Origin of the sequence: Nonomuraea sp. NPDC048892 (assembly GCF_040649735.1) — a bacterium.
GTDB lineage: Bacteria > Actinomycetota > Actinomycetes > Streptosporangiales > Streptosporangiaceae > Nonomuraea > Nonomuraea maheshkhaliensis.
In genome coordinates, this window is the sequence record NZ_JBEZFZ010000003.1 from 800,479 (window position 1) to 913,474 (window position 112,996).

The window sequence follows — 112,996 nt, forward strand, 5'->3', positions numbered from 1 at the left end:
ACGCCTTGACCGGGCAGGCTTCCCACGGGGTGAGCACGCCCTGCGCGGGGTGCCGTTCCTACGGGGTGGGCGTCTTGAGCGGGGCCGCGTCGAGGAGGACGGATGCGGCGGCGCGGGCGGTCGTGGCGGCCGAGGGGTCATGGTCCAGGCTCGCGGACTGCGCCGCGCCGTCGTACAGCAGAAGGAACTGGCGGGCCAGGGTGTCGGGGTCGGCGCATCCGGACGCGGTGAGCAGCCCGGCGAAGAGGTCACGGATCCAGACGCGATAATCCTCCGCGACCTTGCGGATGGCGCTGTTCTCCGGCGCCTCCGAGGTCGCCCGCGCGAAGGCGCAGCCGTTGTACTGCGGGTCCGTGAACGTCTCACCCAGCGCGTCGAAGACGCCGAGCACCTGCTCGCGCGGGGTGCGGAAGCGGGTCATGGCGCGGGCGACGCGGTCTCTCCTGCGTGCGAAGCGGTGTTCGAGGTAGGCGCAGACCAGACCCTCCTTGCTCTTGAAGGTGTTGTAGAGCGAGGCCTTGGCCACCCCGGCGTGTTCGATCACCCGGTCGATGCCGACGGTCTGTATGCCTTCGCTGTAGAACAGCTCGTCAGCCGCCTCCAGAAGCCGCTCACGTGCGGACGCCTTGGCCGCGGTCCTGGCCGCCATGGCTGCCACCATCCTTCGGGTAGACCTGTTCACTCTGACCTTGAAGAGTCGCCTATTCGACAGACCTGTCTACTCTAGCGCGGGAAAGATCCATCAGCCCTCTGAGACCTGTACCGCGCTCTCCTGGTAACCGGGGCTCACCGGCCTCCGTTCGGCGCGACGGCCGCTGAGCACGAGGACCGTCAGGGCCGCGAGGGCCAGCACGATGACGGCGATGCCGTACTCCTCGGACGTCCGCACCAGGCCGCCGCCGTACACGACCAGCATGCCGGCGATCACGGCGGGAACGCCCAGGCCGACGTAGCAGACGACGTACAGGAGGGAGAGCACGCCGGCTCGTTCGTGCGACCGCACCTGCGGGACGACCAGCCTGAGGCCGCCCTGGAACCCGGTGCCGAAACCGACGCCGGAGATCGCGGCGCCGACGAAGAACCCGATCGCCGACAGCGTGCCGCCGTCGCCCCAGGCGATGGACAGCAGCGTGATCAGTACGCCGACGATCAGTGTGCTGATGCTGGTCCGCAGCATGACCTGCGTCCTGGCCCCGCGCAGCAGCACGACGGCCAGGCCGGCGGGAGCCGCGAGGACGAACAGCGGCAGACCGCCCCACAGCACGGACGTGGAGTGCAGCAGGGTCCGCATGATGGCCGGGCCGAGCGCGCCGTACAGGCCGCTGAGCGCCCACACCGCGAACATCAAGGGGGCGGCGATCGCTATCGACGTACGCGCCGACCTGGGCAGCTTGAACTCCGGAACCATGCTGGCCAGCGCGCCCGGCTGTCGGGTGACCGTCTCCTTCAGCGCCAGTACGGCCAGCGTCTGCAGCACGAAGATCCCGAGCAGGATCGCGTAGACGAGACGAGTGGGGGCCGGCAGGTACTGCACGATCAGTCCGGAGGCCAGGACGCCGACCACGGTGCCCATCAGTGGTGCGAAGGAGTTGAGGAAGCCGCCTTTGCGCGCGTCGATGTCGAGCATCCCGGCGCCGATGGCACCGACCGCCGCGCCCGCGCTCAGCCCCTGGAGAACTCGGCCGGCCAGCAGGGCGCCCACGCTGTCAGCGGCGATGAACACGACCATGGCCAGCACCTGCACGATCAGGGCCGTCAGGAGGACCGGGCGCCGGCCGACCTGGTCGGAGACCCTGCCGAAGATCAGGAGTGAGGACAGGACGGCTAGCGCGTAGACGCCGAAGACGATGGTGGTGGTGATGGGCGAGAAGCCCCAATGCTGCTGGTAGACGGCGTAGAGGGGGGTCGGCGCACTGGACGATCCCAGGAACGACACCAACATGGAGGCCAGCACGGCGATGGACGCTCTGGGGCCTAGCTTGCGGCGTGGGGCCGCGTGGGCGGGGGGCTGCTTGGTCGGGACTATGTGGGGCGTGGGGGCGGCTGTGGCGGATGTGCAGCTCATGGGGTCACTTATCTCTTGGTATGCAACAAACGTCCCTAACTATACAGACCTGTCTGTTCAATATGATTCCGAGGGAGGTAAACCACCCCACCGCGACCTTGCGTACGCGGAGAAGGACCGATCGCGGACGGGCGTCGCGATGAACTTGCCCCACTGCGCGCCGGGACTCCCGTCGAAACCGGTGAGCCGCGATCCCCTTGACGACGCCGGCGCCCATCGCGGCCATACGGGCTCACACCGGGGGTGTCGTTGCCCGGCATGAGCCTGTACGGCCTTGTTGTCGGCCCGGCTGGAGACCCGCGCCCGGATCGCTGCCGGCATCACGCTGTGATCGTGCGCGAGGCCGCCATCCGAGCCGCGCTCCTCAACCGGCCTGACCGTGCGCCTCCATCGACAGGTCCTGCCAGTCGTCCCAGGTCTTGAGCCGGGCGGCGTACGCCTGCTGGATCATCGGGTAGAAGCCCTTACCGAAAAGCACCCGCAGCGGCGGGTTGTCGGCGTCGACGATCTTGAGGAGGGCCTGGGCCGCGGCGGCCGGGTCGCCGGCGGGCAGCTTGCCCGCGACCCCAGCCAGGGCCTGGCGGACACCGTCGTAGCTCGGCAGGGGCTCGACCTTGTGGCCGTTGTCGAGGGGGTTCGGGTTCTTGCCGGACCTGGTGGCGAACCCGCCGGGCTCGATCATGGTCACCTTGATGCCGAAGCCGGCGACCTCGCCCGCGAGCGATTCGTTCAGAGCTTCCAGCGCCCACTTGGACGCGTGGTACGCCCCGCCGAGCGGCATGGCGATGAGCCCGGCCGCCGAGGACATCTGGATGATGTGCCCCGACTTCTGCTCGCGCAAGTACGGCAGCGCGGCCTGAATGACCCAGAACGCACCGAACACGTTGGTCTCCAGCTGATCGCGCAACTGCTGCTCGGTCAGCTCCTCGATCGCACCGAACTGGGCGTACCCGGCGTTGTTCACGATGACGTCGAGCCGGCCGAAGTGCTCCCTGGCCCGCTTGACGGTCTCGACGACGGCGGCCTTGTCGGTCACCTCCAGCTCCAGCGGGAGCACGGCGTCACCGTAGGCGCGGACCAGGTCATCGAGGTGCTGGACGTTGCGGGCGGTGGCGGCCACCTTGTCGCCGCGCGACAGGGCGGCTTCGACGAAGTTGCGCCCGAGGCCGCGCGACGAACCGGTGACGAACCAAACCTTTGCTCATGATCTCATTCCATTCTTTGTTCTGATTAAGGGGGTGATGACGCCTCGTTCGTGGCGGGCAGTGGCGGCGGCCGGGAGATCCCTGTGATGGGCATGCTTCGCGGCCCCCACCACCACACCGCCGCCCCGAGTAGTCGCTCGGACGCGCGCCGCAGATCCCGGGGCGTTCTGGCGCGCGCCGCAGGTCCCGGCACGTCAGGCAGTACGCCCGGCGACAGAAGCCATTACTTGGCCAAAACCCCTCGGTGAGCGCACCGGGGGCTGTTTGATCGGGTGGTGATCAGCCGCCGCTGAAGGCGGATGCGTTGTCGCGGGCCCAGTCGGCGAAGGTGAGTGCGGGGCGGCCCAGGAGGTCTTGCACGGTTCCGGTGGTGGGGCCGGAACGGGTGGCGTAGTCGGCCAGAGAGCCGAGCAGGCGGGCCGGAACCTCCTCGGGCAGTCCTTGCGCGAGCATGCCTTGCCGTACCTGCTCGGGCGGGAGCTCCTGGAAGGACAGCGTCCGGCCGGTGGCGGCGCCGATGAGACGCACCTTCTCGTACTGGTCGAGCGACTCCGGCCCGGTCAGCGTGTACGTCTTGCCCGCGTGGTCGCTGGTACGGAGTGCTTGTACGGCGACGGCCGCGATGTCGGTTTCATGGATCGGGGAGGTCGCCGCCTTGCCGTACGCGCCGCGTACCACGTCACCGGCCCTGAGCTGAGGCGCCCAGGCCAGGGCGTTGGCGGCGAAGTCGGCCAGGCGTAGCACCGTCCAGTCCAGGCCGGAGCCGGTGACGAGGTCCTCGGCGAGCTTGAACTGAGCGGCGAAACGGGCCTCCCCGGCCGGATGCTCCACGGTGGTGGCCGACAGCAGCACCACGCGCCGCACACCTTGCCCGGCCGCCACCTTCAGCAGCTCGCCGAGACCGGGTCCGGTGGCGCGCGGGCTGATCTGAATGGCTTCCACCCCTTCCAGCGCCGCCTCGATCCACTGAGGACGGAACAGATCTCCACTGACGGCTTTCACACCCTCAGGGAACGGGGGCGCGGCGGGACCTCGGGTGACCGCGGTGACGGAGATGCCGTCGTCGAGCAGTTGCTTCATGACCTGGCGTCCCACGACACCGTTGGCTCCGGTGAGCAGAATCATGACGTTCTCACTTTCAGTCGATTGATGAACACAGCACCAGGCAGGCACAGAGCCGAAGTCCTGGACGCAGAAGACGACCCCACACCCGCAGATACAGACCGGCCACCCGACGATCCCGCCGATCGCCGGCAGGACCTGAACGGTCTCGGCCGCCCCGAACACCGGAAGACGACCCGTACCTGCAGATACAGGTCGGCCACCCGACCATCTCACCGAGCACTTGCAGGACCGGCACGGCAATACCGTCTCAGACGCGGAGGCCGGTCCCACATCCGCAGGTACGAGACCGGCCGTCCAGCGATCCCACCAGCCGCCGACGGGACCGGCACGGCCATACCGTCTCGAACCCAGCAAACGACCCCACACCCGCAGATACAGGCCGGCCACCCGCTGTTCCCGCCGTTCCCGCCGTTCCCGCCGTTCCCGCCGTTCCCGCCGATCGCCGGCAGGACCGGTACGGTCTTGCCGTCTCGGGCGCCGAGCCCGTTGCCCATGGCGTCGATCGCGGGAGCGGGCACGCCGTGGTGGAGCAGGCACGCCGAGCTGGTGCAGTCGCCTGCGAACCCGCCGGCGAGCCAGCTCCCCGAACCTCAGTGGCCTTCCCACCGTCTCGGCGACGACCCGTACTCGCCCGCCCCCTGTCACCCGCGACCTCGACCCGGTGGCCTCGTCCGCGAGCTCGTCGAGCGTCACCACCGGCGAACCGCCCACCCCCGGGGACCACGACCCGCGCTCGGTACGTCACAGTCTTTCTCCTCGTCCGTTTTAACGTCTCTCCACATGGTGGATTCGCCGCCAATAAGGATCAACGAGGCATTTCGCTATGCTGCGGTAAGCGCGATTTACCGGTGGAAGGCGGACGTGGAACTTCTCGACATCGAGATCTTCCTGACGCTCGCCGAAGAACTGCACTTCGGCCGGACCGCTGAGCGGCTGCACATCACTCACGCGCGAGTGAGCCAGGTGATCAAGAAGCAGGAACGGACGATCGGCGCCGACCTCTTCTACCGGACCAGCCGCAGCGTACGGCTGACACCGATCGGCGAGCAGCTGCGAGACGACCTCCGGCCGGTCTACCGGGAACTGCACGAGAGCATGCGGCGGGCCCGTCTCGCCGCCAAGGGCAAGGCCGGCGTGCTCCGCGTCGGCATGATCCCCGGCAACGCCCACGACCTGCGCGACCACTGGCAGGCGTTCCGGGCCCAGTACCCGCAGTGGGAGCTGCGCATCCGCCATGTCCCCTTCATCGACCCGTTCGCGGTTCTCCGCGACGGCACGGTGGATGTCCTGGTCACCTGGCTGCCCGTCGAGGAGCCGGATCTCACCGTTGGACCGGTCCTGTTCACCGACCCCCGAGTGCTGGCCGTCTCCGTGGATCACGAACTGGCCACCCGCCCAGCCGCCTCGATCGAGATGCTCGCCGACTTCCAGCACAGCGACGCGCCGCAGGTCCCCGGCTACTGGGCGGACGGTTTTCTCCCCTCACACACCCCGGGCGGCAACCGGATCGTGCGCGGCCCGCTCGTCACCCACATGGAGGAACTGCTCTCGCTGGTCAGCTTCGGCGAGGTCGTCAACGCCCTGCCCGCCCACTCCGCCCGCTACTGGAACCGCCCGGACATCGCCTGGCTGCCCTTCGCCGACTTCGAACCCCTGGCCTACGGTCTGGTGTGGCGAGCCGAGAACGCCGCCATCCGCGTACTCGCCCAGACCGTACGGGACCTCGGCCCGCTTCACCTGTGACTGTCGGCCTCCCTGGCGAGACGCTCGAAAGATCGGCACCGAACTCATGGCCGGCCCGATTTCGCGCAGGGGTGAGCAGGAGTCCGGAAGGTCTCTCAGCCGGCCAGGCCCCAGCCCACGGTGCGGAATCCGGGGGTGAAGTCACCGAAGGACTGGTGCCAGGACTCACCGGGCCAGTAATACGTCACACGGCCCTCAACGGGCTGGTAGCAGGCGGTGTAGAGCGTTACCGTTCCCTGCTCGTCGACGGATCGATACAGCGGCGGCTTCAGCATCGCCGCCACGTCAGCACCCGCGGCGCGAATGGCGTGCAGCCGCTCCTGCGTCCGCATGTCCCGCTCCTGCTCGTCGGTCACCGGCAGGTGCTGGTGATTGGCGGCGCAGGCATCCGGTGCCATCGTCGGCGACATGTCCGGCCCGACGAACACCGTCACCGCCTTCGCGGGATCGACCAGGGTGAGGTTCTGAGGGACCGCGATCGGCAGGGTCCGCAGCCTGCCGACCGCCTCATCGACGGTGTCGCACGTCTCCAGCAGGTAACGCACCACGATGAGAATGGCGAAGCCGCGTCCGTAGACGGAACGTCCGCCGTAGGTGAGCGAGATCGCGAGACCGGCGTCGTTCATCCCGTCCAGCAAGCCCCACAGCAGGTCCTGCATCCCGATCACGGGGCGCAGGAAGCAGGAGGAGACGATGGTGCCCTCGCACTGATCGGGCGGGAAGTCATAGTTGCGGAGCAGAATGCCGTTCCTGCCGATCTGGGTGCAGGCCGGGGAGAACGGTCGCAGTGCCGCATGGGTGAGGAAGGCTTCCGCCTCGGGCCGGTCGAGCTGGCCGGTCAGGCGGTTCAGCACCGGAACCATTTCCGGCATGTGCGCACGGAACAGCGCCCGGACGCGGTCCGCGCCCTCCGGAGTCCGGCCCTCCGCGGTCAGCAGGCCCTCCATGTCCTGCCACAGGGCCCGCGCGTGAGCGGCCCACCGCCCGTCGCCGCCGTCGCCGACCTCGATCGCCTGAAAGGTCTTGTGCTGTTGCCGCACGGCTGCCACTCCCTGTGAGAATCAAACGAAGTGACGGCAACCTAGCTAATTGTGCGGAAGATTCACCAGGTGACCGCCATCATCGACGGCCAGGCACGGGTCCCGATGAAACCGCTGAACGCGAGCCCGGCCGATCCGTCTGGGCGATCGTCTAGCCAGGCGGTGAGGGTCCCGCGCCGGAGAAGCCGAGAGCCATGCAGGCGGGAGCGGCGAGCCCACACCGACCCCCATCACCCCCGCGCTGAAAGCCGAGAGGCACGGAGGCGGGGGCGGCGAGCCCATACCGACCCCCATCACCTCGATCCACCATCAGCTCACACCGATCTCGTCATCGCCGTCCGCCCGCACCATGTGCGGCCCGGACGACGCTCCCAACCCGAACGTGAATGGACGTCGCGACCGACCGAACACCTGGCAGACGACGCGAACGCCTTGAGACGGCGCGGAGAAGGGGTTGTGCCGCGGAAACCGCTGACAGCCCCCTCCCCGCCAGGTCACTTCACAAGACGGATCGTCATCGGGTAGCGGTAGTTACCGTCCGAGAGGGCCGAGACACCGGCGACGACCGAAAGGACGACGGCCACGACCCAGATGACGGGAACGAGCAGGGTCCCGATGATGGTCAGCGGCAGCAGGATCGAGGCGCCGACGACCGTGATCTGGAAGTTGAGCGCTTCGACGGCCTGCGAGCGGATGTACGGCGAGGTCTTGCCGCCGGTGAGCATCAGGAGCAGCGGCCCGAGGATCGGAAAGCCGACGATGGGCAGCGTGTGCGCCAGGGCGGCGCCGAGACGCTCGTTGCTCTCCGTCGTACCCTGAGGACGAGCCGGGGTCGACACCGGAGCGACCCGGGGGACGGGCGCGGTGCCGTACAGCTCCTTCATGATGGGCATCAGGTCGCCGTGGGTGCGCGCGGTCATGGCGCGCTCCAACCGGTCGTCGAACTCGAGCTCGTCGAGGCGACCCTCCGCGTAGGCGGTCTTGACGTGCTCGACCACGTGTTCACGGTCCTGGTGGGTGACGCGCAGATGAGCTGGCGGCACCTGTCCCGGCCCGGGGGTCTTGGGTACCCCAGCCATAATCGCCATGCCTCTCCTTAGAGAATCGAGCTGTCTCCTCACATACTGCGTCCGCCGAACCTTCGATGCCATCGGGAGAATCCCCGATCTGTCCCCTAGATCATCCCCGACGCGAGGGCTCCAGACGGTATAAAAAGGATTCATGAGATGGCGAGACCGCTACGGCATTCGTCGACTGCGCGGCCGCAAGATCGCGAAGTTCGACCGCGAGGCGACAGACGCCGACATCGAGGCTCTTATCGCCTTCGCCCGTTCGCGGCGTGGTGTCGAGTTTTATGTCGAGCCAGAAACTTTTGCCACCGACACGACCGCTGTGGCGGTGGCCGACGACGGCGAGTGGACCCGGCGCAGGGTGGGTTCACCCGCAGTGATCCGCAAGGTCGCCCGCGACCTTGCCCTTCCGGTGTACGACGTGCAGCTCACGGGTTACCCGCAGCGCATGCGCGCCTACAACGAACGCCGTAAGAAGGAAGAAGGCAGTCTCTAAAGCGGCTCCTTTCTCCCTCCTTTGGTACACATGAGCCGGCCCGGGTGAGGTCGACAGCACAGGGGTCCCCCGCCCCTGTGCTTCCTTCGTTCTCTTTCTCCTTCGGCTCTGCTCTTCGCTTCCGTGATGCGGAGATTATTGGAGGGTGGGGGTTGGGTCCTCGTCGTCGAGGAGGTTGACCAGGGGGAGCAGCCAGACGGCGGTGGCGGGGCCCATGGTGGCGTCGAGTTCTGCGGGGGTCGGGAGGCGGCCTCGGAGGATGGCCGGCGAGAGCAGGTTCTGCAGGGCGTGCATGAGCAGGTTGGCCATCGAGTAGGTCGGGTCGGCGGCGAGGGCACGTTCGAGGGCGATGGTGGCCTGAACGTTGTTGCCCTCCCGCCACGCTGCTATGGCCAGCAGTGACGCGGCCGGTGGCACGAAGCGGGGCTCCAGCCTGCGGGTCAGGTCTTTCCAGAGCGGGGCGTGGGAGTCTTCCATGAGGGTCCAGCCCTCATCGCGCACCCTCATGATGACCAGGTCCAGGCCGAGTTTCGCCGCCTCCAGATCGTCCAGCCTGCCGCCCTCGGAGTGGGTCTTCAGCGCGGCCCGGACCCGTTCCAGGCCGTCGGAGACGAACTGCCCGGCGAAGGCGTCCAGGTCGGTGGCGGCCATCAGCCGGGCGCGGAAGTCGGCGATCACTTCGGCCGTGGCCCGGCGCATCGCCATCCGTACCGGACCTGTGATGGGGGCAAGTGTGCGCTCCAGGGACTCGCGGTCCGGGAGTGCCACCAGGCCGCGGACGGTGGCTTCGGCCGCTATCTGGCTGGTGGAGGGGTCGTATGGGGTGCCTTCCGCCGGGCAGCACGTCGCCAGGTCGCAGACGTACGACCAATAGCGGCCCTCGTGGGCCCGTAGCGCCTCGCCCACCCGCACCCCTGACTTGGCCGCGAGCAGCCTGGCCTCGTCGGCTGCCGGGGTGACCAGCTCCCCCGGGCCGTAGCCGATCACGACGATCTCCGTGACACCTTCGCGTTCGAAGAGGGGTGCGAGGGCGTCGAGGGTGCCCTGCGGGAACGGCAGGCCCCACCTGGCCACCATCTTGGCCTGCCCGCGTGCGAGGCCGACGACTACGAGGCTGCCGGTGGGGTGGAAGCCGACCAGGTAGGGCACGGCGGCCAGAACGTCGGTCGGGCTTCTCAGGGTGAGACAGGCATCGGTGTCGAAGGTCGAGAAGTCCTGTGGGAGATCGAGAGCGGAGGTGGTTGTGTCGGGGGTGAAGGGGAGCGGGTCTTTGCGGTGGCGGCCACGCTGACTGTGATTTTGGTGGCGGTGGTGGTCAATGACAGGCCCGGGGTTGGAGTCACCTCCCGGGTTGGGCACACGACTGCGGCTTCCTTGCGCGCGGGGGTCGCCGGCAGTGCCGCCGTGAGCGATCGGGTCGAGGTCTCCGACGGTGCCGCCCTGACCAGCGGAGTTGGGACCGGCGGTGGTGCTGCTGCGGGCGACAGGGTTGGCGTCGTGGTCAGCAGTTTCGTCATGAGCGACTGGGTCGAGGTCGCTGACTGTGCCGCCCGGAGCGACCGGGTTGGTGTGGCGGTCGGCGGCAGTTCCGCCGTGGGTGACGGGGCTGGGGTCACCAGCAGGGCTGCCGTTGGTGACGGGGTTGGGGCCGGTAACGGAGTCGGGGTTGGTGGTTGGGCCGCCATGAGCGGTTGAGCCGACCGTGGAGACAGAGCCGCCGTGGACGGGGTTGCCGTGGACGGGGTTTCCCTGGACGGGGTTTCCCTGGACGGGGCTGGTCCTGGAGGCAGGGCCTATGGGGACCGGAACGGGGTCAGGGGTGCGGGCGTGGGTTGGGGTGGGAGTGGCGGCGTGGGTTGGGGTGGGGGCGTAGCTGGGGGTGGGAGTGGCAGCGTGGGTTGGGGTGGGGGCTGGGTGGTTGGTCGTCATGGGCCGAGAGGATGCCGTGGACGAGTTGGACGGCGATGGGCCGAACGCGGTTCTGTGGATGACGGAGGGCTGTCCACAGCCGACAGGGGGCCAAATAGTAGGACTCGACCGATGGAGGGCATCGAACGGCTTCCGCTGAGGCGGATTGCACGGGCAGGGTGGCCGGGCCAGGAGGCGTGCGGGGCTTCCGATTCGGAAGGGTGACCGCGCCCAGCACACCGTCGTCCACCGCCATGGCCGGCGTCCTTCCCTCTGATCAATGCGGCTGGGCCAGGCGGACTGCTGCCGGCTGCCGGACCCAGCCGAGCAAGACTCAGCCCAGGCCTGGCGGGGCGGGGGCACGGGGGGATCAGGCCGCTCCGGGACAGGCGACGTTCAACCGAAGCGGGCGAGACTCAGACCGAGCAGGCGGGCCGGGGGCGGAGTAGGCAGGGGCAGGGCGGGGGTGCACTTAGGCCGGACCAAAGGGGCGGCGTTCAGCCGGGGCGGGCGCGTTCAGACGAGGCCGGACCGAGCAAGGCGGGCCGGAGCAGGGGGGTCGGGGCAGGGGGGTCGGGGCAGGGGGGTCGGGGCAGGGGGTCGGGGCAGGGGGTCGGGGCAGGGGGTCGGGGCAGGGGGGTCGGGGCAGGGGGGTCGGGGCAGGGCGACCGCGGACGGACGGCGTTCAGCCCAAGCGTGCGCGTTCAGCTCAGGCGGGTGCGTTCAGCTCAGGCGGGTGCGTTCAGGTGGAGCCGAGCGACGCAGACGAGGCCGGTGGGTCGGCGTGGGCGGGCGTGTTCAGGGTGAGGCCGGGTGAGGGTCGGGCCGGGGCGGTGGGGTCAGGGTGAGGCTCCCAGCCGGGACGAGTCGGTTCAGGGTGAGGGGGTGGGGCCGGGGGTGGGAGTGGGGCCGGGGGTGGGGGTTAGGTGGGTGCGTACGAGGAGGGCGGCGCCCGCCACAGCGGCCGGCATGGCCACCACGGCCACGAACGGCACCAGGAACAGCAGGAACACCGCCACCCCGAACCCCAGCGCACTCGCCTTGTTCCCGCGCAGGAGCGCGAAGCGCTGCTTGCGGGCCAGGCCGCGGCGTTCCATGGCCAGGGTCGTAAGCTCGACCGTCAGGAAGAAGCCGGACACGGCGGCCCCGAGCACCGGCACCACCGTCTGCCCCACCACCGGGATGAATCCCAGCAGGAACAGCGGAATGGTGAACATCAGTACATAGAGGAGCGTCACCAGGCTGTCCCGGATCGAGCGCGGCAGCGTACGCCACCACGGCTGCTCGTTCTCCGTCTCCAGCGGGTCCACCGCGGCCGAAAGCTTCTCGTAGAACGGCTCCCCGATCGCCAGCGTGAGCGCCGCGAACGTGATCACCGCCAGCGCCAGCCCGCCGAGGAAGAGCAGGATGCCCACCAGCGTGCGGAACAGGTCCCGCCAGCTCCACGTGTCCGCGAACGGCGTCAGGAACTCGGCCAGCTCCGACGCGTTGGTGCCGAGGAAGATCAGCGCCGCCACGTAGACGGCGAACGCGATCAACGCCGGAATCAGGCCGAACAGCCACCATCGGGTGTTCCTGGCGACCCATCCGACCCCTTGGAGGAAGAAGCCGATGCCGGCCGTGAAGTCGCGCACTGATCGCATGACCGGCAGGCTAGCGCCAGAACGACGTCACCGCGTAGCCGAGTTCGGTGAAGAGGTCGCGCAGCAGGGGAAGCGAGATGCCGAGCACGTTTCCGTGGTCGCCCTCGATGCCTTCGACGAACCAGCCGCCCCGCCCCTCGATGCTGAACGCCCCGGCCAGGTTGAGCGGCTCGTCGCTGGCGGCGTAGGCGGCGATCTCGTCCTCGGACGGCTGGCCGAAGTGCACGACCGTGGTGGCCACCTCGGCCGCCTGCCGGCCGGCCGGCACGTCGATCACGCAGTGGCCGGTGACGAGGCGGCCCGTGCGGCCGCGCATCAGCCGCCAGCGCTCCACGGCCTGCTCGCGGGTGCCGGGCTTGCCGTACGGGCGCCCGTCGAGCTCCAGGATCGAGTCGCAGCCGATGACCAGCCCCTCTTCGAGCTCGCTCGCGACAGCTTCCGCCTTGGCCTTGGCCAGCACCAGGCTGAGCGCGGCGGGAGAGTGGGCGGAGAAGGAGTCCTCGTCGACCCCGCTGACGATCACCTTCGGGTCGAGACCGGCGCTGCGGAGGAGGGCCAGGCGGGCGGAGGAAGCTGAGGCCAGAACGATCACCGGCACAGCCTACCGGTCACCAGTCGGGGTCCGCCGTGCCCGGTGCCGCCCCACGCTCGCCCCTGGAGGTCATCCCGCGTTCGCCCCGCGCCGTACCCGGCGTCAGCCCGCGTTCGGCCCCGCCCGTGGCCGGTGTCGCGCCGTGGCCCCTTCCTGAGGTGCCGCTGGAGGGGGGTATTTCGTGTTCGGTCCGGTACGGGTCGATGCGCGGCTCGTACGGCCCCAGCTGCCGCGGCACGGCCCCGCCGAAGATGTCCCCCAGGATCCCGTCCAGCAGTTCCCCCAGCCCGCCTGGCACCGAGGCGCGTTCGCGTTCGAGGTCGTCGGCCAGGGCGGTGGGGTCCATGTCGCGACTGGCGGCGCGACCGGCCAGCAGGGACATGATCATGGGGGCGATGAGGGGCATGAGCTTCATGATGGTCCCCGAGTCGACCCCGGCCAGGCGTGAGAGCTGGGACGCGGCCAGCTCGGTCCCCTGACCCCCCAGGACGTGGCCGAGGATGCTGTGCCCGTCTCTCGTCAGCGAGGCCACGTCACCGTTGAAGGGGTCGGCGTCCCTGTGGTCGTCCAGCGCTCCGAGCAGGGCGTCGGCGCCGTCCGGGTGTTCGGCGTTGCGGGCCAGGCCGCCGACGATCGTGCCCGACACGGCCTCGATGACCTTGCGGGCCGTGAGCGTGTCGGAGCCGAGCATGCCGGCGATCTGCTCCAGTCCTGAGTCTCCGAGTCCGGCGAGAAGCTCGTCATACAGTGTCACGACGGTCCCCCGATCACAGTCGTCTCGGATGACCTGCCCCTGGAGAACCAGGACCAACGTCCGGATTGTCCTAATTCTCGGAAAAGCCGCGGCCCTGGCCTCCGGAAACGCGATCGGTGTCCGGAGGCCAGGGCCGGGGTTCGAAATGAAGCCGCCTGTCCAGATATGAGGTGGCCGGCGTTCGTGCCCGACCGAAAGGTCAGCGTTGGTGCTGGGGCTGAGGGTCGGTGAAGGGGTGCTGGTCGGGGTCGCCGGCCGGCGCCGCCTGGCCCGTCTCCGTGTCAGCGGTGACCGGCTCGGACTCCGGCGTCGTGGCCGGGACGCCTTCGGCGGTAGCCACCGGATGGGCCTGGGTGAAGGCCGTCGGCCGCGCCTCGACGGCCGCGGGCCGCCGATCGGCGGAGCCGCCGGACCCGTTCGGCGTGTAGAGGCCGGCCGCCGCGTACGCCCCCGCCTCGTCCAGCGTCTCGTGCTCCAGCAGCGCCGCCACGATCGCGTCCAGCTTGTCGCGGTTGTCGCCGAGGACCTGGAGCGCGCGTTCGTAGCACTCGTCCACGATCCGCCGCGCCTCCTCGTCGACCGTGGCGAGCGTGGCGGGCGAGGCCTGCGGCTGCTGGCCGTCGTTGGGCAGGATGGTCAGCGGGCCGACCTTCTCCGACATCCCCCACCGGCCCACCATGCCGCGGGCGATCATGGTGACCTGTTCGAGGTCGTTCTCGGCGCCGGTGGTGATGACGCCGAAGACGACCTGCTCGGCCGCCATGCCGCCGAGCGCGCCGGTGATGCGGCCGCGCAGGTACTGCTCGTCGTAGGCGTAGCGGTCGGTGTCGGGGGTGGAGAGGGTGACGCCCAGGGCCCGCCCGCGCGGGATGATGGAGATCTTCCTGACCGGGTCGGCGCCGGGCTGGAGCATGCCGAGCAGCGCGTGGCCGGCCTCGTGGAAGGCGGTGCGCGTGCGCTCCTCCTCCGGCATGACGATGCTGCGGGCCGCGCCGAGCTGCAGCTTCTCCAGCGCGTCGGCGAAGTCGGCCATCGTGACCTTGTCCTTGCCGCGCTTGGCGGCGAGCAGGGCGGCCTCGTTGACCAGGTTGGCCAGGTCGGCGCCGGTCATGCCGGGCGTGGTCTTGGCGAGCTGGTCGAGGCTGACCTTGGCGTCCATGGGCACGCCGCGCGTGTGGACGGCCAGGATCGCGGTGCGGCCGGCCGCGTCGGGCAGGCCCACCTGGACCGTGCGGTCGAAGCGGCCGGGACGCAGCAGCGCGGGGTCGAGGATCTCGGGCCGGTTGGTGGCCCCGATGACGATCACGCCCTCGGCGCCGGAGAAGCCGTCCATCTCGGTGAGGATCTGGTTGAGCGTCTGCTCGCGCTCGTCGTGGCCGCCGATGCCGCCCGCGCCGCCGCGGGCCCGGCCGATGGCGTCGATCTCGTCGATGAAGACGATCGACGGCGCCACCTTGCGCGCCTCCTCGAACAGGTCGCGCACCCGCGAGGCGCCCACGCCCACGATCATCTCGATGAACTCGGAGGCGCTGGCCGAGAAGTAGGGCACCTTGGCCTCACCGGCGACCGCCCTGGCCAGCAGCGTCTTGCCGGTGCCCGGAGGGCCGGCGAGCAGCACGCCCTTGGGCAGCTTGGCGCCGAGCCTGCGGTATTTGCCGGGATCCTTGAGGTAGTCGACGATCTCGACGAGCTCGTTCTCGACCTCGTCGATGCCGGCGACGTCCTCGAACGTGACCCGCACCTGCCCGGCCTCGACCGGCTTGGCCGCCTTGGACTTGCCGAGCCCGCCCAGGCCGCCGCCCATCATGCTGGCGCCACGGCGCATGATCCAGATCCACAGGCCGGCCAGGAGCAGCACGGGCAGCAGCGACAGCAGCAGGTTGGAGAAGAAGCCCCGGGTGATCGGCTTGCTGGTGATCACGACCTGGCCGGTGGACAGCTGCTGGTCGAGCTGGTCGGTGTTGGCGAAGGCGGGGATCTCGGTGGCGAAGCGCGTGTAGGAGGCGCCGCCGTCGGGGTTCTTCACCGCCGAACGCAGGTCGCCCTCGACCGACAGGCCCTCGGCGTAGATGTCCTTGACGTTCTTGGCGTTCACCTGGTTGGTGAACTCGGTGTACGAGATCGTCTCGACGGATCCGCTGTCGACGAACGACGACACGACGAAGAAGCCCGCGTACACCACGAGCAGCGTGACGACGAAGCGCCACCAGTTGATCTTCGGCCGGCCGCCGGGCGTGCCCGGCAGCCCTTCGGAGCGCCAGGGCGGCTTGCCTTTGCCCTTGTCCTTCTCCGGAGCTTGCGGCGGTCCAGAGCGTTCCACGGCGTCACTCCCCCACATCGCCGCACACATGATCTTCTAGCCTAGAACACGTACCCCTGAGGCCACGCGGCCGATGTCGCGCCACTGCTTTCGCCGCGAATCCGGCACTGTGACGAACGCAAGTCCCGGCTTGCTCATTCCCCCGTCCATGATCACGACGGCGGCGCGCGAGGTGTGCTTCCCGTACGTGACGCGGTAGACGAGCATCCAGCCGCGCTTGACCGGCTGCGAGGCCAGCCAGGTGATCCTGGAGCCGTCGGGGTGGTGGTTGAGCGTCCAGCGGGCGGCCAGCAGGGCGGTGTCGCGCGGGGACTTCTGCGCCAGGATCGGCAGCGGGCAGGTGACGAACATGCCGCGCATGTCCGCGCCGCGCGTCCTGGGCAGCACCTGCTTGGTGGTGAACGGCGCCGCCCCGTGCGGCTTCCACGGGCCGGACAGGCGCGGCACCGCGAGCCCGGTGCGGGCGTCCTTGACGAAGCGCTTGCCCGGGGAGCGCAGGGGGATGCGCTTGACGCCCCGGGAGAGCTTGGGGACGCGCGGGTCGGCGTGCAGGGCCTCCATGGCCGTGTAGCCGGGCGCCAGCGACCCACTGGGTGACGGCGTCGGCTGCTGCGCGGGAGCGGCGCTGGCGGGCGGATCAGAAGGCCCGGACGAAGGCTCCTGCGAGGGCTCCTGCGAGGGCCCCGCGGACGGCTCCGGCGACGGTTCGGACGACTGCGCGGACGACGGTTCGGACGACCGGGCGGAGCCGGACGAGGGCGGTGCGGCCGGCGGCGCGGTGACCGGCCCCGCCGCGACCTCGTCCGGCTCCGACGGGAGCACCATGACCAGCGCAGCGACTACCGCCGCGACGGCGGTGGCCATGGCCAGCCCCCGGTACACGTCCCGCATCCGCAGATCGCCGATGCGGGAGCGTCTGGGCGGAGAGGCAGGGATCCCATGCCGTGCGGCCGTTATCACTCGGGAACCCTTGATCTCATCTTCCCCATGGAGCACGACGGGAGCGTACGACATATCCCGCCATCGCGTCCGGGAAGCGACCGAAGTGCAATCATGGCGTGGTGGAACAGGTGGAGTTGCGATTCGACCATGCTTCGCAAGCGGCGCAAACACACACAAATCTCTCAGCGATCCGCCAGAGTTCCACCGGGCTCTGGGTCGCCGGCGACGAGACGGCGACCTTCGAACACCTCACGTGGACCGGCGACCACTACGGCGCCCAGCGCACCTTCCGCCTGGCCGACTACGTCAGCCTGCCCGCCGGTCCGGACGACGAGGCCGACATCGAGGGTCTGGCCAGGACGGACGGCCACCTGTGGCTGGCCGGCTCGCACAGTCTCAAGCGCAAGCGGGTCAAGTCCAAGGACCCGGCCAAGGCCGCCGACCGGCTCGCCACCGTGGTCAGGGAGGAGAACCGCTTCATCCTCGTCCGCCTGCCGCTCGACGAGGCCACCGGGACGCCCCTGCCCGGCGCGATCCTCTCGGGCCGGGACAACCTCGCCGAGGCGCTCAAGGACGACCGGCACCTCGCGCCGTTCCTGGCGCTGCCGGGCAAGGACAACGGCCTCGACGTCGAGGGCATCGCCGTCACGGGGGACCGCGTCCACCTCGGGCTGCGGGGTCCTGTGCTGCGGGGCTGGGCGGTGGTGCTGGAGCTGCGGATCGAGGACGCGGGCAAGGGACGGCTGCGGCTGCGCGAGCCGTACCGCAAGCACTTCCTGGACCTGGGCGGGCTGGGCGTGCGGGACATGTGCCCTGACGGTGACGCGCTGCTGCTGCTCGCCGGGCCCACCATGGACCTCGACGGTCCGGTACGCGTCATACGGTGGCAGCCGGACCGGCAGAACGACAGGCGGCCCGGCGTCGTGCCGGAGGGCGAGCTGGAGGTCGTCGCCGACCTGCCCTACGGCGTCGGCTGCGACCACCCCGAGGGGCTGGTACGGCTCGCGGACGGGCGGCTCATGGTCGTGTACGACAGCCCTTCGCCCGCGCGGATCACCCCGGCGGGCGGCGTGCTGGCGGACGTCTTCACCCCGCGCCCATAAAGCCCGGAGCAAAGCCCGTAGCGCCGGGGACGTGCGTTCAGGCGCCGCTGGTGGGGACGCGGCCGTAGAGCCAGGGCGCGTCCGCGACGAACGTGCACGAACCCGGCTCGATCTCCGTGAACCCGGCGTCGCGCACCACGGGCAGCCCCGCCGCCACCATGGAGTCGAACTCCTCCTGGGTGCCGGCCGTGCGCACGGACACCGCCAGCCCCCGCTCACGCCACGCGGCCCGCTCGTCCGCGTCGCTGGCCCACCAGGCGAGCTGGGCGGCGTGCCCGGCCTGAGCCATGGCCTTGCCCGCGGACATCTCCAGCGCCGGGTTGGCCCACAGGATCGGCGGCTCGGCGGGCCCGGGCGGGGCGGTGTCGGTCAGCTCGGTGCCGGAGACCTGCAGCCTGGCCAGGTCGCGCGGCCAGTCGTCGAGCGGCACGGGCGGGTGCACGCGCACCTCGGCCGTGCGGTGCTCGATCGTCCGGCCGGGCAGCGCGAGCGCCCTGCGCCACTCGGCGCCCCTGGCCCGGCGCACGACCTTGCGGATCTTTCCGGTGGACTGCCAGGCGTGCAGCTCGCCGGTCCACTCCCCCGGGTCGTCGAGGAGGCTCAGCACGGCCATGGCGGCGGCCTCCAGCGCGTCGGTGCGCTCAGGAGGCCCTTGGCGAGGTCCCTTCGCTGGGCCAGGGACAAGGCCGGAGTCGGGTGCGGTCTGGGGTGCGGCGCGCTCGATCCTGACGACGAGGGGCAGCACGTAAAGCTCGCTGTTCATCGTCTCCTAGCATGCCCGATGGCCAGGGACATGCCGGCGGCGAGGAGGCAGAGGGCGCCGGAGACGTACCAGGCCAGGTCGTACGCGCCCAGCTGGTCGCGGGTGAGCCCGGCGCCGACGGCGGCGATGGCGGCCCCGACCTGGTGCGAGCCGAACACCCAGCCGAACACCACGGCCCCGTCGGCCCCGTAGATCCGCCGGCACAGCGCCACCGTGGGCGGCACGGTCGCCACCCAGTCCAAGCCGTAGAAGATGATGAAGATCAGCATGCTGGGCTCGGCGGTGGCCGCGAACAGGCCGGGCAGCACCATCAGCGACAGGCCGCGCAGCCCGTAGTAGACGCCGAGGAGCACCTTGGGGTCGATCCTGTCACTCAGCCAGCCGGACGCGATCGTGCCCGCGATGTCGAAGATGCCGATCACGGCCAGCAGGCCCGCGGCGACGGGCTGGGCCATGCCGTGGTCGTGGGCGGCGGGGATGAAGTGAGTGCCGACGAGGCCGTTCGTACTGGCTCCGCAGATCGCGAAGCCGCCCGCCAGCAGCCAGAACGGGCGCGTCCGCGCGGCGGAGGCGAGCACCGAGACGGCCCGCACCGCCGCGTTGACCTTCGCGGCCGGCGCGGCGGGCGCCGCCTCAGGATCGGCCCCGAGCGCCGTCGTGCCGACGTCCTCGGGCCGGTCGCGCAGCAGCCACCACACGAACGGCACCACGGCCAGCGCCGCGACGGCCACGGTCAGCGAGGCGAAGCGCCAGCCGGGGCCCTGCGCGAGCTGGGCCAGCACGGGCAGGAAGACGAGCTGCCCGGTGGCGCCGGCCGCGGTGAGCACGCCGGTGACCAGACCGCGGTGCCGGACGAACCAGCGGTCCACCACGGTCGCGGCGAACACCAGCGCCATCGACCCCGTGCCGAGTCCCACCAGCACGCCCCAGAACAGCAGCAGCTGCCAGCTCGCGGTCATCAGCACCGTCAGCCCGCTGCCCGCGGCGATCAGCAGCAGGGCGACGGCGACCACGCGGCGCATGCCGAAGCGGTCCATGAGCGCGGCGGCGAAGGGGGCGGTCAGGCCGTAGAGCACCAGGTTGATCGAGACGGCCAGCGAGATGGTGCCCGCCGACCAGCCGAACTCCTCCTGCAGCGGCGTGATCAGCACGCCCGGCGTGGCCCGGAACCCGGCGGAGCCCAGGATGGCCACGAAGGCGACGGCCGCCACGTACCAGGCCCGGTGGAGTCGGCGCGTGGGGGTGGTGCTCAAGGTCATGCGCCCATCCTGGGATATCCCGCCACACGGCCACGAGTGGCCGGAAAGCCAATATGTGTAAGAATCCGGCCATGGTGCATCGTGTCGCGGTCGTCGTGCTCAACCATTTCGCCCCGCTCGACCTCGGCGTGCCCGGCCAGGTGTTCTGGGCGGCGGAGACGCCGTCGGGCGAGAAGCTGTACGAGGTGGTGACGTGCTCGGAGGGCCGCATGCCGGTGCGGTGCAACGCGGGCTACAGCGTGCTGCCCGACCACGACCTCGACGTGCTCGACACGGCGGACACGGTCCTGGTGCCCGGCATCCACGCGGGCCGGGCGCTGCGCGACGGCACGATCTCGGACACCTTGCGGCGGGCGTTGCGGGGGCGCCCTCGGACGATGTCGATCTGCACCGGTTCGTACGTGCTGGCGGCGGCGGGTCTGCTCGACGGCCGCCCGGCCACCACGCACTGGCGTGAGGCGGCCCGCTTCGCCCGCTTGTTCCCCCAGGTCAAGCTGGATCCCGACGTGTTGTTCGTGGACGACGGCGACGTGCTGACCTCGGCGGGCGTCGCCTCCGGCATGGACCTGTGCCTGCACGTGATCAGGCGCGACCACGGCAGCGAGGTGGCCAACAGGGCGGCGCGGCGCTGCGTGATGCCGCCGTGGCGGGAGGGCGGCCAGGCTCAGTACATCGACCGGCCACTCCCGTACGGCGACGGCGGCGGCACGGCGGCCACCCGCGACTGGATGCTCGCCCACCTCGACGCCCCGCTCGACCTCACCGCGCTGGCCGGGCACGCCAGGATGAGTGTGCGCACGTTCACCAGGCGCTTTCGCGAGGAGACCGGCATGAGCCCGGCCAGGTGGCTGAACGGGCAGCGGGTGCAGCACGCCAGGCGGCTGCTGGAGACGACGGATCTCGGTGTGGAGGAGGTGTCCAGGCGGGCGGGCTTCCGTTCGGCGGTCTCGCTGCGCCAGCACCTGCACGCGGCGGTCGGGGTGTCGCCGCTCGCCTACCGCCATACCTTCCGGCGCACCTGATCGGCCGCTCGCCGCATGACCCCCCGGAACGCTCCGGCATGGCTCGTAGACTTCGCGGCAGCGAAGCCACCGGGAGGGCGGGAGATGACCGAGGCGGACCGCGCACCAGCCGGGATCGACCCCACCGTGCCCAGCGTCGCCCGCATGTACGACTACTACCTCGGCGGCCGCGACAACTTCGCCGCCGACCGCAGGGCCGCTGAAGAGATGATCAGGCTCGGCCGCAGGATGGGCAACGACACCCGGCGGATCGCCCTGGCCAACCGCGCCTTCCTCGGCCGCGCGGTGCGCTCGATCGCCGAGGCGGGCGTGCGCCGGTTCGTCGACATCGGCGCCGGGCTGCCCACCCAGGACAACGTGCACCAGGTGGCCGCGCGGCACGTCTCCGGCTCCCGCGTCGTCTACGTGGACAACGACCCGATCGTGCTGGCACACGCCCGCGCGCTGCTGGCCAGGCAGCCGGATGTCATCGCGCTGGAGGGCGACCTGAGGGACCCCGACGCGATCCTCGACGATCCGCTCGTCACGGGGCATCTCGACCTCTCCGAGCCGTACGCCGTCCTCATGGTGGCGGTGCTGCACTTCATCACCGACGACGCCGAGGCGGCCAGGATCGTCGCCCGCGTGCGCGAGCGGCTGCCGCGGGGCTCCTACCTGGTGCTCTCCCACCTGTACGCGGGCGACGTCACCGACGAGGAGGCGCGGGCGGGCCAGCAGGTCTACGCCGCGACCGACTCAGGTGGCCTGGCCAGGCGCGGCTACGACACCATCGCGTCCTATTTCGGGGGGATGGAGCTGGTCGGTCCCGGTGTCGTGCCGGTGGCCGACTGGACGCCCGACGGGACGCCCGGGGAGGCGTACGACCTGGTCAGGTCGGGCATCCTCGCCGGAGTCGCCCGCGCCTGACCTCAGGAGCGGACGGTAGTTCCCGGCTTCTTTCTCACGGCAAGACAGTCGGACAGGCGTTAGGTTGAACAGGTGCCGCATCTCAGTCTGGACTTCGTCAGCACGGTCAGAGCCGACCGTTCCGGCCTGGTCGACGCCCTGTCGGACGCGGACGGCCTGACGGCCTGGGCCCGCGAGCACGCGGCCGAGCTGGGCCTGGATCCCGGCTTCACCGCCTCCGACGAGCTGCGGGATCAGGTCGTACGACTGCGTCAGGCCGTACGCGCCCTGTTCGCCAGGGCCGTGACCCCGGAGCCGCCGAGCCGGGCGGACGCGCCAGAGCTGCCCGGGTTCGAGGAGTCGCTGGCCCTGGTCAACGCCACCGCCCTGGCGGCCCCCACGGCCGCGCAACTGTCCTGGAACGGAGAGCCGTCCCTCGTCGTCACCCCCGCCAGGGGGACGGATGAGCCGGCCCGGCTGTGCGGGCGGCTGGCGACGGCGGCGGTGGAGTTCCTCGCCGGCCCGGACCGGGCTCTGCTGCGCACCTGCCGGGCGCCGCGTTGCGTGCTCTATTTCGTCAAGGAGCATCCGCGTCAGGAATGGTGCTCGACGGCCTGCGGCAACCGCGCCCGCGCGGCCCGGCACTACCGGGAGCACAAGAGGTGACCCACTTCTAACGCCATAGACGCAAATTTGCCGTTATAGTCCTTCTAACGGCAAACCAGCGCCGCATGCGTTAGAGGAGTGAGGCATGTCCTTCCAGACCGGGCATATCGGGCTCAACGTCACCGACGTCGAGGCGTCCAAGGAGTTCTACCGGCGCGTCTTCGGGTTCACGGTCGCCCGCGAGTCCGAGGAGGACGGCCGGCGCTACGTGTTCCTGGCCCAGGACGGCACGCTGAAGCTGACCCTGTGGCAGCAGAGCGAGGGCCGCTTCGCCACCGCCCGGCCCGGGCTGCACCACCTGTCGTTCCAGGTGGCGGACCTGGAGGCGGTCCAGCGGGCCGAGCGGGCGATCAGGGAGCTGGGCGCGGTCGTGCACCACGGAGGCGTGGTGCCGCACGGCGAAGGCGCCACCTCGGGCGGCGTCTTCTTCGAAGACCCCGACGGCATCCGGCTGGAGATCTTCGCCCCAGACGGCGCCGGCGACCGCCCCGCACCCACGACCGGCGCGCCGACCTGCGGATTCTTCTAATGCGCGCACACCCTGGCGAGGTCGCGGTGCAGCGGCGCAACGGCGTCGCGCACGATCGCGGCAGCTCGCGGACCAGGCCGGAGATCCCCGAGGTCGCGGCCGCGTTCCTGCGGGCGCAGCGCATGATCCTGATCGGCGCCGCCGACGACCTCGGGCGGCCGTGGGCGAGCGTGCTCACCGGCCCCGCCGGGTTCGCCACGGCCGCGGGCGAGCGCACGATCGTGCTGCGCGCCCTGCCCGGCGCGGGCGATCCCCTGCACGGGCTGTTCGAGTCCGAACGGGACCTCGGCCTGCTGGCCATCGAGCCGCACACGCGGCGCAGGATGCGGGTGAACGGCGGCGCCGTACGGGACGGGGACACGCTCGTCGTCAGGACCGAGCAGGTCTACGCCAACTGCCCCAAGTACATCCAGACCCGCGAACCCACCTCGGCCCCCGGCACCCCGGCCGTCCTCGGCCACGGCACCGCCCTGGACCTGCGGCACTCGGACCTGATCGCGGCGGCCGACACGTTCTTCATCGCCACGCGCGCCGAGGGCTACGGCGCCGACGTGTCGCACCGGGGCGGCAACCCCGGCTTCGTCCGGGTCACCGGCCCACGCTCACTGGAGTTCCCCGACTATCCGGGCAACACCATGTACATGACTCTGGGCAACCTGGAGCTGGATCCGGCGGCCGGGCTGCTGTTCCCCGACTGGGAGCGCGGCGGGACCCTGCAGCTCACCGGGCGGGCGCGGGTGGAATGGGGCGCGGAGCCGGTGGTGCGGTTCGAGCTGGACGCGTACGTCGACCGCGCCGGCACCCTGCCCGCCGGCTGGACCGCCCCCGGCTACCACCGCTTCAACCCGCCCGCCTGATCGCACCCCTGATCGGGGGCCCGCTCATCGCGAGAGGCGTTTCTCGAACCAGTGATGGGCGTACGGCTCGTCGTTGAACGCCGCCACCTCCTCGTAACCGGCCGCCCGGTAGAGGGCGACGGCCTCGGTGAGCGCCCGGTTGGTTTCCAGCCGCAGCGTACGCGCGCCGTGGCCGGCCGCCCGCCCCTCCGCCTCGGCCAGCAGCCGCCGCCCGAGACCGAGCCTGCGGGCCGTCGGGTCCACCCACATCCGCTTGATCTCCGCCCACCCGGAACCGGCCCTGGAGGCGGGGTGCAGCTTCACCGCGACGCACCCCACCGGCTCGGCGTGGAGCATCGCGACCAGGAACATCCCGGCGGGCAGCCGCACCTCCTCGTCACCGGCCGGGATGCCGCGCGCGGGATCGTACCCGTCGTCGAAGCGGCGGGCCAGCTCGGCGAAGTAGGCCCGCAGGCAGTGGCGGGCATGGGGGTGGCGGGGGTCGAGCACCTTCACCTCGACCATGGAGGCGATCAGCAGTCGCTCGACCTCCGACATCGCGGCCACCAGGCGCTCGCGCTGGGTGCCGGAGAGCGGCCGCAGGATCGACGCGGCCACCTCGTCGGAGCGGCGGTCGAGCTCGGCCCGCTCGGCCAGCCCGGCGGCGGTGAGGCGGGCCGTGCGGACGCGCCCGTCGGGGCCCGCGCCGCCGACCTCCACCAGCCCGTCGGCCTCCAGCGAGCGCAGCAGCCTGCTCATGTATCCCGAGTCGAGCTCCAGCCGGGCCCGCAGCGCGCGGATCTCGCTGCCTTCCGCGCCGATCTCCCACAACACCCGCGCCTGGCCGAGGGCTCGCCCCCTGGCCAGGAATCCGTCGTTGAGCGCCCCTATCCGCTGGGTCACGGTCCGCTGGAAGCGGCGGACCCGTCCGATCGCCGTGTCGTCCATTATCTGACTCTAGTCAGTATCAGCCGGTTCACAGGAGCGGATCCGCGATGGGGACCGCGCTGTAATCCTCGCCCGCGACGGGGCGGATCTCCTTCCAGTGCACCCAGCGCGCGCTCGCGTCGTGCCGGGCCCGCGGCGGCCACAGCAGGTATCCCCACCGCGCCCCCTGGGCGTCGTCACCCCAGGCGAGCAGGTAACGCTCCGCGCCGTCGCGGATCGCCGCGGCATGCTCGACGACGGGCGGCCTCCAGATCTCAGGCAGTTCCACAGGGTTCATGTCTTCTATTATACGAACAATTGTTCGATAGATCCACGATATCGGGGGATCCGTCCTGACTCCGGACACACGAAAGGCCGCCCCCGATCGCGGGAGCGGCCTTCGCCGAGAGTGGAGCTATGGGGATTCGAACCCCAGACCTCCTCCATGCCATGGAGGCGCGCTACCAACTGCGCCATAGCCCCTCGTGCCAGTCAAAAGTGTAGCCGACTCCGGGACTTCCGGCGCACACTCGCCGATCGGGCCGGCGGCCGGCACAGGGAGGCAGACAGGGAGGCAGACAGGGAGGCCCGGTCCGGGCCGCCCCGCCGGTGTCAGCGGATCGACTTCGCCCGGTCGATCAGCGTGGCCAGCTCCGACACCATCGGGTCCTCCGAGGTGGCGGCCAGCCGGGTGGCGTGCTCGCCGAGCGAGCCCAGGTCCATGCCGAACGCCTCCTTGTCGCGCATGTAGCCGGCGAACGCGGCCACCACCACGTCGACCTGCAGCCGTACCGGCGCCTTGTCCCAGACGGAGGCGGCCAGGTCGCCGGAGCGCAGGGACTCGCTCGTCTCGGACGCTGCCCTGGTGTCGGGGTCCTGCCAGCGCACGGTGGCCTGGGCGAGCTGGCCGTCGGCGCCGGGCTTGAGCTTGAGCGCGTACAGGGCGGTGACGGAGTGGCCGGGGCCGATCTCGCCGCCGTCGCGGCTGTCGTCGCGGAACTCCTCGGCCGACAGCGCCCGGTTCTCGTAGCCGACGAGCCGGTAGCTCTCCACCACGGACTGGTTGAAGACCACCTGGGCCTTCGCGTCGCGCGCCCGCAGCTCGATGGTGGCGGGCAGCTGGGTGGTGAAGATCTTCTCGGCCTCCTCCTCGGAGCTGACGTACACGGCCATGCCGTCGCCGTTGTCGGCGAGCTGCTCCATCAGCTCGTCGCCGTACTCCCTGCCGACGCCGACGGTCAGCAGCGTGACCTGCTTGCCCGCGTGCTCCTTGACCCGGTCGAGGAGGGCCTGCCACTGGGTGCTGCCCTGGTTGGCCAGGCCGTCGGACAGCACGATGACCCGGTTGGTGGCGGCGGGCCTGAACGCCTTGGAGGCCTCCTGGTAGCCGGTGACCAGGCCGGCCTCCAGGTTGGTGCCGCCGGCGACGGTGAGCTCGTTCACCGCCCGGCGCAGTTCGTCCCTGGCGGTCAGCGGCGTCATCGAGGCCAGCACGCTCGCCTCGTCGCTGAAGGAGACGATCGAGACCTGGTCGCCGGGCGCGAGCTGGTCGAGCAGCTTCTGCAGGGCGGACTTGACCAGGTCGAGCCGGCCGGCCTCGGCCATCGAGCCGGACACGTCCACCACGAACGTGAGGTTGGCGGGCCGCCGCTCGGCCGCCTGGCTGGCGCGGGTCTGCAGGCCGACCCGCATGACGGCCTCGTCGCGCGCGGGCAGCCTGGCGCCGTCCACGTGCACGGTGAATCCGTCGTCCGGCGGCTGCGCGTAGTCCTGCCTGAAGGCGTTGACCCATTCCTCGGGGCGGATCTCGGCCGGCGCGGGCCAGCGTCCCTCCTTGAGGGTGCGGCGGGCGTAGCCGTACGAGGCGGTGTCCACGTCGAGGGCGAACGTGGAGATCTGCGCCGCGGTCGTGTCCTGCTCGCCGTCCTCGCGCGCGGCCTGTTCGTCCTGCTGCTTCGGCGAGGCGCTGGGCACGGCGGGGCGACGCTGCCTCTCGTCCTCTTGCACGGGAGCGGCCGCTCCGCTGGTGCCGCTCTCACCGCCGCCGCAGGCCGCCAGACCGAGCAGGGCGACGAGGCCGACACCGACGATCAATGGGCGAAATCTCATTTCAACCACCTCCGAGTCGTACGACGGAATGTGGTTCGAGGCGGCCGGGTCGGTGACATAAGCGAGTACAAACCGCGATCAATGCGTGATCAGTTGTAACAAATGTGGCAATTGGGATAAATATCTACATGTGCGTGTTTATCTCGGCTTGGCCGCGAAACGGGGGGAAATCCCCGCCAGTGCCCTGGACCGGGTTCGTTCACTGATCGAATCCGCTTTTCCGGTGCCGCCCGAGGTCATCCGCGGGCGTGAATGGCACGGCCGCGGCGTCTCCCTGTTCGCCTGGACCAACGAGCCGGACGACTCCCGGCAGCCGCCGCTGCTCACCGAGCACGACGGCCGGATCATCGGGCTGAACGGCCACCTGGCCGACCCCGCCGACGTGACCCGGCTGCCCGACGACTCGGCGGGCGGCTGCTTCTCGGCCTGGATCGCCCGCGACGGCGAGCTGTCGGCGAGCACCGCGATCAACCGGGTCTGTCCCGTCTTCCACACCGAGACCCCCGACCTGCACGTGGCCGGCAGCCGGGCCCTGCTCGTGCACCTGGCGGCCCGGGACGACGACCGGGTGGAGCACGACGTGCTCGCCCTCCAGACGATGGTCAGGCAGGGGTTCTTCCTGTCGGACGAGACGCCGTACAAGGGGGTCTCGGCGCTGCGGCCGAGCTCACGCCTGCTGGTACGGGACGGCGCCCGCACCGTCACCGAGACCCCGCTGCCGCAGGCGGCGCCCATGCCCACCTCGGCGCGGCGCAAGCGGGCGGCGATCGGCGAGCTGGCCGAGGCGCTGCTGGCCACCGTCGAGCCGCTGCGCGACCTGGGCGAGCCGGTGAACCTGGCGCTGACCGGCGGGCGCGACACCCGGGTGCTGGCGGCGCTGCTGCACGCGGCGCGGGTGCCGTTCCGGGTGACGACCAACGGGCTCGACACGCATCCCGACGTGATCATCGCGCGCATGATCGCGGCCAGGCTGGGCGTGGAGCACACGGTCATCGCCCCGCCGCAGACCGCCGCGAAGGACGCGGTGCTGGTGGAGCATCCGCTGAGCCGGGCCTGGGAGACGCTGCGCACGTGTGAGGGGATGACCTCGGCGTACGAGACGATCGTCAGCTATCTCCCCTACTCCGGCAAGCCCACCATGTCGGGGCAGAGCGGCGAGACTCTGCGGGCCGGCAGCCTGAACCTGCTCCAGACCGACCTCGGTGACAAGGCGCTGCGGCGGCGCATCGAGACGACCTTCGGCAAGGACGCCAAGCTCTTCACCGCCGAGGCCAACGAGCACGCCCGCGAGCTCGCCCGGCCGTGGCTGGCGCGTACGGACCGGCTGGAGGCCCTTGATCACCTTTACATCTGGTACAAGGTCGGCCGCTGGCAGGCCAGCGCGCGGGCGGGTTCGCTGCGGCGTGGTGATCCGGTGCGGCCGTTCCTGGACAATCGGGTGGTACGCGCGGCGCTGAGCCTTGATCAAAGCTGGCGACTCTCCGAAGAAGTGATTTATACCCTCATATTGCGGCTAGCCCCGAAATTGCGGGATGTGCCGATCGAGGGAAAGCCGTGGCGCTTCGCCGCGAACCAGACTCCCTCACTGTTCAGGAGACGCCTGCCCGAGCACCTGCCCACCGCCAGGACCGCGGGCGGGTGGAGCTGGCGGACCAGCCCCGGCCCCGCGCTCACGGACCTGCTGCGCGAGCAGGTGCTCGGCAGCCTCGACGCGCTCGCGCCGATCGTGAACCCCGACGAGGTGCGCGCGCTGTTCGCCGCCCCCGTCGTGGCCAAACCCGCCCTGGCCTGGCATCTCTACACGGTCAGCACGCTGCTGACCGGCCTTTATCCGGGCAAGCAGCCCGAGGGCCTGCCGCGGATCACGGTCTCCAGGCCGGATCCCGGCCGATGAGGCCCAGGAAACGATCCAGCGGGGGTGCGTCGTCCGGCACCGCCACCTCCGCGCCGAAGGCACCGCGCTCGCGGCCCGTGGGCGCCATCCGCGCGGAGAAGGCGAGCAGCACGCCGGCCGTCTCCTCGTCCACCTCGTAGGGCAGGCCGGTCGCCCGGGACAGGTCCCAGCCGTGCGCGACGAGGTCGGTCAGCGCCATGTTCGCGAGCGCGACCTTCGGCAGCCCGCCCATGGCCTCGCTCGTGCCCTCCCAGGCTTCGGGGCGCTCGTAGACGGCCAGCATGCGCTCGACCCGCTCGGGGAAGTCCCCGGTGTACTCCTTCGGCGGCGTGAACGGGCCGCCCACCACGACGGACTCGAACAGGGAGGCGCCCCACTCCAAGTGGTTGAGCAGCTCCTTGACGTCGTACTCCGCGCAGGGTGTGGGCAGTCCCAGGTGCTCGTCGCCGACCTTCTGTACGAGTGCGGAGGTGCGGTCGGCCGCCTGTCTCATGAGGGGGAGGATCTCGGTCATGGTGCCCAGCCTGCCAGAGCCGCGTTCTCCACGCGGATCCGTACCGTGAGCAGCGCCGCGTTCGCCGCCGTGAACGCGAGCGCGGTCAGCCAGGCGGAGTGCACCAGCGGCAGCGCGATCCCCTCCGCGACCACGGCCACGTAGTTGGGATGCCGCAGCCACCGGTACGGCCCTCGGCGCACCAGCGGCAGCCCCGGCACCACGACCACGCGCGTGTTCCACCGCCGGCCCAGCGTGCCGATGCACCACCAGCGCAGGCCCTGGGCGAGCACGACGACGGCGAGCATGGGCCAGCCGAGCGCGGGCACGAAGGGGCGTCCGAGCAGCCACACCTCGGCCGGGGCGGCGATCACCAGCGCCACGTGGGCCAGGACGATCCAGGGATAGTGCCCACCGCCGTGCTCGACACCGCCGCGCGCCAGAGCCCAGGCCAGGTTGCGCCGGGCCACGACCAGCTCGGCCAGCCGTTCGAGCACGACCGCGCCGATCAGCAGCAGGTAGGCCGTCACCAGTGCAGCAGGAGCAGTTCGGCGGAGAACCCTGGCCCCAGCGCCATCAGCAGGGCGGGGGTGCCGGGCCGGCCGCGCGTCTCCTGGAGGACGTGGAGCACCGAGACCGAGGACAGGTTGCCGTGCTCGCGCAGCGAGCGCCAGGTGACGTCCAGGGCCTTGGGCTCCAGGTTCAGCGTCTGGAGGATCTTGTCGATGACCTTCGGGCCGCCGGGGTGACAGACCCAGCTCGCGACCTGCTCGGGGGTCAGGCCGTAGTCGGCCAGGAACGCCTTGATGTCGGCGGCCAGCACCTGCTCGACGAAGTCGGTCAGGTCCGCGTCGAGCACGATGCGGAAGCCGTGATCGCCCACTTCCCAGCCCATGAGGTGCTCGGTGCCGGGATAGAGGCGGCTGCGGGTGGCCACGACCTCGGGGCCGCGCCCGCGCCCCGTCGCCACCACGGCCGCCGCGCCGTCGCCGAACAGGCCGCTGGCGACCAGGTTGGCGATCGAGGTGTCGTCGCGCTGGACCGTCAGCGAGCACAGCTCCACGCACACCAGCACCGCGACGTGGTCGGGCCAGCCGCGCAGGTAGTCGTGCAGGCGGGCCAGCCCGGACGCGCCCGCCGCGCAGCCCAGCCCGAAGACCGGCAGCCGTTTCACGTCGGGCCGCAGCCCCATCCGCTGGGCCAGCCTGGCGTCGAGCGAGGGCGTGGCCAGACCGGTGGTGGAGCAGAACAGCAGATGATCAACCTTTTCCGGGGATATGTCCGCCTTGCGCAGCGCGCCCGCCATGGCCTGCTCGCCGAGTTCCAGGGCCAGCTCGACGTAGGTGTCGTTGGCCCGGCCGAACGAGTCGAGCTTGGCGTAGTCGGCCAGCGGCAGCACCAGGTTGCGGCCCTTCACCCCGGTGGCCGTGTGGAAGCGCCGCAGCAGGTCCTCGTCACAGCTGGTCAGCCGGGAGAACGCCTCGGTGATCTCCGCCTGCTCATAGCGGTGATCAGGCAGAACGGTCTGTACTCCCGAGATATGCATACACCTCTCCTGCCGCTGAGAGGGCCCGGCTAACCTGCGCGCGCCGCTGCCGGCCCCTCGCGGTCGGACCACCATGACGCAAGCGCCGAGCGGCCCGAAGGCGCCGCTGCTCAGCGGGTGAGCCGCCAGAGCGAGGTCACCTCGGCGGCGCGGGCCGCGTGCAGCGGGTCGGCCACGTCGGCCGGCCGGTTGTGGCGCGGGGCGACGTCGAGGCGGGCGGCCACCCGCAGCCCCGCCCGGTCGAACTCCGCCAGCAGCTCCGCCCGGGTGCGCAGCCCGAGGTGCTCGGCCAGGTCGGACAGGATCAGCCAGCCCTCCCCCGCCGGCTCCAGGTGCTCGGCCAGCCCGCCCAGGAAGCCGCGCAACATCCGCCCGCCGGGGTCGTAGACGGCGTGGTCGAGGGGCGAGGCGGGCTTGGCGGGCAGCCAGGGCGGGTTGCACACGACGAGCGGTGCCCGCCCCGGCGGGAACAGGTCGGCCCGCACGACCTCCACCTGATCGGCGAGTCCCAGGCGGGCGACGTTGTCACCGGCGCACTCGACGGCGCGGGGGTCGAGGTCGGTGGCCACGACGTGGCGGACGCCGCGCCCGGCCAGCACGGCCGCCAGCACGCCGGTGCCGGTGCCGACGTCGAAGGCCAGCCGATCGTCCGCCGGCAGCGGTGCCTGGGCGACCAGATCGACGTATTCGCCCCTGATCGGGGAGAAGACCCCGTGGTGGGGGTGGATGCGGGCGCCCAGCGCGGGAACGGGCACGCCCTTCCTGCGCCACTCGTGCGCGCCGATCAGCCCGAGCAGCTCACGGAGTTGCCCGGCTCCTGGCGGGGCGTCGGGGCCGTACACCTCGGCGCAGGCCGCGCGCACGTCGGGCGCCCTGCGCAGCGGAATGACATTGCCTTCGGCGTAGGGGACGAGCAGCATGCCGAGCGTGCGGGCGCGCTGGGACCTGGCCTGGCGGTGGGCGTGGAAGCCGCCGGCGGGATCGACCGGCTTGCAGCGCCGGCCCATGGCGCTGAGCAGCCGGCGGGCGTTGTGGAAGTCGCCGCGCCACAGCAGCGCGGTGCCCTCGCAGGCCAGCCGGTACGCGGTGGCGGCCGGCATCCGGTCGTCGGCCACGACGACGCGCGCGGGAGGGGCCACCCCCGACGCCGTACGCCAGACCGCCGACCGTTCCTGCCCTGCCTCGCTCCACCGGATCATGGCAACCGACCGTTTCACGGGCCGCGCCTTCGCGGCCACCTCTTTTACGGTAGGAGCCCCACGGCCAGCGCGCGAACGCCCTTGGCGTACGTGTCGCGGGCGGTCAGCTCCTCCCACCGGCTCCCCACCTGGCCCAGCCGCGGGAACCGCCCGGCGTCGATCTCGGTGAACACCCGCTCCCTGTAGATGCTCCCGCCCTGCTCGCGCCGCTCGCGCGCGGCCGCCCGCCCGCCGATCTCGCCGCTGGTGTAGTGCCAGACGATCCGGTACACGTCCACCGCGTCCTCGATCGTCAGCCCCCCGCGTACCGCCGCGTCGATGATCTGCTCCGGATACCACAGCGCCCCGACCGCGAACAGGTCGTCGGCCCGCAGCACGTCCACCGCCCACGGGTGGCGGGCCAGCGCGTCGCGCATGGCCGTGGCCGCGGTCACCAGCCGCTCGCGCGGGTCGTCGGGCAGCTCGGGCCTGGGCGTGGCGGCGGCGTAGTCGTCGAGCAGCAGCAGGAGCAGCTCGTCCTTGTCGCGGACGTGGTGGTAGATCGCCATCGCCGTGGTGCCGAGCTCTCTGGCCAGCCGGCGCATGGTCAGTGCGCCCACCCCGTCCGTCTCGATCACCCGCAGCGCGGCGGCCACGATCTCGGCCCTGGTGATCTTCGGCGGTCGTCCCGTTCGCGTCGGCATCCTGTCATGCTACTTTCTATACATGTATAAAAACTCCTGGGTCGTGGCGGTCCTCGCGTTCGCGGTGGCCGTGGGCTCCCTCCAGATGACCGTGGTCGTGCCGCTGCTGCCGGGTCTCGAACGGCAGTGGGGGCTCTCCTCCACCACCGCCTCATGGGCGCTCACCGCCGGGCTGCTGTCCGGGGCGGTGTCCATCCCGCTGCTGTCGCGGCTCGGCGACATGTACGGCAGGCGCGCCGTCTCGCTGGTCGCCCTCGGCCTGCTCGTCGTGGGGTCGGTGCTCAGCGCCGTGGCCGGCACGCTGCCCCCGCTCATCGCCGGCCGGGTGCTCCAGGGCGCCGCCGCGCCCCTGCTCGCCCTGGCCATCGGCCTGGTCAGGCAGATCGTGCCCGCGCACCGCCTGCCGGGCGCCATCGGCGTGCTCAGCTCGACCATCGGCGTCGGCAGCGGCGGTGGCGTCATCCTGGCGGGGCTGGTCGGCGGCGACCATCGTGCGGTGTTCTGGCTGCTGACCGGGCTCGGGCTGCTGAGCTTCGCCCTGGTCGCGGCCGTGGTGCGGGAGGAGCCGGCGCGCGGGGCCGGGCGGCCGGACCTGGCGGGGGCGGCGCTGGTCACGGTGTGGCTGGTCTGCCTGCTGCTCGCGATCAGCAAGGGCGCGGACTGGGGCTGGACGTCGCCGCTGACGCTCGGCCTGTTCGGCGCGGCCGCGCCGGTCGCCGCCGTCTGGGTGGTGACGGCCCGGCGCACGGCGGCGCCGCTGATCGAGATCCCCATGCTGCTGCACCGGGGGACGGTGGGGGCGACCGTGGCGTCGTTCCTGCTGGGGTTCGCCCTGTTCGCGCTGCTCACCACGGTCTCGGCGCTGGCCCAGGGCGCGCTCGGGGCCTCGGTGTTGCAGGTCGGGATCTACCTGCTGCCGACGACGGTGCTGATGCTCGTGGTCTCGTTGCTGGCGGGGCCCCTGATGCGCCGGTTCACCGCCTCCGCCCTCGTCGCGGGCGGCTCGGCGCTGGTGACGGCCGCCGCGCTGTGGCTGGCGCTGTCCGGCCCCTCCAGCCCCGCCCTGTACGGCGCCGCGACCGTACTCGGCGTGGGCATGGGCCTCGGCTACGCGGCGCTCGGCACGATGGCCGTCGAGCACGTGGAGCCCGCCAAGACCGCGGCGGCCGGCGGCGTGAACGCCCTGGTCAGGGTGGTGGGCGGCAGCGTGGCAGGAGCCGTGGGCGCGGTGATCCTGTCGAGCGGCGGGACCGGCTGGAGCTTCGCCGTCGCGGCGGCGGCGGCCCTGCTGGCGGCCGTCTTCGCCGCCGGCTACGGACGCCTCGCCATGACCGACCGGCAGCGCCCCGAGAACAGACAGGCGCGCGAGCGGCCCCGGCGGGTCGTACGGTGACCTTCATGACCTTCGCCGGCACCCCCCGACCGCGCCCGCGCTGGTACCACGCGGTCACCGACCTCGACGACTTCGCCATCGTCAGCTACCGGGTCGACGCCGCCGCCCTGGCCGCGCACCTGCCCAACGGGTTCGCCCCGATGGAGATGACCTTCGCGGACGGCCCCGGCGCGCTGGTCTCGGCCGTGGCCTTCACCGACCGCGACTTCCACTTCCGCTTCCTGCCCCAGGTGGGCATCGACTGCGGGCAGATCAACTACCGGGCCTACGTCACGGCGTTCGGCAGGCCAGGCGTCTGGTTCTTCGGCACGGCGCTCGACCATCCCGTCGTGGCGATCCCCCAGCATCTGTGGGGCATGCCGTGGCGGCGCGACCGCATCCACGTCGAGGCCAACTGGGACGCCGCGCCCGCCCGGTGGGAGTTGCGGGCCGGCGACGCCCGCTGCGTGGCGACCGAATCGCCGGAACCGGGTTTGCTCGACGGGTTCGACGGCGAGCAGGACTGGCTCGAACGGCTCACCCACCCCACCCTGGGCTGGTACCGGCGCAGGGACGGGCTGGTCGGCACCTACAGCATCTGGCACCCGGTGATGCGGCCCCGCCACCTGACGGCGACGGAGGCCAGGTTCCCCGTCTTCGAGCGGCTCGGCCTGATCACCGAGGCGAGCCGCCCCCACTCGGTGCTGGCCCAGCCCAGCCTGCGGTTCGACATCCACACCCCGCCGCGCCGCTTCCGCCCTCGGATCAGCGCCCGTCAGATCAGCACCCCCGGGTTCAGCACCCCCTGAGGGTCGAGCGCGGTCTTGGCCGCCTTGAGCGCCAGCGCGAACGGGTCGGGCCGCTGCCGGTCGTAGAAGGGCCGGTGGTCGCGGCCCACGGCGTGGTGGTGGGTGATCGTGCCGCCCATGCGCAGCACGGTCTCCGAGACGCGCCGCTTGAGGTCGTCCCACTGCTCCAGCTCGGCGCCCTTCTCGGCGGGCACGATGATCGTGTAGTACGGCGCGGGCCCGTCGGGGTAGGCGAAGGCCAGCCGGCAGGTCGTCGTCCCGGCCTCGCCCTCCGCCATGACGGCCTCGTGCAGGGCGGGGAAGCGGTCCCAGGTGACCGCCGTCTCGACGGTCTCGGCGATCACGCCCAGGCCCGGATAGGCATTGCGCAGGTACGGCATGCGGGTGAAGGCCCCCTTCCACACCTGGTCCTGGCCCTGTTCCTGGCGGGCGGCCCCGGCCACGCCGCCGTGCCACGAGACGATCTCCAGCGCCCGCGACATCCAGGCGTCCACGGGATGCACGGCCGACTCGAACCCGACGATGAGCAGGGCGTGCCGTCCGTCGCCGCCGGAGGCCAGCGCGGCCTCGCGGGGGTCGAGCAGCCGGCAGTTGGCGGGGTGCAGGCCCGACTGGGCGAGGTCGTGCACGGCCGCCACCCCCGCCTCCCACTCGGCGAAGCGCACCGGCACCGAGACCTTGTGCACCGGCCGCCGGTGGACGCGGACCCAGGCGCGGGTGATCACGCCCAGCGCGCCCTCCGAACCGAGCAGCCAGCGGTCGGGCGACGGGCCAGCGCCCGAGCCGGGCAGCCGGCGCGACTCCCACATCCCGGCGGGCGTGCTGGCCCTGATGGACTCGACCAGGTCGTCGATGTGGGTGTGCAGGGTGGCGAAGTGGCCGCCGGCCCTGGTCGCGATCCAGCCGCCCAGCGTGGAGAACTCGTACGACTGCGGGAAGAAGCGCAGTTGCAGCCCGTCGGGCAGCCCCGCGTTGATCTCCGGCCCCGTCGCGCCCGCCTCCACCAGGGCCGCCTGGGAGTCGCGGTCCACCTCCAGGACCCGGTTCATCCGGCCGAGGTCCAGGCAGAGCGACGGGCCGTCGAAGCGCGCCTCGACACCGCCCACGACGCTCGTGCCGCCGCCCCTGGGCACGACCGCCACGCCCTGGTCACTGGCCCATTCCAGGACCCGCGCGATCTCGTCCTCGTCGCGCGGCAGCGCCACCAGGTCGGGGGCGTTGGCGAAGTCGCCCCGGTAGGCGCGGATCAGGTCGCGGTAGGCCTGACCGTAGGTGCGCACGGCCCGCTCGTACGGGTCGCTCGTGCAGAACGGCGGCGCCGGCACCCGCGAGGCGGGCACGAGCGCCGGCGAGAACGGCACGGGAGGCTCCCACGCGGCCGGTTCGCCGAGACCCGTGTGCTCGGTGAACAGCCGGGCGATCTCCCGTAATTCGGGCTCGGCGGGCTCAGGCCCCCATGCCCAGTGACTCTTCGGCATACGACGATTGTCGTCCCTGGGCGGCCGCGCGTCACAGGGTGTAGTCGAAGGTGTAGGAGTGACCTCCGTCGGGGGCGATGACGATGCCCATCTCCCCTCTGAGCCCCGTCAGCTCCCCCGTCGCCGAGTCGGCGACCACCCGGATCCGCAGCGACTGCTCTCCCTCGTCGGCCGTGGCGTCGTGCTGGACGACGAAGCTGCCCGTGCGCCCGTCGAGGGTCCCTTCGATCCGCTCGATCGCCACGTAGGAGCGCGACTCCGCCACCGGGGTGGTGGCGATCAGCATGGTGACGACGCTGGTGCCGGTCAGGTCGCCGTGCCAGGTCTTGTCCAGGGTCACGAGCCCGAGGGTGACGCCGTCGCGGTCGTCGAAGGGCGGCTGGGGCGTCCAGTTGGCGGTGTCGAAGGTTCCCTTTGCGGTCATGGGGCCAGCGTGACAGGCATACCTGTCAGGCCGTGTCAGGTACCGGCGAGCCGTTCCACGACGGGCGCGAACTCCTCCATGAACTGGGCGTTCACCGAGATGTAAGAGATGCCCAGCCGGTCCCTGCGGCGGCGCAGCGTGTCGGCCATCTCCTCGAGGGTGCCGGTGAGGATCCCGGTGCCGGTGCGGCCGAACCGGCGCAGCGCCCACTCGGGCGGCGCGGCCCCCGCGCAGGCCAGGTTCATGCCGAGCTCCAGGTCGTGGAAGCGGTCGCCGGCCAGTTCGTACAGCTCGTCCAGCTTGGCCGCGACCTGCTCCTCGGTGTACTGCGGCGGCACGCCGAGCGCGACCGTGTCGGCCTTGCGCGCGGCCAGCCGCAGCAGCCTGGTGCCGGACGCGGCCACCAGGATCGGCACGTCCTTGACGGCGTCGATGGTCTCGGCGACCCGCGAGACGCGCTGCCCCGGGGTGCCGAAGCGCACGCCCAGCGTGGCCGCGTCGCGCTCGGCGTCGGGCCGCCCGGCGCCGAGGCCCAGCTCGAACCGGCCGCCGGTGAGCGTGTGCAGGGTGGCGCACTCCCACGCCACGGCCGCGGGCGTGCGGTTGGCCACGCTCAGCACGTACGTGCCGACGCGCAGGGTCGTCGTGGCCGTGGCGGCGACGGCCGCGGCCGTGAACGGCGACAGCGTGCCCAGCGTGTCGGGCACCAGCAGGGTCGCGTAGCCGAGGCTCTCGGCCCGGCGGGCCAGGCCGGTCCACGCGCCGGCGTCGGGGGCTTGTCCGGCGACCGCGCCGAACCTGAAGGGGTGATCGGTCATGCCCTTCACGATCGCCGACGAGCGGGCCCGGCACATCGTCCCGGGGACCGGTGAGCCGGTACGTCAGGGGGAGCAAGCCCCAGGCCGCGCCCTACTCCCCCAGCAGTACCCGGGTGAACTCGCTGCCGAACTTGCCCGCCGGGTCGAGGCGGCGCACCAGATCGCGGAAGCCCTCGGGGCACTCGGGCCAGCGGGTGAACAGCTTGCCCCAGTGCGGCCGCGGGTCGAACGGCGCCAGCGTCCGCTCCACCAGGTCCAGCACCGGCAGCACGGCGGGGACGTCCTTGACCCAGGTGAAGTGGATAGCCACGCTGTCGCGGCCCCTGAAGGGGCTGAGCCACAGGTCGTCGGCGGCGATCGTGCGGATCTCGGAGATCTGCAGCACCGGCCGGATGCGATCGCCGATCGCCCACAGCTCGCGCAGCGCCTTGACCGCGTGCTCCCTGGGCAGCAGCAGCTCGGACTGCAGTTCGTCGCCGGCGCCGCTGGGCGGGAAGTCGGCGCGGAAGTGCGGCAGCCGCTCGTACCAGGCACCTGGCACGCCCAGCTGCGCGGTGCAGCTGTCGGCGGGCATGTCCGGGAGCGGGTGCTGGGGGGCCTCGGCCGGGGTGGTGCCGTACCAGTCGGGGTCGGTCAGCTCGTCCTCGCGCTTCAGCCAGACGCGGGTGTCGCGGAAGTCGGTGAAGAGGCTGACGCTGTAGCCGCTCGACATGATCGCCTCGAACTCGCCCAGGGCGTCGGCGGGCAGGCCCACGCGGACGTACTGGCGCAGGTCGAAGGCGGGCACCAGGTCGAGCGTGAGCGACGTGACGACGCCGAGCGCGCCCACGGCCACCACCGCGCCGGCGAAGTCGGCGTCCTCGCGGGTGAGCGACAGCGTCGAGCCGTCGGCGGTGACCAGGTCGATCCCGGACACTGCGGCGGCCAGGCCGGGGATGGACGGGCCCGAGCCGTGCGTGCCGGTCGCGACGGAGCCGGCCACGGAGATGTGCGGCAGCGAGGCCATGTTCGCCAGCGCGAAACCGGCCTCGTGCAGCAGCGGCGCGAGCCGCGCGTACGTCATGCGCGCCCCGACCCGCACCTTGGCCGCCGCGCCGTCGATCTCCGCCAGGTCCGGCATCCGGTCGAGCACCACGAGGTCGCCGGTGGTGTCGGCGACGTGGTTGAAGGAGTGTCCGCTCCCCAGCGCCCGCACCCGGGAACTGGCGGAGACGAGCCGCTGGAGCTCGTCGAGCGAGGTCGGATGGTGGACGTCTCGTGCCTGAAAAGTGGTGTTTCCTGCCCAGTTCGTCAGCGTCACGGCCTTACCATCCCACACCATCGCCCGCCCGGTCCGCCCAGGGGCGGACCGGGGGCGATCCTAGAAGCCCTGCGCCAGCCGGTAGTACGCCTGGTTCCAGCGCAGCTCCTTGGCGAAGCGCTCGGTCGTGGTGGCCGAGTCGATGACCACCAGCTCCACGCCCAGCATGTCGGCCAGGTCGGTCAGCTCGTCCCGGCCGACGGCCTTGGACAGCACCGTGTGGTGCGGGGCCCCGGCGGTCAGCCACGACTCGGTGGAGGTGCGCAGGTTGGGACGCGGACGCCACACCGCGCGGGCCACCGGCAGCTTGGGCAGCGGCTGCGGCGGCGTCACCACGTCGATCTCGTTGGCGACGAGCCGGAACCGGTCGCCCATGTCGGCCAGGCCGACCACGATGCCGGGGCCCGGCTCGGCGTCGAACACGAGCCTGACCGGGTCCTCCCTGCCGCCGATGCCGAGGGGGTGGATCTCGCAGGACGGCGTGCCGGACGCGATCGACGGACACACCTCCAGCATGTGGGCGCCGAGGATGAGCTCCTGGCCCGGCGTCATGTCGTAGGTGTAGTCCTCCATGAAGGAGGTGCCGCCGGCAGCCCCGGATTCAGGCATCGCCTTCAGAGTGCGCAGCAGCACCGAGGTCTTCCAGTCGCCCTCGCCGCCGAAGCCGTAGCCGTCGGACATGAGCCGCTGCACGGCCAGGCCGGGCAGCTGGCGCAGGCCGCCGAGGTCCTCGAAGTTCGTGGTGAACGCCTTGAAGCCGCCCTCCTCCAGGAAGGCGCGCAGGCCCAGCTCGATCCTGGCCGCGTAACGCAGCGAGTCGTTGCGCTCGCCGAGCAGCTCGGGGGTCACGGTGTACTGCTCGGCATATTCCTTGACCAGCGCCGTCACGTCGGCGTCCGAGGCCGCGTCCACCACCTCGACCAGGTCGTTGACGCCGTAGGTGTTGACCGAGACGCCGAAGCGCAGCTGCGCCTCCACCTTGTCGCCCTCGGTGACCGCCACGTCGCGCATGTTGTCGCCGAAGCGGGCCAGCTTGAGCGTGCGCACCTCGGCCAGGCCCTTGGCGGCGCGCAGCCAGGTCAGGATACGCGCGCCCACGGCCGGATCGCTCACGTGCCCGGCCACGGTCTTGCGCGGCACGCCGAGCCTGGTCTGGATGTGCCCGAACTCGCGGTCGCCGTGCGCGGCCTGGTTCAGGTTCATGAAGTCCATGTCGATGGTGGCCCACGGCAGCTCGACGTTGGCCTGCGTGTGCAGGTGCAGCAGCGGCTTGCGCAGCGCGTCGAGCCCGGCGATCCACATCTTGGCCGGGGAGAAGGTGTGCATCCACGCGATCACGCCGGCGCACTCGTCGTCCGCGTTGGCTTCGAGCATGATCCGCCGGATGGCCGCGGCGTCGGTCAGGACGGGCTTCCACTCCACCGGCATGGGCAGCTGCTCGGCGATGCGCCGCGACTGCTCGGCCACCTGGCGCAGCGTGTCCTCGCCGTACAGTCCCTGGCTGCCGGTCAGAAACCAGATGTTCAACGCGGGCTCCTCTGTCCGTAGACGTTCTGATAGCGGTCGTACAGGCGGTCGATGTCATCCTGCGGGATGGGCAGCGGCTCGCCGAGTTGGCGGGCCACGTGCACCGTACGCGCCACGTCCTCGCACATCACGGCGGCCTTGACCGCGGCCCTGGCGTCCTTGCCGATGCTGAACACCCCGTGGTTGCGCATCAGCACGGCCTTGGAGCGGTGGCCCTTGAGCGTCTCGACGATGCCCTGCCCGATCGAGTCGTCGCCGATGAGGGCGAAGGGCCCGATCGGGATCTCGCCGCCGAACTCGTCGGCCATCGCGGTCAGCACGCACGGGATGGCCTCGCCGCGGGCGGCCCAGGCCGAGGCGTAGGTGGAGTGGGTGTGCACGACGCCGCCCACGTCCGGCATGTTGCGGTAGACGTAGGCGTGCGCGGCGGTGTCGCTGGACGGGGAGTGCTCGCCCTCCACCAGGTTGCCGTCGAGGTCGCACACGACCATGTTCCGCGGCGTCAGCTCGTCGTAGGAGACGCCCGACGGCTTGATGACGAACAGGTCCTCGCCGGGGATCCGCCCGGAGACGTTGCCCGCCGTCCAGGCCACCAGGTTGTAGCGGACCAGCTCCGCGTGCAGGCCGGCGACGATCTCTCTCATGGTCATGACGTGTGTGCCTCGTTCCTGATCGCGCGCAGCGCGTGCAGCATCTGTCCGTCTCCGAAGAAGTCGTGGAGCCTGCGGTACTCGGCGTAGAGCCGGTCGTAGGCGTCGGCGCGGGCCTCGTCCGGCACGTACGCGTTCTCGGTGCGCTTGCCCATCGCCGCGGCGGCCTCCTCGATGGAGGCGTAGGCCCCGGCGGCCACGGCGGCGTGGATGGCCGAGCCGAGCGCGGGCCCCTGGTCGGAGCCGATGACCGACAGCGGGCGGCGCAGCACGTCGGCGTAGACCTGCATGAGGAAGGGGTTCTTCAGCAGCCCGCCGGCGACGACGAACTCCTCGACCGGCACGCCCGACTTCTCGAACGTCTCCACGATCATGCGGGCGCCGTACGCGGTGGACTCGATGAGCGCCCGGTAGACGTCCTCCGGCCTGGTCTGCAGGGTCTGGCCGACGATCACGCCGGACAGGTTGTGGTCGACCAGCACCGAGCGGTTGCCGCCGAACCAGTCGAGCGCGACCAGGCCGTGCCCGCCCACGGGCTGCTTCTCGGCCAGCTCGGTGAGCCGCTCGTGGCCGTCGGTGCCGAAGTTGTCCACGTACCAGGCGAAGATGTCGCCGACCGCGGACTGCCCGGCCTCGTAGCCCCACAGGCCCGGCACGATGCCGTCGCGGACCACGCCGCACATGCCGGGCACCTCGGCGAGCTGGTCGCTGGGCATGATGTGGCAGGTGGAGGTGCCCATGATGGCCACCATCTGGCCGGGCCTGACGGCGTCCGCGGCGGCGGCCGTGACGTGCGCGTCCACGTTGCCGACGGCCACGGCGACGCCCTCGGGCAGGCCGGTCCAGGCGGCCGCCCGCGCGGTCAGGCGCCCGGCCAGGCCGCCGAGCGCGGCCAGCCGGACGCCGCCTGCGTCGTCGCCGACCTGGCCGGTGGCCAGCTTGCCGACGAAACCGGCGAAACCGGGGTTCAGCTCGGCCAGGAACTCCTCCGACGGGTAGCTCCCGTCCTGGAAGACGCCCTTGTAGCCGACGGTGCAGATGTTGCGGCTCTCGACGCCGGTGAGCTGCCAGATGATCCAGTCGGCGGCCTCGATCCAGCGCTCGGCCCTGGCGTACACCTCGGGGGCCTCCTCCAGGAGCTGCAGGCCCTTGGCGAACTCCCACTCGGAGGAGATCTTGCCGCCGTAGCGGGGCAGCCAGCTCTCGCCCCTGCGCGCGGCCAGCTCGTTGATCCGGTCGGCGTGCGGCTGGGCGGCGTGGTGCTTCCACAGCTTGGGCCAGGCGTGCGGCTCGCCCGGCGTCTCGTCGCTCAGCGGCGTGCCGTCGGCCCTGGTCGGCATGACGGTGCAGGCGGTGAAGTCGGTGCCGATGCCGACCACCTCCTCGGGCCGCACACCCGCGGCGGCGACCGCCTCGGGGACGGCGGTCCGCAGCACCTCGATCCAGTCCTGGGGAGACTGCAGCGCCCAGTCGGGGCCGAGCCGCTCGCCGGTCGGGAGCGTCTGCTCCATGACGCGGTGCGCGTACTCGTGCACGGCGCTGCCCAGCTCGGCGCCGTCGCTCACGCGGACGACCACGGCCCGCCCTGAGAGCGTGCCGAAGTCCACTCCGACCACGTAGGTGTTAGCGTTCACATTGAACTCCAGGGTTTTCCGGGGGCATGCCCATCATCTACTGACCGCAGCGGTGCTCGACCGCACCACGAAGCTGGGCCGCACGACCAGCCGCTCGTACGCGGTGGCCCCCACGTCGATCTGCCGCAGCAGCACCTCGATGCAGTGCCGGCCCACCACGTCGAAATCCTGCCTGACCGTGGTCAGCGGCGGCGAGAAGAACTCCGACTCGGGGATGTCGTCGAAACCGACCACGCTGATCCGACCGGGAACGGGCACGCCCTTCTCCGACAGGGCGCGCAGCACGCCCAGCGCCATCTGGTCGTTGGCCGCGAAGACGGCCGTGACGCCGTCCATCGCGGCCAGGCTCATGCCGGCCTCGTAACCGGCCCGCGGGCTCCAGTCGCCGGCCAGCGGCTCGGGCACCGGCCGGCCCGCCTCCATCAGCGCCGAGCGCCAGCCCTCCAGCCTGCCCTCGGTCTCCAGCCAGTCGGCCGGGCCGCTGACGTGCCAGACCGTCTCGTGGCCCTGGTCGAGCAGGTGCCGGGTGGCCAGCCTGGCGCCCTCCATCTGATCGATGCACACCACGGACACGTCGGCCCGGTGCGTGCCCTCGACCGCCACGGCCGGCATGCCGACGGGCAGGTTCTCCAGGGCGCGCCCGGCCGAGCGCTGCGGCGCGACGACCACCACGCCGTCCACCCCCTGCTCGGCGAGGTAGTCGATGGCGTCGCGCACGTTGTCGGTGTCGAGCGATTTCAGGCTGACGATGCTGACGAAGTAGCCCGCGGTCCTGGCCGCCTGCTCGATGCCGTAGATGGTGCTGGCGGGGCCGTACAGCGTGGTGTCGAAGCTGACCACGCCGAGCGTCCTCGAGCGCTTGGTGACCAGGGCGCGGGCGACGAGATTGCGCCGGTAGCCCAGCCGGGAGATCGCCGCCTCCACCCTGGCGCGGGTGTCGGCCCTGACGTTCGGGTGGTCGTTGAGCACCCGGGAGACCGTCTGATGCGACACGCCCGCCTCCTTGGCCACGTCGGCCATGACCGGCAGGCGGCGCTTGGGGGTCGTCACGGTCTCTCCTTTCGCTGGAGCTCCCGATCACCGGGGCTTCCGGGATCTTACCTAGCGGGCGGCGCCTGCCCTGCGCTTGGTCCACACGTCGAACGCGACCGCCGCCAGCAGCACCGCGCCCTTGACGAGCATGACCCGCTCGCTGGGGGAGCCGATCAGGGACATGCCGTTGTTGATGACCGCCATGATCAGACCACCGGTGATGGCGCCCACGACCTTGCCGACGCCGCCCTGCACAGCCGCGCCGCCGATGAAGGCCGCCGCGATGGCGTCCAGCTCGAACGCGTTGCCCGCCGTCGGGCCCGCCTGGTTGAGCCGGCCGGCGAAGATGATGCCGGCGATGGCCGACAGCACGCCCATGTTCACGAAGATCCAGAAGACCACCGACTTGACCTTCACGCCGGACATGACCGCCGCCTGGAGGTTGCCGCCGATGGCGTAGATCTGCCGGCCGAAGACCGTGCGGTTGGCCATCAGCGAGTACGCCAGCACGAGGATCGCCAGCAGCACCAGCACCCACGGCAGGTTCTTGAACCGGGCCAGCTGCACGACCAGGAAGAGGATCAGCGCCGCGCCGGCCGCCATCTTCAGCACGAACAGCGCCATCGGCTCGACCGTCTGGCCGTAACCCTTGCGGGCGCCCCTGGTGCGCCACTGCGCCGCGACCATGCCGGCGATGGCGACGACGCCGATCAGCAGGCTGAACAGGTCGGCGCCGCCGAGCGGGCCGAGGCCGATGTTGCCGAGATAGCCGTCGGTGAAGCCGTTGGCCAGCGTACGGACCTGGTCGGGGAACGGGCCGATGCCCTGGTTGCCCAGGACGGTGAGGGTCAGCGCGCGGAACAGCAGCATGCCGGCCAGCGTCACGATGAAGGCCGGGATGCCGAAGTAGGCGATCCAGTAGCCCTGCCAGGCCCCGATCAGGGCGCCGGCCACCAGCGTGGCGAGCAGGGCCAGCGGCCACGGCCAGCCCATGTTCACCATGAGCACCGCGGCCAGCGCTCCCGTGACCGCCACCACCGAGCCGACCGACAGGTCGATGTGCCCGGCGATGATGATCAGGATCATCCCGATCGCGAGGATCAGAACGTAGGAGTTCTGGACGATGATGTTCGAGATGTTCTGCGGCGTGAGCAGCGCGCCGTCCGTCAGCACCGAGAACAGCACGATGATCAGCGCGAAGGCGATGTAGATGCCGCTGGATCGCAGGTTGAGCGAGATGCCGCCCAGAGACACCCGGCCCGGCTGCCGCGGCCCTCCCCCGTCGCCCGTGGTGCCGACCGCGACGTCGGCGGGCGTGATGCTGCTCATCGAAGCTACTCCTGTCCCTTGGTCATGAGATGCATGAGGCTTTCCTGGGTGGCCTCCTGGCGGGGCACCTCGCCGGTGATGCGACCTTCCGAGAGCGTGTAGATGCGGTCGCACAGGCCGAGCAGCTCAGGCAGCTCAGAGGAGATCACCAGTACGGCCTTGCCCTGGTCGGCCAGCCGGTTGATGATCGTGTAGATCTCGTACTTGGCCCCGACGTCGATGCCGCGCGTGGGCTCGTCGAGGATGAGGACGTCCGGCTCGGTCAGGATCCACTTCGACAGCACGACCTTCTGCTGGTTGCCGCCGCTCAGCTTGCCCACGATGCTGTCCACGCCGGGGGCCTTGATGTTCATGCTCTTGTGGAACTGCTCGGCGACCCGGTATTCCTCGTTCTCGTTGACCCAGCCGCGCTTGGACAGGCCGGTGAGCCCGGCCGCGCTGATGTTGCGCTTGATGTCCTCGATGAGGTTGAGCCCGTAGCGCTTGCGGTCCTCGGTGGCGTAGGCGATGCCGTGCCTGATCGCGTCCTGGACGTTGCGGACCTCGATCGGCTTGCCGTCCTTGAAGAGCTTGCCGGTGATGTGCACGCCCCACGTCCGGCCGAAGACGCTCATGGCCAGCTCGGTGCGCCCGGCGCCCATCAATCCCGCCAGCCCGACGATCTCGCCGCGCCGCAGCGTGAGCGAGGCGTTGTCGACGACCTTGCGGCCGGGCTGGCTCGGGCTGTAGACCGTCCAGTCCTCGATCCGCAGCGCCTCGTCGCCGATGGTCGGCTCGTGCGGCGGGAAACGGTTGTCGAGGGCGCGGCCGACCATGCCGGAGATGATGCGGTCCTCCGTGACGTGGTCGCCGGCCATGTCCAGCGTCTCGATCGTGCGGCCGTCACGGATGATCGTGACGGAGTCGGCGATGGCGATCACCTCGTTGAGCTTGTGCGAGATGATCACGCAGGTGATGCCCTCGTCACGCAGCCCGCGCAGCAGGTCGAGCAGGTGCGCCGAGTCGTCGTCGTTGAGCGCGGCCGTCGGCTCGTCGAGGATGAGCAGCCGCACCTCCTTCGACAGCGCCTTGGCGATCTCGACGAGCTGCTGCTTGCCCACGCCGATGTCGGCGATCGTGGTCGTCGGGTTCTCCTGCAGCCCGACCCGCTTCATCAGCGCGGCGGCCTCGAAGTTGGTGCGGTTCCAGTCGATGACACCGCGCTTGGCGCGCTCGTTGCCGAGGAAGATGTTCTCCGCGATCGACAGCTGCGGGCTCAGCGCCAGCTCCTGGTGGATGATGACGATGCCGGCGTGCTCGCTGTCGCGGATGCCGCCGAACTCGCAGCGGTTGCCCTCGAAGAAGATCTCGCCCTCGTAGTCGCCGTGCGGGTAGACCCCGGACAGCACCTTCATCAGCGTCGACTTGCCGGCGCCGTTCTCGCCGCAGATGGCGTGGATCTCACCGCGCCGGACCGACAGGTTGACGTCCTGCAGCGCCTTGACGCCGGGGAACGTCTTCGTGATCCCGCTCATCCGCAAGATGTGCTCGGTCATATGCCCCTCGCTCAGGGAGAACCCCGGGAACGCGGTCTGCGTCCCCGGGGCGGGCCCTTACTTGAGCTGGTCCTCGGTGTAGTAGTTGCCGCCGATGATGACGTCCTTGTAGTTGCTCTTGTCGACGATCACCGGGTCGAGCAGGTACGAGGGGACGACCTTGTTGCCGTTCTCGTAGTCCTTGGTGTTGTTCACCTCGGGCTGGCCGCCCTTGAGCACGGCGTCGGCCATCTTCACCGTCTGCTCGGCGAGCTTGCGGGTGTCCTTGAAGATGGTGGAGTACTGCTCGTCGGAAATGATCGACTTCACCGACTGCAGCTCGGCGTCCTGGCCGGTCACGATCGGGTACGGCTTGCCGTAGCCGGAGCTCTTCAGCGCCGACAGGATGCCGATGGACAGGCCGTCGTACGGCGACAGCACGCCGTCGACCTTGGTGCTGCCCGTGTAGGTCTTGGTGATGATGTCCTCCATGCGCTTCTGCGCCGTGGCGGGGTCCCACCGGAGGATGGCGGCCTGCTTGAAGTCGGTCTGGCCGCTCTTGATCACCAGGGTGCCGTCGTCGATCTTCGGCTGGAGCACCGACATGGCGCCGTTCCAGAAGAAGGTGGCGTTGTTGTCGTCGGGCGAGCCGCCGAACAGCTCGACGTTGAACGGGCCCTTCTTGCCGTCCTCGACGCCGAGACCCTTGAGCAGCGAGCTGGCCTGCTGCACGCCGACCTTGAAGTTGTCGAAGGTGGCGTAGTAGTCGACGTTCGGGCTGTTGCGGATCAGCCGGTCGTAGGCGATGACCGGGATCTTGGCGTCGGCGGCCTGCTGGAGCTGGGAGGTGATCGCGGTGCCGTCGATCGAGGCGATGATCAGGAGCTTGGCGCCCTTGGTGATCTGGTTCTCGATCTGGTTGGCCTGCGTCGGGATGTCGTTCTCGGCGTACTGGAGGTCGACCTGGTAGCCGAGCTGCTCCAGCTGCTTCTTGACGTTGTCGCCGTCGTGGATCCAGCGCTCGGAGGACTTGGTGGGCATCGTGACGCCGATCAGAGCCCCCGCGTTGCCGGCGGCGGCCGAGGTGGAGGCCTCGGCGTCCACGGTCTTGGTGCTGGAGCCACAGGCCGTCATGGTCGCGGCGAGCGCGATGGCGGACACCACGCCCCCGATCCGTCCCAACCTCATGTGCATCCCTTTCCATGGGGGTCGCGGCGGCGCTGGACGTGGCGCCTGCCGGTATAGCGAAGGATTTTCGATCACAGAACGTGACGAATCAGAACAAAGTTCACACCTGGTTCAGGCTGATTGTTATCGCTAACAACGACTGTGTCAACGTTCAACCATAACCGGACGGAAACTTTCACGTAACTTCGGCGCAGGTCAGCGCCGTGAACGGGCCGAGAACAGGCGCTGCAGCAGGATGAAGACGAAGAGCAACATTCCGATGAAGATCTTGGTCCACCAAGACAGAAGCGTCCCTTCGAAACTGATGATCGTCTGGATCAGGCCGAGCACGAGCACACCGAGCACCGTCCCGAGCAGGAAGCCACTGCCGCCGGTCAGCAGGGTTCCGCCGATGACCACCGCCGCGATCGCGTCGAGCTCCATGCCCACGGCGTGCAGCCCGTAACCGGAGAGCATGTAGAACGACAGCAGCACCCCGCCGAGCGCCGAGCAGAACCCGCTGACCGTGTAGACGGTGATCTTGGTCCGGCCCACGGGCAGCCCCATGAGCAGCGCCGACTGCTCGCTCCCGCCGGCCGCGTAGACCGAACGGCCGAAGCGGGTGTAGTGCAGCACGTACGCCGCCACCCCCACGACCAGCACCGCGATGACCACGCTCGGCGAGATCCACAGATCGGCGAACAGATCGATCCTGGTCTGCGCGAACGCCGTGAACGTCGGGTCGCGGATCGGGATCGAGTCGGTGCCGATCGTGTAGCACAGCCCCCGCGCCAGGAACATCCCCGCCAGCGTCACGATGAACGGCTGGATGTCGAAGGCGTGCACGATGTAACCCATCACCAGCCCCAGCCCGGAGCCGATGGCCAGCACCAGCGGGATCACCAGGTACGGCGGCCACCCCGGCCCCTCCATCAGGCTGGCCGAGATCATCGTGGACAGCGCCACCACCGACCCCACCGACAGGTCGATGCCCCCGGTCAGGATCACGAACGTCAGCCCGACCGCCACCACCAGCAGGAAGGCGTTGTCGATGAAGACGTTGAGTATCACCTGCCCGCTGGCGAACCCCTCGTAGCGGAACCCGCCCACCGCGAACATGGCCACGAACAGGCACCCGGTCACCAGCACCGGCAGATACTTGGCCGGCACCGCCGTCCGGCCCAGCGTCAGCGTGCTCACAGGCTCACCCGCACCTTCTCCTCGGACGCCGGGCCCGGCACGGCGGGCCGGCCCCTGCTACGCAACACCTTCGCGCGGAAGGACGGCGACTGGATGAGGCACACCGCCGTGACCACCAGCGCCTTGAACAGCAGCGTGGTCTCCGGCGGCACGCCGATCGAGTAGATCGTCGTGGTCAGGGTCTGGATGATGAGCGCGCCCAGCACGGTCCCGCCGAGCGAGAACCGCCCGCCGGACAGCGCCGTGCCGCCGATCACCACGGCCAGGATCGCGTCCAGCTCGATCCACAGGCCGGCGTTGTTGCCGTCGGCGCTGGAGACGTTCGAGCTGATCATCAGCCCGGCCACGCCCGCGCACAGGGCGGCGAACGCGTACACCATGATGATGATCCCGCGCGCCCTGATGCCCGCGAGCCGGCTCGCCTCGGCGTTGCCGCCGACCGACTCGATCAGCATGCCCAGCGCCAGCCGCCTGGTCAGGAACGCGGTGACGGCCAGCACCACCAGCACGATCAGGATGCCGAACGGCACGGTCAGCCAGTAGCCGCCGCCGATCACCTTGTACGCCGGGCTGTTGACGGTGATGATCTGGCCGTCGGTGATGAGCTGCGCCAGCCCGCGACCGGCCACCATGAGGATGAGGGTGGCGATGATCGGCTGGATGCCGATGCCGGCGACCAGGAACCCGTTCCACGCCCCCAGCACCAGGCACAGGCCCAGCGCCAGCGCCACGGCGGTGAACAGGCTGGCGTCCTGGCTGATCTGCAGGCACGCCAGCGCGCCCGAGATCGCCACCACCGACCCCACCGACAGGTCGATGCCGCCGGTCGCGATGACCAGCGTCATCCCGAGCGAGACCAGGATCAGCGGGGCGCCGAAGCGCAGGATGTCGATCAGGCTGCCGTACAGGTGCCCGTCGCGCACCTGGATCGAGAAGAAGCCGGGCGCGAAGAACACGTTCAGGACCAGCAGCAGGGCCAGCACCACGACCGGCCACAACAATCGCTTCATCCCGCCCTCCCTCCGCTCGCGATCGTCTCCATGAGCACGTCGGTGGTCAGCGCCTCGTCGTTGGGCAGCTCGGCGACGAGCCGCCGGTCGCGCAGCACCTCGACCTTGTGGCTGAGCCGCAGCACCTCCTCCAGCTCGGCGGAGATGAACAGCACCGCCACGCCGCCGTCCGACAGCTCGGCCACCAGGCGCTGGATCTCCGTCTTGGCCCCGACGTCGATGCCCCGGGTGGGCTCGTCGAGGATGAGCAGCCTGGGCTCCAGGATCAGCCACCTGGCCAGCACCACCTTCTGCTGGTTGCCGCCGCTCAGGTTGCGTACCAGGTGCTCGGGGTTGGGCGGGCTGATCTTCAGCGCCTTGATGTAGCCGCCGACCAGCTCGTCCTGCTGCTCACGCGGAACCGGTCTGGTCCAGCCCCTGGTGGCCTGGAGGGCCAGGATGATGTTCTCGCGCACGGTCAGGTCGGGGATGAGCCCGTCCTCCTTGCGGTTCTCCGAGCAGAACGCGATCTTGTGGGTCATGGCCGCGCGCGGCGTGCGTAACGACGCCGGCGACCCGCTCACCGCGACCTCGCCCGTGCCGGCGTGGTCGGCGCCGAACAGCAGCCGCGCGATCTCCGTACGGCCCGAGCCCAGCAGCCCCGCCAGGCCCACCACCTCGCCCTCGTGCACGGTCAGGCTGAACGGCTCGATCGCGCCCGCCCGGCCAAGACCGCGCGCCTCGATCAGCGGCCGGTCGAACACCTTGGCCTCGCCGTGCAGCCGCTCCAGCGCCGCCAGCTCCTGGCCGATCATCTTGGCCACCAGCTCGACCTGCGGCAGCCCTTCGGTCATGAACTCGCCCACGAGCCGCCCGTTGCGCAGGATCGTCATCCGGTCGGAGATCTCGTACACCTGGTCGAGGAAGTGCGAGACGAACAGGATCGCGATGCCCTCCTCCTTCAGCCGCCGCATCACCCGAAACAGCTGCAGCACCTCGTCGGCGTCCAGGCTGGAGGTCGGCTCGTCCAGGATCAGCACCCTCGCGTCCACGTCGATCGCCCGCGCGATGGCCACCATCTGCTGGATGGCCAGCGAGTACGACGACAGCGGCGCCGACACGTCCAGGCTCAGCTCCAGCCGCGCCAGCAGCTCGCCCGCCCTGGCCCGCATCCGCTTCCAGTCGATCCGGCCCCAGCGGCGCGGCTCGCGGCCGAGCAGGATGTTCTCCGCCACCGAGAGGTTCGTGCAGAGGTTGACCTCCTGGTAGACGGTGCTGATCCCGGCCTGCTGCGCCTCCAGCGGGCTGCCGAACGCGACCGGCGCGCCGCCCAGCTCGATCGTGCCCGCGTCGGCGGTGTGCACGCCGGTGAGCACCTTGATCAGGGTGGACTTGCCCGCGCCGTTCTCTCCCATGAGCGCGTGCACCTCGCCGGGCAGCAGCCGCAGGTCCACGCCGTCCAGGGCCTTCACCCCCGGAAACTGTTTCCCGATCCCCCGCATCGTCAAGACCGGCACAGGCAAATCCCTTCAAGGTCCCTGTCTATGGTGATCAGTACTGACGGCTGGGGAGGGCCTGCTTGGCCTGCTCCTGGGTGAAGGTGGTCTCCTCGGTCACCACGCGGGCCGGCACCTGCTCGCCCTTGACGACCTTCTTGGCCAGGTCCATGAGCTGCGGGCCGAGCAGCGGGGAGCACTCGACAATGAAGTTGATCTTCCCGTCGGCGAGCGCCTGCATCCCGTCCTTGACCGCGTCCACCGTGATGATCTTGATGTCCTTGCCGGGCACCTTGCCCGCGCCCTCGATGGCCTCGATCGCGCCCAGGCCCATGTCGTCGTTGTGCGCGTAGAGCACATCGATGTCCGGGGTCGACTTCAGGAACGCCTCCATGACCTCCTTGCCCTTGGCCCGGGTGAAGTCACCGGTCTGCGTGGCGACGATCTGGAACTTCGTGTCCGCCCCGATGACCTCCTGGAAGCCGGCCTTGCGGTCGTTGGCCGGGGCCGAGCCCGTGGTGCCCTGGAGTTCGACGATGTTCACCTTGTCCGTCGAGTCCTTGTACTCCTCGACCAGCCACTGACCGGCCTTCTTGCCCTCCTCGATGAAGTCAGAGCCCAGGAAGGTCTTGTAGAGGCTCGTGTCCGTGGAGTCCACGGCGCGGTCGGTCAGGATGACCGGGATCTTCGCGTTCTGGGCCTCCTTGAGCACCGGGTCCCAGCCCGACTCCACCACCGGCGAGAAGGCGATGACGTCCACCCGCTGCTGGATGAAGGAGCGGATGGCCTTGATCTGGTTCTCCTGCTTCTGCTGGGCGTCGGAGAACTTGAGCGTGATACCGGCGCTCTTGGCCGACTCCTGCACGGACTTGGTGTTCGCGGTCCGCCAGCCGCTCTCCGCACCGACCTGGGAGAAGCCCATCGTGATCGTGCTGTCGCCACCACCGCCGCTGCCCGCGCTCGTGCTGCCGCCACCGCCGCAGGACGTCACCGCCATGGCGGTGAGCCCAGCCAGCACCAACGCCGAGATCCTCTTTAACACGTGGGGGGTCCCTTCCTTGAATGTGAACGCTAACAACCCTGGTCGGATGCCAGCGCCTCCTGCCTTCCGTTACGGCGTCAGGCCCGGGCCGTGCTGACCCTGGCGACGAACACCGGCGGCACCACGAGCCGCTCCCGCTCCTGCGGACCGCCTTCGAGCTGCCGTACGAGAACCTCGATGCTGTGTCTGCCCACGGCGCCGAAGTCCTGCCTGATGGTCGTGAGCGGCGGCGAGAAGAACTCCGACTCGGGGATGTCGTCGAAACCGACCACGCTCACCCGCTCGGGCACTCTCACCCCCTGCTCGGTGAACGCCCGCAGCACGCCGAGCGCCATCTGGTCGTTGGCGACGAAGACCGCGGTGACGTTCCTCATGCTCGCCAGGCTGCGCCCCGCCTCGTATCCGGAACGAGGGCTCCAGTCCCCGGCGAGCGGGCGCGGGGCCTCGCGGCCCGCCTGCTCAAGCGCGGCCCGCCACCCGGCCACGCGACCTTCGGCCTCCAGCCAGTCGGAGGGGCCGCTGACGTGCCAGACCGTCTCGTGACCGAGCGAGAGCAGGTGCTCGGTGGCGAGCCTGCCTCCCTCGACCTGGTCCACGCTGACCACCGACACCTCGCCCGCCTCGCCGCCCTCGACGGCGACCGTGGGGACGCCGAGCGGCAGGTCGGCCAGGGCGCGGGCGGCCGAGCGCTGCGGCGCGACCACCACGATGCCGTCCACGCCCTGGTCGGTCAGGTAGTCGAGGGCGTCGCGCACGCCCGCTCTGTCGATCGACTTGAGGCTGACGATGCTGACGAAGTAGCCGGCCGCCCTGGCCGCCTGCTCGATGCCGTAGACGGTGCTGGCCGGGCCGTACAGCGTGGTGTCGAAGCTGACCACGCCGAGCGTCCTGGAGTGCTTGGTGACCAGGGCGCGGGCGACGAGGTTACGGCGGTAGCCGAGCTTGTCGATCGCCTGCAGCACCCGGGTGCGGGTCTCGCTGCGCACGTTCGGATGATCGTTGAGCACGCGCGAGACCGTCTGATGCGACACGCCGGCCTCCTTGGCCACGTCGGCCATGACCGGCAGGCGGCGCCCCAGGGTGGATCCCACGGCCGTGCTCCCTTCCTGGCTTGGCCCCGACTGTGAACGCTAACAACCCGTCCCGTCAAGGGTCCGCCGGATTACGGTCGGGTTACACGGAAGGCCCTTGACGGAGCCCCTGAGGGGTCCTTAACTTGTCGCGAATCGCCGTTGTTAACGCTCACTTCTGTGTTAACGCTAACAACAGTTGAGGAGCTCCCCCACTCATGTTGCGCATCGCGTTATCCGCCCTGCTCGTCGCTGGTTCCCTGGTGGCGCCGCCGCCTTCCCCTGCTCCTTCCTCGGCCGCCTCCACGCCGACGTCCGCGCTCGCGGAGCCGATCCCGGAAGGCGCCGTCGTCGACCAGTTCGACGGCACCACGCTCGGCCCGGACTGGACGGTGCTCTCACCGGACGACTCCCGCTACCGCCTGTCGGACGGCGCGCTGCGGCTGGACACGCTCACCGGCGACACCCACCAGGGCACCAACAACGCCAGGAACCTCTTCCTCGTGGACGTGCCCGACGGCGACTTCGAGATCGTCACCAAGCTCAGCGCGCCGGTCGCGCTCGACTTCCAGAGCGCCGGGCTGCTCGCCTGGCAGGACTGGGACAACTACGTACGGGCGGGCCTGGCCCACGTCGGGTTCGCCGGTGGGCCGGTGATCGAGACGGCCACCGAGGTCGGCGCGGCCTTCACCTCGGCCTTCGCGGCCAGGCCCGGCTCCACCGCCGAGATCGTCAAGCTGGCCAGGACCGGCGACGAGTTCGTCTCCTCCTACTGGGACGGCTCGGCGTGGGTGCAGGCGTCCAGGATGACCGCCCGGCTCACGGTGGGGCAGGTCGGGCTCTTCGGGCTGTCGGCGCAGAACGGCACGTCCATGGGGGTCGCGTTCGACTACCTCGCGATCAAGGCGGCCGAGGGCGGGCCGGTGGTGCCCGAGGGCACGTTCACGCTGCGGTCGGCGGCGCGGCCGTACCTGTCGGCGGACCGCTCGGGGACGGTGCGGGCCTCGGCCGAGGCGCCGATGACCGGTCTGGCCGTCACCGCCGAGCCCAACGGCGACGGCGACGGCGACGGGATCAGGCTCAAGGACGTGACGAACGGCAGGTACCTGGAGGCGTCGGCCACGGTCCGGCTGAGCGCGCGCGGCTCGGTCTTCCAGCTCAAGGACGCCGGGGGCGGCAAGGTCACCATGTCCTCGGGCGGCCGGAACGTCTCGGTCTCCGGCGGAAGACTCGTCATGGGCGCGGACGCGACCAAGTTCCGGGTCGAGGGCTACACCTCGGGCGAGCTGGGCGTGGACACGAGGGCGAAGGGCACGAAGGTCAGCCCCGACCTGTACGGCGTCTTCTACGAGGACATCAACCACGCCGCCGACGGCGGGCTCTACGCCGAGCTGGTGCAGAACCGCTCGTTCGAGTTCAACGCCACCGACGAGAGCTCCTACACCGGGCTGACCGCCTGGAGCAAGGTCGAGCGCGGCGCCACCGCGGCCCTGACCGTCACCGGCGAGCAGCCGCTGAACGCCGCCAACCGCAACTACCTGCGGCTGGACGTGACCGGCGACGGCACGGCCGGGGCGGCCAACGCCGGCTTCAACCGCGGCCTGCCGCTGAAGCAGGGCGCGCGTTACGACCTGTCGCTGTGGGCCACGCGGGCTCAGCCCGCCACGCTGACGGTCACGGTCGAGGACGGCGGCACGGTGCTCGGCCAGGCCACGTTGCGGGTCAAGGCCGGCGGCTGGGCCAGGTACAAGGCGTCGTTCACCGCCTCAGGCGGCACCGACGCCGGCCGGCTGGTCGTGCGGGCGCCCGCCGGGCGGACCGACCTCGACATGGTCTCGCTGTTCCCCCGTGACACCTTCAAGGGGCACGGCATGCGGACCGACCTGGCCGAGATGATCGCCGATCTGGAGCCGCGGTTCCTCCGCTTTCCCGGGGGCTGTGTGACGAACGTCGGCACGTACGAGCCGTACTCCGCCGCCCAGGACCGGCGGCGCATCTACCAGTGGAAGGAGACGATCGGCCCGGTCGAGGAGCGGCCGGCGAACTTCAACTTCTGGGGCTACAACCAGAGCTACGGCATCGGCTACTTCGAGTACTTCCAGTTCGCCGAGGACATCGGGGCCAAGGCGCTGCCGGTGCTGTCGGTGGGCGTGAACGGGTGCGGCGAGAACCGGCCGCTGACCGACGAGACCGAGCTGGCCCGATGGGTGCGCGACACGCTGGACCTGATCGAGTTCGCCAACGGGCCGGTCAGCTCCCCCTGGGGGAGGAAGCGGGCGGAGCTCGGGCATCCGAAGCCGTTCGGGCTGGAGTACATCGGGCTCGGGAACGAGGAGATCTATCCGGAGTTCTTCGCGAACTATCCCAAGTTCGCCGACGCGATCAGGGCCAGGTACCCGAAGATCAAGATCATCAGTAACTCGGGGCAGACGTCGCAGGGGGCCTGGTTCGACCGGATGTGGCAGTTCGCCCGCGACCAGAAGGCCGACCTGGTCGACGAGCACTACTACAACAACACCGACTGGTTCCTGTCCAACACCCGCCGCTACGACTCCTACGACCGCGAGGGGCCGAAGGTGTTCGTGGGCGAGTACGCCTCCAGGGGCAACACGTTCTTCAACGCGCTGTCCGAGGCCGCGTACATGACGGGGCTGGAGCGTAACTCCGACGTCGTGCGACTGGCGTCGTACGCGCCGCTGCTGGCCAACGTCGACTACGTGGACTGGACGCCGGACCTGATCTGGTTCGACAACGACCAGGCGTACGGGTCGCCGAGCTACCACGTCCAGCGCCTGTTCGCCACGAACGCCGGCGAGCGGGTGGTTCCGAGCACGTTCGAGGGCGAGGTCAGGCCGGTCGATGACATCAGCGGCGGCGTCGGGCTGGGCGCGTGGAACACCGCGGTCCGCTACGACGACGTGAAGGTGACCGCGGCGGACGGGACCGTGCTGCTGTCCGAGGACTTCTCCGCCGGAGCCCCCGGCTGGACGCCCGGCCTCGGCACCTGGGCGGTGCGGGACGGCGGCTACGAGCAGACCGCCCAGGTCGAGGACGCCAGGTCGACGGCGGGCTCGGCCGGCTGGTCGGACTACACGATGGAGGTGACCGCCCGCAAGACGGCCGGCGCCGAGGGCTTCCTGGTCATGTTCGGGGTACGCGGCACCGGCGACTTCTACTGGTGGAACGTCGGCGGCTGGGGCAACACGCAATCCGCCGTCGAGAAGGCGGTCAACGGCGGCAAGGCCCAGATCGCCACCTCCTCCCACACCGTCGAGACGGGCCGCGACTACCGCCTGAAGGTCCAGGTCAGCGGGCGCACGATCACGACCTGGCTGGACGGGGAGAAGGTCAACGAGTTCGTGGACAGCTCACGGGTGGAGCCGCTGTACAAGGTGGTGTCCAGGGACGGGAGGAAGATGACGGTCAAGGTCGTCAACGCGCAGGACACGGCGGTGCGCACCCGGGTGGACCTCGGCTCCGCGCGGATCCGGCCGAACGCCACGGTGACCTCGCTGACCGGCTCGCCCTCCGACATGAACTCGATCTCCGAGCCGGAGCGGGTGGCGCCGCGGCGGCAGCAGGTGGACGGCTTCTCCTCGGCCTTCACCTACGACTTCCCGGCGTACTCGGTGACGTTCATCGAGCTCACAGAGCGGTGACGACGGTCGGGGCGGGCTCTTCCTTGGGCCCGCCCCGACCGTCGGGCTCTTCACGCGCGGCCCGCCCCCGCCGCCGGTCCGGCTACTGGACGACGCGGTAGTGGGTGGTCAGCCGGCCCTCGTCGTCGAGCACGTGAAAGGCGACCATCGGCGGCTGGTCGTAGGAGATGCCGGTGTCGAAGCTGACGGCGCCCTCCCACGGCAGCTTCAGCGTGGACACCACACCCCCGCCCACCAGCAGCGGCCGACCGGCGAACGTGGTGACAGCGGCCATGTGGGAGTGGCCCACCAGCACGGCGGGCACGCCGGCGCGACCGGCCAGCAGCCGCTCCAGCCGCCCGGTCTCGTGCAGCCTGATCGCGTCGATCGGCGGGCTCTGCAGCGTCACCGGCGGATGGTGGAAGGCCACGAACACCGGCAGGTCCGCGCCGTCCAGCACGCCCTCCAGCCAGTCGAGGGTCTCGTCGTCTAGGTGGCCGTCGTCCCGGCCGGGGATGGACGAGTCGCACATCGCGTACACCGCCCTGCCGGTGCGCAGCACCTGGTTGACCGGCCTCCCTGTGGACTCGTCTGTGGACTCCTCTGAGGGCGCCTCGCCCAGCAGGAATTGGCGGAACTCCGGCCTGCGGTCGTGGTTGCCGGGGCCGATCAGGATCGGATGGCGTGAGGTGAGCAGCTTGGCGGCGGCCTCGTACTCGGCGGGCAGCGCGTGGTCGGCGATGTCGCCGGTGACGAGGACCGCGTCCAGGTCGCCGGGCAGCGCGTCGAGGTAACGCATGACGGCGTCGCACCGGCCGGCGCTCTCGGGTGTGGCGCCGATGTGGACGTCGCTCAGGTGCGCGATCACGATCATCAGGTGGGTCCCTCCTGTCCAGGCTGCCCACCACCGTACGCCGGGAGCCCCAACCGGACGTGAGTTCAGGGGCCGCCGGGCTCGGACGGCGTGTCACCGGTGCCGGGAACCCGGTCGTCGTCCCGGACGTTCTTCCCGGTGAGCGTACGAGTGGCGGAGGAGCGACATGGGCTGGCACTACCGCAAGTCAATCAAGGTCGGGCCGTTTCGGATCAATCTGTCGCGGCACGGTGTCGGCTCCAGCTTCGGCAACCGGCGTTTCCACGTCTCGGCCACCCCCGACGGCCGCCGCCACGTGACCGTGCGGCTGCCGGGCGGCTTCCACGTGGGTAAGACCTTCGGCTCCCGCCGGTATCACGGACCTTACTAAGGCGCGAGAAAAACGGTAGACGCGCCGTCTCCGGGGTAGCGGGACCTCCTCGCGATCTCTGGAGGAAAGCGATGGGTTGGAGCTATCGCAAGTCGATCAAGGTCGGTCCGTTACGGCTGAACCTGTCGCGCCGCGGTGTCGGACACAGCTGGGGCAACCGGCTGTTCCGGGTGACGCGGGCGGCGGACGGCCGGCGGACCTTGACGATCAACCTGCCCGGCGGCTTCCACTGGCGCAGGACACTCGGCGGTCGCTGACCGCTTGAGATAGAACGGGCCGGAGGGGAAACCCTCCGGCCCGTCCCCTTTCGTCCGCCCTGTCGCCAGGACGCCCTCGCGGAGAGCCGCCCGAGAACGCACGGCCGGGGAACGCGACAGTTCGGGAACGCACTGTGCGGAGACGCGTCACCCGCCTGCGTCGTCTCGGGGACGGTTGTGTTCGACCAGTTCGGCGCCGATCCTGGCCAGCTCGGCCCTGACCTCCTCCGGCTCCACGACCTCGACCCGCGCGCCCCACCCGGCCAGTTGCTCGGCGATCGTCAGCGGCATGGGAGCGGCCACCCGGACCCTGACCCGGCCGTCCGGCTCGTCCCCCACGACCTCGAAGTGACGCCCGAAATGGTCACGCAGGACGGGCAGGAACCTGGCGGAGATGAGCACGGTCGCCGAGACCGTCGAACGCCGCCGCTCCATCTCCGCGACGACCTCCTCCCACTCCCGCGCGAGCGCGAAGTCGTCCGGCCGCTCGAACTCCAGCTCCGTCACCTCGGCCCCGGCGATCCGGTCCACCCGGAACGTGCGCCGGCCGCGCTCGGTCCCGGCCAGCAGATACCAGACGTCGTCCTTGGCCACGAGCCCCCACGGCTCGACCACCCGCTCGGCCCGCTCCCGGCTCCCGCTCCCGGGCCCATCCGAGGACACGCTCCCGGACCGGCCCTCGGCCGCGCCCCCGTTCCCGCCCCGGGACCCTCCCCCCGACCGGCCCTCGTACGCGAGCCTGACCTTGCGCCGCCGTACCACCGCGTCCTGGAGGACGCGCACCAGCGCGGGCCGTTCCTTCTCCGGCTCGCCCCAGCGCGTGGGATCGACGACCACCGCCCCCGCGGCGGCCTCGGCGTCCGCTCTGAACGTCTGGGGCAGCGCCCGCAGCAGCTTGCGCAGTGCGGACCTGACCTCGGGGGCGGCGGGCGCGGCCGGGCCCGCGAGCAGGAACAGCGCCTGCGCCTCGTGCGCGGTGAGCCCGCTGAGGTCGGTCCGCGCGCCACCCAGCAGCGACCATCCGCCGCCCCTGCCCGCCTGCGGGTAGACGGGGATGCCGGCCGTGGACAGCGCTTCGAGGTCGCGGCGCGCCGTCGCGACGGACACCTCCAGCTCCTCGGCCAGCTCCGCCGCGGTCACCCGGCCGCGCGCCTGCATGAGCAGCAGGGCGGCCACCAGTCGATCGGCTCGCATGCCCGCCATTCTCTCCGGAAAAGTAGTCATTCGATGAGCACTTTCCGGGCGCATCATAGTTCCGACCCACCGGACGACCACCGCACAAACACCGCACAACCACCGCACAACCACCGGACGATCACTGGACGAGAGGAACCGAGATGCTCCGCGGATTCGCCACCCTGACCTTCTGGGCCGCCGACCTGGAGGCCGCCACGGCCTGGTACGCCGAGTTCCTCGGCGTCGAGCCCTATTACCGCAGGCCCGGCTACGTCGAGTTCCGCCTGGGCGACTACCAGCACGAGTTCGGCCTGATCGACAGCCGGTACGCCCCGCCCGGCGCCACGGACCGGCCCGCGGGCGCGGTCATGCACTGGCACGTCGACGACCTCGACGCCACCTTCGAGCGACTGCTGAGCATGGGCGCGAAGGAGTATCAGCCGATCACGCACCAGGGTGACGGCGAGGGGTTCGTCACGGCGTCGGTGGTGGACCCGTTCGGGAACGTGCTCGGGATCATGCGCAACCCGCACTACCTGGCCGTCCTCGGCGAGTGACCCGCCAGGGGAAATGCGAAACGGCGGCGCCCGGAACGGGCACCGCCGTCGTGCTCAAGTGGGTGGAGCTATGGGGATTCGAACCCCAGACCTCCTCCATGCCATGGAGGCGCGCTACCAACTGCGCCATAGCCCCTTGCGATCAACAAGTGTAACGGAGATCGGCACCGCTCGTGTCACGCCGGAAGCCGCATGATACGTCTTAAGAGTCATGACGACCTTTGAAGATCATCGAAGCCTGCTCACCGGAGTCGCCTACCGCATCCTCGGCAGCGTCGCCGACGCCGAGGACGTGGTGCAGGAGGCCTGGCTGCGCTGGTCGAAAGTGGACGAGGCGGGTGTCGACGATCCCAAGGCGTACTTGATCAGGGTGACCTCGCGGCTGGCCATCGACCGGCTGCGCTGGGCGAGGTCGCGGCGGGAGTCGTACGTTGGGCCGTGGCTGCCCGAGCCCATCGGCACCACTCCCGACGCCGCCGAGCACGCCGAGCTGGCCGACTCCGTCGAGATGGCGCTGATGGTGGTGCTGGAGACGTTGTCGCCGCTCGAACGGGCGGTGTTCGTGCTGCGGGAGGCGTTCGACCTGCCGTTCACCGAGATCGCGGAGATCATCGGGCGGGCCGAGCCGGCCACCAGGCAACTCGCGCGGCGCGCCCGCGACCACGTGCGCGACAAGCGGCCCCGCTTCGAGGTGAACCAGGAGGAGCGCCGGCGGATCACCGAGCAGTTCATCAGGGCGGCCACCGACGGCGACGTGGACGGGCTGATCGCGCTGCTGTCCGACCAGGTGAACATCATCTCCGACGGCGGCGGCAAGGCCAAGGCGGCGCTGCGGGTCATCACCGGCTCCGACAACGTCAGCCGCTACCTGATGTCGATCAGCTCCCCGGTGAACATCGCCCGTTTCATGGCTTCGATCGGCATGTCGGACATCCACGACCTGTCGTTCGGGGTGGCGATGCTGAACAACGCGCCCTCCCTGACCATCTCGGCGGGCGGGCGCGTGGTCACCGTCATGACGCTGCTGGTGGTGGACGGCAGGATCGAGACGATCTACCTGATCGCCAACCCGGAGAAGGTGGCCCACCTGCAGCCGGTTCCAGCCGACGACAACCCCGGCGACGACGACCCGGCCGCCTGACGGCTCCTCCACCCAAGACGCACCGCCCGCGGAACGGGGTGGTCAGGCGGCGCCGCGGGTGGGGATGTGGGCTTCGCGGGCCAGTTCGCGCAGGTCCACGCCGGTCTCGTGGAGGATGCGGGCGGCGCCGTTGCGGTGGTCGGCCAGCAGGCCCCACAGCAGCCGCTCCCCCGTGACCGGCCCCGGCCGCCACTGCGCCACCTCGATCACCTTCCTGGCGTGCATGGCCAGCGGGATCTCCCCCAACGGCCCGTACAGGGTGACGCGGAAGGGGCGCAGGGCCGAGCAGCGCAGAGTCCACAGTTCCGGGTCGTCCGTGCCGCCCCTGGTGCGGCGGCGTACCTCGTCGAGGTCGATGCCCAGCGTGGCGAGCAGGGCGCGGGCGTCGCCGACGCCGACGCGTTCGCGCACGCCGTCCGCCGTGGCGGTGAAGGACCGCAGCGAGAACGGCCGGGTCTCGGCCACCCCCAGCAGCATCAGGCCGGCGTCGAGCGCGGGCCGCCCGGCGTCGAGGGCGTGGATCCCGGCCCTGACCACGGCCCGGCGGGCATCCTGGGTGAACCTGGCGAACATGCTCCTACCTCCCCGTCCGCCGGGCGTGCTTGCGGTGCGCCGACTGGCGTCGCACCCCTAGCGCATCGGCGATCTGCTCCCACGACCAGCCCTGGGCGCGGGCGCTCGACACGTGCACCGCCTCCAGCTCCTCCAGCAGGGCCCTGAGCGCGGCCACCGCCGCCAGGCCCGTGCCGGGATCGTTTCCCGCCGCCGCCTCGGCCAGCTCCGTGACTTCCATGGTGTCAGCATGTGCTGACAAGCACCCGCTTGTCAACAGATGCTGACAGATGATGAGCCTTCAGTGGCTCGCGCAGCGGTCCGCGTCACGGCTGGACGGCGGTCCGTACGGTGGTTCGCATGGTGAGGGTCGCCTCTTCCGGCGCGAACGCGAGGGAGACCTCGACCCCGCCCAGCTCCGAGGTCCGGCTCACGTGCGTGCCGCCGCACGGGATGGACGCCTCGCCCTCCGGCAGCGCGCAGTGCCAGGTCCTGCGTGCCGTGAGCTCGGGCCCCGGCACCTCCAGCCGGACCGGCGCGCCGGCCGTCACCCATGCCGTCAGCCGGTCGTTCACCTGGCCGGCGACCTCGGCGGGATCAAGATCTTCGGCCGAGAAGCCCTTCTTCCGCAACGACTTGCCCAGACGGTAGACGTCGACGCTGCCGCCGGGCACGATCCGCGAGGAGGTGATCGCCGCCTGGTCGAAGTCGGGACGGCCGAGCGAGTCGGGCCGCACCTCCTTGCGCCAGCGGCCGGCCAGCGCGGCGTTGAGCGCGAGCGCGGCCAGATGGCAGGCGGTGTGGCCCGCCGAGAGCGCCGCCCGGTAGGCCGGGTCCACGGACAGCTCCACCTCCGCCCCTTCGGGCAGCGGTTCCTCGCTCACGTGGACGACCAGCCACTCCCAGCCCTCGGCGCCCCTCCGTGCGGGGATGTCGGCGCCGAGGAAGACCTCACCGGTGTTCGACTGGGCCCCTGTTACACAGTCGACGACCGGCAGGCCCCCGATCGTGCCCCGGTCTGCGGGCTGGTCGGGCCAGGTGTGGTCGAGGGGATGGAACGGCGTCTCGGCGACGACGAGACCGTGCCGGTCCCCCACCGGCACGATCCCGGCGATCGTGGAGCGGCCGCTGGTCAGGCCGCTGGGGAAGGTGACGACGGTGGATTTCACCCGGTCATTGTTCCAGCCGGTCTCCGTTCGTCCTCCAGGTAGCGGTCGCGCCCCGCGTACAGACCGGTGACGAGCTGCGCGACCAGCACCACGAAGATCATCGTGTACGGCAGCGCCCATCCCCCGGTCGTCTCCCGCAGCACGCCGACCAGCAGCGGCCCCGCGCCCGAGATGAGATATCCGGCGCTCTGGCCGAACGCCGACAGCGCCGCCGTGGACTCCGGCGTACGGGTGCGCAGGGCCAGCATCATCAGCGCCAGCGGGAACGAGCCCATCCCGATGGCCACGAACACCACCCAGATCATCGCCGTGGAGGCCGGGGCGAACCACAGCCCGGCGAAGCCGGTCGCGTAGAACACGACGAGCCCCACCACAGTGGGCCGCTGGTCGCGGAAACGCGAGGCGATCAGCGGCACGAGGATCGAGACGGGGATGTTCAGCGCGGTGAAGACGCCGAGGATCAGCCCGGCCTGCGAGGTGCTGTAGCCGTTGTCGGTGAGGATCGTGGCGAGCCAGCCGAACATGATGTACGCGATCATCGACTGCGTGCCGAAGTAGATCGCCACCATCCAGGCGAGCCTGCTGCCGACCATCCGGCGCATGCCCACGTTCCGGCCGCCTCTGTCCCGCTCCGGCTCACTGCGCAGCAGCGCAAGCCACGGAATGACGGCGACGGCGGCCAGCGCCGCCCACACGCCGAGCGCGATGTGCCAATCCCCCGACGCGCGCTCGATCGGCACGGTCGCGGCGGCGGCCAGCATGGTGCCCGCCGCCAGGGCCGTGGTGTAGACGGTGGTCATGATCCCGGTACGGGCCGGGAAGTGGCGCTTGATGAGCGTCGGGATGAGCACGTTGCCGACGGCCCCGCCGGACAGCGCGACCGCGCTGCCCAGCAGGAACACCGGGGCCGAGTCGACCATCGACCTGACCAGCAGCCCCACGCCCAGCGTGACGAGGGCGAGCAGCAGCAGGCGGTGCTCGCCGAGCCGCCTGGCCAGGGTCGGGGTGATCGCTCCGACACTGGCGAAGGCCAGTACGGGTAGTGTGGTGAGCAACCCCGTGCCGACGCTCGACATGCCGAGCGCGCCGGCGAGCTGATCGAGCAGCGGGCCCACGCTGGTGACGGCGGTGCGCAGGTTGAGCGCGGCGAGCACGATTCCCAGCACGAGCAGCCAGGCCAAAGGGGCGGTTCTGCCTCGGGACTCTTGGGCGAGCACGGTCATGCGGGGAAGGTCCTCCACTCATCAAGTCATGGGATGAATGCTCACCTTAACAGGGACGAAATATGCGTTTATTCCTGGTCATGACATGAGAAGACCCCCAGATCGCGTTCCGGGGGTCTTCGATCGATCAGCTGGGAGCTATGAGCCCCTTGTCCGGCGGCCCTACATCACGGGGCGGGGGCCCTCCGGGGGCTGTCCGCCGGGAGGCACGGACCCGGGAGCGCCAGGGGTCGCCGGGCCCGGCGTGCCGGGAACCGCGGGCCCGGGAGGCGGAAGCGTTCCGCCGGGCCGGGGGGCGCCGCCGCCCACGGTGCCGGGCGGCACCGGCCGGTCGCTCTCGCCGAGGCCGGAGCCCTGCTGGTGCGGGCCGGGCACGTCGCCGCGCCAGCCGCCGCTCTCGCCGCCCCGCGACTCGATGAACGTCTTGAACCGCTTGACGTCACCGACGACGCGCATGCGGACGAGCTGCAGCCAGTCGCCCGCCGTCTCGATGAAGCCGTCCGGGTCGTACTCCATCTGGAGCGTGACCCTGGTCGTGTTGTCGTCGAGGCGGTGGAAGGTCACCACGCCCGCATGGTGCGGCTTGTCGGTGCTGCGCCAGGCGACCCGCTCGTCGGGGTGCTGCTCGGTGATCTCGGCCTCGAACTCGCGGCGCACTCCCGCGATCTCGGCCACCCATGCCGTACGGGTGTCACCGATCTGTTTGACCGACTCCACTCCTTCCATGAACTCGGGGAAGCCCTCGAACTGCGTCCACTGGTTGTAGGCCGCGCGAACGGGGACATTGACATCTTCGGAGTGTTCGATCGTGCTCATGGGTTCAAGCACTGCCCATGCGGTTGACGCGTTAACGCCGGCGCCACAGCCAGTACAGGCCCACCAGAGGCAGAACAAGGGGGATGAACAGGTAACCCTTGCCGTACGCCGACCACACGGTTTCGTCGGGAAAAGCCGCCGGATCGACCAGACTGGCCGTGCCGATGAGCAGCACGCCGCCCAGTTCGATGCCGAGCGACATCAGCGCGAGCCGGCGCGCCCCGCGCCAGAGCGCGACCGTGAGCAGGATGTAGACGATCGCCGCGAACGCCGACAGCGAGTACGCCAGCGGCGCCTCGCCGAACCTGCCCGCGATCTGCACGGCCGCCCGCGCCCCCGCCGCCAGGGCGAACAGCCCGTAGACCGCGATCAGTGCCCGTCCGGGCCCGGTGCCGATCGAGCTCGTCACGCCGTCCCCTGCCAGATCTGCAGCAGCCGGGCCGTCATCACGGCGATGGCGAACCCGGCCACGGTCAGGATCGCGGGCCCCCACCTGCTCCGCTCGGCCAGGGCCAGGAACACCCCGGCGGGCGGGATCAGCACCTGACCGCCCACGTACCCGAACAACGTGGCCTTGTCGTCCGGCCCCGCGCCGCCCGCCACGGCCGCGATCACGAAGCCCGCCTGCACCAGGACGGCCACCTCAAGCAGGGCGAAACCGACCAGCAGCACCATGCCCATCGGCCGGTTGCGGATCGCGACGATCAGGCTCGCCAGCATCAGCAGCAGCGCGCCGGCGATGACGATCGTGGAGACGGTGGTGTTCATCGGGGGTAAGGCTATCGCCCGCCCCCGACGCTCCCGGGAAAGGCCGCCGCCGAACCCGTCCACCAGCGCGAAAGGCCGTCACCCAGCACGATCCCCTCGACGCCACGAAGCGACGCCACTGAGCGACGCCACTGAGCGACGCACTGAGTGACGCACTGAGCTTGGACGCCGCCGCGAACGGCCCTCACGCGCGCAGGTGGCTCTCGATCCCGTCCAGCACCCAGCCCAGCCCGCGCTCGAAGTTGTCGTCCGCCCCCCGCACGCCCTGCTCGATCATCGGCGCCAGCCGGGACAGCTCGCCCTTGTCGACCAGCTCCCTGATGTACGGCTCCGCCACCGCGGCCCGCTCGGCGGCGTCGATCCCCTCCTCCCGGGGCGCCGCCCGCTCCACCGCCTCCCTGATCACGAACCCCGTCATGTAGTCGTTGAAGACCGCCAGGAACCGCCAGGCCGTCAGCCGGTCGATCTTCAGTCCGTCGAAGGCCGCCAGCTTCTGCTCCACGTGCCGCAGCCCGTTGGGCCCCACGGGCACCCGCTGGTGCACCAGGTCCACCCGCCAGGGATGCCGCCGTACCAGCTCGCGCTCCCGCCGGGCGAGCAGCAGCAGCGCCTCCCGCCAGTCCGCCGGCAGCGGCTCGGCGACCAGCACCTCGGCGCTGATCTCGTCGAGCATCAGGGCCAGCAGGTCCTCCTTGCGCTCGATGTAGGAGTACAGCGTCATCGCCCGCGCGCCCAGCTCGGCCGCCACGCGCCGGATGGAGACCGCGTCCAGCCCTTCGGCGTCGGCGAGCGCGACGGCGGCGGTCACGATCGCCTCCCTGGTCAGGACCGGGCGGCGGGGCGGCGAGGGCCGCGACCAGATGGAGCTCACGCCCCCGAGTCTAGACAGCGTACGAAAGTGATACGGTGTACGGCATGCGAGACAGCGTACGATCGCCACTCCGGGCCACGAGCCTCGTCGTCCTCCTGGGCGTCGTGATGACGATGCTCGACACCACGATCGTCAACGTCGCCCTGAGCACCCTGGCCCGCGAGTTCGGCACCACGTTCGCGACCATGCAGTGGGCGGTCACCGGCTACCTGCTCGCGCTGTCGATGACGGTCCCGGTCACCGGCTGGGCCATGGGCAGGTTCGGCACGAGGCGGGTCTGGCTGGTCTCGCTCGTGCTGTTCGTCGCCGGTTCCGCGCTCGCCGCCGCGGCGTGGTCGGTCTGGAGCCTGGTCGCGTTCCGCGCCGTGCAGGGGCTGGGCGGGGGCCTGCTGCTGCCGGTCGGCCAGGCGATGCTGGCCCAGGCGGCGGGCAAGGAGCGGATGGGCCGGGCGATGGCGACGATCTCCATGCCGGCGATGCTGGTGCCCGTGCTGGGGCCGCCGCTCGGCGGGCTGATCGTGGAAGGGCTCGGCTGGCGGTGGTTGTTCCTGGTCAACGTGCCGGTCTGCGCGGTGGCGCTCGTGGCCGCCTTCGTGCTGCTGCCCCGCGAACGGGGCGCGAGCGCGCGGAGGCTCGACGTGCTCGGCCTGGCCCTGCTCTCCCCCGGCCTGGCCGCCCTGGTCTACGGGCTGTCGGCGGTGGGCGACGGGGCCTCTGTCCTGCATCCGGCGCTGTGGATCGGGGCGGCGCTCGTGGCGGTGTTCGCGGTGCGGGCGCTGCGCGGCCGGGAGACGCTGCTGGACCTGCGGCTGTTCGGCGACCGTACGTTCGCGGCGGCGGTCGGCGCGCTCGTGTGCTACTCGGCCGCGCTGTTCGGCTTCACCGTGCTCGTGCCGCTCTACAGCCAGCTCGCCGAGGGCGGCGACGCGCTGGACGCCGGCCTGCTGCTGGCGCCGATGGGGATCGGCGCGGCGATCACGATGCCGCTGGCGGGCAAGCTGAGCGACAGCAGGGGGCCGCGCGGCGTCGGCGCGGCCGGCGTGGTGGCGGCGGTGGCGGGCATCGTGGCCTTCGTGCTGCTCGGCGCGGGGCCGGCGCCGATGTTCTTGCTCGGGCTCGGGCACGGGCTGGTGTCCACGTCGGTGATGACGGCGGCGTTCGGAACGCTCGAACGTGACACGATCCCGGCCGCCACCACGCTGAGCACGATCGCGGTCCGCCTGGCCTCCCCGTTCGGGGTGGCGATGCTGGCCGGGCTGCTGCACCTGCTCACCACGGCGGGGGTGGCCAGGCCGTTCACGTACGCGTTCTGGGCGGTGGCGGCGCTGACCGCCGTCTCGCTGCTGCCGATCGCGCTCATAGGATCGAAGGCGTGGAGAGGATCCTCGTCAGCGCCTGTCTGATGGGTCGCAAGGTGCGTTTCGACGGCCGCGCCAAGACCAGTTCCGACGCCTGGCTCGCCGGTTGGCGGGAGGAGGGGCGGCTGGTGCCGTACTGCCCTGAGGTGGAGGGCGGGCTGCCCATCCCCCGACCGGCCGCCGAGATCGAGGGCGGGGCGGGCGGGGCGGCCGTCCTGGCCGGCGCCGCCCGGGTGCTGGCGAGCGACGGGTCCGACGTGACGGCCGCGTTCGTGTCGGGCGCGCGGGGAGCGCTCGCGGCCGCCCGCTCCCACGGCGTGCGGATGGCGGTGCTGAAGGAGGGCAGCCCCTCGTGCGGCGTGCTGTCGATCTACGACGGCAGCTTCCAGGGGCAGCGCGCGCCGGGCCAGGGCGTCACGACGGCCCTGCTGGAGCAGCACGGCATCCGCGTCTTCACCGAGGAGCAGCTCGACGAGGCCGCCGCCTACCTGCGCACCCTGGAGACGTAGAACGCGACCGCCAGGCCGGCGGTCAGCGCGAGCGCCATCGTGCTGTGATACCAGATCAGTAGCGTCGTCCCGCCGCCCGGGCCGAACGCCTGCGCGAGCATGCCCAGCAGCACGCCGCCCAGCGCCGCCGCGTGGGCGTAGATCAGCCGGTCCCACGCCGCCGGGCGGCCGGCCAGCGCGCCGTACGCACCGGCGAGCATGGCTCCTGCGCACAGGGTCTCGACGATCGCGGCCGGCACGATCACCGGCTCGCGCAGGGGGCCGAGCCCGATCCCGGCGTGCAGCAGCGCGAACGTGGCGAAGGTCAGCGCGTACAGCAGCGAGAGCCCGCCCAGCGCCCTGCGGAGTGCGTCCATGCCCCCACGGTCGCATCCCGCGCGGGCCGGGGAATCGGCCTCAGGGAGACGCCCCGCCTACATCGGGAGAGGTAGGCAGCAGCCGTCTCACCAGCCGGATCACCTCGTCGATGGTGACCTCGGCGTCGCGTTCCGACTCGCACGCGGCCACCTCGCGGCCCGCCTCGCCCATCATCGTGGTCAGCAGGACGACGAGCACGTGGCTCTCCCGTGTGTCCGCCAGGCCGAGCAGGCGCTTGTTACCGCCGATCCAGTCCCAGCCGCGCTGCCTGCGCAGGACGGTGAACTCGGCCGGCCCGTCGCTCTCCAGGAACAGCCTGGCCAGCTCGCGCTGCTCCCACGAACCCTCCAGATAGGCCCTGGCGCCCGCCAGGAAGCGCTCTCCGGCTTCTTCCGCCGCCTTGGCCGCCCGGGAGGTGCGTTCCTCCTGGCCGCGCATGAACTGCTCCCACAACGCCAGGAACAGACCCGGTTTGCCGCCGAAGTGGTGGTAGAGGCTGCCGACGCTGATCCCGGAGGCCGCCACGATGTCGGCGACCGTGGCGTCGGCGTATCCCTTGGCCAGGAAGACGTCCCTGGCCGCGCGCAGGAGCGTGTCCTGGGTGCCGCTCGACCGGCTCCAGCGTCGGCTGCGCATCAGTACTCCCAGGTGTCGGTGCGCTGTTCGTGGCTGATGCAGAACACGCCGGTGCCGTGCTCGCCCTTGGCCAGGTCCACCCGGATCCAGCCCTCGGCGCGCGACACCTTGGCGGTGTAGCCGCTGACGGGGGTGGCCGAGACCAGCCGGCAGCCCTCGGGGCCGAGCGTGAACGCCACCTCGCCGCCCTTCACCTTCACCACCTCGAGGTTCTTGGCGACGGTCGGCGTGGGGCTGGGCGTCGGGGTGCTCGCCGGTTTCTGCGTCGTCGTCCTGCGCTTCGCGGGGGAAGGCGTATCGGAGGGCGGTGTGCGGGTTTGCGCAGGAGCGGGTGCGGGGGTGGTCGCAGGCGTTTTCACCGGAGCCGGTTTCTTCGTCGTACGACGGGCAGTCGGCGTGGCCGGTGAATCGCGCGCGTCCGCCGCGAGCGTTTGCGCGAGAAACGGCTCGACGTTCACATCGTCCACGAACTCATTACGCAGCACGCCACGCACGCCGAACCACGAGACCGACACCGCGACCGCGGTGGCGCCGCACCAGATAGCGGCATATCTCATTGCTCGACGCATGAGACGCATTATGTACGGCCCCAGTACGGTTGGTGCGCATGGCGACGGTTCTCGTAGTCGAAGACGATGAATTCGTCAGATCGGCGATGATTCACGAGCTCGGCCGGCGGCAGCACGTCGTCCGCAGCGCGGGATGCGCACTCGACGCGCTCAGGGAGATCTCGCAGGCTCCGCCTGACGCCGTCATCCTGGACCTGGGCCTGCCCGACCTCGACGGCTCCGAGGCGCTGCGCATGGTGCGCGGTATCTCCGACGTCCCGGTCATCGTGGCCACCGCCCGCGACGACGAGAGCGAGATCGTCCGGCTGCTGCGCGCGGGCGCCGACGACTACCTCGTCAAGCCGTTCTCCGGCGACCACCTCAGCGCCCGGCTGGACGCCGTGCTGCGCCGGGCCAGGTCCGCGCCCGAGCCGCGCACGCTCCAGGTCGGCGGCCTGGTGGTGGACGTGGACCGGCGGGCGGCCGCGCTCGACGGCGGCCCGCTCGCGCTGACCAGGCGCGAGTTCGACCTGCTCGCCTACCTGGCCGCCCGCGCCGACCGGGTGGTCACCCGCAAGGAGTTGCTGGCCGAGGTCTGGCAGCTGACCTACGGCGACGACCAGACGATCGACGTGCACCTGTCGTGGCTGCGGCGCAAGCTCGGCGAGAGCGCCGCGCGGCCCCGCTACCTGCACACCGTGCGCGGGGTCGGCTTCATGCTGTCGGCGCCCCGGTGAAGCGCCCGCGGAGGGCTCGATGAGGCGGACGCTGGCGGTGCTCATGGTGGCCGTCACCTCGATGGTCGCGCTGGCCTTCCTGGTGCCGCTGGCCCTGATCGTCAGGGAGACGGCGCAGAGCAGGGCCGTGGCCGCCGCCGAGCGGCAGGCGTCCGCGCTGGTGCCGGTGCTGGCGCTGACGACCAGCACGGACGACCTCGCGCACGCGATGGCGCGTACCGAGGCGGGGCGGCGCGGCCTGCTGGCCATCCACGTCGGAGGCGGCGCCACGGTGGGCACGACCAGGGCGCCGGCCGCTCAGGTGGCCGGGGCCGCCGCGGGGACCAGGGCGAGCACGGCCGAGCTGGCCGGCGGTTATGTGCTGCTGCGCCCCGTGGTGCTGGACGACGACCGCGGCGCGGTGATCGAGGTGTTCGTGCCCGCCGACGACCTCGACCGGGGCGTCTACGCCTCGTGGGCGGTGCTGACCGGGGTGGCCGTGGTGCTGGTGCTCGGCTCGGTGCTGGTCGGCGACCGGCTCGGGGCCAGGGTCGTACGCGCCGCGCGCCGCCTGGGCACGGCCGCCACCGCGCTCGGCGACGGCGACCTGAGCGAGCGCATCTACCCCGACGGCCCGCCCGAGCTCAAGGCGGCGGCCACCGCGTTCAACGCCATGGCCAACCGGGTCACCCACCTGCTCGCGGCCGAGCGGGAGCTGGCCGCCGACCTGTCGCACCGGCTGCGCACGCCGCTGACCGCGCTCAAACTCAGCCTGGACCAGCTCGGGCCGCAGGCGGAGCCGAGCAGGCAGGCGCTGGCCCGGCTGGAGGGCGAGGTGACCACGATCATCTCGGCGGCCAGGCGGCCCAGCCGCGCGGCGCGGTCGTGCGACGCCGCCGAGGTGCTGCGCGAGCGGCTGGCGTTCTGGTCGGCGCTGGCCGAGGACCAGGGGCGGCCGTGGCAGCTCGTCGGGGCCACGCTGCCGGTGCGGGCGCCCGTACCGGCGGGGGAGCTGACGGCGGCGGTGGACGCGCTGCTCGGGAACGTGTTCCGGCACACGCCTGAGGGGACGGCGTTCGGCGTCACGTTGCACGAGGGCCGGGACACGGTCGGCATCCTGGTCGCCGACGCGGGGTCCGGCATCGCGGACCCGGAGACGGCGCTGGAGCGGGGCGCCAGCGGGAGTGGGTCCACCGGGCTGGGCCTGGACATCGCGCGGCGGCTGGCGGAGTCGACCGGCGGGGTGCTGCGGCTGGACCGTTCGTCGATGGGCGGGGCCCAGATAGGGGTGTGGCTGCGGACGTCTGCTCACACTGAAAAGCTCTCTAAGTCAGCCTTAAAGGAGGCTTAACCCCGATATTTCCGGGTTTTTCGTGCTCCAAGGTGATCTGCATGCAGATCAACCGCAAGGCGCTCGCCGCCGCCACCCTGGCCGCCCCCACGCTCCTCGTGCTCGCCGTCGCCCCCGGCACGGCCTCCGCCCACGGCACCATGAGCAACCCGCCCAGCCGCACCATGGTCTGCTACAGCGAGGGCCCGGAGAACCCGAAGTCGGCCGCCTGCAAGCAGGCCGTGGCGATCGGCGGCACGCAGCCCCTCTACGACTGGAACGAGGTCAACATCGCCGACGCGGCAGGACGGCACCGCCAGATCATCCCGGACGGCAAGCTGTGCAGCGCGGGCCGCGACAAGTACCGCGGCTTCGACCAGGCGCGGGCCGACTGGCCGGCGACGAGCATGACCGCCGGCGCCACGCACACCTTCAGGTATCGCGCCACGGCCCCGCACAAGGGCTCCTTCGAGCTCTACATGACCAGGGACGGCTACGACCCGTCCAGCCCGCTGAAGTGGTCGGACCTGGAGGCCAAGCCGTTCCACGTCGCGAACCCCACGGTCGTCGACGGCTTCTACACCATGACGGCCAAGCTCCCCTCCCGGCAGGGACGCCACCTGATCTACGCGATCTGGCAGCGCAGCGACAGCCCCGAGGCGTTCTACTCCTGCTCGGACGTGGTTTTCGGGCAGAGCAACCCGTCCCCCGCGCCGACCCCGACCGGCACCCCGACGGCGACCCCCAAGCCGACACCCACGAGCGCCCCGACCGGCCGGCCCACCACCCGGCCCACCACGCCCGCTCCCGGCAACGGCACCGCTCCCGTCGCGATCAACGCCGGCGTCGGCGTCTCCCCCGTCACGGCCAGGGCGGGCGCGCGAGTGCGGGTGACGGCGGTGTGCGGCGGCTCCCAGGTGCGGAACGTGACCTCGACCGCCTTCGCCACGGCCGGCTACCGGCCCGCCGCGGGCACCACCTCCTGGTCGGCGAACGTGCGGGCGACCCGTCCCGGCACCCACGGCGTGACCGTACGCTGCGCGAACGGCGGAGTGGCGCGTACCTCGCTCACCGTCCGCTGAAAGGGAAATCAAGCTGACCGGATGCCGGGAAACTTTCCCGACCCCTGGGGAGTCGTACTGACTGGGCGCGTCGAATCAACGGAAATGTGTTTTCTCCGTGACGCGTAAGGGGGCCCGATTTCTGATGGGAAACGGGGAAAGGACACGGCAGTGCCTGTCGACCTGAACAATGAACGACCCCTGGCCTGGGATTCGGCCACGCTCGACGCGGACACCAAGGCGATGCTCGACAATCTGCAGCCGAACATCCTGCGCGCGCATGTGCGCGAGCACCTGAGCCTGCTGTTCGTCCGGTTCAACGACGTGGCCGAGGGCAGGGCCTTTCTGCGCGGCATCGCGACCACGAGGATGAAGTCGGCGCGCCGGCATCTGGAAGAGGTGCGCGACTTCGCCGCCGGCCGCGGCCGCGGCACCCCGTACGTGGGGATCGGCATCAGCAAGGCCGGCTACCGCGACCTCGGCCACACGGTCGAGGACGTGCGCAAATTCGACGACGAGGTCTTCCGCGACGGCATGAAGCGGCGGATCGCGCGGGCCGGCGACCCGCCGGTGGAGGAGTGGGAGCGCCCCTACCAGCGGGAGATCCACGCCGTCATCCTGATCGGCGACGCCGAGCCCGGGCCGGTGGCCAGGCTGCGCGAGGAGATCCTGGGCGAGCTGCCGGAAAGCGCCAGGCTGCTCGGCGAGGAGAGCGGCCACGGCATGCGCAACCCGGCCGGCGACGGCATCGAGCACTTCGGCTACGTGGACGGCCGCAGCCAGCCGCTGTTCCTGAAGGACGAGATCGACAGGGAGCCGAAGCAGCACTGGGATCCGGCCTTCCCGCTGAGCAACGTCCTGGTGCCCGACCCGTTCGCGCCGGACCCGTCCCGCCACCACGGCAGCTACCTGGTCTTCAGGAAGCTGGAGCAGAACGTGCGGGCGTTCAAGAAGATCGAGCGGGACCTGGCCGACAGCCTCGGGCTCAAGGGCGCCGACCGCGACCGGGCGGGCGCCATGCTCGTCGGCCGGTTCAAGGACGGCACTCCCCTCACGCTCAAGCCCAAGGGCGGCGGCGGGCCGGTGGTCAACGACTTCACTTTCGACGCCGACGACGGCTCCAAGTGCCCGTTCAGCGGTCATGTCAGGAAGACCAACCCGCGCTCGTTCGGGCGTGAGGTGATCATGGCCAGGCGCGGGCAGACGTACGGCGACCGCACCGACGACCCGTCGGACGACTCGCCGCCCGAAGTGCGGCCGAGCGGTGAGGTGGGCCTGCTGTTCATGGCGTTCAACAGCAGTCTGCTCAGGCAGTTCGAGTTCACCCAGGAGTTCTGGGCCGACAATCCCGACTTCGAGATCCCGGGGACCGGCCACGATCCGATCATCGGGCAGGGCACCCGCGACCTGAAGGTCACCTTCCCCAAGGTGTGGGGCAAGCCAGAAATGTCGCCCCCGCACGCTCAGGTGCCCCAGACGGTCACGATGAAGGGCGGAGAACACTTCTTCGCGCCGTCGCTGGCCTATCTGCGCAATCTGTAGCACCGCCCTCAGGGGTGAGCAGAAGGATGTACGCCCGGTTCAGCCCGCCGGAGGAGGCGGGCCCGGGCCCGCGTTCAGCATGATTTCCCCATGACGATCGCACTGCTGCTCACCCTCGCGGCGCTGGCGGTGGTCGACAGCACCAGCTTCGGCACCCTCGGCATCCCCGTCTACCTGCTGCTGGCCTCGGACAGGTCGCGGGGATCCCGGTTGCTGACCTACCTCGCCACCGTGGCGATCTTCTACTTCCTCGTGGGCGTGGCGCTCATGCTGGGGCTGGCCGCGGCCATGGACGCCTTCGGCGGCCTGCTGGACAGCCGTCCCGTCCGCGTGGTGGAGCTCGTCGCCGGTGTGGGGCTGTTCGCGCTGAGCTACCGGTTCGATCCGAAGTGGCGGGCCAAGCGGGGCAAGCCCCAGCGGACGTTCGAGCCCCGCACCGGCGGGCCGCGGACGATGGTGCTGCTCGGGCTGACCGCCGGGGCGCTGGAGGTGGCCACGATGGTGCCGTACCTGGCGGCGATCGGCCTGATGACGACCTCCGGGCTGACGACGGCCCAGTGGGTGCCGGTGCTGGCGGCGTACGTGCTGGTCATGATCGTGCCGACGCTGGTGCTCATGGCGCTGCGCGGGATGGCCGGCGGCTGGCTGGAGCCGAAGCTGGAGCGGCTGCGGGCCTGGCTCACCAAGCACTCGGCCTCGATGGTGAGCTGGGGGGTGGCGATCGTGGGGTTCCTGCTGGCGAGAGACGCGGCCGTCCATCTGTTTTTCAACTGATGGATTGATCAATAACGGGGGTTCATGCCCCGGTCGTCCTGCTCGCCCTGACGCCCCTGGCTTTCGCCCCCACAGCGCTCGCCCACACAGCGCTCGCCCACACGGCGCTCGCCCATACGGCGCCCGTCGGCATCCCCGTGACCGGCACCGCCGACCGGGAGTCCGCCCCGGTGCTCAAGCCGGGCGCCTACCTGGACGCGATGCCGCCGGGGCCGGACGTCAAGCGGCACTATGCCTTCGACCTGCCCACGGGCGCCACCGCGTACGCCGGGATGCGGATCGGCGCGACGGCACCGACCGGGGCCAGGGCGGTCATCGGCGCGAGCCTGGTGCTCTGGCCGCCGACCGGCTCCTCCCTGCGACAGCCACGACCTCCTCAGCGACCTGCCCACCGGGGGCAGCGCGTTCGTGGTGGGGCAGACCCAGATCACCGAAGGCTCAGGCCCGTGCGCGGCGGCCGGCCGCTTCGTGATCGAGGTGACCAACAAGGGCGACCAGGCCCGCCGCTCCCCCGCGCCGCTGGAGCTGAGCCTGGTCATCGAGCCGCCGGTCACGAACGCCGCCGCGCTGCCCGTGCTGGCCGACGGCCGTTACACCGACACGATGGCGCCCGGCTAGGAGGCGTACTTCCGGGTGCCGCTCACCTACGGCCAGCGGCTGGCGTACCGGATCGAGGTGCCGGCCCTGTCAGAGGCCGACCGCGCCACGCTGGACGGCGCGCGGCTCAACGTGTCGAGCTCCATCCTCAGCCCCGAGAACCCCCGGGTGCTCGGCGACTTCGCGACTACGCCTGGAAGGCGACGCTCGGAGACCGGCCGCAGTCCTACACCGGCGCGTCGGTGCCCGTGGCCTACCGCAACAGGGAGTCGGACGAGGACTACATCCGGGACACGACGCTGCCCGGCTACTACAAGCTGTGGGTGCGCCTGTTCACCGACCAGGGCGCCGCCGACGTCAAGGTGCCGATCACGCTCACCGTGGACGTGCAGGGCGAGCCCGCCGGCGTGCCCACGTACCACGACACCATGGGTTACGGGCCGCCCGACCGGCAGCAGGGCCTGACGCTCACGCCCGACACCGGCCCCGTGACGCTCGCCCCCGCCCTCCCCACCGCCTCCGTTCCGGCGACCGCGCCCGTGAAGACGGCCGCTGCGACCGGTCCCATCGGCTCCACCGGCCCGCTCCCGCTGCTGCTGGCCATCAGCACGGCGGCGCTGGCCCTGGTGACGGCGTTCGCGATCTGGATGGTCCGGCGTGCCGGGCGATCAGCGGGACGCCCCGACGAACAAGTGCCCGACCAGCCGTAATATCGACACCTTAGGGGGAGATCTGTCATGTTGCGGGCGTTCCTGAGGACCGAGGCCGGCAGCACGAGCATGTTGCTCGTGGCCACCGTGCTGGCCCTGCTGTGGGCCAACTCGCCGTGGAGCGAGACCTACGAGGCGTTCTGGCACACCCCCATGGGGATCTCCTTCGGTGACGCGGCGTTCTCGCTGGACCTGCGGCACTGGGTCAACGACGGCCTCATGTCGGTGTTCTTCTTCCTCATCGGGCTGGAGGTCTCCTACGAGGTGCGGCTCGGCCAGCTCAGGGACCGGCGGCTGATCGCGGTGCCGGCCGTGGCGGCGTTCGGCGGCATGCTCGTGCCGGCCGGCGTCTACCTGCTGCTGAACTTCGGCGGGCCGGGGGCCGGCGGGTGGGGCGTGCCGATCGCCACCGACACCGCGTTCGTCCTGGGCGTGCTGGCGGTGGTGGGGGCGCGCTGCCCCGATCCGCTGCGGGCGTTCCTGCTGACGCTGGCGATCGTGGACGACGTGCTCGCCATCATGATCATCGCGATCTTCTACACCGACAGCCTGTCCGTGCCCGCCCTGCTCACGGCGGCGGTGCTGCTCGCGGCCATCCTGACGCTGCGGTGGCTGAAGATCTGGCGGGCGCCGGCGTACATCGTGCTGGGGTTCGCGCTGTGGGTGGCCACGCTGGAGAGCGGGATCCACCCGACGCTGGTCGGCATCGCGCTCGGCATCCTCGTCTTCGTGTACGCGCCCACCGACCACAAGCTGCTGCTGGCCGGGGAGGCCGTCCAGGGCTTCACCAGCGAGCCCAGCGCGCAGGCCGCCAGGGAGGCCGCCCGGCGCGTGCAGCGGGCCGTCTCCGTGAACGAACGCCTGCAACTGCGGCTGCATCCGTGGAGCAGCTACGTGATCGTGCCCGTCTTCGCGCTGGCCAACGCCGGCGTGAGCCTCGACGGTGACACCCTGCGCGCCGCCGCCACCTCGCCCGTCGCCATCGGCGTGGCGCTGGGGCTGCTGGTGGGCAAGTTCGTGGGGATCTGGCTCGGCACCTGGCTGCCGCTGCGCCTCGGGTGGGGCGTCCTGCCGGGGAACCTGGTGTGGGGGCAGTTGTTCGGCGGAGCGGCCGTGTCGGGCATCGGGTTCACGGTGGCGCTGTTCATCGTGGACCTGGCCTTCGACGACTCGGCCCTGCACGACCAGGCGAAGATCGGGATCCTGGCCGGGTCGCTGCTGGCCGCCGTACTGGGCTGGGTGATCTTCCGGATGGCGTGGGACCGCGGCGGCGTGTGCGCGCCGCCCGACGCCGAGCCCGCCGAGGAGCTGCCGACCACGCTGACCGTGCCGGTCGGCCCAGGCGACCACGTGCGCGGGCCCGCCAAGGCCCGGGTGACGATCGTCGAGTACGGCGACTTCGAGTGCCCCTACTGCGGCCGGCTGCACCCGATCCTGGCGGAGATCCTGCGCAAGAACCCGGACGTGCGGCTGGTGTTCCGGCACTTCCCGCTGCGCACCCTGCATCCGCACGCCGCCTCCGCCGCCATCGTGGCCGAGGCCGCCGCCGGCCGCGGCAAGTTCTGGGAGATGCACGATCTCCTCTACGACAACCAGCGCTTCCTCACCGACGCCGACCTCGAACGCTACGCCGCTCAGCTGGACGTGGAGCCGTGGTCGGAGATCCCCGAGCGGGTGTCCAGGATCGGGGTGGACGAGGAGTCGGGCCGCGCGAGCGGCGTACGCGGCACTCCGACCCTGTTCATCAACGGCGTGCGTTATGAGGGCGGCCACGACCTCGCCTCCATCACCCGCGCGGTGGAACAACAGCGCGAATCCGCGTAGCGTCTTCGCGTTGCCCGTCTAACCGCTGGAGTTCCCCTTGATGTCCTCGCTGTCCAACATCATCAGCATCCTCACGACGATCGTGATGGTCCTGTTGCTGCTCGGTGGCGCCATTCTGATGGCGACCCGCCGGGCGGAGCACGGCCGGGGGAGCGTGCTCGGCATGATCGGGTGCGTCGTGCTGCTCGTGGGGGTGGTGATCAACGGCGTGTTCATCCTCATGGCCCCCGATCTGGTCCGTTCCCTCGGCTTCGACCAGTACGGGCCGATCGCGCTGGTGATGAACCTGCTGTCCCTGCTCATCCAGGTGAGCGGCACCGGGTTGCTGATCTTCGCGGTGATCGCCCGCAGGAACCCGCCGCAGCAGGCTCAGGCCGCCGCGTACGCCCAGCAGGCGCCCCAGGGCTGGCAGCAGCAGCCCGAGTGGCAGCAGGGGTACCAGCAGCAGGGCCCGCCGCAGCAGCAGCCGGGGTGGCAGCAGCAGCAGCCCGGCCGGCAGCCGCAGCACCCGCAGCCGCCTTACGGTGAAGGTCAGCCGCCCGCCCACGGCTGACGCGGAAGTCCTGCCGCGCAGGCGACACCGCGCCGACGAGTGTGACAATGTTGGCGTATCGGACATTCCGCAGCGTGCCTGAGGGAGTCATGACGCCAGAGCAGCCCCGCCGGCCGGATCCCGACCAGACGATCCGGCACCGCTACCCCCATCCAGGACAGCCGTCCGAGCAGGGCCCGCCCGAGGCGCCCTACACGCAGCGGCTGCCGTACACCCCCGACATGCTGCCCGACGTGCCCCTCTACGAGGCCAAGCCGGCGCGGTCCGGGTGGTGGTGGGTGATCGTGGCCGGCCTCGTCCTGCTGCTGGTCGCGGCCGTCGCCGTGGGCGTGATCCTCTGGGTGCGCGGCAACGCCGACGCCGCGGCGCTGCCGTACGGGATCGCGGACGTCACGCGCGGGTGAAGTCCATCGTCCAGTTCGTCTCCCAGCTCTGCCCGTCGTCCTCGGAGAACGCCTGCTCCCAGCGGGCGGCATCGGTATCCCTGAAGACCGTCCAGATGAACCGGCAGCGCACCGGCCGGCCGTCGCAGGTCTCCTCACCGTAGAACTCGCCCCGGTCCCCCTCGAACGAGCCCACCATGGGCCGGGTGTCGAGCACACCGGTCGCGCTGCTGGCCCAGTAGATGGACCACAGCCCGCTGTCCACGTCACGCAGGCGCACGGTCATCCCGCTGCGGCCCTTCGTGGGGAACTCGATCTCGTCGAAGCTGGCCCCGCCACCGAAGTGCCGGCCGGCCGTGGAGACGCCGGGGAACTCGTCCCATTCGTCGCTGCCGGACAGGGGCTTGACCAGCCGGCGGTTGACGACGTTCCAGCGGCCGGCGAAAAAGTCGAAGTCGTTCATGGCTGAGACCATAGGGCCGGGTCACTGACAGGTAGTGTCAGTGATATGCGAGCTTCCCGCCTGGTCTCGATCCTGCTGCTCCTGCAGACGCGCGGCCGGATGACCGCGCAGGAGCTGGCCGACCGGCTGGAGGTCTCCGTCCGCACCATCTACCGCGACGTCGAATCCCTCCACTCCGCCGGCATCCCGCTCTACGGCGACGCCGGCCCGAAGGGCGGATACCAGCTCCTCGACGGCTACCGCACCAGGCTCACCGGCCTGACCGCCGACGAGGCCGAGTCGCTGTTCCTGGCCGGCCTGCCCGGTCCCGCGGCCGAGCTGGGGCTGGGCGCGGTGGTGACCGCCGCTCAGCTCAAGCTGATGGCCGCGCTCCCGGTCGAGCTGCGCGACCGGGCCGGCCGCATCCAGGAGCGCTTCCACCTCGACGCGCCCACCTGGTACCGCGACCGGGAGCCGGTCACCTACCTGCCCGCCGTGGCCGACGCCGTCTGGAACGAGCGCCGGGTGCAGGTCCGCTACCGGCGGTGGAAAGCGCCGCAGGAGGTGGAGCGGCGGCTGGAGCCGTACGGGCTGGTGGTCAAGGCCGGGCGGTGGTATCTGGTGGCGCGCTCGGGCGAGCAGGTACGCACCTACCGCGTCTCGCAGATCCTCGACCTGCATCCGCTGCCGGAACGGTTCACCCGGCCCGAGGGGTTCGACCTGGCCGCGTACTGGCGCGACTACCTGGCCGAGTTCGAGAGCAGGCTGCGCTGGGGCCAGGCCGAGGTGCGGCTGTCGCCGCACGGCATGCAGCGCCTGGCCGACCTCATGACGCCGGGCGTGGTGGAGGCGGCGCGGGAAAGCGCGCGGGGCCCGGACGAGCGGGGCTGGACGCTGGTCACGGTGCCGATCGAGTCGATCGAGCACGCGACGAGCGAGTTCCTGCGGCTGGGCACGGACGCCGAGGTGCTCTCGCCCGTCGAACTACGCCACCGGATGGCCGCGACGACCACCGAACTCTCCGAACGCTACCGCGCCTCCTGAACCGTCCTCCCGGGTGAGGTCTAGCGGGTGAGGTCTACCGGGTGAGCGCCGCCTCGGCCTGCCAGCAGTGCGTCCAGTGCCCCTCGCCCAGCTCCGTGCGCCCCGGCACCTCGGTCGAGCACACCGGCAGCGCCACCGGGCAGCGCGGATGGAACCGGCAGCCGCCCGGCGGATCGATCAGGCTGGGCGGCTCACCGTGCCGACGTCCCCCGGGAGCCGCCACCCGGTCGGGGTCAGGCGCCGACTCCAGCAGCAGCTGCGTGTACGGATGCCTCGGCGACTGCGTCAGCTCCTCGCTCGGCCCGCTCTCGATCAGCCGCCCCGCGTACATGACCGTGATGTCCTCGGCGAAGTAACGGGCGCTGGCGATGTCGTGCGTGATGTAGAGCAGCGCCAGCCCGCTGTCCCTGGCCAGCCCTTCCAGCAGCCGCAGCACGCCGAGCCTGATCGACACGTCCAGCATCGACACGGGCTCGTCGGCGATCAGCGCGACGGGCCGCACCGCCAGCGCCCGCGCGATGGCCACCCGCTGCCGCTGCCCGCCGGACAGCTCGTGCGGCATCTTGTCCATGAACTGCTCGACCGGGGTGAGGCTGACGCGTTCGAGCAACTCGGCGACCTGCTCGCGTTCCTCGGCGTCGGAGCGGGCGTGCCCGTGCAGGCGCAGCGGCCTGGCCAGGTGGTAGCGGACCCGGTGGAACGGGTTCAGTGAGGCGAAGGGGTCCTGGAAGATGAGCTGGACCTGCCGCCGGTACTCCCTGAAGGCGGCGCCGCGGTGGGCGCGTACCGGCTCGCCGCGCAGCAGCACCTCCCCGGACGTGGCCGGATAGACCTGGGCCAGCAGCCGTGCGACCGTGCTCTTGCCGCAGCCGCTCTCGCCGACCAGCGCCGTCACCGCGCCGGCTCGCAGCGCGATCGAGACGCCCTCCACCGCCCGCACCGGCGGCCGCCGGCCGAAGCGGCCCCGAGGGCCGCGGGCGGCGGTGAAGTGCTTGGTGAGCTCGCGCCCCTCCAGGATGTTCATGACACTCCCCTCCCGTCGTTGAGCAGGCACGCGACCTCACCGTCTGCCGCCGCGGTGAGCACGGGCAGGCGCTCGGAGCACTCCGCCACCGCCATCGCGCACCTGGGGTGGAAGGCGCAGCCGGGCGGTGGTGAGCGCAGGTCGGGCGGCGTGCCGGGGATGCCCAGCAGCTCTTCGCGCGGCCCGCGCAGGCGCGGGAACGAGCGCAGCAGCCCCACCGTGTACGGATGCCGCGGCGCCCGGTGCAGCGCCTTGGCCGTCCCGGTCTCCACGACCCGGCCCGCGTACATGATGGCGATCCGGTCGGAGATCTCCATGAGCAGCGACAGATCGTGGGTGATGAAGACGACCGCGAAACCGTACTCCTCCCGCAATGCCTTGATCTCGGCGAGGATGTCGCGCTGCACCACCACGTCGAGCGCGGTCGTCGGCTCGTCCATGATGATGATCTCGGGGTTGAGCGCGAGCGCGATGGCGATGGCGGCGCGCTGGCGCATGCCGCCGGACAGCTCGTGCGGGTAGGAGCGGCGCCGGTCGGCGCTGATGCCGACGCGCTGCAGCAGCTCGACCGAGCGTTCCGTGCGCTCTGCGCGGGACATGCGGGGCGCGTGGATGCGCAGCACGTCGTCGATCTGGGCCCCCACGGTGATGACCGGGTTGAGGGAGTTCATGGCGCTCTGGAAGACGACCGCCAGCTCCTTCCAGCGGAAGGCGCGCAGCTCGTTCCTGCCGAGGGCGAGCACGTCCACGGCCGAGCCGTCCTGGCGGTGGTAGACGACCGACCCGGATGTGATCGAGGCGGGCGGGCGCAGCAGCCGGGCCACCGCGTTGGCCAGCGTGGTCTTACCGCTGCCGCTCTCGCCGGCCAGGCCCAGGATCTCGCCGCGGCGCAGGTCGAGCGAGACGCCGGACACCGCGTGCACGGCTCCGGTGCCGGACAGGTAGTCCACGCCAAGGTCGCGGATCTCCAGGACGTTCATGCGCGTGCCTTCCTGGGGGCCTTGATCGTCCGCAGCCGCGGGTTGGCGATCTCGTCGATGCCGAAGTTCACCAGGGCCAGGCCGGTGCCGATGAGCGCGATGCACAGGCCGGGCGGGATGAACCACCACCAGGCCCCGATGAGCAGCGCCTGCCCGTTCTGCGCGAAGTACAGCATGCTGCCCCAGCTCACGGTGGACAGGTCCGCCAGGCCCAGGAACGAGAGCCCGGCCTCGGCCAGGATCGCCGCGACCACGGTGGCCAGGAAACTGGTGGCGATGACGGGCAGCAGGACCGGCAGGATCTCGTAGAAGACGATCCGCAGCGGCCCTTCGCCGCTCGCCCTGGCGGCCTGGACGAAGTCGCGCCGGCGTACCGACAGGGTCTGGGCGCGCAGCACCCGGGCGCCCCAGGCCCAGCCGGTCACCGCGATCACCACCGCGACCGAGGCCACGCCGCGCTGCGGCAGGTAGCCGGCCAGCACGATGATCAGCGGCAGGGCGGGCAGCACGAGGAAGATGTTGGTCAGCACCGACAGCGCCTCGTCCACGGCGCCGCCGACGTAGCCGCCGACCAGGCCGACCGCGACGGCCAGCACCGTGGCGATGAGCGCCGACAGCACGCCGACGCCGAGCGAGACGCGGGCGCCGTACACGATCTGGACGAGGATGTCCTGGCCGGTCTGGGTGGTGCCGAGCCAGTGCTGCGCCGACGGGCCCTGCAGCCCGTCCTCGCTGGTGGCGGCGGGATCGGCGCCGATGAGCAGCGGCCCGAAGACGGCCATCAGCGCGAAGAAGACGAGGATCCCAGCCCCGATCTTGATCTTCATTCCGACTCCTGCCTGGTCCGGGGGTCGAGCACCACGTACGCCAGGTCGGCCAGGAAGTTGGCGACGAGCACGGCCAGCGAGATGACGAGGAAGATGCCCTGCATGAGCGGGAAGTCCTCGTTCTCCACGCCCTTGAGCAGCATCGACCCGATGCCCGGGTAGGAGAAGACGATCTCCGTCAGCACCGAGCCGCCCACCACGAAGCCGAGCGAGAGCGCGAAGCTGGTGATGTTCGGCAGGATCGCGTTGCGGGCGGCGTAGGCCCACATGACCCGGCGCGAGGTCAGCCCCTTGGCCTCGGCCATCACCACGTAGTCCTCGCCGAGCGTGGTCACCATGACGTTGCGCATGCCGAGGATCCGGTCGGCCATCGAGGCCACCACGATCGTGATCGCCGGCAACGCCGCGTGGTAGAGCACGCTCTGCGCGAACTCACCGGTCAGCCCCGGCATCACGTCCAGCCCGTACGCCCGGCTGACCGGGAACCACTGCAACGTCACCCCGAAGACGAACACCAGCGCCAGCGCCACCCAGAAGTACGGCACCGCGTGCATGAACGTGGCCGCCGGCAGCACGCCGTCCAGCCAGGTGCCGCGCTTCCACGCCATGATCACGCCGAGGGCGGTGCCGATCAGGTAGCTGATCAGCGTGGCCACGCCGACGAGCCCGACCGTCCACGGCAGGCTGTCGGCGATCACCGTGGAGACCTCGGTGGGGAAGAACGTGATCGAGCGGCCCAGCTCGCCCTGGGCGAGATTGCCCAGATAGTCCAGGTACTGCTGCCACAGGCTCGCGTCGCTGATGCCGAACGCCCTGCGCATCGCGTCGATGGCGGCGGGGTCGACGTTCCCCCTCATCCGGGCCACCAGCAGCTCCACCGGATCCCCCGGCATGAGCCGGGGGATCAGGAAGTTGAGCGTGATGGCGGCCCAGGCCGTCAGGAGGTAGAACCCGAGCCGCCTGGCCAGGAATCTCACTTTCCGGCCGGCTTCAGGTGCAGCAGCACCACGGCCGCGTCGGGCGAGGTGTACGGCGACGGCATCGCGTACGGGTCCTGCTCCGACGGCCAGCCCACGTACTTGTTCGTCCGGTACTGCGCCCACGACGGGCTGTAGAACAGCGGCAGCGTGGGCATCTTCTCCACCATGATCTTGCCCAGGCCCTGGGTGGCCTCCTGCTGCTCGGTCTCGTCCTCGGTGGCGGCGTAGGCGTCGATCAGCTTGTCGGTCTCGGCGTCCTTCCACCGCTCGTAGTTGCCGGTGGCGGCCTCTCCCACGGGCTCGGCCAGCCCGCCGAAGAGCATCGAGCGCATCTGGAAGTACGGCGTCGGCCCGGACGCGGTGGCCCTGATCGACAGGTCGTAGTTGCCCTTGCCGACCTTGGACACCCAGTCCTGGAACGCCACGCCCCTGGTCTCGACGGTGACGCCGATCTTGGCCAGGTCCTCGCGGATGAGCTGGGCCGCGTTCACCCAGTCGGTGAACGGCGAGGGCACCAGCAGGGTGAACTTCAGCTGCGCCGGGTCCACGCCCTTGAGCAGCTCCTTGGCCTTCTCGACGTCCACCTTGTAGGAGAGCGCGCGGTATTCGGGCGGGATGTACGCCTCCCCGCCCGGCATCGGCACGCCGGTCGGGTGCGCGACCTTGGTGTAACCGCGCTCGGCCACACGAACGATCTTGTCCCGGTCGACGGCCAGGCTGATGGCGGCCCGCACCTCGGGCTTGGCCAGCACGGGATTGGTCAGGTTCGGCAGCAGCGTCACCACGCCCTCGGGCGGGAAGAAGAACTTGTTCTGCTCCGGCTTGCCCTGCACGTAGATCTTCTGGATGTCCGGCACGAACGCGCCCGCCCAGTCCACCTCACCCTGCTGCAGCGCCGTCTGGAGGGCGTTGGCCGTGTACGCGGGGAAGCGCAGCACTGGCACCTCCGGCTTGCCCGGCTGCCAGTAGGACGGGTTCTTGACCAGCTCGTACAGCTGGGCCGAGAACTTCGACAGCGTGTACGGGCCCGTACCGACCGGCTTGGGGTTGGTGAAGGTGGAGGGGTCCTTCTCCTTCTCCCACACGTGCTTGGGCACGATGGGCGAGTTGCCGGCGATGTTGAACAGCTTGGCGTACGAGGTGTTGGCGAAGTCCACCCGCACCTTGTCGGGCGCCAGCGCCTCGGCGTCCTCGATCTCCAGCGCGTTCCTGTTGAGCTGCGGATACTTCTTCAGCATCTGGAACGTGAAGGCCACGTCGTCGGCGGTGAACGGCTGCCCGTCGGACCACTTCACGTTCTGCCGCAGCGTGAATGTCACCGACTTGCCCTTGTCCGACCACTTGTGGTCCAGCGCCAGCCAGGGCGTGATCTCCCCCGGCTTCAGCTTGTTGAAGTACATGAGGGTCTCGTGGATCATCCCGCTGGTGCCGAAGTTCACGCCTTCGAGGTGGTACGGGTTGAAGTCCTCCTGGAACGTGCCCGCGTCCACGGCGTGGATCACCAGCGGCGGCGCGTCCGCCTGCGGTTTGGCGGCGCCACCGCCACTCGAACATCCGGCCAGCACGAGTGCGGCCAGCACCGCCGCGACCTGCCCCGCCTTGTGACGTCTCATGCGGAGGCCGCCTTTCCGAAGTACTTCGTCCGCAGTTGCCGCGACCCCTTCGGGGCGGCGAAGGCCTGCGCGCGGCCGAACCCGGCCGGCGCGCCGCGCACGATCGTCAGCGCGCGGTAGTAGTCGACGTACGGGAAGCCGTAGGTCTCGCCCCTGGCGTAGGCGTAGCCGGTGATCGCCTGCGACCACAGCTCGTACGCCTCCTCGCCCAGCTCGACGAACACGTCGGGCGCGTATCCCTCGGCGTCCTCCCAGTTGTCGGCGTAGTAGAGCTCGCTCGCCCAGTAGGCCGGATGCTCACGCTCCAGGGTCTTCAGCCCACCGAAGAAGCGGGCGTCCTCGACGATCCGGTGCGTGCGGGCGTGGTCCTTGTGGATGGAGGCGCTCCAGTGCGTCAGGATCACGTCGGGGCGCAGCTCCCTGATGAGGTCGCCGATGCGCATCTTGGTCTCGTCGTCCTCGGGCAGCAGGCCGTCCTCGTAGTCGAGGAACCTGACGCCGGCGCCGATCCGTTCCGCGAACGTCTCGGCCTCCTCGCGCTTCTGCTTGGCGTAGTCGGCGACGGTCATGCGCGGATGGCCGCGCTCGCCGAGCGTCAGGTGCAGCAGCGTCGCCCGGTCGCCGCGCAGGACGTGCTGCGCCAGCACGGCGCCCGCGGTCAGGTCGAGGTCGCCCGCGTGGGCCCCGATGGCGAGAACGTGTGTCATGCGGATCGCCTCATCACGTGGAACTTTCTGGTGATCTCGTAGCCCGCCTTGGTGTAGAGGTGGCCGGCCGGGCTGGTAGCGCCGGTCCACAGGAACCAGGACGAATGCAGCCCTTCGGCGCGCATCCGGGTCATGGTGAGATGGAGCAGGATCTTGCCGAGGCCGGTGCCGCGCTGGCCCGGGTCGACGCCGAAGGGGCCGAAGCGCTCGGGGATGCCGCGGTAGGCCGCGTACAAGGCGAAGCCCACTATGTGATCTTTTTTCGCGATGACGATGCGTTCGGGATCGCGGTGCTGCCGGATCGCTTCGCCCCAGTCGGGGTTGAAAACGTCGGCCGCGTGCCGGATCAGCTCGGGCAACTCGCCGGCGGTGGGACTGCGGAAGACGTACCCCTCGCGCTCACGCGCGCGCCGCAGCTCGTCCACCTCGGGCGGAGTCCGGTAGCCGACGAGCGCGCGGTCCATGGCGACCGGCGAGTAGAGCGTCATGAACCCGAGCTCTTCCAGCAGCCGGTGACCGTCCGGATAGAGCTCGGCGTCCGCGCCCGGGAGCACGTAGTAGGGGGTGTACGACGAGAAGTCCACCTTCGTCCGGCCGAGGCGCTCCAGGAACCCCACCGCCTCACCCACCAGCCGCCGCCCCAGCCCGCCGCCGCGGTGCTCGGGGACGACGAAGAAGAACGGGATCCAGCCGGTGTCGGGCTCCAGGTCGGTGCCCGGCGCTAAGGGGATCAGGCGGCGGACGGCGTACGCGCAACCCACCACGTCGTCCCCGTCCACGGCCACGCGCAGGCCCTCGGGGTCGAAGTTGGGGTCGAGCAGCACGCAGTCCCTGAACCAGCCGGATGTCGTGGGGTCGGCGGGCATGCTGCGGTTCCAGGCGTCGACCAGCGCGGTCTCATCGCCGGACTGGAAGGGGCGGACGGTGACCATGAGGGGAGTGGTCCTTTCACCTTTCGGCACTCCCGCCACAGCTTTCCCACTGTCAACCGCCCAGGTCAAGAAGATTTCGGAAGAAATTTTCCGATAAGTCGGACATCTAGAAAATTGTTTTCGTCTGCGGTATCTATGGAGAGTTGCCCCCACCCGACGCGCGACGCAACCCTGCGACGAACGCCCGAAGCACGACGCCAACGGTGCGCGGCGAATGCCCGAAGTGCGCCGCCAACGGCGTGACGAATATCACATCACCATGTCGCCCTGACCCCCACCCACCCGGGAATCACCGCACGTCCCATGAAGTTTCACGTAATCGACTGACCAAAAGGCCAGCCTCTCGCATATGCACCAAGCGGAGGTTCTCATGAAGGCATGGTCACGCTGGCAGGACTGGGCCACCCTGGTCGCCGGCCTCTACGCGGCGCTCTCCCCGATCTGGGTCGCCGGCGCGTCGGGCGCCGCCCCCTCACTGATCGTCCTGGGTGCCCTCATCGTGCTCACGTCCATCGTCGCCCTCGCCAACCCGGGCGTCGTGGCGACGGAATGGCTCAACGCCCTGTGGGGCGTGCTGCTGTTCATCGCGCCGTGGGCCATCACGTACACGCAGGGCCAGGGGGCGTCGTGGACGTCCTGGGTCATCGGGGTCCTCACGGTCGTACTCAGCCTGACCGCCCTCCCCGCCAGCAGAGCAGCCCACCGCCAGGCCGTCCAACACTGACCCCACTTCGAGGGCCGGGCCACACTCACGGCCCGGCCCTCACCCTTTCCCCACGCAAGCAGCGACCCTCCCGCCGCTTCCCCAGGCAAGCCTCCCCACCCAAGCGGCGACCCTCCCACCTTCTCCACGTAAGCAGCGCCCCTCCCACCGTGCACCTCCGCACCAACGTCGGCCACGTCCCCACAGCCGTCGCTCCTCAACGCCGCCAGTCGCCCCGACCTCCGCTCACCGCACCCACAGCGGCACCCCCGCAGTCGTCATTCCTTCACGCTGCCATCACCCTGCCCCCACTCAGGGCACCCACGGTGACACCGCCACGATCATCACTCCTCCACGCTGCCCTCCCCCTCGCATCCGCCCACCGCGCCCGCATCAACGCCCTTGCAGTCGCCAACCCATCAGCGGCGACACCACCGGGCGACTGGCCGCCCACCCCGGCACTCTCCACCACCCGCCACCCACCAACACCCGTTATCACCCACCAACACCTGCAATAACCACCCGCAATCCCATCCACCACCCGCCATCCACAGGTGGCCACGTCCCCACACCCTCCATCCACAGAACCCGATTCGGCCCCATCCCACCCCACCGCCGAAATGCATCCTCATACCCGCACGGCAACACCACGCCGCCCCCATCACGACAAGGAAGGAAGGCAAGAGGATGCCCGGAGGCCCGCCCACGCTCGGCTTCAGCCTGCTCATCTACGCGACGGTAGGACTGATCGCCCTGATCGCCCCCAAGCTGCGGAGGCGTCGCGACAGATGAGCACCCAAACGGAGCCCACGTCCACCCCGCCGCTGACGGTCACCGTCATCATCCCCGCCCACAACGAGGAGCAGGGCCTGCCCGCCACCTTGCGCTCCATCCAGGCCCAATCGAGCCCACCAGAGAAGATCATCGTGGTCGACGACGGCTCGACCGACCGCACAGGAGAGGTGGCCACCTCCTACGGCGTCACCGTGCTACGCCCACCGCGCAATCTGGGCAGCAAGGCCAAAGCCCAGAACCACGCACTCCCCCACTGCGACACCGACCTGGTCCTAGCCGTGGACGCCGACACCGTCCTGGCCCCCGACTACATCGAGCGCATCAAGCCCGCCTTCACCGACCCGGCCGTCAACGTGGCGGCGGGCAACGTGCAGACGAGGTTCGCCCGCACCCCGTGGGAGCGAGGCAGATCCACCGAATACCTCTTCGGCTTCCACTGGCACCGGCCGATCCAGCAACTCGCGAACAGCCCGATGGTCTGCTCGGGTTGCTGCTCGGCGTTCAGACGCACGACCCTCACCGAATCCGGCGGCTTCCCCGAGCGCACCATCGTCGAGGACATGGACTACACCTGGACCCAGCAGGGTGACGGCCACCGGGCGGTCTACGTCTCCGGCGCCGTCGCCTGGGCCGCCGACCCGGAGAGCCTGACCTACCTCCGCAAGCAGGTCTGGCGCTGGATGGCCGGCTTCATGCAGAACGTCCGCCTCCACCTCCCGCGCCTGCTCGTCCGCAAGCCCATGCTCGCCACCTGGATCGTCATCGCCCTGCTGGAGATCCTCCTGGCCCCGCTGTGGTGGGCGACCCCGCTGGTCCTGACCCTGGCGATGCACGAGCCGGCGACCCGCACGCTGGCCTGGTGGGCGGGCGGCGAGCTGCTCCTCACCGTGCCGGCCCTCCTCTACGCGGCCAGACGCCGCCGCCTCCCCGTGGGCAAGGTCCTGTTCAACCTGCCCTTCGTCTACCTCAACAAGGCCGTCAACCTCTACTACGCCTGGAAGGCCCTCCTGGTCGAGCTGATCCTGGTCCCCCTGCACCTGTCACGCGGCCTCCTCGTCTACGAAAAGGGCCGCTGACCACGAACATCGGTAGCGGCATGATTACTCTCAGTAGCCATAAGATGTGAGCTCGCCCAAAGCGTCCACCCCACGAAAGGGACGAGCCACATGATCGCTCGCACCGCCACCATCGCCCTCTCCGCCCTGACCCTGACGCTGGCGCCGTCCTTCCCGGCCGTCGCGGCCACAGGCACGTTCGCCTACAGCTTCCCCGCCTCGTACGGCACGGGCGCCGGCCACCTGCACCACCCGAGGAGCGGTGCGTGCATCGACATCCCTGAGATCCGCTACTCCGACGAGAGCGCACACACCCCGCGCAACGACACCGACTCCACCGCCACCCTCTTCATGGGCCCCGACTGCTCCGGCCCCTACTACTCACTCCGCCCCGGCGGCAGGGGCTCCGACAGGCTCTTCCTCAGGTCGGTCGTCTTCTCCTGACCACCACCAGGAAATTCGCCAGATAAAGACCGGTACGCGAAACCAAGCACTGCCTGCCCGGATCGCAGACGACGACAAGATAGTCGGAGGCGCGTTCCCACACGCTCTCCGGCAGGGAATTCGCCTACGGCCAGCCATTTTCGCGAGCATTGTTCAGCAACCCCGGTTCGACGTCAGCTACCCGTCGGCTCGCTGGTCGCCTTCACCGGCTTCACCCTGCAAATCCTGATAGTCATGGCACCCCCCATTCTTGTTTCCAACTGCGCACACTTCCTGCCATGGGGTGGGGATCCCCATCGCGTTGCGGCAACTCCGCGACATGAGCCCACGGCACCGAATCCGGTCCTGGGTAACCACATTTCTCAGCAGCGCCGCCGACCAGGACTCAATCCACCGAGAAAAGCGCAGAGCAATGAATCGGCACCGTCCGCGCCGAGCGCCATCATGCTTTCTACGCCCGTCTCCCCCACCCTGAGGGAGGGTAGCGGTGAGGCCGCCGGCGCCAATATCCGGATAGCGTCTGATCCGTTGCGTTTTATGGATACAGGGATCGAGACCGGGGTGGTTGCAGGCGGCGAGCCAGGCCGAACAGCCACAGGTGGCAGCGTCGAAGGCATCGCGGCCCATGCAGACACGAGGCCCGGAACTGTCCAGGCGGGCACGGGGTACGCCGCCGTCCAGGCAGGCACGAGGCATGGCGCCGTCCAGGCGGACACGAGATACGGCACCGCCCAGGCCAACGCAAGGCGCAGCACCCCTCCAGGCAGGCACAACGTGCGGCGCCGGCAGTCCGGCATCGGAATAGCCGACCCCACAGCCCCAATGACCCACCGTGCCGACAGGAGCGGAACCAACAGCCGACTCGCCCCGTTTCGTTCTGCCCTTCGCTTCGCGCCTGTGCAGCAAGCACTTCCAGGGCGTGGGAGGCAGCGTGCAAGTCAGAACTCCCGCCCCCGGCGCGTTTTCAGGGCTCCCGCCCGCCATGGATTTCCGGGCTCCCGCTCTCTGTGACTCCCAGGGCTCTCGCCCTCCGCAGCTTCTCTGTGCGGGGTCCTCGCGGGCGGCCTGGGCCGGGTCGCGTCCCACGGTGAGCGTCCCTGCGTCGAAGCCCACGTCGCACACCCGCAGAGCGGTCCCCTCAGCACAATCCAACGGAGAGCAGCACCAGCGAAGAGCAGCACCAACGTGCCCCGCCCGTGTCTTGCTCGGCATCACCGGCGCGCCGGAGCCACCCCAGGAGTCCCCAGCCGGCGATCACCTTGACCGCCCCACCCCTACGCTCAGCGACAGCGACCCGCCACCACACCGTGATCAGGGCACTCCCCCGAACGGGGACAACGACCAGGACTCAGATCACACCCGAAGCCCCGTACGTCCACGAACAACACAAAACCGCCCCTGCCCGTCACCAGGCAGAGGCGGTTCGATCGTGTGGAGCTATGGGGATTCGAACCCCAGACCTCCTCCATGCCATGGAGGCGCGCTACCAACTGCGCCATAGCCCCTGGTCACCGCTTCGAGTCCACCCGTTGCGGCGCTCCGAGAGCATATAGCCATCCGCCCCGATTCACCTAATCGCCCATCCTCAAGCCACAGAGGCACAGCAGCAAGGCGCGCGGAAGCCCGTACGGCCCCCGAGCCGTACGAACCGCGCTCACACCTCGGCTTCGGGCTTGTCGTCGCTGTGCACCGGCTCCGGCAGGGTGCCGGCGTTGTGCTCCAGCAGCCGCCACCCTCTGCGCCCTTCCTGCAGCACAGACCAGGAGCAGTTGCCGAGCCCGCCCAGGGCCGGCCACAGCTCCTCGGGCAGCCCGAGCAGTTCGCAGATCCCGAGCCGCAGCGCGGCCCCGTGTGAGGCCACGACCAGCAGCCCGTCGTCATCGAGCCGGGAAGCCCAGCGACGCATCGCGCCGGCCACCCTCCCGGCCACGTCGGTGACGGGTTCGCCGTCCGGCGCCTCCCACGCCGCGTACTCGTGGGGCCAGCGCGCGGCGATCTCCTCGCGTGTCAGCCCCTCCCACTGACCTCCGCCGCGCTCGCGGAAGTCCTTGTCGACGGCCACCTCCAGCCCGACGATGCGCCCCAGCGCCAGCGCGGTGTCGTTGGCCCGCTGCAGGTCGGAGGAGACGATCAGGGTGGGCCGTAGCGAGGCGAGCAGCGAGGCCGCCCTCGCGGCCTGCGCGACGCCGGTTTCGTCGAGGGGGATGTCGGAGTGACCTTGGAATCGCTGCTCGACGTTCCACAGTGTCTGCCCGTGACGCAGACACACGATCCTCTTGCTCATGCAGATTCCTCGCCGGGACGCTCGAAATCGGGATGAGTGTCACTGCCGGGTCCGGTGATGGTCGGTTCGCTCACGCGCGCGCCCGCTGGAGGTTGGCCTGAAGGACGCTCTCCGGCAGCGCGATGGCCGGGCAGTCCTTCCACAGGCGCTCAAGCGCGTAGAAGGTACGGTCTTCCTCATGCTGGACGTGCACGACGATGTCGATGTAGTCGAGCAGCACCCAGCGCCCTTCGCGCTCGCCCTCACGGCGGACGGGCTTGGCGTCGGCCTCGGTGCGCAGCCGCTCCTCGATCTCGTCGACGATGGCGCGGACCTGGCGGTCGTTGGTGGCGGAGCAGAGCAGGAAGGCGTCGGTGATGACGAGCTGTTCGCTCACGTCGTACGCGAGGATGTCATCGGCCAGCTTGTCGGCCGCGGCTTCCGCGGCGATGCGCACGAGCTGGACGGATCTGTCAGATGCGGTCACGATGCGGGTCTGTCCTCCTGTGTCGGCAGCATGCCCATATGTTGAGGGTACCCTTCCAGCCCGAAACCCCTCACCTACGCCACGACAGGCTTGTTCAGGCCCCCTGATAGAGGCCGCGCTTGTTGATGTACTGGACGATTCCGTCGGGCACCAGATACCAAATGGGCTCGCCCTTTGCCACGCGCTGACGACACTCTGACGAGGAAATGGCCAGCGCGGGGATTTCCAGCAACGTCACCCGGCCTTCCGGCAGGCCGGGGTCGTGCAGGGTGTGCCCGGGACGCGTACAGCCGACGAAATGGGCGAGCTCGAAGAGCTCGTCGGCCTCCTGCCAGCCGAGTATCGCGCCGAGCGCGTCGGCGCCGGTGATGAAGTACAGGTCGACCTGGGGGCCGTAGATTTCCGCGATGTCCCGCAAAGTGTCGATCGTGAACGTCGGCCCCGGCCGATCCACGTCCACCCTGCTGACGGAGAAGCGGGGGTTCGACGCGGTCGCGATGACCGTCATCAGATAGCGGTCCTCCGGGGCGGACACCTCACGCCCGGACTTCTGGTACGGCCGTCCGGTCGGTACGAAGACGACCTCGTCAAGCTGAAAGTGGTGAGCCACCTCGCTGGCGGCGACGAGGTGCCCGTGGTGGATGGGGTCGAAAGTCCCACCCATCACACCTACTCGCCGCTTCCCCTGCACACCAGGCGCGTTCATCATGAAACGGACCTTACGCGGGGGCTGTATCACAACATGATGGGACCCCCCTTCGTGATGACCGCGCATCACTTCAGTTGCGGACGTAGCATGCCGGGCATGACGACCACCCCGGACCGCAACCGCGTCCAACTGCCCGGCATCTCGTCCCGAGCCTACGAACACCCCGCAGACCGGTCCGCCCTGGTCGCTCTGCGTAAGTTGAGTGGGTTCGACACGGTTCTCAAGCAGATGTCCGGTCTCGTCAGCGAGCGCCGCCTGCGCCTGATGTACCTGGCCTCGGCGGTGCGCGTCAGCGAGACTCAGTTCCGCTCCCTCTACGACATGGGGCGCGACGCCGCCTACACGCTCGACCTGCACCGGATCCCCGAGATCTACGTCCAGCAGGACTCGCAGGTCCAGGCCAAGGCCATCGGCTTCGACGACCCGTTCATCGTCGTGACCACCGGTCTGCTCAACCTCATGAACGAGGAGGAGCAGCGCTTCGTCATCGGCCACGAGACCTCGCACATCCTGTCGGGGCACGCGGTCTACCGGACGATGCTCGACATCCTCACCCGCCTCGCCGCCCGCGTCGCCTGGATCCCGCTCGGCTACATCGGCCTGCGCGCGATCGTCGCGGGCCTGGAGGAGTGGTACCGCAAGTCCGAGCTGTCCTCCGACCGCGGCGGCCTGCTCACGGGGCAGAACCCCGAGGCGGCCAAGCGCGCGCTGATGAAGCTCGCCGGCGGCGACTACACCCACGAGATGAACATCGAGGCGTTCCTGGAGCAGTACCAGGAATACGACACCGCGGGCGACCTTCGCGACGGCTTCCTCAAGGTACTCAACCTGCTCGGCACCACCCACCCGTTCGCGGTCGTCCGCGTGGCGGAGCTGGACAAGTGGCAGCGCAGCGGCGAGTACGACCGCATCATCGGCGGCGACTACCCGCGCAGGGAGGACGACCCCAACGCGCGGGTCACCGACGAGATCAAGGCGGCGGCCGAGTCCTACCGCGCGTCCTGGTCCCAGTCGCAGGACCCGTTCATCGGCGTCCTGCGCGACGTGGCCGAGGGCGCGGTCAACGCGGGCGAGCGCATCTTCAACCGCTTCTCCCGCCGCGACGGCGGCCAGGGCTAGCCGGATCGCCACCGCGCGGCCGATCCGCTTGATCGCCGCGCCGGCCCGCCGCACGCAGCGGCGGGCCGCGGAAAACCTTCACCGCCCGAAGCAGCGGGCGCGATAACCCGTCACCGCGACCTCCGCAGAGCCGCAGCCCGAACGGCGAGCCGGAGTACAGGCCGGACGGCAGGTCAGAGCGAAGGCACGACCGGCGTGTACGGCGGCAGGTCAGAGCAGCAGCGCGATGGCGCGTACGGCAGCCGCGCACAAGGCGACGAACCCGCCCAGCACGGCCAGCGCCCGCAACCCTTCCCTGCGCAGATCAGGCAGCCGCTGCCCGATCCGTTCGATCTCGCGCCCGGTGATACCGCCGCACAACATCCCGAACACCACACCCGCCACCGTTACGGGCGCGGCCTGCTGCCACCAGTCGGCGTCGATCTGCCCGCCGCCGGTGGCCCAGAGCGCTCCGCCCGCGGCCACCGCGACGGGCACGCCCGGCCACACCACGGCGGTCGCCGCCGCCCCGGTCAGCGCGACGGGAAAGGACAGCACGCGCAGCGTCACCCGCGTACGCCGCGAGCCGCGCTTCCTGACCATCCAGTGCCCCATCCACAAGGTCCTGGTCAACACCACGAACACGGTCGTGATCGCGATGGAGGCGATCGGCCAGATGACCGAGGCCACCACGCACGGCACGGCCAGCACCGCGAGCAGCAGCAGCGCGCCGTTGCCCGCGGGCAGGGTCGTGGCCGACTGCGCGCGCAGCCCGGTGCCGCGCCTGTCCTGCGGCTTGACGGCGGCCGCCCGGCTCCTGACGGCGGCGGCCGTGCGCTGGCGCGAGGCGACCATCTTGGCCCGCGGGCCGGTGTTCTTAGCCTCGCCGCCCGCCCGCCCGCGCGGCACGGGCACCTTGCCCTCGGCCCGGCTGCGCGCCGGCACCGAACTCTTGCCGTCGGACGCACTCCTGCTCCCGGCGCCACGCCCCGTGCCTTCGGGCGCGGCCCGGCCACCGGTCCGCCCACTGCCTTCCTGAGCAGCCCTGCCGCCGGCCCGTCCGGCACCGTCAGAAGCGGTCCGGCCGCCGGTACGCCCGCTCCCCTCGGCAGCGGCCCGCCCCCCGGCCCGGCCGGCACTGTCGGGAGCGACCCTGCCGCCGGTACGTCCGCGCGGCGGCGGCACCTTCCCCTCGGCGGGCAGCGCGTTGGGCCGGCTGCGTGCCTTGGCTTCACCCCGCGCCGCGGCCGGCTCCTCCGTGGCGCGGCCGCGTACGGACTCCTCCCCGGCGCCGCCCGCGGGCGGCTCGGTCTCGGTCGCGTTGGTGGCCCGAGCCAGCCTGGACAGCCGGTCGGCCAGCAGCGCCGCCGTGGGCCGTTTGCCCGGCTCCCGGTTGAGCGCGGCCCGTACCAGCGGCAGCAGTTCCACCGGCACGCCCTTGAGGTCGGCCTGCCCGTTCAGCACCGCGTACATCTGCGCCTCGGCCGTGCCGCGCCCGAACGTCGGCCGCCCGGTCGCCGCGAACGCCACCGTGGCCGCCCAGGCGTGCACATCGGCGGGCGAGTCGACGTGCTCGTCGGCGAAGATCTCCGGCGCGGTGTAGCCGGGCGTGCCGAGGAAGGTGCCGGTCATGGTGAGCCGGGTCGCGTCGAGCACCTGGGCGATGCCGAAGTCGATCAGCACCGGCCCCTGCGTGCCCATGATGATGTTGCCGGGCTTGAGGTCACGATGGACGACACCGGCCGCGTGGATGATGGCGAGCGCGGCGGCGATGCCCTGGGCCATGTCGACGAGCCCGGCCACGTCGAGGGGGCCGCTCTGGCGCACCTGGTCGAGCAGCGTGACGCCCTCGATGTGCTCCATGACCAGGTACGGCCGCGCGCCGTTCAGGTCCGCGTCGAGGACCTTGGCGACGTACGGGCTCTCGACCCTGCGCAGCGCGCGCACCTCACGCTCCAGGCGGATGCGTGAGGTCTCGTCCTCGGCCAGGTCGTGCAGAACCTTGAGAGCGACCTGCTCGCCACGGCGGGCGCTGGCGAGGTAGACCTCACCCATGCCGCCGCGGCCGAGCCGCTCGATCAGGGTGTACGGCCCGACCTTGCCGAGCTTGCTCACCGTCCCTCCCCGCCCGGCGCAGCCATAAGGGACACAACCCTAGCGCCGGTACGCGAGTTGCCGCTTGAGGCACGCCGATGGATTATCCGCGAGTGTGATCGGTGAGCATGCTGTCGAGCCGCGCGGTGGGCTCCTCCGACAGCCGGCGACGGCCCTTCCTGCGCCAGTTGACGTGACCGCGGCGCTCCAGCCAGAGCAGCAGCCGGTCGGCGGCGAACAGCACCACCGCCGAGAAGACGAGGGCGACGACGATTTCCATGGCCCCCAGTCAACCTACGGCGCATGGCGCCGGTCAGGCCGACACGCCGACTAACCGGCCACCACCGTACCCTCTGACGTGCGCAAATGCCCCTCACCCGTATAGATCCACTTGGTCGAGGTGAGCTCGGGCAGCCCCATCGGGCCGCGCGCGTGCAGCTTCTGGGTCGAGATGCCGATCTCCGCCCCGAACCCGAACTCTCCGCCGTCGGTGAACCTGGTGGAGGCGTTGACCGCCACCGCCGCCGAGTCGACGAGCGTGACGAACCTGCGGGCGGCCCGCTGCGAGCGGGTGACAATGGCCTCGGTGTGGGCGGAGCCGTAGCGCCTGATGTGGGCCACCGCCTCCTCCAGCGAGCCGACGACGGCGGCGGCGATGTCGAGCGAGAGGTATTCGGCGTAGAAGTCGTCCTCGGTCGCGGGCACGACGCCCGGCCCGTGAGCGGCGATCCGCTCGTCGCCGTGCACGGTCACGCCCGCCTCGCGCAGCGCCTCCAGGGCCTTGGGCACGAACGCTGCGGCGACGTCCTCGTGCACCAGGAACGTCTCGGCGGCGTTGCACACCGACGGCCGCTGCGCCTTGGCGTTGAGCAGGATCTGCACGGCCAGGTCGACGTCGGCCTCGGCGTCCACGTAGACATGGCAGTTGCCGACGCCGGTCTCGATCACCGGCACCGTGGACTCCTCGACCACCGAGTTGATCAGCGACGCGCCGCCGCGCGGGATCAGCACGTCGACCAGCCCTCTGGCCCGCATGAGCTCCTTGACGGAGTCGCGGGTCTGGCCGGGCACGAGCTGGACGGCCCCGGCGGGCACCTCGGTGTCCTCCAGGGCCTCCTGCATGATGCGGACGAGGGCGGTGTTGGAGGAGTAGGCGCTGGACGAGCCGCGCAGCAGCGCCGCGTTGCCGCTCTTGAAGCAGAGCGCGGCCGCGTCGACGGTGACGTTGGGACGGCCTTCGTAGATGATGCCGATCACGCCCAGCGGCACCCTGACCTGGCGCAGCTCCAGCCCGTTGGGCAGCGTCGAGCCGCGTACGACCTCGCCGACCGGGTCGGGCAGGTCGGCCACCTCGCGTACGGCGTCGGCGACGGCGGCGATCCTGGCCTCGTCGAGTCGCAGCCGGTCGACCATGGCCTCGGACGTGCCCTGGGCCCTGGCCCGCTCGACGTCCTCGGCGTTGGCCGCGACGATCTGGGCCGTGTGGGCGACCAGGGCGTCGGCGATCGCCCGCAGCGCCCGGTCCTTGGGCGCGCGCGGCAGCGGGGCCAGCTCGGCGGCGGCCTCTCGCGCCGCCTGGGCGACCTTCAAGAACTCTGTGCTCATCGCTCTTCCCTCATCACCATGGCCGTCCCGCTCCCCGCGTTCGCCGGCGGGGAGCCGGGCGGCGGCGGGGCGGGGCCCTCGTCGGGGCGGTTCAGTTGTGCGCTTCCAGTATGACGATGTCGTCGCGGTGGATGAGCTCGCGTTCGTATTCCGGACCGAGCGTGCTCGCCAGCTCCCTCGTGGAGCGCCCCAGCAGGCCGGGGATCTCGACGGCGTCGAAGTTCACCAGGCCGCGGGCCACCACGAGCCCCTGCGGGCCGCACAGATCGACCGGATCGCCCGCGGCGAACTCGCCCTCCACCGACGTCACGCCGGCGGGCAGCAGCGACTTGCGCCGCCCGACGATGGCCTCCACCGCGCCTGCGTCGAGGTGGAGCCGGCCGCGCCCGGTGGTGGCGTGCGCGAGCCAGAGCAGGCGCGTGCCCGGATGACGGCCGCCTGGGTGGAAGTAGGTGCCGATGTCGGCCCCGCTGAGCGCCTGGGCGGCGTGAGCGGCCGCGGTGAGCACCACGGGCACGCCGGCGCCGGTGGCGATCCTGGCCGCCTGCACCTTGGTCACCATGCCGCCGGTGCCGACCGCCGCGCCGTTGCGGCCCAGCTCTACCCCGACCAGGTCCTCCGGGCCGCGGATCTCGGCCAGCCGGCGCGAGCCGCTGCGGCTGGGCGGGCCGTCGTAGAGCGCGTCGACGTCGGACAGCAGCACCAGCGCGTCGGCGTGGATGAGGTGGGCCACCAGCGCCGCCAGCCGGTCGTTGTCGCCGAAGCGGATCTCGTCGGTGGCCACGGTGTCGTTCTCGTTGACGATCGGGACGATGCCCAGCTCCAGCAGCCGCGCGAGCGTGCGCTGGGCGTTGGCGTGGTGGGCGCGGCGCATCATGTCGTCGGCGGTCAGCAGCACCTGCCCCACGCGCAGCGAGTAGCGGGCGAAGGAGGAGGTGTAGCGGGCCACCAGCACGCCCTGCCCGACGGAGGCGGCGGCCTGCTGGGTCGCGAGGTCACGCGGTCGCGCGCTCAGCCCGAGCGGGCCGAGGCCCGCCGCGATCGCTCCCGAGGAGACCAGGACGATCTGCGTCCCGGTACGGCGCCGCGCCGCCAGCACGTCGACCAGGGCGTCGACGCGATCCACGTCGATCATGCCCTGAGGGGTGGTGAGCGAGGAAGAGCCGACCTTGACGACGACCTTCGACGCTGAGCTGATCTGTTCCCGCACGTCTGGCAGCCTATCCGCTCCCCGGACGCGCCCAGCTATCAGCCGACGATCTTGACCGCGGACGGCCGCGTCACCAGGGCGACTCGGCGCGCGTCACCGGGGCGTCTCGGTGCACGTCACCGGGGCGTCTCGGTGCACGTCACCGGGGCGTCTCGGTGCACGTCACCGGGGCGTCTCGGTGCACGTCACCGGGGCGTCTCGGTGCGGTAGGAATGGCCGAGCTCCTGGCCGAGCCCGAAGTAGTGGCGGAAGTTGTAGACGAGCGGGCTCCAGGCGGCGGGATCGACGTGGTCGGTGCCGGGAACGACGAGCCGGGGGTCGGCGTGCACCTTCTGGACGAGTGCCTCGACGATGACGAATTCGTCGCGGACGTCCGTCCGTACCCGCTCGGCACGGGCCTCCAGTTGAATGGGGCACTCGGCGACGCGAGGCGGCCGGACCACGTGCGAAGGCTCGCCGTGCAGTCCCGCCGCACCGAACTTGTCCGGCTCGAAGCGGCAGCGCTCCGCCTTGGTCGCGGGAACCGGGTTCCGGCCGGTCAGCGGCGCCAGCCGTTCCACCGCCGGCCACAGAGCCGGGTTGGGCAGATTGATCACCAGGTCGGGCCGCTCGCCGAGATTGCGCGCGGTCTGCCCCTCGCGGCCCAGACCGAGCACGACCGTCTGCCCGAGCGCCCACGCGGAGGACATCGGGGCCAGGTTGAACGAGCCGTCCTCGTTCTCGGTCGAAAGGAGCGCCACCGGCGTCCCGAAGTACAGGATGCTCGGCTCGATCACCAGGTGAGGGGCTTGCGCGGGCAGGATGAATGCGGCATTCATGGTCCGCAGCCTAAGATCCGGATATTTCGCCCGGCGCCGAAGTGTCACGGCGACGATCGAACGACGCCGGCCCCGACCGCGACGGATCGAGACCATCCCGTACGGCCAGCCGGCGGTCCGGCCCGCGCCCGCCTTACCCCGGCCGGTGGCCCGACCCGCGCCGCCCTACCCCAGCCGGTTGTCCGACCCGCGCGGCCCCTGCCGCACCGTCTCGGCGTTCAGCGTGGGCTGCCAGTCGAAGATGTAACCGCCCTCCATCGGCCCGATGACCACCTCGGCCCCGGCCTTGGCGCCGAGCTTGGCCAGCTCGACCTCGACCCCGAGCCGTTCGAGCCGGTCACCGAGGTAACCCACCGCTTCGTCGTTGGTGAAGTCGGTCTGCCTGATCCACCGCTCCGGCTTCTCCCCGGTGATCTGGAACAGGTTCTCGTTGACCCGGCGCACCTTGAACCCGGCCGTGCCGAGCTGCTTGGGCCTGATGACCAGCCGGGTCGGCTCCTCGACGGGCTTGTTGGCCCGCGCCGCCGCCACCCATTCGCCCATCGCGTACGACAGCTCCCGCAGCCCGTCATGCGTGGCCGCCGAGATCGTGAAGACCTTCAGCCCGCGCGCCTCGAACTCCGGCGCGACCAGCTCGGCCAGTTCCCGCGCGTCGGGCACGTCGGCCTTGTTCAGCACGACCAGCCGCGGCCGGTCCTCCAGCTTCCCGTACGCGCGCAGCTCCGCCTCGATCACCTCGTAGTCGGTGACGGGATCGCGCCCCGGCTCCATGGTGGCGCAGTCGATGACGTGCACGAGCATGTCGCACCGCTCGACGTGCCGCAGGAACTCGTGCCCGAGCCCCTTGCCCTCAGACGCGCCCGGGATCAGCCCGGGGACGTCGGCCACGGTGAACACGTGGTCGCCCGCCGTCACCACGCCCAGGTTGGGGATCAGGGTGGTGAACGGATAGTCGGCGATCTTCGGCTTGGCCGCGCTCAGCGCCGCGATCAGCGAGCTCTTGCCCGCGCTGGGGAAGCCGACCAAGGCCACGTCCGCGACGCTCTTGAGCTCCAGCATGACGTCGAGCTCGTCGCCCGGCTCGCCGAGCAGCGCGAACCCGGGCGCCTTGCGCTTGGTGGAGGCCAGCGCCGCGTTGCCGAGCCCGCCGTGCCCGCCCTCGGCGATCACGTAGCGGGTGCCCGCCCCGACGAGGTCGACCAGCACTTCACCCGTGGCGGAGTCCTTCACCACGGTGCCGTTGGGCACGGCCAGGACCACGTCCTCACCGTTGGCGCCGTCGCGGTTGGAGCCCTGCCCCTGCTTGCCGTTGGGGGCCTTCCTGTGCGGGCGGCGATGGTAGTCGAGCAGGGTCGCGGTGTTGGGATCGACCTCGAGGACGACGTCGCCCCCGCGCCCGCCGTTGCCCCCATCGGGCCCGCCGAGCGGCTTGAACTTCTCCCGGTGGATGGAGGCGCACCCGTTTCCCCCGTCACCGGCCTTGATGTGAAGGACCACCTGGTCCACAAAGTCCGGCATCCCGCATTCCTCCATCGCCCCGCCAGGGGCCTCTCATGACTGACAACCCATCGCCGACCGGCCCGGGAAACACCAAGGGGTGGATCGCATCCGTACGGATCGATCCACCCCTGAAGCGACGAGCCCGAGGCCGAAAAGCAGGAAGAACCTACTCGGCGGCGACGGGGACGATGCTCACGGCCCTGCGGCCGCGCTTGACACCGAACTGCACGTGACCCGCGGCCAGCGCGAACAGCGTGTCATCGCCACCGCGGCCGACGTTGTCACCGGGGTGGAAGTGGGTGCCACGCTGACGGACGATGATCTCGCCCGCGTTGACCAGCTGACCACCGAAGCGCTTGACGCCCAGACGCTGGGCGTTGGAGTCACGACCGTTCCGGGTGGACGACGCGCCCTTCTTGTGTGCCATCTCTCAAACTCCCGTTCAGGCCTGCTCGATACCGGTGATCTTCACCTGGGTGTACCGCTGGCGGTGACCCTGGCGCTTCTTGTAACCGGTCTTGTTCTTGTACTTGAGAATGCGGATCTTCGGGCCCTTGGTCTCACCGAGGATCTCGGCGTTGACCGTGAACTTGCCCGCCTCCGTGGTCACATCGCCGTCGTTGACGACGAGCACCGTCGGCAGCGATACCGAAGAGCCGACCTCGCCGGCGACCTTGTCCACCTCGAGGACGTCACCGACGGAGACCTTCTGCTGCCTGCCGCCGCAACGAACGATCGCGTACACCGCGGAACCCTTCTACTGACTCACTGTTGCTGTTCGAACATCAGCTACCTCATCGAGGTGGCCGCCGAATGCTGCGCCTGTCATTCAGCCTGTCTAAAACGACGAACCGAGTAAGCGCGCCAACAGGGCACGTCACCTGACGCACCGATTCACCAGGGTACCGGATGAACGGTGCCCCGGCGAACCGGACGGATCGTCGGAAGTCAGCCGAGGTTAGTCGGCCGACTTGGCTCGGCGGGAGCGTCGCCGCCCTCTGCCGGAAGTCTGGCTTGCCTGGTCGTCCTCGGCCGGGACGTCTTCAAGCGCACCGGTCACGGTATCACGGCTGGCGGAGTCCTTGGCCGCGGAAACCTTGTCCGACACCGCCTTCTCGATCGCCATCTTGCCCTGCGTGCCGCGCGGCTCGGGCTTGCTCTCGACCGGCTCGGTGGAGACGATCAGGCCGCGCCCGTTGCAGCAGTCACACGGCGTCGAGAACGCCTCCAGCAGCCCCTGACCGACCCGCTTACGCGTCATCTGGACCAGGCCCAGCGAGGTGACCTCGGCCACCTGGTGCTTGGTCCTGTCGCGGGCCAGGCACTCCAGCATCCGCCGCAGCACCAGGTCGCGGTTGGACTCCAGCACCATGTCGATGAAGTCGATGACGATGATGCCGCCGATGTCGCGCAGGCGCAGCTGGCGCACGATCTCCTCGGCCGCCTCCAGGTTGTTCCTGGTGACAGTCTCCTCCAGGTTGCCGCCCTGGCCGGTGAACTTGCCGGTGTTGACGTCGACGACGGTCATCGCCTCGGTACGGTCGATCACCAGCGAGCCGCCGCTGGGCAGCCACACCTTGCGCTCCATCGCCTTGCTCAGCTGCTCGTCGATCCGGTAGGAGGCGAACACGTCGCCGTGCTCTCCCTCGTCCCACTTCGACAGGCGTTCGGCCAGGTGCGGCGCGACGTACTTGACGTACTCGTCGACCGTCTCCCAGGCGTCCTCGCCCTGCACGACCAGGTTCGTGAAGTCCTCGTTGAACACGTCGCGCACGACCCGGATGGTCAGGTCGGGCTCGGCGGACAGCAGCTCCGGCGGGCTGGCCGACTTGGCCTTCTTCTGGATGTTCTCCCACTGCGCCGACAGCCGGGCCACGTCGCGGGCCAGCTCGTCCTCGGAGGCGCCCTCGGCCGCGGTGCGGACGATCACGCCGGCGTTCTCCGGCATGACCTTCTTCAGGATGCTCTTCAGCCGGGTGCGCTCCTTGTCGGGCAGCTTGCGGCTGATGCCGGTCATCGACCCGTCGGGCACGTAGACCAGGTAGCGTCCCGGCAGGCTGATCTGCGAGGTCAGGCGGGCGCCCTTGTGGCCGATCGGGTCCTTCGTGACCTGCACGAGCACCGACTGGCCCGACTTGAGCGCCGACTCGATCCGCTTCGGCTGGCCCTCAAGACCGGCGGTGTCGAAGTTCACCTCGCCGGCGTACAGGACGGCGTTCCTGCCCTTGCCGATGTCCACGAACGCCGCCTCCATCGACGGCAGCACGTTCTGCACCTTGCCGAGGTAGACGTTGCCGACGTAGGACTGGCTGGCCTCGCGGTTGACGTAGTGCTCGACGAGCACGCCGTCCTCCAGCACCGCGATCTGCGTACGGTCGCCCACGCGCCGCACGACCATCATGCGGTCGACGGACTCGCGGCGGGCCAGGAACTCCGACTCGGTGATGATCGGCGGGCGCCTGCGCCCGAGCTCGCGCCCCTCGCGGCGGCGCTGCTTCTTCGCCTCCAGCCGGGTCGAGCCGCGCACGCTCTGCACGCCGTCGGTCGCGGTGTCGAGCGAGGCGGAACGGCCCGAGCGCGGCGCGCGGATGCGCACCACCGTGTTCGGCGGGTCGTCGCCGGCGGGCTCGGAGCCCTCGTCACCGCCCCTGCGGCGACGGCGGCGCCGGCGGCGCGAGGAGGAGGCCTCCTCTTCCTGCGCCTCCTCGCCCTGCTCATCGGAGTCGTCGTCCTCGGACTCCTCGCCGTCTTCCGCGTCGTCGCGCTCGCGCGCCTTGCCGCGGCCCCTGCCGCCCCTGCGGCGGCGACGGCGGCGGCTGCCGCCCTCTTCCTCCTCCTGCTCGTCGGAGGTGTCGAGGTCGTTCTCCTCCTCGGCGGCCACCTCGTCAACCGGCTCCTCGGCCTCCTCGGCCTCGGGCTCGGCGACAGGCTGCGGCGCCTCGGCCTTGCGGGCGACGGCGGGCTTGGCCTTGCTCGGGTCGGGCGCCTGGAACAGCGGCGCGAAGATCGCGGCCGGCCGCTGGAACGCGGTCCCCGGCTCGTCCTGCCTGCGGGCGGTCATCCCGAACGGGTCGGCGAGCAGGCTGGGGCGCACGTTGTCCTCGTCGAGATCCTCACCGGCGGGCTCGTCGTCGAGCGGCTCGTCCTCGGGCAGGATCTCCATGATGTCGTCGTCGGCCTCATCGGCCTCGGCCCGCGCCGCCTCCACGTCCCCGCCGGAAGCGGCTCCAGAAACAGCACTGGCAACGGCTTCGACATCGGCACCGGCAGCGGCCTCGGCACCGGCCCGCCGGCGCACGCGACCGGCCCGGCCCGCACGACCGCCGGCCGCGCTCTCGTCCGCGCCACCGCCCAGGTCTCCCGCGCCCCCGTCGGCCGCGGCACCGGCCCGGGCGCTCGCCGCCATGTCGGCCTCACTCTCACCGAACGGCGCCGCCACCTCGTCACGGCCGGCGCCGGAACGCGCGACGCGCTCCCCCGCCTCGTCACTGGACGCACCGGCGCCCACGGCGGACTCCCCGCCAGAAACTCCGGACGCGGACTCCGCCTCGGCGGCGGGCGCGACGGCCTCATCCGCCTTCTTGCGGGTCCTGCGCCGCTTCACGGGCTCCTCGGCGGCGGGCTCGCCCTCCGGGAGCGCTCCCTCAGCTTCCGCCTCAGCTTCCGCCTCAGCCGTCTTTTTTGTCGTACGCCGCCGCGTCGTCGTGGCGGTGGACCGCGTCCGCGTGGCCCGCTTCGGCTTCTCAGCCGCGGCCTCATCCTCGGTCTCACCTGCGGCTTCACCGGCGGCTTCAGCGACGGCATCGGCCATGGCGGCCTCGGCCGGACTCTCCACCGGCGTTCCACCGGAAACCACACCAGCCGCACCCGTACCGGCCACGTCACCGGCCCCCGCACCAGCGGAAGCCGCATCGGCGGAAACCGACGCTGCGGCGGCCGTACCGCCATGAGTCGTGTCAGCATGAGTCGTACCGGCATGAGTCATGCCGGCACCAGCCGTATCGGCGGCGGGCTCACCCGCGGCTCTTTGAGCCGCGGTGCGCTGCACCGGTCGCACCTCGGCCACCGACGGCGCCGTCTGCGCCGCGGCGACCGTGACCGGAACGGAAGCCGGCTCCTCGGGCAGCTCCGGCGGAGGACCCGCAGGGCGGCTGGCGGAGCGGCGACGCTTCGTCACCTCGGGCTGTTCAATTGTCTCCCCGTCAGGGCCAGTGGCCCCGGCGTTGGGCTCGTTGTCGAGCATGCGGGCGTTCTCCCGTCAGCTCCCGGGCGCGTCACCGCGCCGCGCAGGAGCCCTCGTGTCTCGTTGTCCGCCGGCTCTCCCGAGACGGAAGCGCCGGCGCCAAGTCCTGTCAGCAGTCGTGCCCGGCTCGCACCGGGCATGTCCTTAACCGGCGACGTGCTCACCCGCCGGTCCCGCCTCGCCGCCGCGCGTGATGTCGCGGTCCAGGTCGAGCGGGTCGGCAAGCGCACCGGTGCTGGCGTCGAGCGGCCCCTGCGCCAGCCTGGTCACCTCGGGGGGAACCGGCGGCGCGAAGTCGGCCACAAGGCGCAGCCCTGTGAGCACATCGTCGGGTCGAACGGCAGGCGTCATGTGCCGAACAACCATGCGCAGTATGACACACGGCCCTCCTCGCACCTGAGCTGCGGTTCTGTCTGTTCCCTCGGACACCTCGAGCCTCAGTACGGCCTCGCGCGCGTCGAAGCGGCGGGGACCCTTCTTGGTCAGGCGCTCGACCTCCACCGTGCCTGCCGCGAGAAACTTCTCCGCCGCCACCTCGGCGAGCTCGCGATCGGCACCGGGAAGCCGCACCTCCCAGTCGGAGACCTCCAAGCGGTCGGCCAGCCCCCCCGGACCCGCCTCCACAACGTCGAGCACATCGAGTCCAGGCGGCAACGACGCGTCCAGGCCCTGTCTGACCTGGCCGGGGTCGCACGGCGTGGTAACACCGATCTCGAGGTATTCGGCTTCGCTGGCGACACCGGTCGGCGCCGCGCCCGCGTAGGAGATCTTCGGGTGGGGCGAGAAACCCGCGCTGTAAGCCACCGGAATGCCGGCACGGCGAACCGCTCTCTCAACGGCCCGCGAGATGTCGCGGTGGCTGGTGAAGCGCAGGCGGCCGCGCTTGGCGTAACGCACACGCAGGCGCTGCACCGTAGGCGCGGGCGGGGGCCCTTCGGGAACAGGTTTCAGAGCTTGTCGTCCTTCCCTTGTAAGAGTTCCTTCGTCTCAGGATAAGCCGCTCCGGCGTATGTACGTGTACGCCGTGACACGGCTCGCCCACTGAGCGCGCTAGACCACCGTAAGAGGAAGGAGTTTCCGCCCCGTCGGACCGATCTGAATTTCTGTGCCCATGGTCGGGCATACGCCGCAGTCGTAGCACGGAGTCCAGCGGCAGTCCTCGACCTCACCGCCGGACACGGCCTCCTGCCAGTCCTGCCACAGCCATTCGCGGTCGAGCCCGGCGTCGAGGTGGTCCCACGGCAGGACCTCGTTCTCCTCACGCTCGCGCGTGGTGTACCAGTCGACGTCGACGCCCGCCTTCTCCGCCGCCGCCATCCAGCGCTCGTAGGAGAAGTGCTCGCTCCACCCGTCGAACCGGCCGCCGTCCTCCCAGACCGCTCTGATCACGGCGCCGACCCTGCGGTCGCCCCGCGACAGCAGACCCTCCACGATGGACGGCTTGCCGTCGTGATAGCGGAAACCGATCGCCCGGCCGTACTGCTTGTCGCCTCTGACCGAGTCGCGCAGTGCCTTGAGCCGCCGATCGACGGTCTCGTGGTCGGCCTGCCCGGCCCACTGGAACGGGGTGTGCGGCTTGGGCACGAAGCCGCCGATGGAGACCGTGCAGCGGATGTCGCGGCTGCCGGTCGCCTCGCGGCCCGCCTGGATGACCTTCTTGGCCAGGTCGGCGATGCCGAGGACGTCTTCGTCCTCCTCGGTGGGCAGCCCGCACATGAAGTAGAGCTTGACCTGCCGCCACCCTTGCGAATAGGCGGTGGAGACGGTGCGGATCAGGTCTTCCTCGGTGACCATCTTGTTGATCACCTTGCGCATGCGCTCCGAGCCGCCCTCGGGCGCGAACGTCAGACCCGAACGCCTGCCGTTCCTGGAGAACTCGTTGGCCAGGTCGATGTTGAACGCGTCGACCCTGGTCGAGGGCAGCGACAACGAGGTGTTGGTGCCCTCGTAGCGGTCGGCGAGCCCCTTGGCCACGTCGCCGATCTCGGAGTGGTCGGCGGACGACAGCGACAGCAGGCCGACCTCGTTGAAGCCGGACTCCTTGATGCCGTTCTCGACCATCGCCCCGATCGTGGTGATGGACCGCTCACGCACCGGACGGGTGATCATGCCCGCCTGGCAGAACCGGCATCCGCGCGTGCAGCCGCGGAAGATCTCCACGCTGAACCGCTCGTGCACCGTCTCGGCCAGCGGCACCAGCGGCTTCTTCGGATAGGGCCACTCGTCGAGGTCCATCACCGTGTGCTTGTGCACCCGCCACGGCACGTCGGCCCGGTTGGGCGCGACCCGCTTGATGCGCCCGTCGGGGTGGTAGTCGACGTCGTAGAACTTCGGCACGTAGACCCCGCCGGACTCGGCCAGCCGCATCAGCAGCTCGTCGCGACCGCCCGGCCTGCCCTCCGCCTTCCACTCACGGATGACCTCGCTGATGGCGATGGAGATCTGCTCCCCGTCACCGAGCACGGCCGCGTCGAGGAAGTCGGCGATCGGCTCCGGGTTGAAGGCCGCGTGACCGCCCGCGAGCACGATCGGATCGTCCTCACCGCGATCCACGGCCAGCAACGGAATGCCGGCCAGGTCGAGCGCGGTCAGCATGTTGGTGTAGCCGAGCTCGGTCGAGAACGACACTCCGAGCACGTCGAAGGCACGCACCGGCCGGTGCGCGTCGACCGTGAACTGCGGAACCCCCTCGGCCCGCATCAGGGCCTCCAGATCGGGCCAGACCGCGTACGTCCGCTCGGCCAGCGTGGCGGGAAGCTCGTTGAGAATCTCGTAGAGGATCGCCACACCCTGGTTGGGCAGCCCGACCTCGTAGGCGTCCGGATACATCAACGCCCAGCGCACGTCGGCGGAATCCCAGTCCTTGACGGTCGAGTTGAGCTCACCTCCGACGTACTGGATGGGCTTCTGCACCTTGGGCAGCAGCGCTTCCAGGCGGGGGAAAATCGACTCGACAGACATACGCTCCAGGGTAGCGGCGATCAGACGGTGACACGTCCCCGACCACCCACGCTTGTCGCGGTGTCTGTGAGGCCATCTGCGGGAGGCCCGACGCCGATGCGTGTGGAGGACGTCTGCGGGAGGTGTGGCGCCTGTGCGGACGTCTGCGAGGCCGCTTGCCGCGGTGTCCATCGCGATGCTTGTCGCAATGCTTGTCGCGATGTCTGTCGCAACGGTTGTCGCGGTGCGTCGAGGACGCTTGCCGCGGCACCGGCCGCACTGAGCACCTGCGGGACGCTTCACCTTTGCATCGGATCGTCTGCGAGTGGTCTCCGATGCGCTGCCCGCTATCGCTGAGTGGCTGCGAGCGTAGCTGTGCGGCCGCTTGGGCATCTTGTAGCCCCCAGCGGGCCGCGTCCCGGCGACGTGTTGCTGTGTGGACGGTGTGGTGGCCTGGTGAGGCGTTGTCGTTCGGGCGCGCGGTCAGGTGGTGATGGTTCCCGGCTGGGGGGTTACTGGCGTGGGTCGTGCCTCACTCCTGACGTGTGTAGTGCCCCCGGCCTTGCGCTGGTCCAGGGTGTACTAGCTTGCGTAGTGCCCCACCCCGTGACTGAGAATGCCGGGGAGGGGCCGAGAGGCCCCGCACGCGCCAGCCCCCGCAGACGCCCTCAGCGCCACCACGCAGCCCTTCATAGACCCTCGCGGGACATCGCAGGCAGGCGTCACCGCAGGGCGGCGCCAAGGAGGACCTGTCTCCTCACTCGAACGACTGTCTTCGCACCCTGATGGCCTGCAGCAACCCGACCGCGATCAAGTTCGCGAACGTGGCGGTGCCCCCGTAGGACACGAACGGCAGCGGCAACCCCGTGATCGGCATGATCCCGATCGTCATCCCCACATTGATGAACGTCTGGAACGCGAACCAGCACACGATCGTGCCCGCCACCAGCGTCCCGAACCTGTCCTCGCACTGCCTGGCGATCTTCAGCCCGCGCAGCAGCACCACGCCGAGCAGCAGCACCACCGTGACCGACCCCAGGAAGCCGAACTCCTCCCCCGCCACCGTGAAGATGAAGTCGGTGTGCTGCTCGGGCACGAACCGTCCCGTCGTCTGCCCGCCCCCGAGCAGCCCCTTGCCCAGGAGCTGTCCCGAGCCGATCGCGATCATCGATTGCGTGCTGTTGTAGCCCACCCCGCGCGGATCCACGCTCGGGTCGACGAACGCGGTGAACCGCGCCACCTGGTACGGCTCCAGCATCTGGAAGTAGAACACCGAGAACATCCCGACGCACGCCACCAGCGTCAGCGCGCCGATCAGCCGCTTGCGCACGCCCCCGATGATCAGCCCGGCGGCTGTGATCACCGCCAGCACCATCGCCGTCCCCAGGTCGGGCTGGAGCATGACCAGGCCGATGGTGAGCGCGGCGGCGAACAGCGAGAGCATCACGTCCAGCCCTCGTGGCCGATCGGTGCCCTCGGCCGGCTGGGCCAGCAACATCGCGATGATGAGCAGCAGCCCCACCTTGGCGAACTCGGACGGCTGCACCGCGAACCCGCCGCCGAGCAGGATCCACGAGTGCGACCCGTTGATCGTCGCGCCCAGCGGGGTGATGACCAGGACCAGCCCCACCACCGACAGCAGGAACACCACCGGCGCGTACGCCCGCATCGCCCGATGGTCGACCATGGCCACGAGCCCGCACAGCGCGAGCCCGATGGCCTCGTTGAGCATGTGTTTCTTGACCAGCCCCGTCGCGCCCGGCGCCCAGGTCCTGGTGGACGACCACACCAGCAGCGTGCCGATCACGCACAGCCCGGCCACCGCGACGAGCATCAGCCCGTCGAGCCGCCGCACCGTCGAGTTCTCGCGAGCCATCCGCCGAAACAGCGAGGGCCGCCGAACGGCCACCGTCCGCGCGTTCACCGGCCACCTCCCGTCACGTCAGCGCCGCCTGACCCTCTACGCCAGCAACCCGCCACACCCGCAACGGCCGACCGCCGGCCTTCCGCCACACCCGTAACGGCCGACCGCCGGCCTTCCGCCACACCCGTAACGGCCGACCGCCAGCCTTCCGCCGCATCCGCAACGGCCGACCGCCAACGCCCATTTCCCACCGCGGCCGACCAACCCCACCCATCCCACCCACTTCTCGGTACGGCCGACCACCCACGCCCACCTCCCACCACGTCCACGGCAACCGACCACCCGCGCACATTTCCCGCCACACCCGCGACAGCCGACCACCCGCCCACACTTCCCGCCACACCCACCGCGGCCGGCTGCTCGCGCCCGCTCATTCCCCGGCCACCGTTCCGTCAGGCGCGAACTGCGGAAGCCGGGTGGTCAACCGCCCGCCCGGCACCGCGGGCTTGCGTTTGATCCCGTAGATCCCCTCGTAGATCTCCCGTACGGCCGGAGCCGCCGTCTGCGCGCCCATGCCGCCCTGCGACACCATCGCGACCACCACGTACTGCGGATTCTTCGTCGGCGCGAACGACGCGAAC

Annotated in this window: 107 protein-coding genes, 3 tRNA genes and 3 pseudogenes (2 of these 113 running past the window's edge); 34 read left to right on the plus strand and 79 right to left on the minus strand. The window is 70.6% G+C overall.

Annotated elements, in window-relative coordinates; translation table 11 throughout:
- From AB0C28_RS13220 to AB0C28_RS13240, 5 genes and pseudogenes are all read right to left on the minus strand, one after another.
- Positions 1–141, minus strand: the 5' end (the start) of a protein-coding gene (locus AB0C28_RS13220; RefSeq protein WP_358074252.1) for an alpha/beta hydrolase. 1,212 nt of this gene lie to the left of the window's left edge; 141 of the gene's 1,353 nt are visible here — the first part of the coding sequence; its start codon is at positions 139–141; its stop codon lies off the left edge, out of view.
- The gene (locus AB0C28_RS13225) at positions 59–649 is read right to left on the minus strand and encodes a TetR/AcrR family transcriptional regulator (RefSeq protein ID WP_357843401.1); all 591 of its coding nucleotides are present in this window, start codon (positions 647–649) and stop codon (positions 59–61) included. The genes AB0C28_RS13220 and AB0C28_RS13225 overlap by 83 nt, the downstream gene beginning before the upstream one ends.
- Positions 650–742: 93 nt before the next feature.
- Positions 743–2,065 (minus strand): MFS transporter, encoded by a 1,323-nt coding sequence (locus AB0C28_RS13230; RefSeq protein ID WP_357843399.1) that lies wholly within the window; start codon positions 2,063–2,065, stop codon positions 743–745.
- A gap of 364 nt (positions 2,066–2,429) precedes the next feature.
- Positions 2,430–3,251, minus strand: a pseudogene (locus tag AB0C28_RS13235) (SDR family NAD(P)-dependent oxidoreductase); the annotation flags it as partial.
- A gap of 298 nt (positions 3,252–3,549) precedes the next feature.
- Positions 3,550–4,395: an NAD(P)H-binding protein gene (locus tag AB0C28_RS13240; protein WP_358074255.1), complete on the minus strand. Its 846-nt coding sequence runs from the start codon at positions 4,393–4,395 to the stop codon at positions 3,550–3,552.
- A gap of 861 nt (positions 4,396–5,256) precedes the next feature.
- On the opposite strand from AB0C28_RS13240, the gene AB0C28_RS13245 reads away from it, so the two are divergent.
- Entirely contained in the window at positions 5,257–6,138 is an 882-nt protein-coding gene (locus AB0C28_RS13245; RefSeq protein ID WP_358074258.1) for a LysR family transcriptional regulator, read from the plus strand.
- A gap of 95 nt (positions 6,139–6,233) precedes the next feature.
- Here AB0C28_RS13245 and AB0C28_RS13250 read toward each other — a convergent pair whose 3' ends face one another.
- The gene (locus tag AB0C28_RS13250) at positions 6,234–7,187 is read right to left on the minus strand and encodes a C45 family peptidase (RefSeq protein WP_358074261.1); all 954 of its coding nucleotides are present in this window, start codon (positions 7,185–7,187) and stop codon (positions 6,234–6,236) included.
- 485 nt (positions 7,188–7,672) lie between these two features.
- The gene (locus AB0C28_RS13255) at positions 7,673–8,257 is read right to left on the minus strand and encodes a DUF1707 and DUF4870 domain-containing protein (RefSeq protein ID WP_357843387.1); all 585 of its coding nucleotides are present in this window, start codon (positions 8,255–8,257) and stop codon (positions 7,673–7,675) included.
- A gap of 142 nt (positions 8,258–8,399) precedes the next feature.
- Between AB0C28_RS13255 and AB0C28_RS13260 the strand changes: the two genes are divergently transcribed.
- Entirely contained in the window at positions 8,400–8,744 is a 345-nt protein-coding gene (locus tag AB0C28_RS13260; protein WP_106250354.1) for a hypothetical protein, read from the plus strand.
- Between the two features lie 135 nt (positions 8,745–8,879).
- Here the strand turns inward: AB0C28_RS13260 and AB0C28_RS13265 are convergent, their stop codons facing one another.
- From AB0C28_RS13265 to AB0C28_RS13290, 6 genes are all read right to left on the minus strand, one after another.
- Positions 8,880–9,923, minus strand: a complete 1,044-nt coding sequence (locus AB0C28_RS13265; protein ID WP_358074429.1) for a DUF4192 domain-containing protein — start codon at positions 9,921–9,923, stop codon at positions 8,880–8,882.
- Positions 9,924–11,524: 1,601 nt separating this feature from the next.
- Complete coding sequence (locus AB0C28_RS13270; protein ID WP_357843384.1) at positions 11,525–12,295, minus strand: EI24 domain-containing protein; 771 nt, start codon at positions 12,293–12,295, stop codon at positions 11,525–11,527.
- Positions 12,296–12,305: 10 nt separating this feature from the next.
- The gene (locus AB0C28_RS13275) at positions 12,306–12,887 is read right to left on the minus strand and encodes a nucleoside triphosphate pyrophosphatase (protein WP_357843381.1); all 582 of its coding nucleotides are present in this window, start codon (positions 12,885–12,887) and stop codon (positions 12,306–12,308) included.
- 16 nt (positions 12,888–12,903) lie between these two features.
- Entirely contained in the window at positions 12,904–13,641 is a 738-nt protein-coding gene (locus AB0C28_RS13280; RefSeq protein ID WP_358074264.1) for a DUF937 domain-containing protein, read from the minus strand.
- 199 nt (positions 13,642–13,840) lie between these two features.
- Positions 13,841–15,961, minus strand: a complete 2,121-nt coding sequence (gene ftsH / locus AB0C28_RS13285) for an ATP-dependent zinc metalloprotease FtsH (protein ID WP_357843375.1) — start codon at positions 15,959–15,961, stop codon at positions 13,841–13,843.
- Positions 15,962–15,997: 36 nt separating this feature from the next.
- Positions 15,998–16,852 (minus strand): hypothetical protein, encoded by an 855-nt coding sequence (locus AB0C28_RS13290; protein WP_358074267.1) that lies wholly within the window; start codon positions 16,850–16,852, stop codon positions 15,998–16,000.
- Between the two features lie 167 nt (positions 16,853–17,019).
- Between AB0C28_RS13290 and AB0C28_RS13295 the strand changes: the two genes are divergently transcribed.
- Positions 17,020–18,006, plus strand: a complete 987-nt coding sequence (locus AB0C28_RS13295) for a DUF3616 domain-containing protein (RefSeq protein WP_358074270.1) — start codon at positions 17,020–17,022, stop codon at positions 18,004–18,006.
- Between the two features lie 37 nt (positions 18,007–18,043).
- Here AB0C28_RS13295 and AB0C28_RS13300 read toward each other — a convergent pair whose 3' ends face one another.
- Positions 18,044–18,769, minus strand: coding sequence for a peptidyl-tRNA hydrolase (locus AB0C28_RS13300; protein ID WP_358074273.1), 726 nt, complete (start codon positions 18,767–18,769; stop codon positions 18,044–18,046).
- A complete protein-coding gene (locus AB0C28_RS13305) occupies positions 18,766–20,028 on the minus strand; it encodes an MFS transporter (RefSeq protein ID WP_357843363.1) in 1,263 nt (420 codons plus the stop codon). Before AB0C28_RS13305 ends, AB0C28_RS13300 begins: the two co-directional genes overlap by 4 nt.
- Positions 20,029–20,099: 71 nt before the next feature.
- On the opposite strand from AB0C28_RS13305, the gene AB0C28_RS13310 reads away from it, so the two are divergent.
- The 5 genes from AB0C28_RS13310 (at position 20,100) to AB0C28_RS13330 (ending at position 23,987) form a co-directional block, all read left to right on the plus strand.
- Complete coding sequence (locus tag AB0C28_RS13310) at positions 20,100–21,050, plus strand: helix-turn-helix domain-containing protein (RefSeq protein WP_357843360.1); 951 nt, start codon at positions 20,100–20,102, stop codon at positions 21,048–21,050.
- Positions 21,051–21,134: 84 nt separating this feature from the next.
- Positions 21,135–21,956: an SAM-dependent methyltransferase gene (locus AB0C28_RS13315; RefSeq protein ID WP_357843356.1), complete on the plus strand. Its 822-nt coding sequence runs from the start codon at positions 21,135–21,137 to the stop codon at positions 21,954–21,956.
- 72 nt (positions 21,957–22,028) lie between these two features.
- On the plus strand, positions 22,029–22,601 hold the full coding sequence (locus AB0C28_RS13320) for an ABATE domain-containing protein (protein WP_357843353.1): 573 nt from the start codon (positions 22,029–22,031) through the stop codon (positions 22,599–22,601).
- Positions 22,602–22,686: 85 nt separating this feature from the next.
- Positions 22,687–23,130, plus strand: coding sequence for a VOC family protein (locus AB0C28_RS13325; RefSeq protein ID WP_358074276.1), 444 nt, complete (start codon positions 22,687–22,689; stop codon positions 23,128–23,130).
- Positions 23,130–23,987 carry a pyridoxamine 5'-phosphate oxidase family protein gene (locus tag AB0C28_RS13330; protein ID WP_358074279.1) on the plus strand — a complete coding sequence of 286 codons (858 nt, stop codon included), beginning with the start codon at positions 23,130–23,132 and terminating at the stop codon, positions 23,985–23,987. The genes AB0C28_RS13325 and AB0C28_RS13330 overlap by 1 nt, the downstream gene beginning before the upstream one ends.
- 24 nt (positions 23,988–24,011) lie before the next feature.
- Here the strand turns inward: AB0C28_RS13330 and AB0C28_RS13335 are convergent, their stop codons facing one another.
- The 4 genes from AB0C28_RS13335 to AB0C28_RS13350 all read right to left on the minus strand — a co-directional run bounded on the left by AB0C28_RS13335 (position 24,012) and on the right by AB0C28_RS13350 (position 27,002).
- Positions 24,012–24,914: a bifunctional helix-turn-helix transcriptional regulator/GNAT family N-acetyltransferase gene (locus tag AB0C28_RS13335; RefSeq protein ID WP_358074282.1), complete on the minus strand. Its 903-nt coding sequence runs from the start codon at positions 24,912–24,914 to the stop codon at positions 24,012–24,014.
- A 28-nt stretch (positions 24,915–24,942) separates the two neighbouring features.
- The gene (locus tag AB0C28_RS13340; RefSeq protein ID WP_357843341.1) at positions 24,943–25,191 is read right to left on the minus strand and encodes a hypothetical protein; all 249 of its coding nucleotides are present in this window, start codon (positions 25,189–25,191) and stop codon (positions 24,943–24,945) included.
- Between the two features lie 112 nt (positions 25,192–25,303).
- Positions 25,304–25,376, minus strand: a tRNA-Ala gene (locus AB0C28_RS13345).
- 129 nt (positions 25,377–25,505) lie between these two features.
- Entirely contained in the window at positions 25,506–27,002 is a 1,497-nt protein-coding gene (locus tag AB0C28_RS13350; RefSeq protein WP_357843338.1) for a von Willebrand factor type A domain-containing protein, read from the minus strand.
- Between the two features lie 223 nt (positions 27,003–27,225).
- Between AB0C28_RS13350 and AB0C28_RS13355 the strand changes: the two genes are divergently transcribed.
- Complete coding sequence (locus AB0C28_RS13355) at positions 27,226–28,896, plus strand: asparagine synthase-related protein (RefSeq protein ID WP_358074285.1); 1,671 nt, start codon at positions 27,226–27,228, stop codon at positions 28,894–28,896.
- On the opposite strand, the gene AB0C28_RS13360 is transcribed toward AB0C28_RS13355, so the two are convergent.
- From AB0C28_RS13360 to AB0C28_RS13380, 5 genes are all read right to left on the minus strand, one after another.
- Positions 28,865–29,410, minus strand: a complete 546-nt coding sequence (locus AB0C28_RS13360; RefSeq protein WP_358074288.1) for a TIGR03086 family metal-binding protein — start codon at positions 29,408–29,410, stop codon at positions 28,865–28,867. The genes AB0C28_RS13355 and AB0C28_RS13360 overlap by 32 nt on opposite strands.
- Positions 29,407–29,919 carry an isoprenylcysteine carboxylmethyltransferase family protein gene (locus AB0C28_RS13365; protein ID WP_358074291.1) on the minus strand — a complete coding sequence of 171 codons (513 nt, stop codon included), beginning with the start codon at positions 29,917–29,919 and terminating at the stop codon, positions 29,407–29,409. The genes AB0C28_RS13360 and AB0C28_RS13365 overlap by 4 nt, the downstream gene beginning before the upstream one ends.
- Positions 29,916–30,935, minus strand: a complete 1,020-nt coding sequence (locus AB0C28_RS13370) for a 3-oxoacyl-[acyl-carrier-protein] synthase III C-terminal domain-containing protein (protein ID WP_358074294.1) — start codon at positions 30,933–30,935, stop codon at positions 29,916–29,918. Before AB0C28_RS13370 ends, AB0C28_RS13365 begins: the two co-directional genes overlap by 4 nt.
- A 110-nt stretch (positions 30,936–31,045) precedes the next feature.
- On the minus strand, positions 31,046–32,152 hold the full coding sequence (locus AB0C28_RS13375; RefSeq protein ID WP_358074297.1) for a class I SAM-dependent methyltransferase: 1,107 nt from the start codon (positions 32,150–32,152) through the stop codon (positions 31,046–31,048).
- Positions 32,153–32,178: 26 nt separating this feature from the next.
- Positions 32,179–32,817 carry a TetR/AcrR family transcriptional regulator gene (locus AB0C28_RS13380; RefSeq protein ID WP_357843321.1) on the minus strand — a complete coding sequence of 213 codons (639 nt, stop codon included), beginning with the start codon at positions 32,815–32,817 and terminating at the stop codon, positions 32,179–32,181.
- A gap of 22 nt (positions 32,818–32,839) precedes the next feature.
- Between AB0C28_RS13380 and AB0C28_RS13385 the strand changes: the two genes are divergently transcribed.
- Both AB0C28_RS13385 and AB0C28_RS13390 read left to right on the plus strand, forming a co-directional pair.
- Positions 32,840–34,210, plus strand: coding sequence for an MFS transporter (locus tag AB0C28_RS13385; RefSeq protein ID WP_358074300.1), 1,371 nt, complete (start codon positions 32,840–32,842; stop codon positions 34,208–34,210).
- Between the two features lie 5 nt (positions 34,211–34,215).
- Positions 34,216–34,998 carry a DUF2071 domain-containing protein gene (locus tag AB0C28_RS13390; RefSeq protein WP_358074303.1) on the plus strand — a complete coding sequence of 261 codons (783 nt, stop codon included), beginning with the start codon at positions 34,216–34,218 and terminating at the stop codon, positions 34,996–34,998.
- On the opposite strand, the gene AB0C28_RS13395 is transcribed toward AB0C28_RS13390, so the two are convergent.
- From AB0C28_RS13395 to AB0C28_RS13470, 16 genes are all read right to left on the minus strand, one after another.
- Positions 34,965–36,476: an FAD-binding oxidoreductase gene (locus AB0C28_RS13395; RefSeq protein ID WP_357843312.1), complete on the minus strand. Its 1,512-nt coding sequence runs from the start codon at positions 36,474–36,476 to the stop codon at positions 34,965–34,967. The genes AB0C28_RS13390 and AB0C28_RS13395 overlap by 34 nt on opposite strands.
- Positions 36,477–36,507: 31 nt before the next feature.
- Positions 36,508–36,900, minus strand: coding sequence for a DUF3224 domain-containing protein (locus tag AB0C28_RS13400; RefSeq protein WP_357843309.1), 393 nt, complete (start codon positions 36,898–36,900; stop codon positions 36,508–36,510).
- 35 nt (positions 36,901–36,935) lie between these two features.
- Positions 36,936–37,718, minus strand: a complete 783-nt coding sequence (locus AB0C28_RS13405) for an LLM class flavin-dependent oxidoreductase (protein ID WP_358074306.1) — start codon at positions 37,716–37,718, stop codon at positions 36,936–36,938.
- A gap of 91 nt (positions 37,719–37,809) precedes the next feature.
- The gene (locus AB0C28_RS13410; RefSeq protein WP_357843303.1) at positions 37,810–39,018 is read right to left on the minus strand and encodes an FAD-binding protein; all 1,209 of its coding nucleotides are present in this window, start codon (positions 39,016–39,018) and stop codon (positions 37,810–37,812) included.
- Between the two features lie 60 nt (positions 39,019–39,078).
- The gene (araA, locus tag AB0C28_RS13415; protein ID WP_358074309.1) at positions 39,079–40,545 is read right to left on the minus strand and encodes an L-arabinose isomerase; all 1,467 of its coding nucleotides are present in this window, start codon (positions 40,543–40,545) and stop codon (positions 39,079–39,081) included.
- On the minus strand, positions 40,542–41,189 hold the full coding sequence (locus AB0C28_RS13420) for an L-ribulose-5-phosphate 4-epimerase (protein WP_357845251.1): 648 nt from the start codon (positions 41,187–41,189) through the stop codon (positions 40,542–40,544). Before AB0C28_RS13420 ends, araA begins: the two co-directional genes overlap by 4 nt.
- A gap of 2 nt (positions 41,190–41,191) precedes the next feature.
- Positions 41,192–42,811, minus strand: coding sequence for a ribulokinase (gene araB / locus AB0C28_RS13425; RefSeq protein ID WP_358074432.1), 1,620 nt, complete (start codon positions 42,809–42,811; stop codon positions 41,192–41,194).
- A gap of 51 nt (positions 42,812–42,862) precedes the next feature.
- The gene (locus tag AB0C28_RS13430; protein WP_358074312.1) at positions 42,863–43,879 is read right to left on the minus strand and encodes a LacI family DNA-binding transcriptional regulator; all 1,017 of its coding nucleotides are present in this window, start codon (positions 43,877–43,879) and stop codon (positions 42,863–42,865) included.
- Between the two features lie 51 nt (positions 43,880–43,930).
- Positions 43,931–45,190 (minus strand): multiple monosaccharide ABC transporter permease, encoded by a 1,260-nt coding sequence (mmsB, locus tag AB0C28_RS13435; protein ID WP_357843295.1) that lies wholly within the window; start codon positions 45,188–45,190, stop codon positions 43,931–43,933.
- A 5-nt stretch (positions 45,191–45,195) separates the two neighbouring features.
- Complete coding sequence (gene mmsA / locus AB0C28_RS13440; RefSeq protein WP_358074315.1) at positions 45,196–46,725, minus strand: multiple monosaccharide ABC transporter ATP-binding protein; 1,530 nt, start codon at positions 46,723–46,725, stop codon at positions 45,196–45,198.
- A 57-nt stretch (positions 46,726–46,782) separates the two neighbouring features.
- Entirely contained in the window at positions 46,783–47,892 is a 1,110-nt protein-coding gene (gene chvE / locus AB0C28_RS13445; RefSeq protein ID WP_357843289.1) for a multiple monosaccharide ABC transporter substrate-binding protein, read from the minus strand.
- Between the two features lie 195 nt (positions 47,893–48,087).
- On the minus strand, positions 48,088–49,071 hold the full coding sequence (gene yjfF / locus AB0C28_RS13450) for a galactofuranose ABC transporter, permease protein YjfF (RefSeq protein ID WP_358074318.1): 984 nt from the start codon (positions 49,069–49,071) through the stop codon (positions 48,088–48,090).
- Positions 49,068–50,081: an ABC transporter permease gene (locus AB0C28_RS13455; RefSeq protein WP_358074321.1), complete on the minus strand. Its 1,014-nt coding sequence runs from the start codon at positions 50,079–50,081 to the stop codon at positions 49,068–49,070. Before AB0C28_RS13455 ends, yjfF begins: the two co-directional genes overlap by 4 nt.
- Positions 50,078–51,532: a sugar ABC transporter ATP-binding protein gene (locus tag AB0C28_RS13460; protein ID WP_357843280.1), complete on the minus strand. Its 1,455-nt coding sequence runs from the start codon at positions 51,530–51,532 to the stop codon at positions 50,078–50,080. Before AB0C28_RS13460 ends, AB0C28_RS13455 begins: the two co-directional genes overlap by 4 nt.
- A 79-nt stretch (positions 51,533–51,611) precedes the next feature.
- Positions 51,612–52,598, minus strand: a complete 987-nt coding sequence (locus AB0C28_RS13465) for an ABC transporter substrate-binding protein (RefSeq protein WP_357843277.1) — start codon at positions 52,596–52,598, stop codon at positions 51,612–51,614.
- Between the two features lie 77 nt (positions 52,599–52,675).
- Positions 52,676–53,656: a LacI family DNA-binding transcriptional regulator gene (locus AB0C28_RS13470; protein WP_358074435.1), complete on the minus strand. Its 981-nt coding sequence runs from the start codon at positions 53,654–53,656 to the stop codon at positions 52,676–52,678.
- A gap of 230 nt (positions 53,657–53,886) precedes the next feature.
- Here AB0C28_RS13470 and AB0C28_RS13475 point away from each other — a divergent pair, with 230 nt between their 5' ends.
- Entirely contained in the window at positions 53,887–57,327 is a 3,441-nt protein-coding gene (locus AB0C28_RS13475; RefSeq protein WP_358074324.1) for an alpha-L-arabinofuranosidase C-terminal domain-containing protein, read from the plus strand.
- Positions 57,328–57,409: 82 nt separating this feature from the next.
- On the opposite strand, the gene AB0C28_RS13480 is transcribed toward AB0C28_RS13475, so the two are convergent.
- Positions 57,410–58,180: a metallophosphoesterase gene (locus AB0C28_RS13480; protein WP_357843273.1), complete on the minus strand. Its 771-nt coding sequence runs from the start codon at positions 58,178–58,180 to the stop codon at positions 57,410–57,412.
- Between the two features lie 166 nt (positions 58,181–58,346).
- On the opposite strand from AB0C28_RS13480, the gene AB0C28_RS13485 reads away from it, so the two are divergent.
- Together AB0C28_RS13485 and AB0C28_RS13490 are read left to right on the plus strand one after the other, a co-directional pair.
- The gene (locus AB0C28_RS13485) at positions 58,347–58,550 is read left to right on the plus strand and encodes a DUF4236 domain-containing protein (RefSeq protein ID WP_106250416.1); all 204 of its coding nucleotides are present in this window, start codon (positions 58,347–58,349) and stop codon (positions 58,548–58,550) included.
- Between the two features lie 71 nt (positions 58,551–58,621).
- Positions 58,622–58,807 carry a DUF4236 domain-containing protein gene (locus tag AB0C28_RS13490; protein WP_357843270.1) on the plus strand — a complete coding sequence of 62 codons (186 nt, stop codon included), beginning with the start codon at positions 58,622–58,624 and terminating at the stop codon, positions 58,805–58,807.
- A gap of 147 nt (positions 58,808–58,954) precedes the next feature.
- On the opposite strand, the gene AB0C28_RS13495 is transcribed toward AB0C28_RS13490, so the two are convergent.
- Positions 58,955–60,001, minus strand: a complete 1,047-nt coding sequence (locus AB0C28_RS13495; RefSeq protein ID WP_358074327.1) for a WYL domain-containing protein — start codon at positions 59,999–60,001, stop codon at positions 58,955–58,957.
- 143 nt (positions 60,002–60,144) lie between these two features.
- Between AB0C28_RS13495 and AB0C28_RS13500 the strand changes: the two genes are divergently transcribed.
- On the plus strand, positions 60,145–60,540 hold the full coding sequence (locus AB0C28_RS13500) for a VOC family protein (RefSeq protein ID WP_358074330.1): 396 nt from the start codon (positions 60,145–60,147) through the stop codon (positions 60,538–60,540).
- A 63-nt stretch (positions 60,541–60,603) separates the two neighbouring features.
- Here AB0C28_RS13500 and AB0C28_RS13505 read toward each other — a convergent pair.
- Positions 60,604–60,676, minus strand: a tRNA-Ala gene (locus AB0C28_RS13505).
- A gap of 75 nt (positions 60,677–60,751) precedes the next feature.
- Between AB0C28_RS13505 and AB0C28_RS13510 the strand changes: the two genes are divergently transcribed.
- Complete coding sequence (locus AB0C28_RS13510) at positions 60,752–61,681, plus strand: RNA polymerase sigma-70 factor (RefSeq protein WP_358074333.1); 930 nt, start codon at positions 60,752–60,754, stop codon at positions 61,679–61,681.
- A gap of 42 nt (positions 61,682–61,723) precedes the next feature.
- Here the strand turns inward: AB0C28_RS13510 and AB0C28_RS13515 are convergent, their stop codons facing one another.
- The 8 genes from AB0C28_RS13515 to AB0C28_RS13550 form a co-directional block, all read right to left on the minus strand.
- The gene (locus tag AB0C28_RS13515; protein WP_358074336.1) at positions 61,724–62,254 is read right to left on the minus strand and encodes a Clp protease N-terminal domain-containing protein; all 531 of its coding nucleotides are present in this window, start codon (positions 62,252–62,254) and stop codon (positions 61,724–61,726) included.
- A 4-nt stretch (positions 62,255–62,258) separates the two neighbouring features.
- Positions 62,259–62,474 (minus strand): helix-turn-helix domain-containing protein, encoded by a 216-nt coding sequence (locus AB0C28_RS13520; protein WP_106250424.1) that lies wholly within the window; start codon positions 62,472–62,474, stop codon positions 62,259–62,261.
- Between the two features lie 85 nt (positions 62,475–62,559).
- Positions 62,560–63,402 carry a metal-dependent hydrolase gene (locus tag AB0C28_RS13525; protein WP_358074339.1) on the minus strand — a complete coding sequence of 281 codons (843 nt, stop codon included), beginning with the start codon at positions 63,400–63,402 and terminating at the stop codon, positions 62,560–62,562.
- Positions 63,399–64,643 carry an MFS transporter gene (locus AB0C28_RS13530; RefSeq protein WP_358074342.1) on the minus strand — a complete coding sequence of 415 codons (1,245 nt, stop codon included), beginning with the start codon at positions 64,641–64,643 and terminating at the stop codon, positions 63,399–63,401. The genes AB0C28_RS13525 and AB0C28_RS13530 overlap by 4 nt, the downstream gene beginning before the upstream one ends.
- A gap of 144 nt (positions 64,644–64,787) precedes the next feature.
- Positions 64,788–65,441: an SRPBCC family protein gene (locus AB0C28_RS13535; protein ID WP_357843248.1), complete on the minus strand. Its 654-nt coding sequence runs from the start codon at positions 65,439–65,441 to the stop codon at positions 64,788–64,790.
- A 31-nt stretch (positions 65,442–65,472) separates the two neighbouring features.
- Positions 65,473–65,850 carry a hypothetical protein gene (locus AB0C28_RS13540; protein ID WP_358074345.1) on the minus strand — a complete coding sequence of 126 codons (378 nt, stop codon included), beginning with the start codon at positions 65,848–65,850 and terminating at the stop codon, positions 65,473–65,475.
- Positions 65,847–66,209 (minus strand): hypothetical protein, encoded by a 363-nt coding sequence (locus tag AB0C28_RS13545; RefSeq protein ID WP_357843242.1) that lies wholly within the window; start codon positions 66,207–66,209, stop codon positions 65,847–65,849. The genes AB0C28_RS13540 and AB0C28_RS13545 overlap by 4 nt, the downstream gene beginning before the upstream one ends.
- Positions 66,210–66,393: 184 nt before the next feature.
- Complete coding sequence (locus AB0C28_RS13550; protein WP_357843239.1) at positions 66,394–67,080, minus strand: TetR/AcrR family transcriptional regulator; 687 nt, start codon at positions 67,078–67,080, stop codon at positions 66,394–66,396.
- A 44-nt stretch (positions 67,081–67,124) separates the two neighbouring features.
- On the opposite strand from AB0C28_RS13550, the gene AB0C28_RS13555 reads away from it, so the two are divergent.
- Both AB0C28_RS13555 and AB0C28_RS13560 read left to right on the plus strand, forming a co-directional pair.
- On the plus strand, positions 67,125–68,483 hold the full coding sequence (locus AB0C28_RS13555) for a DHA2 family efflux MFS transporter permease subunit (protein ID WP_358074348.1): 1,359 nt from the start codon (positions 67,125–67,127) through the stop codon (positions 68,481–68,483).
- Complete coding sequence (locus AB0C28_RS13560; protein ID WP_358074351.1) at positions 68,453–68,947, plus strand: DUF523 domain-containing protein; 495 nt, start codon at positions 68,453–68,455, stop codon at positions 68,945–68,947. Before AB0C28_RS13555 ends, AB0C28_RS13560 begins: the two co-directional genes overlap by 31 nt.
- Here the strand turns inward: AB0C28_RS13560 and AB0C28_RS13565 are convergent.
- The 3 genes from AB0C28_RS13565 to AB0C28_RS13575 are packed head-to-tail and all read right to left on the minus strand — an operon-like array spanning position 68,923 to position 70,509.
- Positions 68,923–69,303 (minus strand): hypothetical protein, encoded by a 381-nt coding sequence (locus AB0C28_RS13565; protein ID WP_357843230.1) that lies wholly within the window; start codon positions 69,301–69,303, stop codon positions 68,923–68,925. The genes AB0C28_RS13560 and AB0C28_RS13565 overlap by 25 nt on opposite strands.
- 40 nt (positions 69,304–69,343) lie before the next feature.
- A complete protein-coding gene (locus AB0C28_RS13570) occupies positions 69,344–69,940 on the minus strand; it encodes a helix-turn-helix domain-containing protein (RefSeq protein ID WP_357843227.1) in 597 nt (198 codons plus the stop codon).
- Positions 69,940–70,509, minus strand: coding sequence for a hypothetical protein (locus AB0C28_RS13575; RefSeq protein ID WP_358074354.1), 570 nt, complete (start codon positions 70,507–70,509; stop codon positions 69,940–69,942). Before AB0C28_RS13575 ends, AB0C28_RS13570 begins: the two co-directional genes overlap by 1 nt.
- A 38-nt stretch (positions 70,510–70,547) precedes the next feature.
- On the opposite strand from AB0C28_RS13575, the gene AB0C28_RS13580 reads away from it, so the two are divergent.
- From AB0C28_RS13580 to AB0C28_RS13625, 10 genes are all read left to right on the plus strand, one after another.
- Complete coding sequence (locus AB0C28_RS13580) at positions 70,548–71,225, plus strand: response regulator transcription factor (RefSeq protein WP_326637378.1); 678 nt, start codon at positions 70,548–70,550, stop codon at positions 71,223–71,225.
- Positions 71,226–71,244: 19 nt separating this feature from the next.
- Entirely contained in the window at positions 71,245–72,555 is a 1,311-nt protein-coding gene (locus AB0C28_RS13585; protein ID WP_358074356.1) for a HAMP domain-containing sensor histidine kinase, read from the plus strand.
- A gap of 41 nt (positions 72,556–72,596) precedes the next feature.
- Positions 72,597–73,616 carry a lytic polysaccharide monooxygenase gene (locus AB0C28_RS13590; RefSeq protein ID WP_358074359.1) on the plus strand — a complete coding sequence of 340 codons (1,020 nt, stop codon included), beginning with the start codon at positions 72,597–72,599 and terminating at the stop codon, positions 73,614–73,616.
- A 150-nt stretch (positions 73,617–73,766) separates the two neighbouring features.
- Positions 73,767–75,137 carry a hypothetical protein gene (locus AB0C28_RS13595; RefSeq protein ID WP_358074361.1) on the plus strand — a complete coding sequence of 457 codons (1,371 nt, stop codon included), beginning with the start codon at positions 73,767–73,769 and terminating at the stop codon, positions 75,135–75,137.
- A 90-nt stretch (positions 75,138–75,227) separates the two neighbouring features.
- Complete coding sequence (locus AB0C28_RS13600) at positions 75,228–75,911, plus strand: GAP family protein (protein ID WP_358074363.1); 684 nt, start codon at positions 75,228–75,230, stop codon at positions 75,909–75,911.
- Positions 75,912–76,322: 411 nt separating this feature from the next.
- A complete protein-coding gene (locus tag AB0C28_RS13605; protein WP_358074366.1) occupies positions 76,323–76,529 on the plus strand; it encodes a hypothetical protein in 207 nt (68 codons plus the stop codon).
- Between the two features lie 221 nt (positions 76,530–76,750).
- Positions 76,751–77,218 carry a hypothetical protein gene (locus AB0C28_RS13610; protein WP_358074368.1) on the plus strand — a complete coding sequence of 156 codons (468 nt, stop codon included), beginning with the start codon at positions 76,751–76,753 and terminating at the stop codon, positions 77,216–77,218.
- 27 nt (positions 77,219–77,245) lie between these two features.
- The gene (gene nhaA / locus AB0C28_RS13615; RefSeq protein WP_357843205.1) at positions 77,246–79,042 is read left to right on the plus strand and encodes a Na+/H+ antiporter NhaA; all 1,797 of its coding nucleotides are present in this window, start codon (positions 77,246–77,248) and stop codon (positions 79,040–79,042) included.
- A 40-nt stretch (positions 79,043–79,082) separates the two neighbouring features.
- Complete coding sequence (locus tag AB0C28_RS13620; protein WP_357843202.1) at positions 79,083–79,595, plus strand: hypothetical protein; 513 nt, start codon at positions 79,083–79,085, stop codon at positions 79,593–79,595.
- Positions 79,596–79,684: 89 nt separating this feature from the next.
- A complete protein-coding gene (locus tag AB0C28_RS13625; protein ID WP_357843199.1) occupies positions 79,685–79,999 on the plus strand; it encodes a hypothetical protein in 315 nt (104 codons plus the stop codon).
- On the opposite strand, the gene AB0C28_RS13630 is transcribed toward AB0C28_RS13625, so the two are convergent.
- Positions 79,986–80,441, minus strand: a complete 456-nt coding sequence (locus AB0C28_RS13630; RefSeq protein ID WP_357843196.1) for a hypothetical protein — start codon at positions 80,439–80,441, stop codon at positions 79,986–79,988. The genes AB0C28_RS13625 and AB0C28_RS13630 overlap by 14 nt on opposite strands.
- Before the next feature lie 45 nt (positions 80,442–80,486).
- On the opposite strand from AB0C28_RS13630, the gene AB0C28_RS13635 reads away from it, so the two are divergent.
- Positions 80,487–81,464: a YafY family protein gene (locus AB0C28_RS13635; protein ID WP_357843193.1), complete on the plus strand. Its 978-nt coding sequence runs from the start codon at positions 80,487–80,489 to the stop codon at positions 81,462–81,464.
- A 34-nt stretch (positions 81,465–81,498) separates the two neighbouring features.
- Here AB0C28_RS13635 and AB0C28_RS13640 read toward each other — a convergent pair whose 3' ends face one another.
- Genes AB0C28_RS13640 through AB0C28_RS13670 form a run of 7 tightly spaced genes read right to left on the minus strand, consistent with a single transcriptional unit; the run spans position 81,499 to position 88,527 of the window.
- Complete coding sequence (locus tag AB0C28_RS13640; protein ID WP_357843190.1) at positions 81,499–82,488, minus strand: ABC transporter ATP-binding protein; 990 nt, start codon at positions 82,486–82,488, stop codon at positions 81,499–81,501.
- Positions 82,485–83,468 (minus strand): ABC transporter ATP-binding protein, encoded by a 984-nt coding sequence (locus tag AB0C28_RS13645; RefSeq protein ID WP_358074371.1) that lies wholly within the window; start codon positions 83,466–83,468, stop codon positions 82,485–82,487. The genes AB0C28_RS13640 and AB0C28_RS13645 overlap by 4 nt, the downstream gene beginning before the upstream one ends.
- Complete coding sequence (locus AB0C28_RS13650; protein WP_357843184.1) at positions 83,465–84,295, minus strand: ABC transporter permease; 831 nt, start codon at positions 84,293–84,295, stop codon at positions 83,465–83,467. The genes AB0C28_RS13645 and AB0C28_RS13650 overlap by 4 nt, the downstream gene beginning before the upstream one ends.
- Positions 84,292–85,272: an ABC transporter permease gene (locus tag AB0C28_RS13655; RefSeq protein ID WP_358074374.1), complete on the minus strand. Its 981-nt coding sequence runs from the start codon at positions 85,270–85,272 to the stop codon at positions 84,292–84,294. The genes AB0C28_RS13650 and AB0C28_RS13655 overlap by 4 nt, the downstream gene beginning before the upstream one ends.
- Complete coding sequence (locus tag AB0C28_RS13660) at positions 85,269–86,888, minus strand: ABC transporter substrate-binding protein (RefSeq protein ID WP_357843178.1); 1,620 nt, start codon at positions 86,886–86,888, stop codon at positions 85,269–85,271. Before AB0C28_RS13660 ends, AB0C28_RS13655 begins: the two co-directional genes overlap by 4 nt.
- Positions 86,885–87,595 (minus strand): PIG-L family deacetylase, encoded by a 711-nt coding sequence (locus AB0C28_RS13665; protein WP_357843175.1) that lies wholly within the window; start codon positions 87,593–87,595, stop codon positions 86,885–86,887. The genes AB0C28_RS13660 and AB0C28_RS13665 overlap by 4 nt, the downstream gene beginning before the upstream one ends.
- On the minus strand, positions 87,592–88,527 hold the full coding sequence (locus tag AB0C28_RS13670; protein ID WP_358074377.1) for a GNAT family N-acetyltransferase: 936 nt from the start codon (positions 88,525–88,527) through the stop codon (positions 87,592–87,594). The genes AB0C28_RS13665 and AB0C28_RS13670 overlap by 4 nt, the downstream gene beginning before the upstream one ends.
- Before the next feature lie 370 nt (positions 88,528–88,897).
- Here AB0C28_RS13670 and AB0C28_RS13675 point away from each other — a divergent pair, with 370 nt between their 5' ends.
- From AB0C28_RS13675 to AB0C28_RS13685, 3 genes are all read left to right on the plus strand, one after another.
- On the plus strand, positions 88,898–89,251 hold the full coding sequence (locus tag AB0C28_RS13675) for an SPW repeat protein (RefSeq protein WP_357843169.1): 354 nt from the start codon (positions 88,898–88,900) through the stop codon (positions 89,249–89,251).
- A 767-nt stretch (positions 89,252–90,018) separates the two neighbouring features.
- Positions 90,019–91,101, plus strand: coding sequence for a glycosyltransferase family 2 protein (locus AB0C28_RS13680; RefSeq protein ID WP_358074380.1), 1,083 nt, complete (start codon positions 90,019–90,021; stop codon positions 91,099–91,101).
- Positions 91,102–91,191: 90 nt separating this feature from the next.
- Positions 91,192–91,524, plus strand: a complete 333-nt coding sequence (locus AB0C28_RS13685) for a hypothetical protein (protein ID WP_357843163.1) — start codon at positions 91,192–91,194, stop codon at positions 91,522–91,524.
- 1,432 nt (positions 91,525–92,956) lie between these two features.
- On the opposite strand, the gene AB0C28_RS13690 is transcribed toward AB0C28_RS13685, so the two are convergent.
- The 4 genes from AB0C28_RS13690 to nadD form a co-directional block, all read right to left on the minus strand.
- Positions 92,957–93,029, minus strand: a tRNA-Ala gene (locus AB0C28_RS13690).
- A 149-nt stretch (positions 93,030–93,178) separates the two neighbouring features.
- Positions 93,179–93,808, minus strand: a complete 630-nt coding sequence (locus AB0C28_RS13695; protein ID WP_357843160.1) for a histidine phosphatase family protein — start codon at positions 93,806–93,808, stop codon at positions 93,179–93,181.
- Positions 93,809–93,878: 70 nt separating this feature from the next.
- On the minus strand, positions 93,879–94,274 hold the full coding sequence (rsfS, locus tag AB0C28_RS13700) for a ribosome silencing factor (RefSeq protein WP_106250478.1): 396 nt from the start codon (positions 94,272–94,274) through the stop codon (positions 93,879–93,881).
- Between the two features lie 94 nt (positions 94,275–94,368).
- Complete coding sequence (gene nadD / locus AB0C28_RS13705) at positions 94,369–94,983, minus strand: nicotinate-nucleotide adenylyltransferase (RefSeq protein ID WP_346102639.1); 615 nt, start codon at positions 94,981–94,983, stop codon at positions 94,369–94,371.
- 96 nt (positions 94,984–95,079) lie between these two features.
- Here nadD and AB0C28_RS13710 point away from each other — a divergent pair, with 96 nt between their 5' ends.
- Positions 95,080–96,102 carry a M48 family metallopeptidase gene (locus AB0C28_RS13710; protein ID WP_346102637.1) on the plus strand — a complete coding sequence of 341 codons (1,023 nt, stop codon included), beginning with the start codon at positions 95,080–95,082 and terminating at the stop codon, positions 96,100–96,102.
- Between the two features lie 210 nt (positions 96,103–96,312).
- Here the strand turns inward: AB0C28_RS13710 and AB0C28_RS13715 are convergent, their stop codons facing one another.
- The 7 genes and pseudogenes from AB0C28_RS13715 to rpmA all read right to left on the minus strand — a co-directional run.
- Positions 96,313–98,196: a serine/threonine-protein kinase gene (locus AB0C28_RS13715; protein ID WP_358074383.1), complete on the minus strand. Its 1,884-nt coding sequence runs from the start codon at positions 98,194–98,196 to the stop codon at positions 96,313–96,315.
- An 82-nt stretch (positions 98,197–98,278) separates the two neighbouring features.
- Positions 98,279–98,455 carry a hypothetical protein gene (locus AB0C28_RS13720; protein WP_346115274.1) on the minus strand — a complete coding sequence of 59 codons (177 nt, stop codon included), beginning with the start codon at positions 98,453–98,455 and terminating at the stop codon, positions 98,279–98,281.
- A gap of 50 nt (positions 98,456–98,505) precedes the next feature.
- Positions 98,506–99,780, minus strand: a complete 1,275-nt coding sequence (locus AB0C28_RS13725; protein WP_358074386.1) for a glutamate-5-semialdehyde dehydrogenase — start codon at positions 99,778–99,780, stop codon at positions 98,506–98,508.
- A 91-nt stretch (positions 99,781–99,871) separates the two neighbouring features.
- Positions 99,872–100,999 carry a glutamate 5-kinase gene (gene proB, locus AB0C28_RS13730; RefSeq protein WP_358074438.1) on the minus strand — a complete coding sequence of 376 codons (1,128 nt, stop codon included), beginning with the start codon at positions 100,997–100,999 and terminating at the stop codon, positions 99,872–99,874.
- A gap of 176 nt (positions 101,000–101,175) precedes the next feature.
- Positions 101,176–101,808: a flavin reductase family protein gene (locus tag AB0C28_RS13735; RefSeq protein ID WP_358074389.1), complete on the minus strand. Its 633-nt coding sequence runs from the start codon at positions 101,806–101,808 to the stop codon at positions 101,176–101,178.
- Between the two features lie 165 nt (positions 101,809–101,973).
- A complete protein-coding gene (obgE, locus tag AB0C28_RS13740; protein WP_357843145.1) occupies positions 101,974–103,326 on the minus strand; it encodes a GTPase ObgE in 1,353 nt (450 codons plus the stop codon).
- A gap of 148 nt (positions 103,327–103,474) precedes the next feature.
- Positions 103,475–103,723: pseudogene (gene rpmA, locus AB0C28_RS13745) on the minus strand (50S ribosomal protein L27); the annotation flags it as partial.
- Between rpmA and AB0C28_RS13750 the strand changes: the two are divergent.
- Positions 103,707–103,754: pseudogene (locus AB0C28_RS13750) on the plus strand (hypothetical protein); the annotation flags it as partial. The pseudogenes rpmA and AB0C28_RS13750 overlap by 17 nt on opposite strands.
- Here the strand turns inward: AB0C28_RS13750 and rplU are convergent.
- The 6 genes from rplU to mrdA form a co-directional block, all read right to left on the minus strand.
- Positions 103,751–104,053 (minus strand): 50S ribosomal protein L21, encoded by a 303-nt coding sequence (gene rplU, locus AB0C28_RS13755; protein WP_080046162.1) that lies wholly within the window; start codon positions 104,051–104,053, stop codon positions 103,751–103,753. The pseudogene AB0C28_RS13750 and the gene rplU overlap by 4 nt on opposite strands.
- A 213-nt stretch (positions 104,054–104,266) precedes the next feature.
- Complete coding sequence (locus tag AB0C28_RS13760; protein WP_358074392.1) at positions 104,267–106,912, minus strand: Rne/Rng family ribonuclease; 2,646 nt, start codon at positions 106,910–106,912, stop codon at positions 104,267–104,269.
- 783 nt (positions 106,913–107,695) lie between these two features.
- Positions 107,696–108,448: a TIGR03936 family radical SAM-associated protein gene (locus tag AB0C28_RS13765; RefSeq protein ID WP_357843140.1), complete on the minus strand. Its 753-nt coding sequence runs from the start codon at positions 108,446–108,448 to the stop codon at positions 107,696–107,698.
- A gap of 153 nt (positions 108,449–108,601) precedes the next feature.
- Positions 108,602–110,512 (minus strand): TIGR03960 family B12-binding radical SAM protein, encoded by a 1,911-nt coding sequence (locus tag AB0C28_RS13770; RefSeq protein ID WP_357843137.1) that lies wholly within the window; start codon positions 110,510–110,512, stop codon positions 108,602–108,604.
- Between the two features lie 736 nt (positions 110,513–111,248).
- Complete coding sequence (gene rodA, locus AB0C28_RS13775) at positions 111,249–112,415, minus strand: rod shape-determining protein RodA (protein ID WP_358074395.1); 1,167 nt, start codon at positions 112,413–112,415, stop codon at positions 111,249–111,251.
- Positions 112,416–112,785: 370 nt separating this feature from the next.
- Positions 112,786–112,996 carry the 3' portion of a penicillin-binding protein 2 gene (gene mrdA / locus AB0C28_RS13780; RefSeq protein ID WP_358074398.1) on the minus strand. 1,835 nt of this gene lie beyond the right edge of the window, so the window shows 211 of its 2,046 coding nt (coding positions 1,836–2,046); its start codon lies off the right edge, out of view; it ends in the stop codon at positions 112,786–112,788.

Bases quoted from the DNA above. Each gene is read 5' to 3' on its own strand.
- AB0C28_RS13225 (WP_357843401.1), bottom strand. From the start codon at position 649: ATGGCGGCCAGGACCGCGGCCAAGGCGTCCGCACGTGAGCGGCTTCTG.
- AB0C28_RS13230 (WP_357843399.1), bottom strand. From the start codon at position 2,065: ATGAGCTGCACATCCGCCACAGCCGCCCCCACGCCCCACATAGTCCCG.
- AB0C28_RS13240 (WP_358074255.1), bottom strand. From the start codon at position 4,395: ATGATTCTGCTCACCGGAGCCAACGGTGTCGTGGGACGCCAGGTCATG.
- AB0C28_RS13255 (WP_357843387.1), bottom strand. From the start codon at position 8,257: ATGGCTGGGGTACCCAAGACCCCCGGGCCGGGACAGGTGCCGCCAGCT.
- AB0C28_RS13260 (WP_106250354.1), top strand. From the start codon at position 8,400: ATGAGATGGCGAGACCGCTACGGCATTCGTCGACTGCGCGGCCGCAAG.
- AB0C28_RS13270 (WP_357843384.1), bottom strand. From the start codon at position 12,295: ATGCGATCAGTGCGCGACTTCACGGCCGGCATCGGCTTCTTCCTCCAA.
- AB0C28_RS13290 (WP_358074267.1), bottom strand. From the start codon at position 16,852: ATGCGGGACGTGTACCGGGGGCTGGCCATGGCCACCGCCGTCGCGGCG.
- AB0C28_RS13300 (WP_358074273.1), bottom strand. From the start codon at position 18,769: ATGAACAGCGAGCTTTACGTGCTGCCCCTCGTCGTCAGGATCGAGCGC.
- AB0C28_RS13305 (WP_357843363.1), bottom strand. From the start codon at position 20,028: ATGACCTTGAGCACCACCCCCACGCGCCGACTCCACCGGGCCTGGTAC.
- AB0C28_RS13310 (WP_357843360.1), top strand. From the start codon at position 20,100: ATGGTGCATCGTGTCGCGGTCGTCGTGCTCAACCATTTCGCCCCGCTC.
- AB0C28_RS13315 (WP_357843356.1), top strand. From the start codon at position 21,135: ATGACCGAGGCGGACCGCGCACCAGCCGGGATCGACCCCACCGTGCCC.
- AB0C28_RS13325 (WP_358074276.1), top strand. From the start codon at position 22,687: ATGTCCTTCCAGACCGGGCATATCGGGCTCAACGTCACCGACGTCGAG.
- AB0C28_RS13330 (WP_358074279.1), top strand. From the start codon at position 23,130: ATGCGCGCACACCCTGGCGAGGTCGCGGTGCAGCGGCGCAACGGCGTC.
- AB0C28_RS13335 (WP_358074282.1), bottom strand. From the start codon at position 24,914: ATGGACGACACGGCGATCGGACGGGTCCGCCGCTTCCAGCGGACCGTG.
- AB0C28_RS13340 (WP_357843341.1), bottom strand. From the start codon at position 25,191: ATGAACCCTGTGGAACTGCCTGAGATCTGGAGGCCGCCCGTCGTCGAG.
- AB0C28_RS13350 (WP_357843338.1), bottom strand. From the start codon at position 27,002: ATGAGATTTCGCCCATTGATCGTCGGTGTCGGCCTCGTCGCCCTGCTC.
- AB0C28_RS13360 (WP_358074288.1), bottom strand. From the start codon at position 29,410: ATGACCGAGATCCTCCCCCTCATGAGACAGGCGGCCGACCGCACCTCC.
- AB0C28_RS13370 (WP_358074294.1), bottom strand. From the start codon at position 30,935: ATGCATATCTCGGGAGTACAGACCGTTCTGCCTGATCACCGCTATGAG.
- AB0C28_RS13380 (WP_357843321.1), bottom strand. From the start codon at position 32,817: ATGCCGACGCGAACGGGACGACCGCCGAAGATCACCAGGGCCGAGATC.
- AB0C28_RS13385 (WP_358074300.1), top strand. From the start codon at position 32,840: ATGTATAAAAACTCCTGGGTCGTGGCGGTCCTCGCGTTCGCGGTGGCC.
- AB0C28_RS13390 (WP_358074303.1), top strand. From the start codon at position 34,216: ATGACCTTCGCCGGCACCCCCCGACCGCGCCCGCGCTGGTACCACGCG.
- AB0C28_RS13395 (WP_357843312.1), bottom strand. From the start codon at position 36,476: ATGCCGAAGAGTCACTGGGCATGGGGGCCTGAGCCCGCCGAGCCCGAA.
- AB0C28_RS13400 (WP_357843309.1), bottom strand. From the start codon at position 36,900: ATGACCGCAAAGGGAACCTTCGACACCGCCAACTGGACGCCCCAGCCG.
- AB0C28_RS13405 (WP_358074306.1), bottom strand. From the start codon at position 37,718: ATGACCGATCACCCCTTCAGGTTCGGCGCGGTCGCCGGACAAGCCCCC.
- AB0C28_RS13420 (WP_357845251.1), bottom strand. From the start codon at position 41,189: ATGAGAGAGATCGTCGCCGGCCTGCACGCGGAGCTGGTCCGCTACAAC.
- mmsB (WP_357843295.1), bottom strand. From the start codon at position 45,190: ATGAGCAGCATCACGCCCGCCGACGTCGCGGTCGGCACCACGGGCGAC.
- mmsA (WP_358074315.1), bottom strand. From the start codon at position 46,725: ATGACCGAGCACATCTTGCGGATGAGCGGGATCACGAAGACGTTCCCC.
- chvE (WP_357843289.1), bottom strand. From the start codon at position 47,892: ATGAGGTTGGGACGGATCGGGGGCGTGGTGTCCGCCATCGCGCTCGCC.
- AB0C28_RS13455 (WP_358074321.1), bottom strand. From the start codon at position 50,081: ATGAAGCGATTGTTGTGGCCGGTCGTGGTGCTGGCCCTGCTGCTGGTC.
- AB0C28_RS13470 (WP_358074435.1), bottom strand. From the start codon at position 53,656: ATGGCCGACGTGGCCAAGGAGGCCGGCGTGTCGCATCAGACGGTCTCG.
- AB0C28_RS13475 (WP_358074324.1), top strand. From the start codon at position 53,887: ATGTTGCGCATCGCGTTATCCGCCCTGCTCGTCGCTGGTTCCCTGGTG.
- AB0C28_RS13480 (WP_357843273.1), bottom strand. From the start codon at position 58,180: ATGATCGTGATCGCGCACCTGAGCGACGTCCACATCGGCGCCACACCC.
- AB0C28_RS13485 (WP_106250416.1), top strand. From the start codon at position 58,347: ATGGGCTGGCACTACCGCAAGTCAATCAAGGTCGGGCCGTTTCGGATC.
- AB0C28_RS13490 (WP_357843270.1), top strand. From the start codon at position 58,622: ATGGGTTGGAGCTATCGCAAGTCGATCAAGGTCGGTCCGTTACGGCTG.
- AB0C28_RS13495 (WP_358074327.1), bottom strand. From the start codon at position 60,001: ATGCGAGCCGATCGACTGGTGGCCGCCCTGCTGCTCATGCAGGCGCGC.
- AB0C28_RS13500 (WP_358074330.1), top strand. From the start codon at position 60,145: ATGCTCCGCGGATTCGCCACCCTGACCTTCTGGGCCGCCGACCTGGAG.
- AB0C28_RS13510 (WP_358074333.1), top strand. From the start codon at position 60,752: ATGACGACCTTTGAAGATCATCGAAGCCTGCTCACCGGAGTCGCCTAC.
- AB0C28_RS13515 (WP_358074336.1), bottom strand. From the start codon at position 62,254: ATGTTCGCCAGGTTCACCCAGGATGCCCGCCGGGCCGTGGTCAGGGCC.
- AB0C28_RS13520 (WP_106250424.1), bottom strand. From the start codon at position 62,474: ATGGAAGTCACGGAGCTGGCCGAGGCGGCGGCGGGAAACGATCCCGGC.
- AB0C28_RS13535 (WP_357843248.1), bottom strand. From the start codon at position 65,441: ATGAGCACGATCGAACACTCCGAAGATGTCAATGTCCCCGTTCGCGCG.
- AB0C28_RS13545 (WP_357843242.1), bottom strand. From the start codon at position 66,209: ATGAACACCACCGTCTCCACGATCGTCATCGCCGGCGCGCTGCTGCTG.
- AB0C28_RS13555 (WP_358074348.1), top strand. From the start codon at position 67,125: ATGCGAGACAGCGTACGATCGCCACTCCGGGCCACGAGCCTCGTCGTC.
- AB0C28_RS13565 (WP_357843230.1), bottom strand. From the start codon at position 69,303: ATGGACGCACTCCGCAGGGCGCTGGGCGGGCTCTCGCTGCTGTACGCG.
- AB0C28_RS13570 (WP_357843227.1), bottom strand. From the start codon at position 69,940: ATGCGCAGCCGACGCTGGAGCCGGTCGAGCGGCACCCAGGACACGCTC.
- AB0C28_RS13575 (WP_358074354.1), bottom strand. From the start codon at position 70,509: ATGCGTCGAGCAATGAGATATGCCGCTATCTGGTGCGGCGCCACCGCG.
- AB0C28_RS13580 (WP_326637378.1), top strand. From the start codon at position 70,548: ATGGCGACGGTTCTCGTAGTCGAAGACGATGAATTCGTCAGATCGGCG.
- AB0C28_RS13585 (WP_358074356.1), top strand. From the start codon at position 71,245: ATGAGGCGGACGCTGGCGGTGCTCATGGTGGCCGTCACCTCGATGGTC.
- AB0C28_RS13590 (WP_358074359.1), top strand. From the start codon at position 72,597: ATGCAGATCAACCGCAAGGCGCTCGCCGCCGCCACCCTGGCCGCCCCC.
- AB0C28_RS13600 (WP_358074363.1), top strand. From the start codon at position 75,228: ATGACGATCGCACTGCTGCTCACCCTCGCGGCGCTGGCGGTGGTCGAC.
- nhaA (WP_357843205.1), top strand. From the start codon at position 77,246: ATGTTGCGGGCGTTCCTGAGGACCGAGGCCGGCAGCACGAGCATGTTG.
- AB0C28_RS13620 (WP_357843202.1), top strand. From the start codon at position 79,083: ATGTCCTCGCTGTCCAACATCATCAGCATCCTCACGACGATCGTGATG.
- AB0C28_RS13625 (WP_357843199.1), top strand. From the start codon at position 79,685: ATGACGCCAGAGCAGCCCCGCCGGCCGGATCCCGACCAGACGATCCGG.
- AB0C28_RS13630 (WP_357843196.1), bottom strand. From the start codon at position 80,441: ATGAACGACTTCGACTTTTTCGCCGGCCGCTGGAACGTCGTCAACCGC.
- AB0C28_RS13635 (WP_357843193.1), top strand. From the start codon at position 80,487: ATGCGAGCTTCCCGCCTGGTCTCGATCCTGCTGCTCCTGCAGACGCGC.
- AB0C28_RS13640 (WP_357843190.1), bottom strand. From the start codon at position 82,488: ATGAACATCCTGGAGGGGCGCGAGCTCACCAAGCACTTCACCGCCGCC.
- AB0C28_RS13645 (WP_358074371.1), bottom strand. From the start codon at position 83,468: ATGAACGTCCTGGAGATCCGCGACCTTGGCGTGGACTACCTGTCCGGC.
- AB0C28_RS13650 (WP_357843184.1), bottom strand. From the start codon at position 84,295: ATGAAGATCAAGATCGGGGCTGGGATCCTCGTCTTCTTCGCGCTGATG.
- AB0C28_RS13660 (WP_357843178.1), bottom strand. From the start codon at position 86,888: ATGAGACGTCACAAGGCGGGGCAGGTCGCGGCGGTGCTGGCCGCACTC.
- AB0C28_RS13665 (WP_357843175.1), bottom strand. From the start codon at position 87,595: ATGACACACGTTCTCGCCATCGGGGCCCACGCGGGCGACCTCGACCTG.
- AB0C28_RS13670 (WP_358074377.1), bottom strand. From the start codon at position 88,527: ATGGTCACCGTCCGCCCCTTCCAGTCCGGCGATGAGACCGCGCTGGTC.
- AB0C28_RS13675 (WP_357843169.1), top strand. From the start codon at position 88,898: ATGAAGGCATGGTCACGCTGGCAGGACTGGGCCACCCTGGTCGCCGGC.
- AB0C28_RS13680 (WP_358074380.1), top strand. From the start codon at position 90,019: ATGAGCACCCAAACGGAGCCCACGTCCACCCCGCCGCTGACGGTCACC.
- AB0C28_RS13685 (WP_357843163.1), top strand. From the start codon at position 91,192: ATGATCGCTCGCACCGCCACCATCGCCCTCTCCGCCCTGACCCTGACG.
- AB0C28_RS13695 (WP_357843160.1), bottom strand. From the start codon at position 93,808: ATGAGCAAGAGGATCGTGTGTCTGCGTCACGGGCAGACACTGTGGAAC.
- nadD (WP_346102639.1), bottom strand. From the start codon at position 94,983: ATGATGAACGCGCCTGGTGTGCAGGGGAAGCGGCGAGTAGGTGTGATG.
- AB0C28_RS13710 (WP_346102637.1), top strand. From the start codon at position 95,080: ATGACGACCACCCCGGACCGCAACCGCGTCCAACTGCCCGGCATCTCG.
- AB0C28_RS13720 (WP_346115274.1), bottom strand. From the start codon at position 98,455: ATGGAAATCGTCGTCGCCCTCGTCTTCTCGGCGGTGGTGCTGTTCGCC.
- AB0C28_RS13725 (WP_358074386.1), bottom strand. From the start codon at position 99,780: ATGAGCACAGAGTTCTTGAAGGTCGCCCAGGCGGCGCGAGAGGCCGCC.
- AB0C28_RS13735 (WP_358074389.1), bottom strand. From the start codon at position 101,808: ATGAATGCCGCATTCATCCTGCCCGCGCAAGCCCCTCACCTGGTGATC.
- obgE (WP_357843145.1), bottom strand. From the start codon at position 103,326: ATGCCGGACTTTGTGGACCAGGTGGTCCTTCACATCAAGGCCGGTGAC.
- AB0C28_RS13770 (WP_357843137.1), bottom strand. From the start codon at position 110,512: ATGTCTGTCGAGTCGATTTTCCCCCGCCTGGAAGCGCTGCTGCCCAAG.